Origin of the sequence: Leptolyngbya sp. DQ-M1 (assembly GCF_039962505.1) — a bacterium.
In the GTDB taxonomy this organism is placed as follows: Bacteria; Cyanobacteriota; Cyanobacteriia; order Leptolyngbyales; family Leptolyngbyaceae; genus Leptolyngbya.
Map to the genome: position 1 here is coordinate 1 of NZ_JAMPLJ010000002.1, position 115,343 is coordinate 115,343.

At 48.5% G+C, this 115,343-nt stretch carries 107 protein-coding genes, 1 tRNA gene and 3 pseudogenes (1 of these 111 running past the window's edge); 59 read left to right on the forward strand and 52 right to left on the reverse strand.

Annotated elements, in window-relative coordinates; all coding sequences use genetic code 11:
• The 3 genes and pseudogenes from NC981_RS05995 to NC981_RS06005 form a co-directional block, all read left to right on the forward strand.
• Positions 1-141, forward strand: a pseudogene (locus NC981_RS05995) (photosystem II protein D2); the annotation flags it as partial.
• 728 nt (positions 142-869) lie between these two features.
• Positions 870-2,720: an iron uptake porin gene (locus NC981_RS06000; RefSeq protein WP_348242052.1), complete on the forward strand. Its 1,851-nt coding sequence runs from the start codon at positions 870-872 to the stop codon at positions 2,718-2,720.
• A gap of 219 nt (positions 2,721-2,939) precedes the next feature.
• Complete coding sequence (locus NC981_RS06005; RefSeq protein WP_190379554.1) at positions 2,940-3,134, forward strand: DUF2795 domain-containing protein; 195 nt, start codon at positions 2,940-2,942, stop codon at positions 3,132-3,134.
• 128 nt (positions 3,135-3,262) lie between these two features.
• On the opposite strand, the gene NC981_RS06010 is transcribed toward NC981_RS06005, so the two are convergent.
• Positions 3,263-3,463, reverse strand: a complete 201-nt coding sequence (locus tag NC981_RS06010; protein WP_058998328.1) for a chlorophyll a/b-binding protein — start codon at positions 3,461-3,463, stop codon at positions 3,263-3,265.
• A 503-nt stretch (positions 3,464-3,966) separates the two neighbouring features.
• Between NC981_RS06010 and NC981_RS06015 the strand changes: the two genes are divergently transcribed.
• Positions 3,967-4,296: an STAS domain-containing protein gene (locus tag NC981_RS06015; protein ID WP_348242053.1), complete on the forward strand. Its 330-nt coding sequence runs from the start codon at positions 3,967-3,969 to the stop codon at positions 4,294-4,296.
• A gap of 55 nt (positions 4,297-4,351) precedes the next feature.
• Here NC981_RS06015 and NC981_RS06020 read toward each other — a convergent pair whose 3' ends face one another.
• The 3 genes from NC981_RS06020 to smpB form a co-directional block, all read right to left on the reverse strand.
• Positions 4,352-5,200, reverse strand: a complete 849-nt coding sequence (locus tag NC981_RS06020; RefSeq protein ID WP_190379556.1) for an alpha/beta hydrolase — start codon at positions 5,198-5,200, stop codon at positions 4,352-4,354.
• Positions 5,197-8,157, reverse strand: coding sequence for an excinuclease ABC subunit UvrA (uvrA, locus tag NC981_RS06025; RefSeq protein WP_348242054.1), 2,961 nt, complete (start codon positions 8,155-8,157; stop codon positions 5,197-5,199). Before uvrA ends, NC981_RS06020 begins: the two co-directional genes overlap by 4 nt.
• Before the next feature lie 133 nt (positions 8,158-8,290).
• Complete coding sequence (gene smpB / locus NC981_RS06030; RefSeq protein WP_190379558.1) at positions 8,291-8,758, reverse strand: SsrA-binding protein SmpB; 468 nt, start codon at positions 8,756-8,758, stop codon at positions 8,291-8,293.
• 571 nt (positions 8,759-9,329) lie between these two features.
• On the opposite strand from smpB, the gene NC981_RS06035 reads away from it, so the two are divergent.
• On the forward strand, positions 9,330-10,886 hold the full coding sequence (locus NC981_RS06035; RefSeq protein ID WP_348242055.1) for an ammonium transporter: 1,557 nt from the start codon (positions 9,330-9,332) through the stop codon (positions 10,884-10,886).
• 346 nt (positions 10,887-11,232) lie between these two features.
• Here the strand turns inward: NC981_RS06035 and NC981_RS06040 are convergent, their stop codons facing one another.
• Together NC981_RS06040 and petN are read right to left on the reverse strand one after the other, a co-directional pair.
• Positions 11,233-11,388 carry a hypothetical protein gene (locus NC981_RS06040; RefSeq protein WP_348242056.1) on the reverse strand — a complete coding sequence of 52 codons (156 nt, stop codon included), beginning with the start codon at positions 11,386-11,388 and terminating at the stop codon, positions 11,233-11,235.
• A gap of 64 nt (positions 11,389-11,452) precedes the next feature.
• Entirely contained in the window at positions 11,453-11,542 is a 90-nt protein-coding gene (gene petN, locus NC981_RS06045) for a cytochrome b6-f complex subunit PetN (protein WP_071596148.1), read from the reverse strand.
• Between the two features lie 78 nt (positions 11,543-11,620).
• Between petN and NC981_RS06050 the strand changes: the two genes are divergently transcribed.
• The gene (locus tag NC981_RS06050; RefSeq protein WP_348242057.1) at positions 11,621-12,049 is read left to right on the forward strand and encodes a hypothetical protein; all 429 of its coding nucleotides are present in this window, start codon (positions 11,621-11,623) and stop codon (positions 12,047-12,049) included.
• Here the strand turns inward: NC981_RS06050 and NC981_RS06055 are convergent.
• Positions 12,039-12,725, reverse strand: a complete 687-nt coding sequence (locus NC981_RS06055; RefSeq protein ID WP_348242058.1) for an SDR family oxidoreductase — start codon at positions 12,723-12,725, stop codon at positions 12,039-12,041. The two genes, NC981_RS06050 and NC981_RS06055, sit on opposite strands and share 11 nt — an antisense overlap.
• Positions 12,726-12,895: 170 nt before the next feature.
• Here NC981_RS06055 and NC981_RS06060 point away from each other — a divergent pair, with 170 nt between their 5' ends.
• Positions 12,896-13,276: a hypothetical protein gene (locus NC981_RS06060; RefSeq protein WP_190379563.1), complete on the forward strand. Its 381-nt coding sequence runs from the start codon at positions 12,896-12,898 to the stop codon at positions 13,274-13,276.
• 333 nt (positions 13,277-13,609) lie between these two features.
• Here NC981_RS06060 and NC981_RS06065 read toward each other — a convergent pair.
• A pseudogene (locus NC981_RS06065) lies at positions 13,610-13,914 on the reverse strand (hydroxylamine reductase); the annotation flags it as partial.
• Between the two features lie 208 nt (positions 13,915-14,122).
• On the opposite strand from NC981_RS06065, the gene NC981_RS06070 reads away from it, so the two are divergent.
• Positions 14,123-14,800 carry a Crp/Fnr family transcriptional regulator gene (locus NC981_RS06070; protein WP_348242059.1) on the forward strand — a complete coding sequence of 226 codons (678 nt, stop codon included), beginning with the start codon at positions 14,123-14,125 and terminating at the stop codon, positions 14,798-14,800.
• A 71-nt stretch (positions 14,801-14,871) separates the two neighbouring features.
• On the opposite strand, the gene NC981_RS06075 is transcribed toward NC981_RS06070, so the two are convergent.
• From NC981_RS06075 to NC981_RS06090, 4 genes are all read right to left on the reverse strand, one after another.
• Complete coding sequence (locus tag NC981_RS06075) at positions 14,872-15,189, reverse strand: hypothetical protein (protein ID WP_348242060.1); 318 nt, start codon at positions 15,187-15,189, stop codon at positions 14,872-14,874.
• 327 nt (positions 15,190-15,516) lie between these two features.
• Positions 15,517-16,257 carry a DUF6816 family protein gene (locus NC981_RS06080; protein WP_348242061.1) on the reverse strand — a complete coding sequence of 247 codons (741 nt, stop codon included), beginning with the start codon at positions 16,255-16,257 and terminating at the stop codon, positions 15,517-15,519.
• On the reverse strand, positions 16,254-17,459 hold the full coding sequence (locus NC981_RS06085; protein WP_348242062.1) for a 4-hydroxy-3-methylbut-2-enyl diphosphate reductase: 1,206 nt from the start codon (positions 17,457-17,459) through the stop codon (positions 16,254-16,256). Before NC981_RS06085 ends, NC981_RS06080 begins: the two co-directional genes overlap by 4 nt.
• A gap of 71 nt (positions 17,460-17,530) precedes the next feature.
• Entirely contained in the window at positions 17,531-18,361 is an 831-nt protein-coding gene (locus NC981_RS06090) for a GDSL-type esterase/lipase family protein (protein ID WP_348242063.1), read from the reverse strand.
• 165 nt (positions 18,362-18,526) lie between these two features.
• Between NC981_RS06090 and NC981_RS06095 the strand changes: the two genes are divergently transcribed.
• Positions 18,527-19,513, forward strand: a complete 987-nt coding sequence (locus NC981_RS06095) for an ATP-binding cassette domain-containing protein (RefSeq protein ID WP_190379569.1) — start codon at positions 18,527-18,529, stop codon at positions 19,511-19,513.
• Here the strand turns inward: NC981_RS06095 and NC981_RS06100 are convergent.
• From NC981_RS06100 to NC981_RS06110, 3 genes are read right to left on the reverse strand one after another with little or no spacing between them, the layout of a single operon-like run.
• Positions 19,506-20,108, reverse strand: a complete 603-nt coding sequence (locus tag NC981_RS06100; protein WP_348242064.1) for a transglutaminase family protein — start codon at positions 20,106-20,108, stop codon at positions 19,506-19,508. The two genes, NC981_RS06095 and NC981_RS06100, sit on opposite strands and share 8 nt — an antisense overlap.
• An 8-nt stretch (positions 20,109-20,116) precedes the next feature.
• Complete coding sequence (locus NC981_RS06105) at positions 20,117-20,575, reverse strand: DUF3531 family protein (RefSeq protein WP_348242065.1); 459 nt, start codon at positions 20,573-20,575, stop codon at positions 20,117-20,119.
• A 42-nt stretch (positions 20,576-20,617) separates the two neighbouring features.
• Positions 20,618-21,529 (reverse strand): Sll0314/Alr1548 family TPR repeat-containing protein, encoded by a 912-nt coding sequence (locus NC981_RS06110; RefSeq protein ID WP_348242066.1) that lies wholly within the window; start codon positions 21,527-21,529, stop codon positions 20,618-20,620.
• A gap of 137 nt (positions 21,530-21,666) precedes the next feature.
• Here NC981_RS06110 and NC981_RS06115 point away from each other — a divergent pair, with 137 nt between their 5' ends.
• Entirely contained in the window at positions 21,667-22,332 is a 666-nt protein-coding gene (locus tag NC981_RS06115; protein ID WP_190379573.1) for an energy-coupling factor ABC transporter ATP-binding protein, read from the forward strand.
• Complete coding sequence (gene rsmG, locus NC981_RS06120; RefSeq protein WP_348242067.1) at positions 22,326-23,048, forward strand: 16S rRNA (guanine(527)-N(7))-methyltransferase RsmG; 723 nt, start codon at positions 22,326-22,328, stop codon at positions 23,046-23,048. The genes NC981_RS06115 and rsmG overlap by 7 nt, the downstream gene beginning before the upstream one ends.
• Here rsmG and NC981_RS06125 read toward each other — a convergent pair.
• Positions 23,045-23,407: a hypothetical protein gene (locus tag NC981_RS06125; protein WP_348242068.1), complete on the reverse strand. Its 363-nt coding sequence runs from the start codon at positions 23,405-23,407 to the stop codon at positions 23,045-23,047. The genes rsmG and NC981_RS06125 overlap by 4 nt on opposite strands.
• 190 nt (positions 23,408-23,597) lie before the next feature.
• On the opposite strand from NC981_RS06125, the gene NC981_RS06130 reads away from it, so the two are divergent.
• The 3 genes from NC981_RS06130 (at position 23,598) to NC981_RS06140 (ending at position 24,997) form a co-directional block, all read left to right on the forward strand.
• On the forward strand, positions 23,598-24,020 hold the full coding sequence (locus tag NC981_RS06130) for a hypothetical protein (protein WP_190379576.1): 423 nt from the start codon (positions 23,598-23,600) through the stop codon (positions 24,018-24,020).
• Between the two features lie 424 nt (positions 24,021-24,444).
• The gene (locus tag NC981_RS06135) at positions 24,445-24,651 is read left to right on the forward strand and encodes a hypothetical protein (RefSeq protein WP_190379577.1); all 207 of its coding nucleotides are present in this window, start codon (positions 24,445-24,447) and stop codon (positions 24,649-24,651) included.
• A 100-nt stretch (positions 24,652-24,751) separates the two neighbouring features.
• Positions 24,752-24,997 carry a hypothetical protein gene (locus NC981_RS06140; RefSeq protein ID WP_348242069.1) on the forward strand — a complete coding sequence of 82 codons (246 nt, stop codon included), beginning with the start codon at positions 24,752-24,754 and terminating at the stop codon, positions 24,995-24,997.
• 2 nt (positions 24,998-24,999) lie between these two features.
• On the opposite strand, the gene NC981_RS06145 is transcribed toward NC981_RS06140, so the two are convergent.
• The 4 genes from NC981_RS06145 to NC981_RS06160 all read right to left on the reverse strand — a co-directional run bounded on the left by NC981_RS06145 (position 25,000) and on the right by NC981_RS06160 (position 29,375).
• Positions 25,000-26,157, reverse strand: coding sequence for an MbnH family di-heme enzyme (locus NC981_RS06145; protein WP_348242070.1), 1,158 nt, complete (start codon positions 26,155-26,157; stop codon positions 25,000-25,002).
• Positions 26,154-27,035 carry an MbnP family copper-binding protein gene (locus NC981_RS06150; RefSeq protein ID WP_348242071.1) on the reverse strand — a complete coding sequence of 294 codons (882 nt, stop codon included), beginning with the start codon at positions 27,033-27,035 and terminating at the stop codon, positions 26,154-26,156. Before NC981_RS06150 ends, NC981_RS06145 begins: the two co-directional genes overlap by 4 nt.
• 73 nt (positions 27,036-27,108) lie before the next feature.
• Positions 27,109-27,822 (reverse strand): Nif3-like dinuclear metal center hexameric protein, encoded by a 714-nt coding sequence (locus tag NC981_RS06155; protein ID WP_348242072.1) that lies wholly within the window; start codon positions 27,820-27,822, stop codon positions 27,109-27,111.
• Positions 27,819-29,375 carry a metallophosphoesterase gene (locus tag NC981_RS06160; protein WP_348242640.1) on the reverse strand — a complete coding sequence of 519 codons (1,557 nt, stop codon included), beginning with the start codon at positions 29,373-29,375 and terminating at the stop codon, positions 27,819-27,821. The genes NC981_RS06155 and NC981_RS06160 overlap by 4 nt, the downstream gene beginning before the upstream one ends.
• Positions 29,376-29,683: 308 nt before the next feature.
• On the opposite strand from NC981_RS06160, the gene NC981_RS06165 reads away from it, so the two are divergent.
• The 4 genes from NC981_RS06165 (at position 29,684) to NC981_RS06180 (ending at position 33,885) form a co-directional block, all read left to right on the forward strand.
• A complete protein-coding gene (locus NC981_RS06165) occupies positions 29,684-31,405 on the forward strand; it encodes an iron uptake porin (protein WP_348242073.1) in 1,722 nt (573 codons plus the stop codon).
• Positions 31,406-31,561: 156 nt separating this feature from the next.
• Complete coding sequence (locus NC981_RS06170) at positions 31,562-32,008, forward strand: Rrf2 family transcriptional regulator (protein WP_190379585.1); 447 nt, start codon at positions 31,562-31,564, stop codon at positions 32,006-32,008.
• 91 nt (positions 32,009-32,099) lie between these two features.
• Positions 32,100-33,065: a cysteine synthase A gene (gene cysK, locus NC981_RS06175; RefSeq protein WP_348242074.1), complete on the forward strand. Its 966-nt coding sequence runs from the start codon at positions 32,100-32,102 to the stop codon at positions 33,063-33,065.
• Between the two features lie 103 nt (positions 33,066-33,168).
• Positions 33,169-33,885, forward strand: a complete 717-nt coding sequence (locus tag NC981_RS06180) for a DnaJ domain-containing protein (protein ID WP_348242075.1) — start codon at positions 33,169-33,171, stop codon at positions 33,883-33,885.
• A 94-nt stretch (positions 33,886-33,979) separates the two neighbouring features.
• Here NC981_RS06180 and NC981_RS06185 read toward each other — a convergent pair whose 3' ends face one another.
• Positions 33,980-35,110 carry an amidinotransferase gene (locus NC981_RS06185; protein ID WP_348242076.1) on the reverse strand — a complete coding sequence of 377 codons (1,131 nt, stop codon included), beginning with the start codon at positions 35,108-35,110 and terminating at the stop codon, positions 33,980-33,982.
• Between the two features lie 434 nt (positions 35,111-35,544).
• Between NC981_RS06185 and NC981_RS06190 the strand changes: the two genes are divergently transcribed.
• A complete protein-coding gene (locus NC981_RS06190; RefSeq protein WP_348242077.1) occupies positions 35,545-36,306 on the forward strand; it encodes a DUF5602 domain-containing protein in 762 nt (253 codons plus the stop codon).
• An 84-nt stretch (positions 36,307-36,390) separates the two neighbouring features.
• On the opposite strand, the gene NC981_RS06195 is transcribed toward NC981_RS06190, so the two are convergent.
• On the reverse strand, positions 36,391-36,729 hold the full coding sequence (locus NC981_RS06195; protein ID WP_190379590.1) for a cupin domain-containing protein: 339 nt from the start codon (positions 36,727-36,729) through the stop codon (positions 36,391-36,393).
• 259 nt (positions 36,730-36,988) lie between these two features.
• Here NC981_RS06195 and NC981_RS06200 point away from each other — a divergent pair, with 259 nt between their 5' ends.
• The 3 genes from NC981_RS06200 to NC981_RS06210 are packed head-to-tail and all read left to right on the forward strand — an operon-like array spanning position 36,989 to position 42,841.
• Complete coding sequence (locus tag NC981_RS06200; protein WP_348242078.1) at positions 36,989-37,795, forward strand: alpha/beta hydrolase; 807 nt, start codon at positions 36,989-36,991, stop codon at positions 37,793-37,795.
• Positions 37,780-40,386, forward strand: a complete 2,607-nt coding sequence (locus NC981_RS06205; protein ID WP_348242079.1) for an ATP-binding protein — start codon at positions 37,780-37,782, stop codon at positions 40,384-40,386. Before NC981_RS06200 ends, NC981_RS06205 begins: the two co-directional genes overlap by 16 nt.
• On the forward strand, positions 40,376-42,841 hold the full coding sequence (locus tag NC981_RS06210; protein ID WP_348242080.1) for a response regulator: 2,466 nt from the start codon (positions 40,376-40,378) through the stop codon (positions 42,839-42,841). The genes NC981_RS06205 and NC981_RS06210 overlap by 11 nt, the downstream gene beginning before the upstream one ends.
• A 56-nt stretch (positions 42,842-42,897) precedes the next feature.
• Here NC981_RS06210 and NC981_RS06215 read toward each other — a convergent pair whose 3' ends face one another.
• Both NC981_RS06215 and NC981_RS06220 read right to left on the reverse strand, forming a co-directional pair.
• Positions 42,898-44,604 (reverse strand): ATP-binding protein, encoded by a 1,707-nt coding sequence (locus NC981_RS06215; RefSeq protein WP_348242081.1) that lies wholly within the window; start codon positions 44,602-44,604, stop codon positions 42,898-42,900.
• A 112-nt stretch (positions 44,605-44,716) separates the two neighbouring features.
• Positions 44,717-45,274: a 5-formyltetrahydrofolate cyclo-ligase gene (locus NC981_RS06220; RefSeq protein WP_348242082.1), complete on the reverse strand. Its 558-nt coding sequence runs from the start codon at positions 45,272-45,274 to the stop codon at positions 44,717-44,719.
• An 84-nt stretch (positions 45,275-45,358) separates the two neighbouring features.
• On the opposite strand from NC981_RS06220, the gene NC981_RS06225 reads away from it, so the two are divergent.
• From NC981_RS06225 to NC981_RS06235, 3 genes are all read left to right on the forward strand, one after another.
• Positions 45,359-46,927, forward strand: a complete 1,569-nt coding sequence (locus tag NC981_RS06225; RefSeq protein ID WP_348242083.1) for a peptide ligase PGM1-related protein — start codon at positions 45,359-45,361, stop codon at positions 46,925-46,927.
• A 77-nt stretch (positions 46,928-47,004) separates the two neighbouring features.
• Complete coding sequence (locus NC981_RS06230; RefSeq protein ID WP_348242084.1) at positions 47,005-48,177, forward strand: M20 family metallopeptidase; 1,173 nt, start codon at positions 47,005-47,007, stop codon at positions 48,175-48,177.
• Positions 48,178-48,251: 74 nt separating this feature from the next.
• Positions 48,252-48,506: a hypothetical protein gene (locus NC981_RS06235; protein ID WP_348242085.1), complete on the forward strand. Its 255-nt coding sequence runs from the start codon at positions 48,252-48,254 to the stop codon at positions 48,504-48,506.
• 66 nt (positions 48,507-48,572) lie between these two features.
• On the opposite strand, the gene NC981_RS06240 is transcribed toward NC981_RS06235, so the two are convergent.
• Positions 48,573-49,046, reverse strand: coding sequence for an NAD(P)H-quinone oxidoreductase subunit N (locus NC981_RS06240; protein ID WP_190379600.1), 474 nt, complete (start codon positions 49,044-49,046; stop codon positions 48,573-48,575).
• A 219-nt stretch (positions 49,047-49,265) separates the two neighbouring features.
• On the opposite strand from NC981_RS06240, the gene NC981_RS06245 reads away from it, so the two are divergent.
• The 3 genes from NC981_RS06245 to NC981_RS06255 all read left to right on the forward strand — a co-directional run bounded on the left by NC981_RS06245 (position 49,266) and on the right by NC981_RS06255 (position 51,381).
• Positions 49,266-50,024: a hypothetical protein gene (locus NC981_RS06245; RefSeq protein ID WP_348242086.1), complete on the forward strand. Its 759-nt coding sequence runs from the start codon at positions 49,266-49,268 to the stop codon at positions 50,022-50,024.
• A gap of 65 nt (positions 50,025-50,089) precedes the next feature.
• Positions 50,090-50,869: a YoaK family protein gene (locus NC981_RS06250; protein WP_348242087.1), complete on the forward strand. Its 780-nt coding sequence runs from the start codon at positions 50,090-50,092 to the stop codon at positions 50,867-50,869.
• A gap of 20 nt (positions 50,870-50,889) precedes the next feature.
• Positions 50,890-51,381, forward strand: a complete 492-nt coding sequence (locus NC981_RS06255) for a hypothetical protein (protein ID WP_190379603.1) — start codon at positions 50,890-50,892, stop codon at positions 51,379-51,381.
• 203 nt (positions 51,382-51,584) lie between these two features.
• Here the strand turns inward: NC981_RS06255 and NC981_RS06260 are convergent, their stop codons facing one another.
• Both NC981_RS06260 and ybaK read right to left on the reverse strand, forming a co-directional pair.
• Positions 51,585-52,586, reverse strand: a complete 1,002-nt coding sequence (locus tag NC981_RS06260) for a glycosyltransferase family 2 protein (RefSeq protein WP_348242088.1) — start codon at positions 52,584-52,586, stop codon at positions 51,585-51,587.
• 115 nt (positions 52,587-52,701) lie between these two features.
• Positions 52,702-53,181, reverse strand: coding sequence for a Cys-tRNA(Pro) deacylase (gene ybaK / locus NC981_RS06265; protein ID WP_348242089.1), 480 nt, complete (start codon positions 53,179-53,181; stop codon positions 52,702-52,704).
• Between the two features lie 88 nt (positions 53,182-53,269).
• On the opposite strand from ybaK, the gene NC981_RS06270 reads away from it, so the two are divergent.
• The 6 genes from NC981_RS06270 (at position 53,270) to NC981_RS06295 (ending at position 59,197) form a co-directional block, all read left to right on the forward strand.
• Positions 53,270-54,166 (forward strand): transporter substrate-binding domain-containing protein, encoded by an 897-nt coding sequence (locus tag NC981_RS06270; RefSeq protein ID WP_348242090.1) that lies wholly within the window; start codon positions 53,270-53,272, stop codon positions 54,164-54,166.
• Positions 54,167-54,192: 26 nt separating this feature from the next.
• Positions 54,193-56,028, forward strand: a complete 1,836-nt coding sequence (locus NC981_RS06275; protein ID WP_348242091.1) for an ATP-binding protein — start codon at positions 54,193-54,195, stop codon at positions 56,026-56,028.
• Positions 56,029-56,204: 176 nt separating this feature from the next.
• Positions 56,205-56,933 carry a PspA/IM30 family protein gene (locus NC981_RS06280; RefSeq protein ID WP_190379607.1) on the forward strand — a complete coding sequence of 243 codons (729 nt, stop codon included), beginning with the start codon at positions 56,205-56,207 and terminating at the stop codon, positions 56,931-56,933.
• 64 nt (positions 56,934-56,997) lie between these two features.
• The gene (locus tag NC981_RS06285) at positions 56,998-57,798 is read left to right on the forward strand and encodes a class I SAM-dependent methyltransferase (RefSeq protein WP_348242092.1); all 801 of its coding nucleotides are present in this window, start codon (positions 56,998-57,000) and stop codon (positions 57,796-57,798) included.
• Between the two features lie 48 nt (positions 57,799-57,846).
• Complete coding sequence (locus tag NC981_RS06290) at positions 57,847-58,674, forward strand: carbohydrate ABC transporter permease (RefSeq protein ID WP_190379609.1); 828 nt, start codon at positions 57,847-57,849, stop codon at positions 58,672-58,674.
• A gap of 121 nt (positions 58,675-58,795) precedes the next feature.
• A complete protein-coding gene (locus tag NC981_RS06295) occupies positions 58,796-59,197 on the forward strand; it encodes a MarR family transcriptional regulator (RefSeq protein WP_190379947.1) in 402 nt (133 codons plus the stop codon).
• On the opposite strand, the gene NC981_RS06300 is transcribed toward NC981_RS06295, so the two are convergent.
• Together NC981_RS06300 and NC981_RS06305 are read right to left on the reverse strand one after the other, a co-directional pair.
• Positions 59,194-59,760, reverse strand: a complete 567-nt coding sequence (locus tag NC981_RS06300) for a chromophore lyase CpcT/CpeT (protein ID WP_348242093.1) — start codon at positions 59,758-59,760, stop codon at positions 59,194-59,196. The two genes, NC981_RS06295 and NC981_RS06300, sit on opposite strands and share 4 nt — an antisense overlap.
• Before the next feature lie 95 nt (positions 59,761-59,855).
• Positions 59,856-59,929: transfer RNA gene (locus NC981_RS06305), tRNA-Asp, on the reverse strand.
• Positions 59,930-60,112: 183 nt separating this feature from the next.
• Between NC981_RS06305 and NC981_RS06310 the strand changes: the two genes are divergently transcribed.
• Positions 60,113-60,676, forward strand: coding sequence for a hypothetical protein (locus tag NC981_RS06310; protein ID WP_348242094.1), 564 nt, complete (start codon positions 60,113-60,115; stop codon positions 60,674-60,676).
• On the opposite strand, the gene tsaD is transcribed toward NC981_RS06310, so the two are convergent.
• Positions 60,673-61,716: a tRNA (adenosine(37)-N6)-threonylcarbamoyltransferase complex transferase subunit TsaD gene (gene tsaD, locus NC981_RS06315; protein ID WP_348242095.1), complete on the reverse strand. Its 1,044-nt coding sequence runs from the start codon at positions 61,714-61,716 to the stop codon at positions 60,673-60,675. The two genes, NC981_RS06310 and tsaD, sit on opposite strands and share 4 nt — an antisense overlap.
• A gap of 157 nt (positions 61,717-61,873) precedes the next feature.
• On the opposite strand from tsaD, the gene NC981_RS06320 reads away from it, so the two are divergent.
• The 5 genes from NC981_RS06320 (at position 61,874) to NC981_RS06340 (ending at position 66,186) form a co-directional block, all read left to right on the forward strand.
• Positions 61,874-62,413, forward strand: coding sequence for a Photosystem I reaction center subunit III (locus tag NC981_RS06320; protein ID WP_348242096.1), 540 nt, complete (start codon positions 61,874-61,876; stop codon positions 62,411-62,413).
• 304 nt (positions 62,414-62,717) lie between these two features.
• Positions 62,718-63,323: a DUF3318 domain-containing protein gene (locus tag NC981_RS06325; RefSeq protein ID WP_348242097.1), complete on the forward strand. Its 606-nt coding sequence runs from the start codon at positions 62,718-62,720 to the stop codon at positions 63,321-63,323.
• 183 nt (positions 63,324-63,506) lie between these two features.
• Entirely contained in the window at positions 63,507-64,619 is a 1,113-nt protein-coding gene (locus NC981_RS06330) for an ABC transporter ATP-binding protein (protein ID WP_348242641.1), read from the forward strand.
• Positions 64,620-64,628: 9 nt separating this feature from the next.
• A complete protein-coding gene (locus tag NC981_RS06335; RefSeq protein WP_348242098.1) occupies positions 64,629-65,723 on the forward strand; it encodes a spermidine/putrescine ABC transporter substrate-binding protein in 1,095 nt (364 codons plus the stop codon).
• A gap of 196 nt (positions 65,724-65,919) precedes the next feature.
• Positions 65,920-66,186, forward strand: coding sequence for a hypothetical protein (locus NC981_RS06340; protein ID WP_348242099.1), 267 nt, complete (start codon positions 65,920-65,922; stop codon positions 66,184-66,186).
• A 17-nt stretch (positions 66,187-66,203) separates the two neighbouring features.
• Here NC981_RS06340 and NC981_RS06345 read toward each other — a convergent pair whose 3' ends face one another.
• A complete protein-coding gene (locus NC981_RS06345; protein ID WP_348242100.1) occupies positions 66,204-66,842 on the reverse strand; it encodes a histidine phosphatase family protein in 639 nt (212 codons plus the stop codon).
• A gap of 61 nt (positions 66,843-66,903) precedes the next feature.
• A complete protein-coding gene (locus NC981_RS06350; protein WP_348242101.1) occupies positions 66,904-69,444 on the reverse strand; it encodes a glycogen/starch/alpha-glucan phosphorylase in 2,541 nt (846 codons plus the stop codon).
• A 281-nt stretch (positions 69,445-69,725) separates the two neighbouring features.
• Here NC981_RS06350 and NC981_RS06355 point away from each other — a divergent pair, with 281 nt between their 5' ends.
• From NC981_RS06355 to NC981_RS06390, 8 genes and pseudogenes are all read left to right on the forward strand, one after another.
• The gene (locus tag NC981_RS06355; RefSeq protein ID WP_348242102.1) at positions 69,726-71,360 is read left to right on the forward strand and encodes an alpha-D-glucose phosphate-specific phosphoglucomutase; all 1,635 of its coding nucleotides are present in this window, start codon (positions 69,726-69,728) and stop codon (positions 71,358-71,360) included.
• Positions 71,361-71,523: 163 nt separating this feature from the next.
• A complete protein-coding gene (locus tag NC981_RS06360) occupies positions 71,524-72,852 on the forward strand; it encodes a hypothetical protein (protein ID WP_348242103.1) in 1,329 nt (442 codons plus the stop codon).
• Positions 72,853-72,937: 85 nt separating this feature from the next.
• Positions 72,938-73,696 carry a tetratricopeptide repeat protein gene (locus NC981_RS06365; protein ID WP_348242104.1) on the forward strand — a complete coding sequence of 253 codons (759 nt, stop codon included), beginning with the start codon at positions 72,938-72,940 and terminating at the stop codon, positions 73,694-73,696.
• Between the two features lie 2 nt (positions 73,697-73,698).
• Positions 73,699-74,835, forward strand: coding sequence for a GNAT family N-acetyltransferase (locus NC981_RS06370; protein ID WP_348242105.1), 1,137 nt, complete (start codon positions 73,699-73,701; stop codon positions 74,833-74,835).
• Positions 74,836-74,886: 51 nt separating this feature from the next.
• Positions 74,887-76,233 (forward strand): 3-phosphoshikimate 1-carboxyvinyltransferase, encoded by a 1,347-nt coding sequence (gene aroA, locus NC981_RS06375; RefSeq protein ID WP_348242106.1) that lies wholly within the window; start codon positions 74,887-74,889, stop codon positions 76,231-76,233.
• A pseudogene (locus tag NC981_RS06380) lies at positions 76,230-76,463 on the forward strand (hypothetical protein). The gene aroA and the pseudogene NC981_RS06380 overlap by 4 nt, the downstream one beginning before the upstream one ends.
• Positions 76,464-76,467: 4 nt before the next feature.
• On the forward strand, positions 76,468-76,695 hold the full coding sequence (locus NC981_RS06385; protein WP_348242107.1) for a hypothetical protein: 228 nt from the start codon (positions 76,468-76,470) through the stop codon (positions 76,693-76,695).
• Between the two features lie 82 nt (positions 76,696-76,777).
• Positions 76,778-78,085: a monooxygenase gene (locus tag NC981_RS06390; protein WP_348242108.1), complete on the forward strand. Its 1,308-nt coding sequence runs from the start codon at positions 76,778-76,780 to the stop codon at positions 78,083-78,085.
• On the opposite strand, the gene NC981_RS06395 is transcribed toward NC981_RS06390, so the two are convergent.
• From NC981_RS06395 to NC981_RS06410, 4 genes are all read right to left on the reverse strand, one after another.
• Positions 78,077-79,699 (reverse strand): CocE/NonD family hydrolase, encoded by a 1,623-nt coding sequence (locus tag NC981_RS06395; RefSeq protein ID WP_348242109.1) that lies wholly within the window; start codon positions 79,697-79,699, stop codon positions 78,077-78,079. The two genes, NC981_RS06390 and NC981_RS06395, sit on opposite strands and share 9 nt — an antisense overlap.
• 21 nt (positions 79,700-79,720) lie before the next feature.
• Complete coding sequence (locus NC981_RS06400; RefSeq protein WP_348242110.1) at positions 79,721-80,179, reverse strand: cupin domain-containing protein; 459 nt, start codon at positions 80,177-80,179, stop codon at positions 79,721-79,723.
• Positions 80,180-80,270: 91 nt separating this feature from the next.
• Positions 80,271-81,278, reverse strand: coding sequence for a VCBS repeat-containing protein (locus tag NC981_RS06405; RefSeq protein ID WP_348242111.1), 1,008 nt, complete (start codon positions 81,276-81,278; stop codon positions 80,271-80,273).
• A 120-nt stretch (positions 81,279-81,398) separates the two neighbouring features.
• Entirely contained in the window at positions 81,399-82,172 is a 774-nt protein-coding gene (locus NC981_RS06410; RefSeq protein ID WP_348242112.1) for an isochorismatase family cysteine hydrolase, read from the reverse strand.
• A 196-nt stretch (positions 82,173-82,368) separates the two neighbouring features.
• Here NC981_RS06410 and NC981_RS06415 point away from each other — a divergent pair, with 196 nt between their 5' ends.
• The gene (locus NC981_RS06415; protein ID WP_348242113.1) at positions 82,369-84,417 is read left to right on the forward strand and encodes a BamA/TamA family outer membrane protein; all 2,049 of its coding nucleotides are present in this window, start codon (positions 82,369-82,371) and stop codon (positions 84,415-84,417) included.
• A 142-nt stretch (positions 84,418-84,559) separates the two neighbouring features.
• Here the strand turns inward: NC981_RS06415 and NC981_RS06420 are convergent, their stop codons facing one another.
• The gene (locus tag NC981_RS06420) at positions 84,560-86,011 is read right to left on the reverse strand and encodes a carotenoid oxygenase family protein (RefSeq protein WP_348242114.1); all 1,452 of its coding nucleotides are present in this window, start codon (positions 86,009-86,011) and stop codon (positions 84,560-84,562) included.
• Between the two features lie 176 nt (positions 86,012-86,187).
• On the opposite strand from NC981_RS06420, the gene NC981_RS06425 reads away from it, so the two are divergent.
• Genes NC981_RS06425 through NC981_RS06435 form a run of 3 tightly spaced genes read left to right on the forward strand, consistent with a single transcriptional unit; the run spans position 86,188 to position 87,621 of the window.
• On the forward strand, positions 86,188-86,694 hold the full coding sequence (locus tag NC981_RS06425; protein ID WP_017291091.1) for a hypothetical protein: 507 nt from the start codon (positions 86,188-86,190) through the stop codon (positions 86,692-86,694).
• A gap of 3 nt (positions 86,695-86,697) precedes the next feature.
• Positions 86,698-87,120, forward strand: coding sequence for an MAPEG family protein (locus tag NC981_RS06430; protein WP_190379631.1), 423 nt, complete (start codon positions 86,698-86,700; stop codon positions 87,118-87,120).
• 9 nt (positions 87,121-87,129) lie between these two features.
• Complete coding sequence (locus NC981_RS06435; RefSeq protein ID WP_190379632.1) at positions 87,130-87,621, forward strand: YajQ family cyclic di-GMP-binding protein; 492 nt, start codon at positions 87,130-87,132, stop codon at positions 87,619-87,621.
• A gap of 240 nt (positions 87,622-87,861) precedes the next feature.
• Here the strand turns inward: NC981_RS06435 and NC981_RS06440 are convergent, their stop codons facing one another.
• The 3 genes from NC981_RS06440 to NC981_RS06450 all read right to left on the reverse strand — a co-directional run bounded on the left by NC981_RS06440 (position 87,862) and on the right by NC981_RS06450 (position 90,225).
• Entirely contained in the window at positions 87,862-89,061 is a 1,200-nt protein-coding gene (locus NC981_RS06440; protein ID WP_348242115.1) for a sensor histidine kinase, read from the reverse strand.
• A 72-nt stretch (positions 89,062-89,133) separates the two neighbouring features.
• Positions 89,134-89,784, reverse strand: coding sequence for a hypothetical protein (locus NC981_RS06445; protein WP_348242116.1), 651 nt, complete (start codon positions 89,782-89,784; stop codon positions 89,134-89,136).
• Between the two features lie 123 nt (positions 89,785-89,907).
• Complete coding sequence (locus NC981_RS06450) at positions 89,908-90,225, reverse strand: hypothetical protein (RefSeq protein ID WP_348242117.1); 318 nt, start codon at positions 90,223-90,225, stop codon at positions 89,908-89,910.
• 217 nt (positions 90,226-90,442) lie between these two features.
• Between NC981_RS06450 and NC981_RS06455 the strand changes: the two genes are divergently transcribed.
• Together NC981_RS06455 and NC981_RS06460 are read left to right on the forward strand one after the other, a co-directional pair.
• A complete protein-coding gene (locus NC981_RS06455) occupies positions 90,443-91,741 on the forward strand; it encodes an efflux RND transporter periplasmic adaptor subunit (protein ID WP_348242118.1) in 1,299 nt (432 codons plus the stop codon).
• Positions 91,742-91,745: 4 nt separating this feature from the next.
• A complete protein-coding gene (locus tag NC981_RS06460; RefSeq protein ID WP_348242119.1) occupies positions 91,746-95,066 on the forward strand; it encodes an efflux RND transporter permease subunit in 3,321 nt (1,106 codons plus the stop codon).
• A 105-nt stretch (positions 95,067-95,171) separates the two neighbouring features.
• On the opposite strand, the gene NC981_RS06465 is transcribed toward NC981_RS06460, so the two are convergent.
• The 5 genes from NC981_RS06465 to NC981_RS06485 form a co-directional block, all read right to left on the reverse strand.
• Positions 95,172-95,918 (reverse strand): MBL fold metallo-hydrolase, encoded by a 747-nt coding sequence (locus tag NC981_RS06465; RefSeq protein ID WP_348242120.1) that lies wholly within the window; start codon positions 95,916-95,918, stop codon positions 95,172-95,174.
• A 23-nt stretch (positions 95,919-95,941) separates the two neighbouring features.
• Entirely contained in the window at positions 95,942-96,538 is a 597-nt protein-coding gene (locus tag NC981_RS06470) for an aminodeoxychorismate/anthranilate synthase component II (RefSeq protein ID WP_348242121.1), read from the reverse strand.
• A 33-nt stretch (positions 96,539-96,571) separates the two neighbouring features.
• Positions 96,572-97,030: a diacylglycerol kinase family protein gene (locus tag NC981_RS06475; protein ID WP_348242122.1), complete on the reverse strand. Its 459-nt coding sequence runs from the start codon at positions 97,028-97,030 to the stop codon at positions 96,572-96,574.
• A gap of 167 nt (positions 97,031-97,197) precedes the next feature.
• Positions 97,198-97,692 carry an rRNA maturation RNase YbeY gene (gene ybeY / locus NC981_RS06480; RefSeq protein WP_348242123.1) on the reverse strand — a complete coding sequence of 165 codons (495 nt, stop codon included), beginning with the start codon at positions 97,690-97,692 and terminating at the stop codon, positions 97,198-97,200.
• Positions 97,692-97,868 (reverse strand): DUF3285 domain-containing protein, encoded by a 177-nt coding sequence (locus NC981_RS06485; RefSeq protein ID WP_348242124.1) that lies wholly within the window; start codon positions 97,866-97,868, stop codon positions 97,692-97,694. Before NC981_RS06485 ends, ybeY begins: the two co-directional genes overlap by 1 nt.
• 97 nt (positions 97,869-97,965) lie before the next feature.
• Here NC981_RS06485 and scpB point away from each other — a divergent pair, with 97 nt between their 5' ends.
• A complete protein-coding gene (scpB, locus tag NC981_RS06490; protein WP_190379641.1) occupies positions 97,966-98,496 on the forward strand; it encodes an SMC-Scp complex subunit ScpB in 531 nt (176 codons plus the stop codon).
• 348 nt (positions 98,497-98,844) lie between these two features.
• Entirely contained in the window at positions 98,845-99,399 is a 555-nt protein-coding gene (locus NC981_RS06495) for a hypothetical protein (RefSeq protein WP_348242125.1), read from the forward strand.
• A 289-nt stretch (positions 99,400-99,688) separates the two neighbouring features.
• On the opposite strand, the gene NC981_RS06500 is transcribed toward NC981_RS06495, so the two are convergent.
• Both NC981_RS06500 and NC981_RS06505 read right to left on the reverse strand, forming a co-directional pair.
• On the reverse strand, positions 99,689-101,299 hold the full coding sequence (locus NC981_RS06500) for a 2-isopropylmalate synthase (RefSeq protein WP_348242126.1): 1,611 nt from the start codon (positions 101,297-101,299) through the stop codon (positions 99,689-99,691).
• 148 nt (positions 101,300-101,447) lie between these two features.
• A complete protein-coding gene (locus NC981_RS06505) occupies positions 101,448-101,966 on the reverse strand; it encodes an NYN domain-containing protein (RefSeq protein ID WP_190379644.1) in 519 nt (172 codons plus the stop codon).
• 560 nt (positions 101,967-102,526) lie between these two features.
• On the opposite strand from NC981_RS06505, the gene NC981_RS06510 reads away from it, so the two are divergent.
• Complete coding sequence (locus tag NC981_RS06510) at positions 102,527-104,998, forward strand: CHASE2 domain-containing protein (protein WP_348242127.1); 2,472 nt, start codon at positions 102,527-102,529, stop codon at positions 104,996-104,998.
• A gap of 20 nt (positions 104,999-105,018) precedes the next feature.
• Here NC981_RS06510 and NC981_RS06515 read toward each other — a convergent pair whose 3' ends face one another.
• Entirely contained in the window at positions 105,019-105,510 is a 492-nt protein-coding gene (locus tag NC981_RS06515) for a hypothetical protein (RefSeq protein WP_348242128.1), read from the reverse strand.
• A 133-nt stretch (positions 105,511-105,643) separates the two neighbouring features.
• Here NC981_RS06515 and hpnA point away from each other — a divergent pair, with 133 nt between their 5' ends.
• Together hpnA and hpnH are read left to right on the forward strand one after the other, a co-directional pair.
• Positions 105,644-106,636: a hopanoid-associated sugar epimerase gene (gene hpnA / locus NC981_RS06520; protein WP_348242129.1), complete on the forward strand. Its 993-nt coding sequence runs from the start codon at positions 105,644-105,646 to the stop codon at positions 106,634-106,636.
• A 2-nt stretch (positions 106,637-106,638) separates the two neighbouring features.
• The gene (gene hpnH, locus NC981_RS06525; protein ID WP_190379648.1) at positions 106,639-107,652 is read left to right on the forward strand and encodes an adenosyl-hopene transferase HpnH; all 1,014 of its coding nucleotides are present in this window, start codon (positions 106,639-106,641) and stop codon (positions 107,650-107,652) included.
• A 116-nt stretch (positions 107,653-107,768) separates the two neighbouring features.
• On the opposite strand, the gene NC981_RS06530 is transcribed toward hpnH, so the two are convergent.
• The 4 genes in view from NC981_RS06530 to NC981_RS06545 are tightly spaced (at most 15 nt apart) and all read right to left on the reverse strand, a layout consistent with a single transcriptional unit that may run on beyond the window.
• Positions 107,769-109,664, reverse strand: a complete 1,896-nt coding sequence (locus tag NC981_RS06530; RefSeq protein ID WP_348242130.1) for a response regulator — start codon at positions 109,662-109,664, stop codon at positions 107,769-107,771.
• A gap of 2 nt (positions 109,665-109,666) precedes the next feature.
• Positions 109,667-110,110 carry a response regulator gene (locus NC981_RS06535; protein WP_348242131.1) on the reverse strand — a complete coding sequence of 148 codons (444 nt, stop codon included), beginning with the start codon at positions 110,108-110,110 and terminating at the stop codon, positions 109,667-109,669.
• A 15-nt stretch (positions 110,111-110,125) separates the two neighbouring features.
• Positions 110,126-112,156 carry a response regulator gene (locus NC981_RS06540; RefSeq protein ID WP_348242132.1) on the reverse strand — a complete coding sequence of 677 codons (2,031 nt, stop codon included), beginning with the start codon at positions 112,154-112,156 and terminating at the stop codon, positions 110,126-110,128.
• A 3-nt stretch (positions 112,157-112,159) separates the two neighbouring features.
• Positions 112,160-115,343: the 3' portion of an AAA family ATPase gene (locus NC981_RS06545; RefSeq protein ID WP_348242133.1), read on the reverse strand. It continues 2,654 nt past the right edge of the window; the window shows 3,184 of its 5,838 coding nt (coding positions 2,655-5,838); its start codon lies off the right edge, out of view; the stop codon is at positions 112,160-112,162.

The window sequence follows — 115,343 nt, forward strand, 5'->3', positions numbered from 1 at the left end:
GAAGACCCGGAATTTGAAACGTTCTACACGAAGAACATTTTGCTGAACGAGGGCATCCGTGCTTGGATGGCTTCTCAGGATCAGCCGCATGAACACTTTGTATTCCCTGAAGAAGTATTGCCTCGCGGTAACGCTCTGTAAGAAGCAAAGTCGCTTTGCTTTAATTAGCTCCTGCCTCTTCGGCAGGAGCTTTTTTTGACGACTTGACACATTCTCGAAAAGGTATGCTACATTGAATTACAGATGAAGGAATTCGATGAGTTCCGAGTCTGTAAACCCTTTGAAATATGTCCACTTAGGAATTAGGAGGTGATGCCCATGCCAGATAGTAGTAAACGCTTGGGTCGTCAGGTTAGAGTTAGTCGGCTGTGCGCCGGGGCTGTTCTCTAACAGTTATTTCAGACCTTTTGAAAGCAATTGTCCGACAATTCTTCAATCACTGGACTAACTCGGGGTTCCTTCCGGCAGTCTGGTTTCTAAACTGAAGACCCGCTACACCGCTCTTGTTTGTGAAAGTTGATTCATTCACCTTTCTCTAAACAAGAGCGGATAGTTTTTTAAACATATTTTTTCCAGGTTGTAGCCTAAGAGGTACGTCTTTGGAGGGAAGAGCTTAGGATTTCAGTACGGCAATCTGGGATTATATGAGTTAATCTGTTGGTGTAGTCAATAGCAACCTTTGTATCAATCCTGTAATGAGAGTCTGACAATTAGATAATTGTCACATTGTTAGGGTGTCACCTTTCGTCTCGTACGGGTAAACTAAGGTGCAGTGGAAGAGTCGCTCAGCGAATGTACCACTATGGTGATTTTGATATGGAAGGCGCTGCTAGTCGTTCTATCAAAAGGTGTGAGGAGAACAAAACACAATGCGTAAGATTTTATTGAACTCGTTGTTCACAAGTCCTGCTGTCTTAGGGGCAGCACTGTTGATGTCTTCGTCCGTATTCGCGGCTCAGAAGACTGAGGTGGCTGGACTGCCCGCAGTTGAAGTAGGAACTCAGTCGGAAGCAAATTTTTCTGGAAGTGCAGCGATCGCGCCGCTTGCAGACGTGAAGTCGCTTGAAGCAGTTAAGCCTCAGGCGCAAGTTTCTGCTGAATTCAGCTCTGCTAAGTCTGTAGTCGTAAATGAGCCTGTAAAAGTTGCTCAAGCTGCACCCGAAGCTCCTGCAACAACCAGCACGGACTCGCTGAATCAGCTTAATCGCTACAGCCGCGAAGGTCGTAGCATGACGAGTGCTTCCAGCGATCAGGTGACTTCCGTTTCTCAGCTCTCGGATGTGCGCCCGACTGACTGGGCATTCCAAGCCCTGCAATCCCTCGTTGAACGCTACGGCTGTATCGCGGGTTATCCCGATCGTACCTTCCGCGGCAACCGCGCCACCACTCGGTTTGAATTCGCTGCCGGTCTGAACGCCTGCCTCAACCGCATCAACGAACTAATTGCAGCATCGACCGCAGACTTAGTGAAGAAAGAAGACTTGGCAACGCTGCAAAAGCTGCAAGAGCAGTTTGCGGCAGAGTTAGCCACACTGCGAGGACGAGTGGATGCACTCGAAGCACGCACCACGACCTTAGAGAAGCAGCAGTTCTCGACCACAACCAAGCTTGCGGGTGAAGGCATCTTCGCGATCACCGATGAGTTTGGCGTTCGTGGAACGGGTGGAAACAATACGGTGTTCCAAAACCGAGTCCGTTTAGCGCTCAACACCAGCTTTACCGGGAAAGACTTGCTCGTTACCCGGATTGCGGCTGGTAATGCGAACTTATTTGCAGCGCCTGCAGGCAGTGGCGCTGAAGGTATTCAAACCTTCAATTTTGGCAACACGGGCGGCAACCAAGCATTCATTGACTGGGTTGCTTACTACTTCCCAGTTGGCGAAAACCTGAGATTCTACGTTCCGGCAGTGAGCGGTCTTCACTATGACTACGCTCCGACGATCAGCCCTGCTTTAGATGCGGCTGACGGTGGTACAGGTCCGCTTTCCGTCTTTGCTCAGCGCAACCCAATCTACTTGATTGGTGGTGGTAGTGGTATCGGTGCAACCTTCAACCTCAACAACACCTTCCAAGTCAGCGCAGGTTACCTAGCTGATAACTCGACTGGAAGCCAAGTAACCTTTGGTGCAAATAATCCCGCATCAAGAGCTGGTCTTTTCAATGGAAGCTATAGTGCTCTGGCTCAGTTAACCTTTAACGCGAGTGATGCACTGCAAATCGGGTTAACCTATGTTAACGCTTACCGTCAAGGTGCAATTTTTGACGGCGGTTCGGCACTGGCTTCTTCTGGTACCTCGCTCGCCAACCGCAACATTCTGGGGTCAGGCGCTTCGCAAGTTAACGCTTATGGTGCTTCGATCGCCTTCAAGCTCAGCCCCAACATCGTGCTGAACGCTTTTGGTTCCTACATCAATGCAAATTTTGTGGATGATGGTCAGGGCGAGAAAGACATCTGGACATATGGAGCAGGCTTGGCGTTCCCTGATTTCGGTAAGAAAGGCAATCTGCTGGGATTTGTGGCTGGTGTAGAGCCTTACGTGGGTAATCCAGGTGGCGGTTTACGGAATGATATTCCTCTGCACTTTGAAGGATTCTACAAGTACCAACTGAACGACAACATCTCGATTACTCCGGGTGTGATCTGGATTGTGAATCCAGGACAAAACGAAAACAATGATGACATTGTGATCGGAACCATTAGAACGACCTTCACGTTCTAGTCTGGGCTAAGAGCATCGCTTGTAATTCAACGCGATGCCTTTTGCTTCAATCGTATATTTGGCTCAGTTTAGTAAGCCTCATGTTAAGCCCTGTCCATTTGGCAGGGTTTTTGTTTTGCCTCATACAGCAGGTAGAGATTGAGACGAAACCCTAGAACGAAGTTTTATGAGTAAATCAACGCTATTCTTTCAGGGTCAAGGCGGATTTGGAGAATAGCTATGGCAAAGGTGAACCCGATCGAAGTACAGAAGCATCTCAAGGGACTCGACTACCCAGCGACTAAAGAAGATGTGATCAAACACGCAGAGAAAAATGGTGCAGATGAAGAGTTAAAAGCGCTTCTAAACGATCTGCCTGATGAGGAATTTGAAAAGCCAACGGATGTCAACAAAGCGATCGGACAGGTTGGATAGTCTATCGCCTTAAAGGCAACAAAGCGCTGTACCTTATTCTCAAAGATGCAGCGCTTTAGGCTTGGAAAACACAAATCTGGGTGTAAAGGCTGTTGCCCTTTACACCCAGATTTTTATTCTGATTATTATTAGCCAACCAGGTGCAGCAAGTCGCGCACAACACTATAACCAGCTAAATCCCAAAGAAGGTATGCGAGAAAACCAATCATTGCAAACCGACCATTCCATAGCTCGGCTTGGGGTGTCCAGCCGAAAAGAAAGGCGTTGCGATCTTTTCCATTGTAGGCAGTCGAGATAGGTAAATCAGTCGTACTGGGAGGAGTTTGCATATCTAAAATTCCAAACGCTTCATATTTCTTATAGTAGTGGTTGATTTGCTATTAGCTGTCCGCCTATGGAGATAAAACGTTTCCTTCCTTGGGTGGAGATAGAGAGTATTCTCAATTTATTCAGATTCGAGTAACTTTAATTGCGTAGATTACGTCAAATCGAGGGCAATTTGATAGAAAAGCCGCAATTCAAAAGTAGTGAGTTGTAGATTTCAATAAGACAGAAATAGGAAAATTTCCATCAATTTAGAAATCGTATTCATCACTACGATCGTTTCCCCTAACTCACTGTAAAGTTAGGTGGCAAGAGCGATGACGATCTAGATCGTGAGCTAGTAACTTTTAGCTACATCCTGAGATAGAGGTAAGAGCAGAAATCGAACGCTACATTAATGAGACCGTAAATTACATTTTGTAGTATTCTCTTGCGCCTAGCGCCTATTTAGCTGGGATTTGCCTTTCTATCATCGTTTAGTAATTAGTTAGTAATCAGGTTGTGGGGTATGGAATTATCAACTAGAACGATTCAGTTCCCAGAAACGCTAGATGACGCGGCGATTGCACAGTTTCACGAACATGCCGAGCTTGCAATTCATTCGGATGCAGCCGTTGTGCTTGTTGACTTTGCCAACGTTGAGTTTATGAGCAGTCCTGGTTTAATGGCTTTAGTGATTGTGTTTAAGCGATCGCGGGAAGCAAATAAACCGATGCTCTTACGCTCTATCAACGAGCGCGTCAGAATGTTGCTGGAACTTACCGGAATGGAAGAAGTGTTTGAGATTATCGAAAGCTCAGTTGAGGAAAGCGAACCGCTCCTTATTGCTTCTAGATAGGAAACCTATTAAAAATATAAAAACCGGATCTAGCTTCTTAGATCCGGTTTTTTGTTTAAATAAATTCGCGGATATATTGATTGACTAACTCCGGCTGCTCCTGTTGCACCCAGTGGCTACAGTTTGGAATATAGCGAATTTGAAAATCTCTCACGTATTGCTCGGTTCCATAAGTCAACTCTTTGCCTAGGGCTGTATCTTTTTCTCCCCAAATCATTAGGGTTGGTACGTCTAGAATGCCCCAATTCTTTCCAACGATTCCAGACTGAAATGCGTTGCGATAGTAATTAATTGCTGAAGTCAGAGCACCTCGTTTTGCCATTGCGTCTTTATAGCGATCGAGATCTGCTTGACTAAATGCATTCTTATTCACTGCCATTCCTAGAAACGCATTTTCTAACGCTTTATAGTCGTCTAGCTGAATTAAAAGTTCGGGCAAAATGGGGAGCTGAAAGAAGAAGATATACGAGCTTTTTAGAAGCTGTTGCGGCGTTGTTAATCCCTGAGCAAATTTAGCTGGGTGGGGGAGATTCAAGATGATTAACTGATTGAGCAAGTTCGGATAAGTGTAAGCAAAATTCCAGGCGATCGCCCCTCCCCAGTCATGTCCAACTAACGTGCAGCGATCGTATCCCAATCCTTCGATTACACCTTTTACGTCTGCGACGAATTCAGACATTTTGTAGGCTGCTTTTGCCGTGGGTTTATCGCTATCGTTGTAGCCTCGCAGATCAATTGCAACTACTTTATGATCTTTGGCGAACTCTGGGATTTGATGCCGCCACGAATACCAAAACTCAGGAAAACCGTGCAGAAATAAGATTAAATCCCCCTGTCCTTGAGTGACGTAATGTAGGTTAATTCCATTGACGTGAATGCGATCGTGCGTCCAAGTTTCGATCATGATCCTGCGGGATATTGTTGTAGAACTTGTTGAAGGTACTGACCCGTGTAAGAACGGGAATTTTTGACTATTTCTTCTGGTGTCCCAACTGCAACAATTTCGCCGCCACGATCGCCGCCTTCAGGTCCTAAATCAACAATCCAATCTGAGCACCGAATTACATCTAAATTGTGTTCGATCACCAAAACCGAATTACCCTTATCGACTAATCGCTGAATCACATCCAGAAGTTTGTGAACATCGTAGAACGATAAACCTGTGGTGGGTTCATCAATTAGATAGAGTGTTTTTCCGGTGGCGCGGCGAGAAAGCTCGGTGGCAAGTTTGACGCGCTGCGCTTCTCCACCCGATAAAGTCGGAGCGGTTTGTCCCAAACGCATATAGCCCAGGCCTACATCGACTAAAGTTTGCAGGCGATTCGCGGCTTGGGGAATGTTCTTGAAGAATTCCGCTCCTTCTTCAACGGTCATACTTAGGACATCGGCGATCGATTTTCCTTTGAATTTCACCTGCAAGGTTTCTCGGTTGTACCGTGCCCCTTTGCATACGTCACATTGCACATACACATCCGGTAAAAAGTTCATCTCGATCACATTCACGCCCTGACCGCTGCAGGCTTCACAGCGTCCGCCTTTGACATTAAAGGAGAATTGACCAGGCTTATAGCCTCTAGCTTTCGCCTCGATCGTTTCGGCAAACACATCGCGAACCACATCAAAAACACCCGTATAGGTCGCGGGATTCGATCTCGGAGTGCGTCCAATTGGGGATTGATCGATGACGATCGCTTTATCCAGGGCATCGAGCCCTTTGACGGGCTGCATTTCTTTGGGTTGAGGAACCTTTTGCCCAAAGTGATGCTGAATGGCGGGATAAAGCAATTCGTTGATTAGCGTAGATTTACCAGAACCCGAAACGCCTGTGACGCAAACCAATCTGCCGAGCGGGATTTCAACATTGACATTTTTGAGGTTGTTACGGTTGGCGCTGCGGATCAAGAGCGATCGACCATTGCCTTCTCGCCGTTCGGCGGGTGTTTGAATCGATCGCCGACCAGACAGATAGGCACCTGTTAGCGATTCTTCTGAATTCAAGAGCGTTTCAAAATCACCTTGGGCAACAATTCGCCCACCATGTACACCCGCGCCTGGGCCAATATCGACTAAATGATCAGCAGCACGAATGGTTTCTTCGTCGTGTTCAACCACGATTAGCGTATTTCCAAGATCCCGCAGTTTAGTCAACGTATTGAGCAATCGGGTGTTATCGCGCTGGTGTAGCCCGATGCTTGGTTCATCTAGAACGTACAGAACGCCTGTGAGACCTGCGCCAATTTGGGTGGCCAGTCGAATGCGCTGAGCTTCACCGCCAGAAAGCGTCATCGCGGTACGATCGAGCGTCAAATAGTCTAATCCCACATCCAGAAGAAACTGCAATCTCGCTTTGATTTCTCGCAGGACAAGATCGCCGATTTGAGCTTGACGATCGCTCAGTTCTAAGTTCTCAACTCGATCCAAGCATTCTCGAATCGAAACGCCCGTAAACTGATGAATTCGATATTGCCCTAAACGAACGGCAAGAGATTCCGGTTTTAAGCGTTTTCCGCCACAAACATCACAGGCTTGATCAATTAAGTATTGCTCTAATTTTTGCTTGTACAGGTCAGAATTGGCTTCTTGATATTGGCGATCAAGCAGCGGAATCGCGCCTTCATATCGACGGTGATAGCCTTTGTTTTCTCGATAGCGCGAATCGACTTCGATCCAAATCGGATCTTTGGAACCATACAGCATGACGTGCTGCTGCTCTGGAGTGAGTTGGCTCCAGGGGGTTTGAATATCAAAGCCGTAAGCTTCGGCAACGCTGCAAATCAGCGATAAGTAATAAGTATTATCTTTGTCTGACCAGGGTGCGATCGACGCGTAAACCGGAAGATTCGGATTCGGAATGATCAGTTCGGGTGAGAAAGTTCGATGGCTGCCAATCCCATGACAGTTCGGGCACGCCCCATAGGGTGAGTTGAACGAGAATAAGCGGGGAGAAAGTTCCTCCATCACTGCCCCGTGTTCTGGACAGGCGAAATTCTCGGAAAAAACAAGTTCTGAAGGCTGATCTTCAGAATTTTCATCGCGCATCAAATCAACCACGGCAATTCCACCCGATCGCTTCAAGCAGGTGGTTAACGAATCGCTGAGGCGTTCTTGAATATCGTCTTTTTTTACCAAGCGATCGACCACAATTTCGATCGTATGCAACTGGTTTTTATCTAGCTCGATCGAGTCGCTTAACTCTCTTACTTCGCCATCGATCCGAACTCGCACAAAACCTTCTGCTGCAAGTCCCGAAATTAGCTTACGATGTGTTCCTTTCTTCCCTCGAACCACAGGCGCGAGAACTTGAAAGCGGGCTCGATCCGGTAGCTCCATGATTCGATCGACCATTTGATCGATCGTTTGAGGGGCAATGGAACGATCGCAAATCGGGCAGTGCGGCGTACCTGCGCGACCGTAGAGCAATCGTAAGTAATCGTAGATTTCAGTTACCGTTCCAACGGTCGATCGCGGATTATGCGAAGTCGATTTTTGATCGATCGAAATTGCCGGACTTAAGCCTTCGATCGCATCAACATCGGGCTTATCCACTTGTCCTAAAAATTGTCGAGCATAGGCACTCAGCGACTCCACATAGCGCCGCTGCCCTTCTGCAAAAATTGTGTCAAACGCCAGAGAAGATTTCCCTGATCCTGAAACTCCGGTAAAGACAATTAGGCGATCGCGGGGTAGTTCTAGATCGACGTTCTTCAAATTATGCTGACGTGCACCTCGAACCCGAATCGAGTTCAGCGAAACGATTTTTCTTGCAGGATTTTTCGATCCGTTCGATTCGATTTCGGCTCCTGAATCAGGACTTAATACCGGAGAATCAGAGCTTTTAGATTGGCTAACACGCTTTGGCATTCGGAGGGCGCAGAAATAGTCCTTAACGATTCTATCGCTCTGATTCACGATCGAGTTGATTTGTACTCAGGATCGACCCTGTGAATTAGTTAATGTTTTGCGGGTGAGGCACGATCGCAAGTAGAAACTTAGGCTATCGATTCTTCATCGCTCGCTGCATATCACGCTGATCATCACGCCGCTTAGAGTCTTCCCGCTTGTCATACAGCTTCTTACCCCGAACCAGTGCTAGATCCACTTTGACCCAGCCCCGTTTCAAGTACATCTTTAGTGGAACCAGCGTTAAGCCTTGCTGCTCTACCTTTCCAACCAGCTTACGGATTTCGTCGCGCCGCAATAATAGCTTGCGAGTGCGAACAGGATCATGGTTAAAAACCTGGCTCGCCGTTTTGTGCGGTGAAATATGAACGTTATGTAGAAAAACTTCGCCATTACGAACAAGCGCGAACCCGTCTCGTAAGTTGACCCGACCTTCACGGATCGACTTCACCTCAGTTCCCGCAAGCTCAATTCCCGTCTCGTAGGTTTCCAGAATTTCGTACTGAAACCTCGCTTGACGGTTATCACTAACGATTTTAATGGCTTCATTCTTCTCACTCATAATCTCTACTCTAGCGTAGTTAATTCAGTCTGAAGCTAAAAAAATCGCCTAACTCAAGCGTAAAAGCACGATGAGCCAGGCGAATTACTCAAGGAGACGAAGCAATTTAATACAAAGATACTATACACGCATATTCTTTCAATAGCAAATTCAAGTAGGGTTCAGCTCTGATCCAAAGCAAAAATAACGGTGGCTAGAGTGCGATTCAGATAATTTCAGCAGCATTTTGTGATTTCCGATACAGATTGAACGTACCTAATCAACGAGATTTGACAATATCTCAAGGATCTACGCCTTTGGGTATACCGTCTGTCTCAGGTCTACACAATTGGAATCTAACTTCACTTCGGCTGTAGACAGACATCGAAAAACTGGCTCATTCATTGCAAGTCTGTCAGTGCTGAATTTGAAGAGTTCTGGGATTCGGGAATTACATCTCCAACTTTAGGGGTTCTTCTGCTGAGCAAGATGGGTCATTCCACGCTTTGTTTAGTTGTCGCCGATTTCGGCTTTGTCGCATTCATCTAGGAAATCTTCTGTCATGGTGTCAAGAGCATCGTTGAAGCAAAAAATGCAAATTCGCAGGAAAAAGCCTGCACTGTTGAAATCTTGGGAGGCACTGGTTCGCACCGTCAGCCAGCTTGCTCCAAGTTGGCAAATGTCAATTCCACTCACGGTCGCGATCGTTGGACTCTGGAGCTACGCGGCTGTTGCCCAAACCCCACCCACCCTCGAAAGCGTTGCTGCTGCAAACGCTGAGCTGAAAATCGGTCTCGATACGATGTGGGTGATGATTGCGGGCTTCCTGGTGTTCTTTATGAACGCAGGTTTCTGTATGTTGGAAACCGGAATGTGCCGCCAAAAGAACGCAGTCAACGTTTTGGCGAAGAATCTAATCGTCTTTGCCCTCTCGACCGTCGCATTTTGGGCGATCGGGTTCGGCTTGATGTTTAGTGACGGAAATGGTTATCTCGGCACAAGCGGCGGATTTTTCCTCACGGGTGCTGACAACAGCCCTGCGATGACGGCTGATTACAAAGGAGTTTTCTCCGCCTTGAACTGGGCAGGCGTTCCTCTGGCAGCAAAATTCTTCTTCCAATTGGTGTTTGCTGGAACCGCAGCAACGATCGTCTCTGGTGCAGTGGCTGAGCGGATTAAGTTTGTCGACTTCTTGATCTTTAGCTTGTTGTTGGTTGGAATCGCTTACCCGATTACAGGTCACTGGATCTGGGGCGGCGGCTGGCTGTACAAGCTCGGATTCTTCGATTTCGCAGGTTCGACTGTGGTTCACGCCGTTGGCGGTTGGGCGGCTCTGATGGGAGCTGCATTCTTAGGTGCAAGAATTGGCAAATACAATGCTGATGGCTCTGCCAATGCAATCCCGCCTCACAACATGAGTATTGCCACCTTGGGCGCATTGATTCTCTGGCTCGGTTGGTTCGGATTTAACCCTGGTTCGACCATGAGCGTGGGTAATGGCTCTCTGATTGGTCACATTGCATTAACCACAAATACGGGCGGTGCATTTGGTGCGATCGCAGCCACGATCGTCGCTTGGGCAGTTCTCGGTAAGCCTGATTTATCAATGGTGATCAACGGTCTACTGGCTGGTTTGGTTGCAGTGACTGCATCTTGTGCCTTCATCACCGTTCCTTCGGCAGCGATTATCGGTGCGATCGGCGGAATTTTGGTGGTGTTCGCGGTTGGATACCTCGATAAGTTGAAGATTGATGATCCGGTGGGCGCGATCGCAGTTCACTTGGTCAATGGCGTTTGGGGAACTCTGGCACTCGGTCTATTTGCTGTGGGGCCTAGCGATCAACCTGGCGCACTGTATGCTGCAGGACCAGCAGCAGGTTTGCTGTTCGGCGGTGGATTGAATCAGCTTTGGATTCAGTTCCTGGGAACGATTTCGGTTGGTGGATTCACAGTTCTAATCTCCAGTATTTTCTGGATTTTACTGAAGTCCACACTTGGAATTCGTGTAACTGCTGAAGAAGAGCTTGAAGGATTGGATATTGGTGAGCATGGCATGGAAGCTTATGCTGGATTTGCGAAAGAAAGTTCTTTCGGTGCAGCGAGCAGCTATCCTAGCAATGCCTCGGATGCAGCGACGAAGTATCAATAAGCTGATCGATTTCCTCTAATTTCATTACTCGCAAAACACTCCTGAAAATCTCAGGAGTGTTCTTTTTTTTCGGACTGTTACTGGCAGATCTTAAATTTGAGAACTCATAGATTCTTTTAACGTGTTGTGGTCGAGCATTCTCTATCCGATTTTTGCTCACAGGGTTTGGGCGAAGGGTGGCCTAGCAGCAATTCTCAGATGAATATCAAGGTGTGGATGTGAACGAACATGGTGAAGAAGGTTACGGTGAAGAACTCGCTTCCGGCTTCACGATGGGTTGAGTAACAAGTTTAGAACGGTGAATCTATCTAAAAGGCTCCAAGGTCAATATCCTGGAGCCTTTTGATTAGCGGCGTTTGGTGGATTTGGTAGAGAGTTTTTCTTGTTCGCGGCGACGACGATCGCGCCAGTCTGCCAGCGTTAAGTAAATAACTCCCCCAGTCACGGTAAGGAGAAGACCAAACGCGACGAGTACCAGTGTGTTAAAAACTGTGAATTCCACGGTGATTTCAGAAAATGAAAATATTATTGCCCATAGCGGTTAGGCTACGGGCGAAAATTCAATGCTAGAAGCCGTTTCGACCCCAAACGACCATTGCGATCGAAAAGGTGAAAACGGATAAAAGCGCGACCCAGCCTAGTGACAAAATATCCATAATGAAAGCGATCGGTACAAAGGGTGATACATCTAATAATAAGGCAAAAGGGGTTAGGGGCTAGGATCTAGAGGAGTTATGCAGCACCTGAGATTGAGTTGGGAAGAACGGGTGGAGTCGCTAAAAGCGGGAGTGCTTTCGGCGGGTTCGGTAACGCTAATTTTTCCGCTAATTGCTCTGTTTAATGATTTCTTAGCGAGTCGATATGCCAGCCCAGTGATGAATTATTGGGTCAGTGGGGCGATCGTTCTGTTTGCAGGTTTTTTGTTTGGAGTGACGTACCGCTACATTATTCGGGAAGACCAAAACTCACACCTCAAATCGGGCGCGGTTCTAGCCTTTGGATTAGTGCGGGGATTGGCGCAGGTTGAACTGGGGATTGCAACTCAAAGTAGTTGGGTTCCGATCATCAGCTTTGCCGTTGAAAGTATTTTGCTATTTGCGATCGCTCGGTTGGTTCTCGATGGCGGAATGGCGATCGGCTGGATTGGTCGATTTAAGGGGTGAATTCTGTGATTTCGGTTGGGGTGAATAACTGATTGCGATCGAGCGCAGAGAGAATTTTTCCATCGGCGCGATCGCTTATCAGACAACGGCATACTAATTCAGCCACATCTGCTCGATGAATTGAGCCAGAAATTTTCGGATCTTCGGTTAGAAATCCGGTTCCGGTTGGCGGTTCTGATTTCAAACCACCGGGACGGACGATCGTATAAGTTAAACCACTCTCGATTAAATGCTGTTCTGCTTTCTCTTTTTCCTTTAAAACGGCTCCCAATGCTTCAAGAGCGCGAGGCGGTAAAGCAACTACACTTTCACCGCTACCGATCGAAGTCACTAACACAAACTTTTTCACGCCTGCTTTGACTGCTGCATCAACTAGATTTCGATTGCCTTCAAAATCAGCGCGTTTTCCTTCTGCGGGTAATCCGCCGATCGTACTAATCACGGCATCGATTTGGCGATTTGCAAAGGCTGCTTCGAGTTGCTCAGGATTCATCGCATCGCCGATCGTAGTTTCAATGCCTAACGCTTCAAGTTCAGTCACGGCGGCATCAGAACGTAACAAGGCAATTACGGTAAAATTCGGCTGGAGCAGTCGAGCAATTTCACGCCCTACACCGCGACTTGCACCCGCAACTAATACTGTCTGAAGGTTCCCACCCGTTACACTTTGCAGCATTTTAATCAGCCTTTTGGTGAATCATCTATGATTCAAGAATAAGCTGCATACAGGGGCATTTTACACATACGGGAATCAGATCTTTTGACAGTCGAGGAAGCCGCCCTAAAGGTTTGGCGAAATCTGTTCCAATAGAGAAAGCATCGATCGCTCCAATAGAGGACACTGCTGTGAATCAGAATCAACTGTATAACCTACAACTCGGCATTAACGGATTTGGACGACTGCTGACGTTCATTGGATTCGCACTTCTATTGAGCGCAGTGGGTCTGGGCTGGTTGGTGAAATCATTTCTATTTGTGTTGGTGCTATTGATCGTTGCGCCGATCGTTGGGATCTTCGTGTTTCAGTGGTGGGTGAGAAGAAATATCGTGCAGGCGGATTGTCCGGTGTGTGGTGCAGAGTTGACCGGATTTAATCAGGCGCAGATGCAGTGTTCTAACTGTGGTGAACCGTTGCAGGCGGAAAAAGGCAAGTTTAAGCGGATGACTCCTTCGGGCACGATCGATGTGGAAGCGGTGGAAGTTGCAGCGCAAGTGGTAGATGATTAGTGCTGTAGTGCGATCGTTCTCCTAAGGTATATAGCTTCTGACAAAGCTCAGTATTGTTGCTGAAAAAATAAGCTTGTTCGTTGCGACAACAACCTCATTCGTAACGACAGGGATAGTTGTGGTCACGAATGCTGCGGTTTTCACGAAGAATGAATTTGCATTCGCCACGACAGCTATCACTGTCGTGGTTTCGGGGTTAGAAGATATGACGATCGGGCTATCAGATACAGCGAACGAGTTCTAATTCGTGATTTCGGGGAAAATCGACAGGGTTTAATTTTCTTTGGGAAGCGCGATCGTGCCTTCAGTCTAAAGCACGATCGCATCTGTTCTCTAGCCTTGACCCAGACAAGCCGCTAAGTCTGCAGCCGGAGTCGTAATTGCTTTTAGACGATAATTATCCGAAAGCAACTTCAACACATTTGGCGAGAGGAACACTGGCAGAGTTGGGCCTAAGCGAATATCTTGAATTCCAAAATGCAGTAGGGTGAGTAAGACCGCTACCGCTTTTGCTCGTACCAAGACAGAATCATCGAGAGCGGTAATTGATTCACATCGACCTTGAACGCATTCGCAAGCGCGATCGCAATTTGAATCGCAGAGTAAGCATCATTACATTGTCCAATGTCTAACAAGCGATGACATCCTTGGCTGCTTGCTGTCTGTTCGCATTGTTCGCAAAACATCATCTGCTCTTCTAATAATCTTCCTGTACTCCAGGCAAGCTAAGTGGCGAACACTTTGACTTAGATCAAGAAATCAAGCTAAGGCAGCAATCTTTAGCTTCTCTTCCACTTTCCCGACAAAAAGAACCATCAGCTAGACTCAAGAGAAAAGCTCAATTTCATGAACTCTTCCTTACTTGAATTCCCGAGTCAAACGATGATTTTTCAGGGATTACCAGCAGAGCAATTAGCTGAACTTGCAGGTTGCTCGATCGCGCAATCCTATAAAAAAGGTGAAATTCTGTTTCACCAAGGAGACGAAGGAAGCGGATTTTTTATTGTGCGATCGGGTCGTGTCAAAGTGTTTAAGCTATCTGCCGAGGGCAAAGAACAAATCCTGCACATCTTCGGTAAGGGGGATCATTTTGCTGAAGTGCCAGCATTAGATGGGGAATGTTTTCCTGCCTCAGCCGCAACCCTTGAAAAGACAGATGTTTTATTCTTTCCACGTCAGGCTTTTCTGCAATTACTAGAACAGCGCCCGACGCTGGCGATCAATCTATTGAAAAGTTTTGCGCGTCATCTGCGGATGTTTTCGCATCTTGTCGATAATTTGGCATTGCGAGAAGTTCCAGCACGACTTGCCAGTTATTTGCTTGATTTGAGTGAGCAAGCGAACAAGGCTGATCTTGTCGATCTTGATCTCCCCAAAGGACAATTGGCGGCGAGACTCGGCACCATTCCCGAAACGCTTTCCCGAATGTTTGCCAAACTCGGTCGAGAAGGCTTGATTGAAATTGAGGGCAGCAAGGTTAAGCTGCTCGATCGCGCCCGATTGAATCAACTCGCGGGTCGGTAAAGATGTAAAAAGGTGGAAGCCATTCAACTTCCACCTTTTTCGATTCATTTTCGATTCAATTGAGGAACACTCTAAGCTTCTTCAGAGTCTAATTGAGCAAACACAATTGCGCAGCCAACGAACGCCATTACTAAAGGCATCGGAGAGGCGACCGCAAATCCCAATGCAGCAGCGATTCCAGTTCCCGCGATCGCGCCTAAACTCCAGACGCGCTCATCGTTGCTCAGACCTTTCTCGGCTTTGATCGTATGTAAAACCGTTGTTGGAATTGGCACAGGCATCACAGAGTTTGGAGGAAACGCCCAATAACTCGATTGTTCTCTAAACCAATCTGTCCAGCCGTTCGTCTGACACCAATCCGCAATCCATTGTTCGCAATAGTGATTCATACTGAGTCCGAAATCAAGTGGGTTCAAAAATTGAGGGCTAAAAAGGAGCTGTCGGTGCTCGACAGCTTGAATTTTGCACGCGGTTCTAGAATTTATGAGAAAGCCGCAATTCGTTTAACAGCGAGTTTTGCTCTCGCAACGGACTTTTCGTGAAAAGGGTCAGAAGAATTCCAATTGCTGTACGGGTTGACAGCCCATCCGCTTATCTATCGTGAGAATAGCAAAGTCTCTCTTGTCTTTCTAGTTTAAGAAATCAAAGTTTACTTTGACACCGAGTGGTTATTATCTGTAACAATCGCAGCAGAATTTCGATTTATTTGAGTTTAATTAGGAATTTGTGGAAACGGATTCGCCCAAAGGTGAGAATTCTAGACGGTAACGATATAGCGCAATAGGCGTATTTCTAGCTTTGAAGTAATCGGGATCTTGCGGTGATAGATAGATTGCTGTGATTTGATCAGCAACAATCGCAGAAGTTTGATTGTTTAAGTATTTATACGCGGTTGTGGTTTCAACCTGATTCAAATAAGGTTGCGCCGTTCCTCGAAAGACTTGCTGAAACAGTTCGCTCGTAATGAATTGATCAGGTGTGAGAGTTTCGCTCGCTCTGCCTGTAATGGTGGAAGTCAAAATGCGATCGTCCCTTAGAGTTGTGATTTGTTTGTTGGGAGAATCAGGATCAACTTTGACCGAGAGAACCGCACGATCGCCCAGATAGGCTTTTGCAATATTCAAGCCATTGAATGCGCGATCGGCAGTGACTTCTTTCTGTTTTGTAAATCGAACATCGAACTCGATCGGCTGATTTACATAAGTGCGATTACTCTCAAACCCAGGCGTGACAATTTCGGGAGCGAGTGGCGCAACGAGATCGATTAGTGTACTTTTAACGTGCCAAGTTCCAGCAATCCAGTTGGGATAGATTAGATCTCCGGTAGCACGATCAACGGGCGGTTTATTGTGCCAATCGGGAAATGCGGAAACGCGATCGGACAAGGCACCCGCCCAGACCGGACTCGCCCACCAGAAGCTTAAAAGCCAAATCAAGACCCAAATCAAGCGCTTCATGCAGGCACAACCGCTTTGAGTTCAAAGATTCGCTCGATAATGTCTGCGACCACTTTATCGGGGGTTGAGGCTCCAGAGGTAATGCCGACGACAATCTCGCCACTGGGGAGCCAATTTTCTGCGATCGTCAAGTCCTGATGTAATGGCTTGTGTTCGATCTCAGTCCGGGACTTAATCCGCTCGACGCTATCAATGTGATACGAGGGAATCTTGTAATCGATCGCAATTTCTTGCAGATGCGTTGTATTCGAGGAGTTATACCCACCAATCACAATCATGAGGTCGATCTTCTCTTTCACTAGATCGAACATTGCATCTTGGCGCTCTTGGGTTGCATCGCAAATGGTGTTGAAGCTGAGAAAATGCTCATTCAATTCATTCGGCGGATATTTCTTCAGCATCGTATGTTCAAACAATTTACCAATTTGCTCAGTTTCGCCTTTGAGCATCGTGGTTTGGTTGGCAATGCCAATTTGAGCTAAATCCTGATCGGGGTCAAATCCAGCCGAACAAGCTTTGCTGAATTTTGCTAGGAATGCGTCACGATCGCCGCCGTTCAGAATATAGTCCGCAACATATTGGGCTTCAGCCAGATTCAGCACAATCAGATACTTACCTGCAAACGAACTCGTTGCTAGAGTTTCTTCGTGATTGTATTTGCCGTGAATAATCGAGGTATAAGCCCGCTTTTTGTGCTTCTCAACGGTGTTCCAGACTTTTGAAACCCAAGGGCAAGTCGTATCAACGATCGTACAGCCGCGATCGTTAAGAAGCTGCATTTCTTGAACACTCGCACCGAACGCAGGCAAAATTACCACATCGCCTTTTGCGATTTCGGAAAAATCCTTCTGCCCGTTGATGACCGGAATAAACAGGACATTCATCTCGCGCAAGCGCTGATTGACCGAGGGATTGTGAATGATCTCGTTAGTGATCCAAATTCGCTCAGTTGGAAAATGCTGACGGGTTTCGTAAGCCATCGCGACTGCCCGTTCAACGCCCCAACAAAAGCCGAATGCCTGCGCTAATCGAATCGTGACATCGCCCCGTTTCAGCGTATAAGCCCGATCGCGAATTTCCTGAATCAAATCGCTTTGATATTCAGACTGCATCGCGGTTGCGACTTCCGCACCATGTCCGAATCCTTTGCGGTGATAGTTCTCAGAATGATTGAGCGATAGCTTAAACGCCTTGGTATCCATGTCCGCCTTCCGATACGCCTACGTTTTTGATCATAAACTGCTTAGCGACTTTAAAAGAAGGTGAGAACGCGTTAACGGTATGCAAATTGATTAAAGGTCTGAATTGCCGATCGCCACACCAAATAGCCCTGCGTACTTAGGTGGAGTCCATCGGTTGTTAGCTCTGAGCGTAAGAATCCTTCATTGTCAGAGAAAAGCGGTTGCAGATTGAGAAATTCCACGCGAGTTTGCTTCGCTAACTGAGCAAGGCGACGATTAAATTGATAAATGCGATCGTTCGAGAGCGCTTCTACTTGGGTTGCATTGGCTGCAGTGATCGAATCTTTGGCGCGAGGAAGGAGCGACTGCATGACGATCGTCGATTTCGGGTGCGATTTCTTTAACTGTTTAATAATGTCTTCCTGAGCTTCTAAAACCTCTTCCTCCGATCGACCTCTGAGCAGATCATTGACACCGACCATGACAAAGATAGTTTTGGGCTTCGCTTGAGCAAATAGATCTAATCGCTTCGCCAGTCCGGTTGAAGTCTCACCAGAAATTCCTTGATTTAGCCAAGTGTAATCGGTTGGAAGCAGCTCTTGAGGAAACCAAAGTGTAAGTGAATCGCCTGCCAGCACGATTAAGCGATCGGGCTTTCTTTTAATCGTCGCTTTGGCTTCTTTCTCCAGCAAATCGACCCAATCTTGATAAGTCAGGGATCGACCCGATGACATAGAGGCAGCTTGCGCGACGATTTCGGGTTTTTCCACGGCTTTGGCAGCCATTGAAGTGCGTGAAGACGGAGGATTCAGCAGCGTTTCGGTGAAATAGCGATCGCCCAGAAACCACAATCCTAACGTTGTACCCAAAACAATATTCGTGACGACGGAAAGATAAACCCAGCCCGGAACTGACTTAGACATTGCCTGCGACGATTTGCGTAAACACTGTGGGATCTTATACTCCAGAATCAGCCACACAATGCAAAATTTCTTCGGGCAGATGTGTGATCGAGATGAGCTGAATTAATCTCTAGAATTGAAATAGCAAGAATCTCTTAAGATTCAACTCTTCATTCTTCGTCCCTCATGTCTACCATTACCGTCGATCGCCTCACTAAAATTTATCCTGTCGCTATCAAGGAAGCAGGGTTCAAGGGAACAGTAACGCATTTTTTCAAGCGCACCTATCGCCAAGTCAAGGCGGTACAAGATGTTTCATTCCAAATCGAACCCGGCGAAGTGGTGGGATTTCTCGGTGCGAATGGAGCCGGGAAGACGACAACGCTAAAAATGCTAACCGGATTGATTCATCCATCTTCAGGAAAAGTCACCGTTGCGGGACACGTTCCGTTTGAGCGACGATCGGCTTTCTTGAAAAAAATTACGCTGGTGATGGGACAAAAGCAGCAGTTGATTTGGGATCTGCCTGCGGCTGACTCGCTCAAAATTAATGCAGCCGTTTATGGAATTAGCGATCGCACCTTGCAAACCCGAATTGGTGAATTGTCAGAAATGCTCTCGCTGCATGGCAAATTAAATCAACCTGTTCGTAAACTCTCGCTGGGTGAACGAATGAAAGCGGAATTACTCGCCGCATTACTGCATCAGCCACAAGTTTTGTTTCTCGATGAGCCGACTTTAGGGCTGGATGTGAATGCCCAAGTTGCGGTGCGTGAATTTTTGAAGGAGTATAACGATCGCTATCGTGCCACTGTCTTACTTACGAGTCATTACATGGCAGATATCACTGCTTTATGTGAACGAGTTTTGATGATCCACCATGGGCAGCTTATTTATGATGGCAGTCTTGCTGGACTGGTGGATCGGTTCTCTCCCTGCCGTGAAGTCAAAGTCGAATTCAATCACACCTACACTGAGGCTGAACTCTCGGCATACGGGTATGTTCGGGAAGTCGAGAAGCAATCGGTTCGATTTTTGGTGCAGCAGGAAGATTTGACGCAGACGATCGCGAAAATTCTCGCGGAGTTGCAAGTCGCGGATTTAACCGTGACTGATCCGCCGATCGAAGAAGTGATCGGGCGCGTTTTCCAAGCTGGATCAGTTGCTACTTAAGTAAACCGAACTTTTCCGCATCTTCCAAAGAAATATCTGGAAGATAACACAGCATTTTGTCCCAAGTGCTTTGAGATTGCAGAGCGTCTACAACAACTTGCAACGGCTCTGGAAGTATTGCTTGAAAGTCTGCTTCTTCATCCAGCTGAGTTTTGAACGCTAATTTTTCTTGAGGGGGTGTGAACTGGGCATCCACGCCTTCTCGATTTCCCCTAGCATCCACACGATACCAGCCAACTCCTGACAGATAAACTGCATTGAATCCGTGCAAGCAGTAAGGCGCACCTTTGTCATCGATGCTCAATCGCTGATAGCAGAATCCGGCTGGAATGCCATGCGATCGTAGCAATGCTGCTAAAAGATGGCTTTTGGCGTAGCAATATCCGGTTTTGTGCAACAGGACATCAGAAGCTCGACAGGTGACAGGATTCATCCGATAGTCGTAGCTGTGCCGAATCTGATCTCGAACCCACTCAAAGCAAGCTTTTGCAACGGCTTTGGGAGTTTGATGCTGTGCTGCGATCGTCTTGCTCAGCCTCAGGATTTCCGGATGTTGCCAGTCAATGATCTCGGTAGATGCGAGGTATTCTTCCATACCGATCGCTAATTTCGCTGATTATCCATCACGAAGCCGGGTTCAGCGCTTCCTGGAACGCGCCAATCTTCGTTCTCCCCGCCGATGATTAGGGAATCGATCGTCACAAAATCCTTGCTCAACTGTCGCAGTGAATTGACCAGAATGTCGATCGCGATCGCATCACTGGTTCCCAAATCAAACCAGCAGCGTCCCCAGTTGCTTTCATACTCGAAGTCGCTCATATTATGCATCACTGCCATCATGCTGTCGCCTGCAATGCTTTCGTCATACTCCATATGGCTAATCTCTAGCCCCATGTCTTGCACTTGCAGATTTTCCGCATTAAAGCCGCCTAGCTTACCGAGGAAAAACCAGGAGCTAAACACTTCTTCAACATACTGCTTCTCCATCTCAGAAGGCACAGTATTAAACTCAATCCAAAACCAAACGTTAAACGGATCAAACTCTCGAAACTCAATACGCATAAAAAAAGTCAGGCAGATGGTAAAAGTTGCCTGACTTCTATTTTATCGTCCGTTTGTCCGCTGTTGTGCGCCGCGCAATTCTCTTTGAATCTGTTGAACGGTTGCGACTGGGAGTTGATCTTTCTTGCTCAGCGCTTTCTGAAACAGAGGAATGCTGTCGCTATGTCGCTGACTCCGCACCAGAATTTGCGCCTTCAGGTAGCTCAACTCAGGGTTATCCGGCGCTTTGCTCAACGCTCGATCGACGGCTTGCAGGGCACGATCAAACTGTTTTAAATCTCGATATCCAAGGGCTAACCCACGATCGGCAACATAGCGGGGCTGGGCGTTTTGTTCGAGCCGCGCGATCGCCTCGGTCGGACTCGATAACGGTAAATTTAGATTGGTAGACAGCGTTAGATCAATCAAGCCTTTAATTAAATTGACTTCGGGATCTTTGGGGTCAATGCGTTCTGCGGCATCGAGATAGCGAAACGCTTGCTGAAGATTGCCCAAAATCTGAGGAATGCCGCGAACGGTTCCTTGTGTCGCGGCGATGTATCCGCCTTCTAAAATTGTGCCTGCGGCTTGATAAAGATTACCCCGTAGCGGATCAGTTTTAGATAATTGCTCTGCAACGGTACGAGTTTGAGTCGCGTAGGTTTTGAAATTGTTGAGCAAGGCTTGTTTACGCTGTGGGTCAGCTTCACCTTGAAAATTGATGTAGGTGATGAAACCCTTGAGCGCAAAAGAGAGCGGCTCATTTTGATCCGACTGATTCAGTAATTTCTGCGCTTCTGTGTAATTGCCTTTCTCGAAGATGGCGCGAAACGCGGCTTCGGTACGATCGCTAATCGGACGCGAATTGCTTGTTCTAAACGGATCTTTCGCTAGCGACGGACTCGCGAGCATTCCAATCATCAGCGCGACGGTACTCGCTTGCTGAGCCAGCCGACCAGACAGCCACTTCACCATAACTTTGATTTGTTTTGACGCATCGGATTCGAGAGACGATTTTACGCGATCGCAAGTTCCGCGCTCATCTTTCTACGTGGGCAACCTGACCGAATGAACACAGGTTAAACTGAGGATTGCCCTAACGGTTTGACTTCATGCTGTATTTGCGCGATTTGTCCTATCATCCGACTGCGACTCCGGAGCCGATTCTAAAATCAGTCAATCTCGAGGTTGCGCCTCAGCAGTTGAGTTTAATCGTAGGCCCGAGCGGTTCTGGAAAAAGTACGCTGCTGGAGATTTTGGCAGGACTCGCAGAACATACAAGCGGAGAAATCTTCTGGCGCGAGCAGGAATTAAACTTCCTCAATATGCAGCAGTTGTGCGGATTGGTGTTTCAGTTTCCAGAGCGGCATTTCTGCGGCGGCACGATTTTGGAGGAGTTGCGGTTGGGGCACCCGGAGTTGAGTTCCGATCGCATTCACGAAGCCTTACGCGAAGTCAGTTTAGATCATCTGCCGCTTTCGATGGCTCCTCATGCGCTCAGTGGTGGCCAGCAACGACGATTGGCATTAGCCGTTCAGTTGATTCGGCAACCCAGCATTCTTTTACTCGATGAACCGACCGCAGGGCTAGATTGGTCGATTCGACGGCAGCTTGTGAAACTGCTGGCAAAACTGAAAACACACTGGAGTTTGCTGGTTGTGTCGCATGATGCGGGCGACATGTTGGAGATTGCCGATCGTTGCTGGTCGCTGCGCCACGGTGAACTCAAAGAAGTCAAACCCGAAGAGCTTAGAAGATTGGAGCGGGTTGGATGTTAATAGCGTTACCGGAGATGACGGATTTATGGCGATCGACCACCCAATGGAGTCCGAGCGAATTCCAGCGATCGCAGTTTCAGCAGTTTTATGAGCTAGTGATCAAAGGCAATCAGCAGCAGAATTTAACCCGCATTACCGAGCCGGAGGATTTTTGGGAGAAGCATTTGTGGGATTCGCTGCGGGGTGTGTTTCCGAAAGCTACAGGGGCAAATCTAAACGCGATCGATATTGGCACCGGGGCTGGCTTTCCGGGCATTCCGATGGCGATCGCACGTCCCGACTGGCAAATCACGCTGCTCGATTCGACGCGCAAAAAAGTGACCTTTCTGCAAGACAGTACGAAAGCCCTGCAACTCAGCAATGTGAGATCGATCGTCGATCGCGTTGAGCAAATTGGGCAATCTTCTGGACATCGAGAGAAGTACGATGTGGCAACCATTCGCGCTGTAGCTGCCGCTTCGGTCTGCGCGGAATATGCTTTGCCCTTGCTAAAAGTGGGTGGATTAGCGGTGCTATATCGGGGGCAATGGACAGAAGAGGAAGCGATCGCCCTCGATCAAGCGGTAAAAAAATTAGGCGGAGTGGTGGAAGAATGCGATCGCTTTGAAACTCCGTTAACGCATGGGGTTCGACACTGCTTGTATCTGCGTAAAATCTCCCTTACGTCGCCCGAATTTCCAAGAGCGATCGGCATTCCGGCTCAAGATCCGCTCTAAGACTCGGTTTCAGCTTCAGGCGATTCTGCATCGGCTGGAATCTCAGGCTCAGGTTTTGCCGCCGAGGGCTTTGGCGGTCTGGGGCCTCGCATCAAGGCAGGATTGATCGGCGGTGCATCCTTCTTGTCGTCGGATTTCTTGCCGCGATCGTTGCGTTTGCCGCGCTTTTCTCTTTCGGCGGGTTTAGCATCATCTCTGGGGGCATCGCCTTTCTTCGCGGGACGGGGTGCGGACGAAGGCTTGAATCCGTCTGGAAGAGCGGCGGAACTCTCAGTTGGGGACTGATCGGGTGATGCTGAAGTTGCGTCTTCGGCGCTTTTTGCGAGGCGCTCAGACTTTTTAATGGGTCGCTCTACCACAGTGAATCCTTGTAAAGAACGTCCATATTTTAGCGTGCGAGTGAGCGCGTAAAGCTTTGATGTTCTGGCTTCAGTCACTTAGCCTAAAATTGTCCTCTTGCAATTCCAAGTCAGGCGATTCGATAGAATAAGAAACGGTTCGATCGGTTAGTTACCCCAACTAACCTCTACATTATTTTGATTAGGTGTCATGACTCAAACGGTTGAAGCCCTTTTTGAAGAGGGACTGGAGCGCTACAAAGCTGGAGAAGCCCCAGAAAATCTGATTCCAGTGTTTAAAGAAATCTGCGATCGTTCTCGCAAAACGGGTGCAGCTTGGACTTGTTTAGCGTGGCTCTATTTGCTGGCGGATAAGCCTGCGTTGGCATTTCCCGCCGCTCAAAAAGCGGTGAAACTGGTTCCTCAAGATGCACAAGCTCGCATCAATCTGATTTTGGCAATGTTGGATCTGTCTAAGCCAGGAGTCAGACCCCACGTTGAAATGGCACAACAATTAACCTTTGCGGTTGAAGAATTGCGCGACGAAGTGCAGCAAAATATCGAAGATGGATTGGCAAGAAAACCCGACTGGAAGAGTTTGCAAAGAGTGAAAGCTTGGTTATTTGAATCCTAAGAATCCCTTCATTTTTGTTTACAATCTTCGAGAGTCAGAACGAAATTCTGGCTCTCTTTATTGTGGAAAGCTGCTATGTGAATTTTGCGTTACGCGATCGACAATCTACGCTACAAAATTGTTGCATTTCGCTGTACAAAACAATCCAATTAATTTATATACTGCAACACAAAATCAAATAATTTAATCATCATATTAGAAAGTCGATGATAGTATTTGAAAATCAGGATATATTCCTCATTTCTAACAGTCTTTTCGCCACTTTACAGAAGCAAAAAACGGCTTGCGTGAAATTTAATTGTTTACGCAATGGTGTGTTTATTGTCGTTTAACACGCCGTGCTAACACGGCTTATAGCGATTTGATTCTGATTTGCACAAGTGTCGATCGGGCGATTTCTTTGTAGCTTAAGGAGCAAATTATCATGTCTATTGATCGAGTTGGCGTTAAACCTGGTACACGGAATCATAGAGGCTATTTTGTGCAGCAGGCATCGGGCTATGAATTAGTTGAGATGCACCAATCGGGCTGGGCGGTAATTTGTTTGAATGATGCAGTCTGTCACTACGTTGATCCTGAAAATCTGCAATATTCACGCGACAAAGATTTCCCATCGGTTCACGATCTCTAATAACAGCTTATCCCTGGATTATTGGCGTTTGGGCTGCACTGAATTCAGTTGCAGCCCATTTTTTGCTAAGTTAATGAGGATAGATGACTGAATTGAGTTTATGAAAGAAACGTTTTTTAAGTGGCTGAATACAGCGCTGATGTGGAACTTGTTTTTTGTGCTGCTGTGTTTTGGCTGGTTTGCGATCGCTCTAATCGGTCAGGCTGCAAAAGTGCCACTCGGATTAAACCTGTGGCTTTCACTTTGGACACCTGTGATGCAGCCTGCTTTGGGCATTTTGATGGCGGGTGCGCTCATTAGCGGGGCAAGCAGTTGGATCATCAAGCGTCTGAGCCCGACGGAATGAATTCAATTTTTGCGATCGACCTGAGGATTGCTAAATGCCGGATTCTTCACAAACGATTCATCGGTGAGACTGCGAAGAAAAGCGAGAAGATCCTGCTTTTCACGATCGCTTAACTTAAACCCTTTCACAAATGAACTCTTAAGCGGATTCTCGCTACCCGCTCCCGCAAACTGACCTGCGTGAATTGTTCGACCCCCCGCTGCATAATGCTCGATCACTTGCTCTAGTGTGCCAATACTGCCATCGTGCATATAGGGTGCAGTTAAGGCAATATTTCGCAAGGTGGGTGCTTTGAAACGTCCCATATCAGACGGCTTGAGAGTAATTTCGTGAATACCCGTGTTATTAGCGGGATAAGCACCTTTGTTATCGAGATTGTATAGACCAGTGTTGTGAAATGCAATTTCCTTGAAACCAGAACGGGAATGAACGGTGGAATCAGAAAAGTTAATCCCTCCGTGACAATGAAAGCATTCCAATTTTTCACTTTCAAACAAGGCTTCACCCCGTTTTGCAGCCTCGGAAATTGCCCGATCGTTCCCTCCATAGCGGTATTGATCGTAGGGTGAATTAAACGAAATCAGCGATCGTTCAAACGCTGCGATCGCTCTTGCCATTGTATTAATGCTGATTGCTTCATTCCCGAACGCAGCAGCGAACATCCGACGATACTGCGAATCATCGCGCAACAGTGCAACTATCTCTGTTTCTTTGCCTGTCATGCCCATCTCGATCGGATGCTCGCCAAATAGCGGCACAAGTAGCTGAGTTTCTAGATCAGCCATTAACGGATTTGCCCAAGTGAGTACCGAATTGTAGGCAACATTCGCCAAGCTCATCGCGTTTCGGGGATGTGCCTCTCCGGTGGCACCGATCGACACCGATTTTTTCTCAGTAAAGGCGCGGGATTGGTCGTGACAGCTGGCGCAAGAAAATTCCCTCGTGACCGAAAGACGCTTTTCATAAAAGAGATGCCGTCCGAGTTCGACTTTTGCAGCACTCATCGGATTGTTGGCAGGCACGATCGGCGGTGGTGTCCATGCGGGGAGTTGCCAATCGTAGCTAGAGGCTGCATCACTTCTAGAAAATGCAGCACTCAAGCCGATCGACAGGCAGAAGGCGAGAAGGGTAAGAATCGCAAGGTTAAACCAGCCCTTCATGGTCGCGGGGCAACTCGAAAGAATGTTTGACGGGCAGATTTTCCAGTTTGAGGCAATCCGAAATTCGTGAGAATTGCAGTACAATCGCCGTCTTTAGGATCAGACATACAGCCAAGCCCAGTGTCAGGCTGGTTCTTCGTCAAATTTGAGTTTGCTACTAGAGATTTAAGATCGGCAACAATGACGCTGTTTTGGGGATTAAAGTTTTCAAATGTAATCGTTGCAGTATTCGGATTTGCACAACTTTCTGGTTTTTGGCGATTATTCGTAGCATTGCATCCGGTACTACCCAGATGAATATTAAATCCCTGCTGTTTATTGGATGAGTGAGGTTGATCGTGCTTCATGCCTGACATCGGTAGCGCAAAATCGATTCGAGCAAACTTATAGCCGCCTCTCCAATTCCACCAGAGCGATGTGAGGTTTAAAGGGGAAGGCGCGATCGTTGCATCTTCGTGATTGAGCTTAAACGGAACGCCCAACGCGAAGCGAATTCCCTTGTAATTGCCTTTTGGAACCGTTCCAACAATACGATCGTTTGTCTCAGTCGTACCGTTTGAACACATTCCGGTTTTATTTTCAAAATCAATCAGTGCAACATTCTGATATTGCCAGCGATTATCTTGCGTTAATGTTACGGGAACGGCTTTTCCTTGAGCATCGATCAACGCTACATCTGAGACATAGAAGCGAAAATCAGCAGGAGCAACAGAGGTGGCAGATATACCGAGTAAGTAAGTTGAATTACACTGAAACGATTGATCGCCAACCAATCCGCGAAATTGGATCGAAACAGGTTGAGACGATTGAGCGATCGCACTTGGAATAGAAACCAGTGACGCGATCGCACCAAAAAATAAAGAGAGCTGTAATCTCATAACACAGCAATTAGGACAAACTTCTCAACTCTAGGACAAGCACCACTCGGATTCAAACGACGCGCTGTAAAACTTAGCTTATAACGATCGTTCTGAGCGCTGACCAACGCTGCCGCAGTACCGCAGACAACGTCCTTAATCCCCACTGTTCACAGCGTCGATGCCCCACTTCAATCACACCCATTCCCGTATCTAACACGGCTTGTTTAGCGGAAACACGAAACTGTCCAGTAATGTAAACGGTTGCACCTTGCTCTGCTGCCGATCGAATCAAACCATCATTCATTGATCCCACGATCGCCACTTTCCCCGTCGTATCCGTCTGTCCGTTAGCTTCGCTACACGAGTACGTGTTCGCAGACTCATAACCCCCAAAAATCTCTCGCACCTGAACACAGTAGCGCTCAAAACTTTGAGATGGAACCTCTCCAATCATACCGATCGCTCGGTCTGCTTTGTATCCGAACGGCTGCACGTTCACAAGCGATAATACATCTGCCAATTGCAAGTTAAATCCTAACGTCAACCGCTCATCGAACGCTAAATGATAAAAAACGATACCAATATCAAGATCAGAATTAAACTGCCAAGGACGATGTAAGAAGAGTGCATCAATTTGATTTTTTGTGATCCAGTAATCGATCTGCGGAATCGGTTCAAGCGCCAGTCCCAGGCGACGAATCGGGCGATCGCTGAGTTGATAAATTCCGCCTCGCTCTTCTTCAGGATACCGATCCACATTGAAGAAGCGATCGAGAAATTCAACCAGTGACTGCTGAGTAATCATGTCAGCACAATCGGATCAAGGGCGCGATCGTGCCACTGTCGCCTTGACCACTCGGAAACATAAGGACGCAGAATAAACTTCACCGGATCATCTGCGGTCACATCAATCCTCACAAATGAGTAAGGGCGCTGTTTGTAAGCTCCTTGTCCAGTTCGTCCCACAAACAGTTGAGATTTCGCGACAATTCGCTCCTCTGACTCGATCCGCTCTGTAATCTCAGCTCCCTCTTCTCGCTGTCGCCGCAAACTATAGCCGCTTCCCCCACAGACTACCCAATTCATATTGGAGTCTGCGTGTCCGGTATCTCCAGTCCGCAAATACTCAAAACAATGAGCATGACCATTCAGAACTAGATCCACGATCGGGCGACCTTTCAGATCAATCTCTCTTGCCACATCATCGAACACCTGCCGCAATCGATAGCGCACTGCTAAAGTTTGCGCCTGATACCATTTCGTTGCCTCCGTTACATAAGGCGGATGATGAAAATAAACGACGCGCCCTCGCACTTCTGGAGATCGCCAAGACTGAACCAAGCGATCGCGCAACCAATCTAACTGCTCATAATCGCTCTCAACGCTCGTTTCCGCATTCAATTGTTTCTCAATATCAATCTGGATCTCCTCAAGCTGCTGCAATTTGACCCGAATATCATCCGCTTGATCCGATTGTTCAGGTTCGTTAATATCAAGCCGAGAAATATCGACCATCAACTGCTGCATCTCTTGTTCGATCGCCGCACGTTGATCGGTTAACCGTCGCCGATCGGCTCGTCCTGCTTGACCTGCCGAAAGCGGGATCGGCTCATTAATCGTATTAGAATCGAGCGCAAAGAAATCAATCCCACCATAGCGAAAGGTGTAGTAACGATTCGGCAATCGCGTAAATGATCCCGGTTGATATCGCAAGCATCGTCCGGTCGAGGTTTCAGCCGTGTAGTGTTGATCGAGATGCGCCGCTAATTTCCCATGCTGTTCTGCAACCGACAGCAAATCCATGAACGCCTGCGCGAACGCTTTTCCCTGATAAGACCCATGAAATCGAATATCAAAATCAATCCGCGATCGTAATAGTTTTCTAATCGGATAAGAGACCTGTGAAAGAATTCCATAAACCAAAGGAAGATCATAATAATCATGATTTCCGAGTACAGGTAAAAACGGCAGATTAAACACCATTTGATCAAATGCAATCTGGCTCGGTGTTTCTCCTCCAACCAAAAACTCTCGATACGGCTCAATAAAATTATGTGGATAAAACTCGCTAGAGCCAACCAGATAAATCACATCTCCGGTGTGCAGAATAAAGCGAGATTCATCACGGTGCGGCAGCATTTGTTCTGCGATTCTCCGCTGAGGAAAATGTCCCGGATGCCGCCCAGATCCGCTATCCCCAATCACTAAGAACGAGAAAGCATCTTGCTCTCGATCGTCCTCAATCACTAATCGAGTTTGATCAATCCCGCGATCGATCAAACTGGGTGTACGCCATTTCACGCGCTCCTGCATCTTTTGAATCTTGAGCGAGGTTGCCGGATCGGAAACGAATCTCATCATGAATGACTAATCTACGCGACACCAAAACTTATCCTAACGAGCAAACTTGCTCACGCCATCTTCTTCAGAAAGATTTCATTCAAGATGATTGAGTTAAATCTATGAAAATTCTGTGAAAATTTCTATGTATACCGGATCACCCTAAATCCCGCAACGCAGTCAAATCGATAAACCTTCTATGATCCCCATGCTGAATCCGTTAAGAATCAAGATTGTACTAGGGTATACTGTTGTAAACATTGCGTTCTGCTTTTAATTCGGAACCCCAATGTGTTTTGTTCGATGGTGTGAATACGGAAGTGATCATGTCTAATAACTTGTGGAAATCGCTGCTGGTTAATCCAGTACTGCTTGGTGCTACGCTGACTGTCTCCGCTGCTCTTGGTGCAACTGGTGTTGCTGCGAACGAAGTCAAAGCTGATGCAACGACTCAAACTGTTTCCTCACTCGATCAATTAAGTGCCTATAGCAATGAGGGTGTTGTTTCAGCAAATCAAGCTGGACAAGTCACCTCGGTTTCTCAGCTCTCGGATGTGCGCCCGACTGACTGGGCATTCCAAGCCCTGCAATCCCTCGTTGAACGCTACGGCTGTATCGCGGGTTATCCCGATCGTACCTTCCGCGGCAACCGCGCCACCACTCGGTTTGAATTCGCTGCCGGTCTGAACGCCTGCCTTAACCGCATCAACGAACTAATTGCAGCATCGACCGCAGACTTAGTGAAGAAAGAAGACTTGGCAACGCTGCAAAAGCTGCAAGAGCAGTTTGCGGCAGAGTTAGCCACACTGCGAGGACGAGTGGATGCACTCGAAGCACGCACCACGACCTTAGAGAAGCAGCAGTTCTCAACCACGACGAAACTGCAAGGGGAAGCAATCTTCTCGATCTCTGGTGCTCAGGGCGATCAAGTCGCTGTTTCCAGCTTTACAGGCACTGGCGCTCCCACAGCGACAACGCCCGAAGTTGCTGACAATACCACCTTCAGCAATCGGGTTCGTCTGAGCCTGTTGACCAGCTTTACCGGAAAAGACACCTTATTAACTCGTTTGCAAGGTCGCAACATTCCGAACTTTGGAGGCGCAACCGTAACCGGCACGAACATGGCACGTCTGTCTTATGAAGGCGGCGGCCCTTCCGGCAACCAGGTTGGAATCGATAAATTGTTCTACCGCTTCCCGATCGGCAATGGTGGACAAATCACGCTCGACGCATTCGGCGGTGAATTCTACAACAACATGCCGAACTTCAACCCCTTGCTGGCAAGCGACGGACAAGGATCGATCTCCCGCTTTGGTCGATTCAACCCGGTCTACCGTGCTGCTGCTGGCGGTACAGGGGTAACGCTCAACTACCCGTTGGGCAACGCGCTCACCGTCTCTCTCGGCTACCTGGCTAGCAACGCCAACAACCCAGGCGATCGATTTGGCTTGTTCAATGGCTCAAATGCTGCGATCGCTCAGTTAGGCTTCAAACCTGCTAGCAATATCGACCTAGGCTTAACCTATGTCCGCTCCTACACCAACTTTGCCGCTGGAGATGCTGGTTCGATCAACGTCTCTCAGGGTGTAGTGGGTGCAACCGGAAGCGCCTTGGCAAATGCTCCGTTTGGTGCGGTGGCAACTAGCGCGAATAACTTCGGCATTCAAGGTGCATTCCGCATCACGCCAAACTTCACGCTGGCGGCTTGGGGTGGATACACTCAAGCTTTCAGAGAAAGCCCACTTCCCTCGGCTACCGGTCGTCGTGCTGAGGCTTGGAACTGGGCAGTTTCTCTGGCATTCCCAGACTTGGGCGGTAAAGGCAACCTCGCAGGTGTCATCTTTGGCGTTCCGCCGAGAGCTTCATCGCTGAACGTTGCTGGTCGCAACGACCGCGATGTATCCTACCACCTGGAAGGATTGTATCGCCTCCGCCTCAATCAGAATCTCTCAATCACACCGGGCATCATCGTGATTCTCAATCCCGAACATAATGACGCGAACCGCACTGTTTATGTCGGTACGATTCGGACGACCTTCACGTTCTAATCGGATTCCAGCTTGAGTAATCACGCGGCGTATTATCGTCCGCAAAGCCCCGCAACTTGCGGGGCTTTTTTATTACATTTAGAAAACCTGCAAAACCCTAGTGTTAAACCGGAGTATACTAGAAAGAGCCTGTTAACCTGATCCCAGAGTGTACCCGTGGAGATTTCCTGTAAGAGTGAGTATGCGCTACTTGCGCTGATTGAGCTATCTGTCGCTTATGACAGCGGCGAACCTCTGCAAATTCGACAGATTTCCGCCCAGCAAAATATTCCTGATCGCTATCTCGAACAACTGCTGGCAACCCTGCGACGCGGCGGAATTGTGCGATCGCAGCGGGGCGCAAAAGGCGGATACCTACTCGCGCGGGAACCGTGGAAAATTACGCTCTTTGAAGTGTTAGCTTGTCTTGAAGGCTTTGATAGCCAACCGATCGACCAGGAAACCGCACTCAAATCCGGCAAAACGCTAGAAGGATCGATCGTGTGCGAGATCTGGCAAGAGGCGAACGATGCGGCAAACGCAGTGTTTCAGAAATACACGCTGAAGGATTTGCGTGAGCGCCGGGATTCTCGTCGCCAGCTCGATTTCATGTATTACATTTGATCTGCTGTTGTCGATCGGATGATTGGATTGTCCCGCTCCTGCTCTCTTCGTTTGTTATCCGAACTTTTCACCCCCCTGTCTTACTTGTCTTATGCGTATTGCTCAGAATATCACTGCTTTAATTGGACACACGCCCCTGGTTCAACTCAATCGCATTCCTCAAGCCGAAGGATGCGTCGCTCGAATTGTGGTAAAACTCGAAGGTATGAATCCCTCTGCCTCGGTCAAGGATCGAATTGGCATCAGCATGATTCAAGCGGCTGAGCGTGAGGGCTTGATCTCACCTGGAAAAACGGTTTTAGTTGAGCCAACCTCTGGAAACACTGGAATTGCTCTAGCGATGGCAGCAGCGGCGAAGGGATATCGGTTAATCCTAACCATGCCAGAAACCATGAGTTCGGAACGTCGATCGATGCTGAGAGCTTACGGAGCCGAATTAGAACTGACTCCGGGAATTGAAGGAATGGCAGGCTGTATTCAGCGAGCGCAGCATATTGTGGATACGACTCCTCATGCGTATATGCTGCAACAGTTTCGTAATCCCGCCAATCCCCAAGTTCACCGAGAAACGACGGCTGCGGAAATTTGGGAAGATACCGAAGGCGAGGTCGATTTTATCGTGGCGGGAATCGGTACGGGCGGAACGATTACGGGCGTTGCAGAAGTGATTAAACAGCGCAAACCGAGCTTCAGGGCGATCGCGGTTGAACCCGCAAACAGTCCGGTTTTATCGGGTGGACGACCGGGGCCGCACAAAATTCAGGGAATTGGAGCCGGATTCGTGCCGCCTGTGTTAAATGTCGAGCTGATCGACGAAGTGATCTCAGTGTCGGATGATGATGCGATCGCCTATAGCCGACGGATGGCGCGGGAAGAAGGCTTGCTGTCTGGGATTTCCAGCGGTGCGGCCCTAAAGGCAGCGATCGAGATTGGCAAACGTCCTGAAAATGTAGGCAAGCTGATCGTGATGATTCAACCGAGCTTTGGTGAGCGATATCTCAGTACGGCACTGTTTCAAGATCCAGAGTTAACGATGCCTGCGATGCTAAATGGCTAAAGTTTGGGGACTAGAGAAACTGTATAAAGATAGAAATTGATTGACAAAAAAGCGTTTCTCTAGTCCCTAGCCCCTCACCCCATACGCCTTTTAGAATGAGCGTATGGCAACTCACACCCTCACCCACTACCAAATTCTTGACCTTGATCCGACGGCGACCCAAACCGAGATCAAGCAAGCCTATCGACGGTTGGCGAAAGAGTTTCACCCCGATAGCAATCGCGCTACCGCAAGTCACGAGAAGATTTCTCGAATCAACGCAGCTTACGAGGTGCTGGGCGATCCGCAGAGGCGGCGATCGTATGATCAGCAGCTTCGCTATCTAGAGGCGGGATTGTCTGAAGCAGAGCTACGATCGCGCCGCCAACGCACGGAAGAGGCACAAGCTCAGTACCGTAAGCAGCGAGAAGCGGAACAAAATGCAGATCAGCAGCTAAAACTCTGGCTAAAACTCCATACGTCCGTCAATCGTCTCTTGAATCAAATCATTCGTCCACTGAAATCGCAGATCAACGAACTCGCTGCTGATCCGTTTGATGATGAATTGATGAAAAATTTTCAGACGTATTTAGAAGAGTGTCAAGAGTTGTTAGCAAAGGCGCAACAAACCTTTCGATCGCTCCCTAACCCTCCCAGCGCCGCAAATGCAGCCGCAAATCTCTATTACTGCCTGAATCAATTAAGCGATGGCATCGACGAGCTAAGTTACTTCACCTATAACTACGATGACCATCATCTTCGCAATGGTCGGGAACTGTTTCGGATTGCAGAAGGACTGCGCCGAGAAGCTCAAGCTGCGGTTCGAGAGATTCCGCGTTAGTCAACTGGAAAGCTGTAAATTTATAAAAAATGCTAAAAAGAAATTTAGCTAGGGCAATCTCCTACAGCCTTGAATTGACATAGCTAAATTTTGTTTAGAAATAAGACTGTAGCGTCCCTCGTCGCCGCACATCTAAAGTTGCACAGTGGAACGAACCACCGAAGGCTGGATACTCATGAAATGGACAGGGAATTGGCTCAAATCCGTATTCTTTCAGCGTCTTCATCATTGAAGTTTGATTCTTTTCGACAATGACTCGTTTCTCATCCAACATCAGCATGTTTAAGCTGATCCAATTACTGGTCAGGGAGACATAACTTGATAGCTGTCCCGGATTTGGTTCAGGTGGGGGTGCAATGATAATGTCCCACGACTTAAACATGGATGGCAGAGTTTCAGGATCAATATAGTTAGGATTGATCAGTAGCTTACCCGGAGCCAGAGGCATAAAGGTACTATCAATGTGCATCGGCGTCCGACACTTAGTTTGAATGATGTGAATGCGGTACTGATCGCCTAGGTGTCGCTGCATCCAGGTAATGCCTGCAAGGTTTGTCACATTGCTTTGCTGCACAAAGATATCTCTACCACAGCGAATAAAATCGGCAGCATCAAAGACGGGTTCAGATTCGTTGATCACATACCGCATTGGTTCACCCGATTCGGGAACTGTGTAGGTGTAATCGTAGAGATCATCGAGCAACATCGGTTTAGGCGCAGCAGTCCAGCGTGCTCCCTTTGCAAAGTATTCCTGGAACAACGATCGATACGCATAGCCTTCAAGGAAGCGCGATCGCCATGCCATTGGCGTTTCGATAATTTCGTTGCCGATGACGATAAAGCCGTCTCTAGGGCAGGCAACACAGTGACCCCGTGAAGACCAATAGGGCGTTTTGTAGGTCGTAGAAAAATTGAGAACGTCAGGGCGACGGACGGTAACGCCTTCTGCTTGCAGAATGTGAATGAATTCATCGAGCTGCTTTTGTGCCCGTTTAATCAAAAACCTTGGATAAGGCATCCCGCCAAAAATTTTGAGCAATCTAGCGGATTTTTTTGGAATATTAAAGGTAACAGCGGGATGACTAGGGGGAATCGTTGCACCTTCTAATCGTCCCACAATGACTTCTTCTAGTGGATCCCAGGAATTGTAGGAATTAACGGGACAAGTCGATGGTTGTTGGTGTGAATTGTTCTTGATGCTTTGCGAGGAAGTGATTTCGGTCATGCTTTTTTCGTTAAGGATTTAGGAACGCACAGTTCTTTCTACTTTCAGAAACTTACCTAAAAAAAACTTACCTAAAAAACAAGAATTTTTCTACTTGCAGGACAGTATGTATATCTGTCGGTATGTCTGTCGCTAATACCCAACTCCGCTAACGATTCAATCGAGTCGCTTCTCTGTTTTCTCTGTCATTTCATCCACTGTTGGACCCAACTTTTTGTATCAGTTCTGTTTACTGTACCAGGTCGAATCTCTAGATAACGAGCGATCGCTTGATTGTTTTTGCCCGCATTCTTAGGGCATTAATTCATACAACGCCCCGGCATACTTAACGCTTTGTGAAAATCAGTAGCGCTAAGAGACAGTTGCGATGAAAAATAGATTTCATTGGCTTGTCAGGGGGTTGAAGCATTTTTATCTGAAACTGGAGAAAGATAATGAGGAAATCACATAAACTTGGGATTTTTATCTCTGGGCTGTTGATGTTACTCGTCGTGAGCATCAATGCCGTTCACGCAAACACCATAGTGCAAGGGACTCCTCAGTCGATCGGGCAGGGAACTGCTCGTTCCTATGTTGCATTAGACAATCGGAGTCGCGTTTCCGAATTAGGTGTAATTCTCTCAGAATCCGCACTGTCTGACTTGCCCACAACCATGACTGAGATTGAATTAGCCCTGCCACGTCAAGCAAGCCGCACGACTCCATTCACTCACATCGGGCTGAACTGGAATCCCCAGGGACATCCGCCAGCACCCATCTATGGCACTCCCCACTTTGATGTGCATTTCTATACCATTTCACAAGCTGCACGTCGGCGCATTACTGCAATCGGGAAGGATGCGGAACGGGCTTACATCACGCCAGATGCTCGGTTCATTCCAGCGGGCTATGTGATGGCTCCCGACAGTGCTGAACCGGGACAGGGATCGCACTGGATTGATCCTAAATCGGATGAATTTCAGGGTGCGCCGCACGGGTTTAACCACACGTTCATCTATGGCTTCTACAACGGAAAAATGAATTTCTTAGAGCCAATGATTAGCAAAGCGGCATTTGACCAACGTCAATCCTTCCAGAAGACGATCGCTCGTCCTGTTCGCTACTCTACACTTGGAAGATATCCTCGCCAATATAGTATGAGCTACGACTCTCAGGCTCATCAGTTCCGCATTTCGCTTAGTAAGTTCGTTCAGTAAGAAATGATGCAGGGTAATCTACTTGGTTGTGGCACTTTGTTGTTGCACAGCTTGGCTGTAGTGCTGTGCAACAACAGCCAGTTTTTACTCGTCGCGCCCATGCACTTGAGCAGGGGGACTGGTTGCCTCGATCGCGGTAAACGATTCCAAAATTTTGTAGCTATGGCTTGCACCTTTAGGCACGACCCAAGAATTTCCCGGCTCTAGAAGCACCATTTGTCCCTCAAGATGCAACTCGGCTTTACCCTGAATCACATATCCAACTGTTTCATACTCCCGTTGAGTTGCAGGCTTGGCTTCCGCAGGTGGCTCGTTCTCCCACAAGCGCATGGAAAGGCTTTTACCAGAGGCAAGGTATTTCTGTCCCATTTCGCCTGTCGGTGAGAACTGAGCATCGACTTTTTTAACGCTAGTGTCTGTCATAAGGATTCCTCAATGATGCGATCAGCCTAAAATGCATCAGGAAGACCTACCTCTTGCTTTGGGTCGATCGTGCCATAGATGCGGAAATGACATTGCATTTTGCTGATCACTAAAGCTGCCATAGCTGATCACTAAAGCTGCCATAAATGCTGCTTTATATAAATGCTGCTTTATTGAGTAATGCTAAGACTCCCAACCTGTTTAGCGGGCGGTGTCATGATGGAAATGGCGTGACCCCAAAACCGGAGGGAAGTTGCAGATGATGAGTCGGGTTCTCGATCGCCATCATACTCAGGTGATTGGTCAAGGTGAACAAACCTTGGTGTTTGCTCATGGATTTGGCACAGATCAGACCGCTTGGCGTAATCAGGTTGCGGCATTTGAACCGTTCTATCGCATCGTTTTGTTTGATCATATCGGTGCGGGTCGATCGGATATGAACGCCTACAGCCCTCGTCGCTATCGGTCTTTGTACAGCTACGCTGAAGATGTGCTGGAACTTTGTGCAGAACTGCGGTTAACCGATGTGATTTTTGTGGGACATTCGGTCAGCGGCATGGTGGGAATGCTGGCGGCATTGCTTGATCCAGCGCGGTTTCGTCAATTGGTGTTGATTAGTGCGTCCCCTCGATACTTGAATGATCCAGCAGACAACTATATTGGGGGATTTGAGCAATTCGATCTCGATGCCCTGTATGCGGCAATGTCAACCAATTACTATGCTTGGGCGAGTGGCTTTGCACCCTTGGCAATGCGGAACCCAGAGCGCCCAGAGCTAGCGATCGAGTTTGCCACATCGCTCTCTGCCATTCGTCCCGATGTTGCACAATCCGTAGCGCGGGTCATTTTTCAGTCGGATCACCGCGCTGAACTTCCCAAGCTCAACGTGCCAACAGTAATTCTTCAGGCAAACAACGACATTGCGGTGCCGCCCCAAGTTGGCGAATACATGGCAGAGAAAATTCCTCAAGCTGAACTCATTCACATTGATGCAGAGGGGCATCTTCCACATCTCAGTGCGCCCGCTTTGGTGACAAGAACACTGGCAGAATGTTTTACCGTTTAATCCGATTTGATCGTTCTCCTGAACGACTTCCGACGCTTGCACCTTTGATTTTGGCAATGATGGCGGCTGGATTGGGATTAGAACTGTTGGTGCAAGCGTCTTTTGTTTTGCTTGCTGCCCCGATATGGTTTGCGCTTTGTGTGTTGTTGCCGCGATCGCAGTGGATTGGTTTGCTTGGTTTTGGGGCTTTGTTGAACCCTGAAGTGTTGCCCCAGCAAGCCGTGGCGTTGGGATTAGTGGGGGTGCTGGGGGTGGGGGTGCGACCCTACCTTTTGCGGCAAGAATGGCAATGGGCATCGGAGGCAATGTTGGCATCGCTGATTCAAGATGAAGCGGCGATGACCCCCGAACAGGCGATGACGGGCACACTGTCTCGGCTGAAGGAGCTTGTCGGAGCGACAGGCGCGATCGCGCTGCGTCAATTGGATGAAGTCACGGCTGAGGTGCTGGTGGCATTACCAGATACAGCGTTGCCTGTTCAGTTGACAACGCCGACCTTGTTTGCGGAAGCAATCGCCCAAAACCAATGTCTTTACTACCCGGATTATGCCTCAGTGCCTCAAGCTTCTCCGGCTTTGTTAGCACAGGGGGTGCGAACGATCGCGGTGCTACCGTTGCAGCAGCTTGAAAACGTCAAAGGTGCCATTCTGCTGTTGTGGGATCGGCGCGTTGACCCTTCTGCGTCCTTGAAGCAGTTCCTTGAATCTCTGCGGGGTGGATTGAGTAATCTGCTGAGATTTCAAGACCTAACGCTGCGGTTTGATCAGTTGCAAGCTCGATTTGAAGCGATGCTGGAAACGATTCCTCAAGGAATTGTCTTTATGGATGAAAGCGGCGAACAGGGATGGATCAACCAAACCGCAGCGCGCTATCTGAAGTTAAATCCTGGTGCGGTGGAGCCGAGTGAGATTGCTCAAGCAATGATTGCACTGCGTCTAAATGCCGATAATCAAGCTGAAATTACGGCGCAATCGGCTGGATTGTTTGCCCATCCTGATGCCGAAATTCGCGATTGGCACTGGCTGTTTAGTCAACCGAACGCGATCGTGCTGAGCCTTTCCAGTACGCCGACTCAGGTACACGATGTGCCCGGTCGCTTGTGGGTACTCGACAACATTACAGAGCGCCAGCAGGCAGAACAGGCAATGCAGACGGCACGAGAACTGGCGGAATCTGCAACCCGTGCTAAGAGTGAATTTTTAGCCAATATGAGCCACGAAATCCGCACCCCGCTCAACGGCATTCTGGGATATGCCCAAATTTTAGAAAAAGACCGCACCCTGAATGACCTTCAGAAAAAGGGACTCGTCACGATTCGACAATGCGGAGAGCATTTGCTGACTCTGATTAACGACTTACTCGACTTGTCTAAAATCGAAGCTCAGAGAATGGAGCTTACGCCGACAGATCTGCATTTTCCTGCGTTTTTAGAGGCGATCGCGGATATCTGTCGAGTTCGCGCTGAGCAAAAGAAAATTACATTGACCTATCAAACTTTGTCGCCGCTGCCTGAATTTGTCTGTGCCGATGAAAAGCGGCTGCGCCAAATTTTGCTCAATATTCTAGGCAATGCTGTCAAGTTTACCGAAGTTGGCGGTGTGCGTTTTGAGGTCAGTGTTGTTGAGAATTCAGTTGAAAGTGCAAAAGTTCGCTTTGAGATTCAAGATACCGGAATTGGAATTGCTCCAGAACAGCTAGAAGTGATTTTTTCGCCGTTTCAGCAAGTTGGAGACAACGATCGCAAAACCGAAGGCACCGGATTAGGACTTTCGATTAGTCGGCAACTGGTGAAAATTATGGGTTCAGAAGTGCAGGTTAGAAGCACACCCGGCAAAGGCAGCACGTTCTGGTTTGAGTTAGACTTGCCGAAAATAGAACTCCGATCGCTTGAATCGAATCGGTATCCCTCGAATCAACGCGCCATTGTGGGGTATGCGGGCAGATCTCGCACCGTGTTAGTTGTAGACGATCAGTGGGCAAACCGATCGATTCTGGTGCACCTGTTAGAACCGCTCGGATTTAACCTGATTGAAGCCGGAAACGGTCAAGAAGGGCTGCAAAAAGCGCACCAGTTCAAACCGGATGTCATTCTGCTCGATCTCGTTATGCCCGTGATGGATGGGTTTGAGGCAGTGCGACAAATCCGTCAATCTTCCGAGATCCGCGATACGATCGTGATTGCCACATCCGCCAGTGTTTTTGGCTATAACCAGCAAGCAAGCCAAGCTTCAGGTTGTAATGGTTTTGTTCCTAAGCCCGTTCGAGAAGCAGAACTGCTGACTCAACTTCAAACTCATCTCAATCTAGAGTGGCAGTACGAAGCGGAAACAGAGTCTCTTGTGAAAGTGGCAATCGCGCAAGACCCAGCAAAAACGCTGACTGCCCCGCCTCAGACCGAACTCGACGCGCTCCTCAATCTCGCCAGAATGGGTGATCTCAAAGGAATCCTTGAGCAAGCCACTCATTTAGAACAGCAAAATCCTGAATGGGTTCCGTTTGCAGCGCAGCTTCGGCACCTCGCGCAAGGATTTAAAGAACGGCAAATTCTGGAATTGATTAAACGCTATCAGAAGGGTAGCCATGAACTCTAAAATGACTGAGCAAGGAACAATACTGGTCGTCGATGATACCCCTACCAATTTAGAGGTGTTGTTTGATTTGTTGGGAGACTCCGGCTTTCGGGTGTTAGTTGCTGAGAATGGGGAAAGCGCGCTCGACAAAGCAAACTACGCTCATCCAGATTTGATTCTGCTCGACATTCTCATGCCCGGAATGGATGGGTTTGAAACCTGTCGCCGTCTGAAAGCAAACGCAGATACCAGCACCATTCCGATTATTTTTCTCACCGCGCTAACGGATTCCGTAGACAAGGTTAGGGGGTTTGATTTAGGGGCGGTTGACTTTATCACCAAGCCTTTGCAGTGCGAAGAAGTGTTAGCCCGCGTCAAAACTCAACTGCGATTACAAAATCTCACCAACCAACTTCAACATCAAATTGCCCAAGAGCGCTTAATTGGAGAAATTGCTCAGGGCATTCGGCGATCGCTCAAGCTCGATGAAGTTTTGCAAACGACCGTTGATCAGGTGCGGCAGTTTTTGCACAGCGATCGCGTTGTGATTCTTCGCTTTGAGTCCGATTGGGGTGGACGAATTGTGACCGAATCGGTTGATCCTGCCTGGAAATCTATCCTCTTGACTGATTTTCGCGATTCTTGCTTTAGCGAACATTACGTCGCTTATTATCAACACGGTCAAACCAGCGCGAAGCCCGATATCTATCAAGCAGGCTTAAGTGCTTGTCACATTGAACTTTTAGAACAGGCTCAAGTTCGAGCCAACTTAATAGTTCCAATTCTGCAAAATAACTATTTGTGGGGATTGTTAATCGCGCATCACTGTTCCAGTCCGCGAGAGTGGCAAGCGATCGAGACAACGCTACTTCAGCAACTAGCAACTCAATTAGGCATTGCAATTCAACAATCGGAACTCTATGAGCGCACCCAAAATGAGCTAATTGAGCGGCGACGCGCTGAGCAAATCATCCGAGAGCAAGTGGCACTGCTGAATGTTGCCTCTGATGCGATCTATGCTCGCGACTTACAGAATCACATTCTATTTTGGAATCAATCCGCAGAACAACTCTACGGCTGGTCACAAGCAGAACTACAAACGGCATCTGAATTGTTGAGCAACCTTCAGCCTCAAGAGGTTGAAACTGTGCTTAAAACGGTGTTTGAGCAGGGATCGTGGCAAGGAGAAGTTCAGAAAGCGACCAAGTCAGGCAAAGCAATCATGGTGCTGAGTCGGATGACGCTTGTGCGCGACGAATCAGGTACACCAAAATCGATTTTGACAGTTGATACCGATATTACCGAGAAAAAGCTGCTGGAAGCTCAATTTCTGCGTGCCCAGCGCTTAGAAAGTATTGGAACTCTCGCCAGCGGTGTTGCCCATGATCTCAATAACATTCTCACCCCGATTTTAGCCTCAGCCCAACTGTTGCCGCTGAAGTTTCCTAATCTCGACGATCGCACTCGAAAACTGCTCACAACGGTCGAAGCAAACGCGAAACGCGGGGCTGACTTAGTAAAACAAGTGCTGTCATTTGCACGAGGCACAGAAGGAAGACGCACCCCTGTTCAGGTGGCGCATTTACTGGGAGAGATTGAGCAAATCGCCAACCGCACCTTTCCGAAGTCGATCACCGTTCAGGTTGATCTGCCCCCCTCAATGCTCAACCTCGTTTATGCAGATGCCACCCAACTGCATCAGGTGTTGATGAATCTTTGTATCAATGCTCGTGATGCAATGCCTGATGGTGGGGTACTCACCATTGCTGCTAGCAATGTTTTCATTGATGAATCTCATGCCCGCACCCAACTTGATGCGAAAGTGGGAAACTACGTGATGACTGCAGTTTCGGATACGGGAACAGGAATTCCCCCGGAAGTGATCGATCGCATCTTTGACCCATTTTTCACCACCAAAGAAGTCGGCAAAGGAACTGGCTTAGGACTTTCAACCGTGCTAGGAATTATCAAAAGTCATGCAGGATTCATTGAGATAGATAGCCAGATGGGTCAAGGAACCTGCTTTAGAGTTTACTTACCGACCACTGGAGATAAGGCTATCTCCTCAATGGCTTCTCTAGATTTGCTTCCCGGATCAGGTGAGGTCATTTTAGTCGTGGATGATGAATCGTCGATTCAAGATGTTACTAAAGCGATTTTAGAAGAGCAGAATTATCGTGTGTTAACGGCAAGCAATGGCTTTGAAGCAATCTCGCTCTACGCGAAGCACAAGCAAGAGATTGCCGTGATCTTGATGGATTTAATGATGCCTGCAATGGATGGAGCAACAGCGATTCGCACCTTGAGAAAAATGAATCCTGATGTCAGGGTGATTGCTACGAGTGGTTTGATGTTAAGTAACACCATAGCGGATGTTGCCAGTGTCGGTGTCGATTCATTTCTATCAAAGCCTTATACAGCGGAGGAATTGCTGAAGGTACTCCATAAAATGCTGGATAAAGCTTCTCAGAGATAGGTGTGAAAGACGCGATATGTGGGAAGTGTTCTTCGCATCTTTTGGAGTGTTGATCGTTAAAGGTCTTGGGGTTCCAAAACAGTTGCGATCGTTTGCATCAGTCTTTCTGGCTCGATCGGCTTCGATAAATGCTCGTTGTATCCGACTGATAGCGCTTGTTCGCGATGGCTCTCAGTCGCGTAAGCCGTCAGCGCGATCGCTGGAAGATCCTCTGCAAAGGCGCGGATTTGTCGCAGCAAGGTCAATCCATCCATTCCCTGCATTCCGATATCGCTGATCAGCAGATCAAACGACGATCGCTCAAATTTATCAAGTGCAGCTTGGGGTGAGGGAACTGCGGTCACGATCGCGCCTTCTTGCTGAACGATAAAGGCAAGGAATTGCAGGGTCGAAATATCATCCTCAACAATTAACACCCGAAGCCCCTTCAAGTTTGGCTTTGACGATGCAAGCATAGCGGTTTTCACAGAGTGTGAATCGATCACAAGCGGCAATTGAACAGTAAAGATTGCACCCTGTCCGATGCCTGCACTCTCAGCCCGGATGATGCCGCCATGCGCTTCGACCAACTGACGACAGAGCGATAGTCCCAAACCTAGCCCGCCAAACTGACGGGTAATTGAACTATCCTCCTGACGAAAGCGCTCGAACACAAACGGCAAAAATTCTGGATCAATCCCTTGTCCGGTATCACTGATTTGGATTTGAGCGGTGCGATCGACCCGCGATAATGTCACTCTAATCTGACCCCCGATCGGCGTGAATTTAATTGCATTCGACAACAGATTCCAGATCACTTGTTGCAGCCGTCCGGCATCGCCCATCACCGGCGAGATCGTTGCATCTAAATCTGTTTTAATTTGAATCGATTTTGCCTCGGCAGCCAGCCGAACGGTTTCGAGTGCGGCGACGATCGTTTCAATCAAGGGAACCGAGGTAAAGTTCAGCGTCAGCTTACCGCGCACAATCCGGGCTAGATCGAGTAAATCATCGACCAGTTGTGCTTGGCGTTTGGCGTTTTCTTCGATCGTTTTGAGCGCTTGTTGAGTGTTGGCTTCTGAAAGTTGCTGTGTTCTCAGGACTTTTGACCAGCCAAGAATGGGAGTCAGCGGCGTTCTCAATTCGTGTGAAAGCGTCGCCAGAAACTCGTCTTTCGTCCGGTTGGCGACTTCTGCGGCATCGCGGGCGACTTGTTCTTGAGCTAAAAGCTGTTCGCGTTCTTTTTCGTAGCGCTTCCGATCGGTAATATCGCGCTGAATGGCGACAAAGTGCGTGATTTCTTGCTGACTATTGCGAATTGGTGTGATGTTCCATTCGACGTAGTATTCGCTGCCGTCTTTGTGATAGTTAATCGCCTCACCGTGAAAGGGTCTGCCTTGAGAAATTTCGCGCCGCAGCGCATCAAGCACTGCTCGGTCTGTGTGCGCTCCTTGCAGCAAACGCGGATTTTTGCCTAACACTTCTTCTGCGGCGTAGCCTGTCATTTCTGTAAAGGCGGGATTCACGTAGACCATCTCAGGCCCGGGGGAATCGAGATGGGCAGTCGTAATGACGATCGAATCCCGCGATTGTTGTACCGCAGACAACAAAAGCTGAATTGCTTCCTCGGCGACTTGCAAATCTCTTAATGCGCTGGTTAGTCGCTCTAAGGATTCTGTCAGCCTGCTTTTCTGCTTGAGGGGCAATTGTTCAGCGTCTTGTTGCAGCTCAGCAACTTGCTTTTGCACGTCCTGAATCTGCTCGATAAACTCATCTCCGTTCACGCGATCCTTATAACTTAATCACTTCAAAATCATTATGATTTGTGCCGCACCGAAAGGCACTCCTACTGGGAGGGATTTAGCAATTCCTTAAGAGTTGATGGCGGCTGCAAGGCTAACTGCTTCTATAGGTGTTAATCAATCCTGATTCTGTACAGATTGCATCTAACGGTCGATCCCAGGGATCGATCGGCAATTCATCTATCACGGCAACATCAAACAAAACGCCGATCGTCGCTTTGCCTTGCCATTCGGGTTGGCTGAGCATTCGATCGTAAAATCCGCCCCCATAACCCAGACGATACCCCCGCCGATCGCACATTACACAGGGCACTAAGATTAAATCTACTTGCTCAGCCTCAAGCGTTGGACTGTCTGGATCAGGTTCTGGGATACCGAAGTTGCCCGATCGTAGGCTTCCGGGTGTCCAAACGTGCCACAGTAATGTTTTTTCCACACAGCGGGGCAATCCCCACACTTTCGGGATTGTCAGCAGTTCTTGTAAATCTGGCTCTTGACGAACGCTGCAGTACGATAAAACAGTTTTTGCAGAACGCAAGCTATCGCAGGCTTTGAGGTGTTCACAAATCTGTTTGCTTTTCGCTTCCCATTCCTGAAGACAGAGCGATCGACGTTTCTGGAGATAGATTTTACGCAACTCTGATTTATACATTTTTACTGTTCATTGCTAATTCGGCTTTGTCGTAATTTCAGTAGATATGATTGCAGATATACGTCGATCGCGGAACTTCTCTTTATGAACGTGCTTGACCCGACCATTCAGTTTCAGCACCTGCAAACGCAACTGCGCGAGCGTTGGCGCAATGTTGTTGAGTTTGACACCAGTGAAGCCGATATTATTGTGATTCCGTCACTCAGTATCGATCAGCGAGAATTATCTAAGATCGAAGGCTTTTTACACTATGAAGAGCGGCTATTATTCTCGCTGATTCGCCTGCGAAATCCTCGGACTCGGTTAGTTTATGTCACCTCGCAACCGATTCACCCTAGCGTGATTGATTATTATCTCCAGCTATTGCCGGGAATTCCATTTTCCCATGCTCGTGATCGCTTGCTGCTGCTTTCAACTTATGATTCATCGCTCAAACCCCTCAGCCAAAAAATTCTTGATCGACCGCGATTGCTCGATCGCATCCGGCAAGCGGTCAATCCTGATCGCGCTTACATGATCTGCTATAACTCAACAACTGTTGAACGCGACTTATCGATTCAGTTAGACATTCCCTTATATGCACTTGATCCCGTATTACTAAACTGGGGCACAAAGAGCGGCAGCCGGCAAATTTTTGCAGAAAGTGGAGTGCCACACCCAGACGGCAGCGAACTGGTTTGGACTGCAAAAGATCTCGCTGTAGCGACAGCCGAATTATGGGAGCGCAATCCTGAATTGCAACGCGTTGTGATCAAGTTAAACGAAGGGTTTTCTGGCGAAGGAAACGCACTCTTTGACCTGCGACCTTTGGGAGAATACAAGCCCGGAGTCATCTCGCACGAACAGCGCGTCAGTAAGATTTACGATCGCTTTGCTCATCTCAAATTTGAAGCAAAAACCGAAACTTGGGAGAATTACGGGGGTCGCATTCCGGAGTTGGGCGCGATCGCAGAAGCTTTTATCGAAGGTGAGCATAAACTTTCGCCCAGCGTTCAGGGTCGCGTCACTCCAGATGGCGAAGTAGAAATTCTCTCAACTCACGATCAAATTCTTGGTGGGCCTAGTGGGCAAATCTATCTGGGTTGTCGATTCCCAGCCGATGAATCCTACCGAATGCGGATTCAGGATATGAGTTTACAAGTGGGTCGAACCTTAGCGACCAAAGGCGCACTAGAGCGATTTGGAGTAGATTTTGTTGCCGTTAAGCGCGAGGATCAGTGGGAATTTCATGCGATCGAAATCAACTTGCGAAAGGGCGGAACGACACATCCGTTCATGACGCTGAAATTCCTAACCAATGGTCGCTATGACTTGTCAAGCGGCTTGTTTTATAGCCAGCACGGACGACCCAAATACTATATGGCAACCGATAATTTACAGAAACCGCAATACTGTGGGTTATTACCCAATGATTTGATGGATATCATCGCGCACTATGGTTTGCACTTCGATACAAGTACAGAAACGGGAACAGTCTTTCACTTGATGGGATGCTTATCTGAGTTTGGCAAATTGGGATTAACTAGCATTGGCAACTCACCGCAGCAAGCCGAAGATCTGTATCGCCGCGTGGTGAAAGCGATCGACGATGAAACAAAACCTTCGATCGACTTGCAGCAGATCTCAGCGATGCGCTGGAATAGCGGCTATTAACTGCATCAAATCGAATGTGCCGGATCTTTTGAGAGACAGGTTTTATCATTGGGAAAAGTACGATCGACCCTTCAACCATGAAAGACCGCATCAAAGATTTAGCCGTTTCGCTCGCTCCGCGCCTGATTGAAATTCGTCGCCATATCCACAGCCATCCTGAACTGAGTGGACAAGAGCATCAAACTGCTGCCTATGTTGCGGGGGTGCTCTCGTCCTGTGGGCTGCACGTTAAAGAAGCGATCGGTAAAGTCGGAGTTGTGGGAGAACTCGACGGAGGCGACGATCCAAGATTACTGGCAATCCGGACAGATATGGACGCGCTGCCAATTCAAGAGCGGACTGGGCTGGAATTCGCCTCACGTCAGCCTGGAATTATGCACGCTTGCGGTCATGACGTGCATACCACGGTGGGGCTTGGAACCGCGATGGTACTTTCTCAACTTGGGGTGCCGCTTCCGGGTAAAATCCGATTTTTGTTCCAGCCTGCAGAAGAAATCGCCCAGGGCGCTCAGTGGATGGTCGAAGATGGTGTGATGAATGATGTCGATTCAATTCTGTCCGTGCATGTATTTCCCAGCATTCCGGCGGGCAAGATTGGCATTCGATATGGTGCTTTGACCGCAGCAGCGGATGACTTAGAACTCACGATTATGGGTGAATCTGGACATGGCGCACGTCCGCATGAAGCGATCGATGCCATCTGGATCGCGTCTCAAGTCATTACCAACTTGCAGCAAGCGATTAGTCGGACTCAAAATCCGCTGCGTCCTGTGGTGTTAACGATCGGAAAAATCAGCGGTGGACGCGCCCCGAATGTGATTGCTGATCAAGTCACGATGTCGGGAACGGTACGATCGCTGCATCCTGAAACCAACGAAGTGCTACCGACCTGGATTGAAAACATTGTCTCGAATGTCTGCGAGATGTACAGCGCAAAGTATGAAATGAGCTATCGGCGCGGGACACCCTCGGTACAGAATGACGCGAAGCTGACAAGCTTGCTCGAATCGTCGGCGCGGGAAGTTTGGGGAAACGAAAGCGTTCAAATCATCCCCGAACCTTCTCTGGGTGCAGAAGACTTTTCTTGCTATTTGCAGCACGCTCCGGGCAGTATGTTTCGCTTGGGTGTGGGATATCCCGATCGCAAAAACTACCCGCTGCATCATCCGCAGTTTGAAGTGGACGAAACCGCGATCGTCACTGGAGTCGTCACAATGGCGTGTGCAGCTTATCGCTATTGGCAATCTTAAAATTCTTTCTCGTGGGGGAGTCTCGATCGAGCATTTATCTCGCACACTAATTACATTGATTTTAGGAGTGTCTGATGGCTTCTCCCACTCGGTTAACCGGACTAGATTTAGTCGATTGCGCCAGAGCAAATGCAAAACAAGGGATTGAAACAGCCGCAAATCTCTGTGGTTATGGATCAGATTTAGAAGGATTTCGATCGCAGCTAAAACAAGCCTGCGACCATATGCGGATTGAATTTCACGAACTCAGTGACTTAGTTAAAGATCAACCGGTCGCTGTGAGTTTAGAGGGTGTAACTGTAGAGCCGGATTCACCGGGAGAACTTTAAAAGATAAAACCTCCAATCTCTTGAAGAAATTGGAGGCTTTTGGGGATAGGGACAATCGCGATCGCGCTAGGCAGCAATGACTTGAGTGAGCGGTGTCCAACGGAAATAGCGCTCTCCGCCCACTTCGACGACAACCTTCACACGCGGTTCAATTTTGGGCAGATTTGCCAAATATTCAAGCTCTTGGCTCGATAAAATGTGCCCTTCGATAATCCAGAGCAGCAAGCCCTTCGATTTTGGGGGCAGTTGGGCAATTTGCGTGGTGACGATCGGCGGAACAAACCAGACATTTCCGACTGCTGCCCCAGAGCCAGTGCTTTTCTTACCCAAGTGTGCCGGACGAACACCATGCACTCCGGTCAAATAGGCAGCGACATCGCCCAGTCCTCTTGCGCTAATGCTGAGCGACTTGTAGCCCGATGCGCGAATTCTGCGGCGATACCGACCTTCAAATCCGCCTTCTAGCGGCACATAGGCAGCGATCGCGCCGTGGGTTTCAAGGTCTTTGATCAATTGTCCGCCAGTGGTGAGAAGTGCCATGTCGCCCGAACCTTCCTAAACAACGGTATTTACAAACAATATTAAGAGACGCAAAGCATCCATTGATATTTTAGTGGGTTATTTCCCCTCAAACCTTCAGGAATCTCTATTCCTGTCATAAATTTGTGGGTGGCGGGATGAATTGTGCCGTTCCGATCGTATTGGTCTGTATTCATCGAAACCTACCTTCAGCTACATAGAATGGAGAAAAATAGCGGTATGAGCAGTTTGTTTAGGGTGAAGTTCGATCGTAAGTTCAGCGCGATCGTGTTGGCGCTGCTGCTGAGTTTTAGCGTTCTACTCGGATTTCCCACTCGTGCAGAAGCCTCAAAAGTCGCCAAAGCGATCGCGTTTGATCCCGGTGCAACTGCAATCAACGTCGTCACAATCTACGAAACCACTCCGACCACTCAGAAATCCACCCTCAAATCGCTTAAGAGCATCAAAACCTACAAAAAAATACCAGGTTTTAATAGTGCGGCTCTGCTGCAAAGCGACGACGGAACCCGCATCATTGCTCTGTCTCAGTGGAAAGATCTAGAGAGCTATCAAGCCGCGCTCGCACCGCTCCGCACCGTGATTTTTGAAGTCGGCAAAGCTCAAACTGCACGCGAGAATCTTGTGCCAACGGTCAAAGGGAAAGAAGCTGTGGTTGAGTTTAGCGAATTCAAACTGAAATCTTCAGACGATCAGGCTAAAGTGGTCGCCAACGCTGAAAAACTAATCCCTGCTGCGCTGCTAAAACAGCCTAATCCCCAGTCTGTCATCTTGTTAAATAGCACTGACAGTGCCGATGTTGCACTACTTGCAAACTGGAACTGTACGGCTGATTTTGCAGAAGGAGAAAAGCCCGCTGAATTTGATACCTTAGACGCAGAAGTCGCTGGGCTAGTAGATGTTGAGCAGCATCTCTACAATGTGGTGAGTATCTTGCCCGCAGAAGTGAAAAAACCTAGCAAGGATTCAGAAGCATCATAAGATGCTGACTTCTACCGGTATGCTTACCCGCCTTATTTTCCCTTGCATCTCAAAGAGATTTCCCTATGACTGTCAGTGTACCTGAAAAGGAATCCTTCAGCCTCAGCGCCTTTCTAATTAGCGATGCGCCTGCCCGATTTTTACTCAGTTGGGTAGCTGGATTCGTCGATACGGCTGCATTCATTAGCTTGTTTGGCATCTTTACCGCTCACGTCACCGGAAATATTGCCTTAGCAGGTTCCGCTTTCGCCAGTTCTGACCCTCTTACGACGCTGCTTCGGCTCTCGATGTTGCCGATCTTTATGCTGTCTGTGATGGGGACATCGTTGCTAGGGCGACTGTGCCGCAAGCGCAGATGGGCAGTGTTACCAGTATTACTGAGCGCAGAAGCGATCGCCCTCGCTATCTTCATAATGGTCGGATTGCAATACTTTAGTACCCTGATTATTGATGCTCAAGATGACTTGATGTTTCCGATCGCGGCGACCGGCGTGATGGCGATGGGGATTCAAAATGCTTTGATGAAAGAAGCAGCTTCTTCGTTTACAGGCTATTTTCCAACCACGGTAATGACCGGAAACTTTACGCAGTTTACGATCGATCTAGTGCAATATTTCAGCGCAAAACTTTCCAAACAGACCGAAGAAGCGAAAGCCGAGGCAGCAGAGGCGATCGTAAAACTGAAGCGCACGTCGCCCCTGCTGGTTGGATTCTTTCTAGGAGGAACCGGAGCAGCCTATTTCGTGCCATCGGCAGAGTTTTGGTGTCTCTCGATGCCCTTGCTGATTGTGAGTATGCTGGCAGTCGCTGCTTACATTCAGGCTGCAAAAACTCAAAATGTTTAACAAAACGAGGAAATGGAACTATGAAACGAATGTTAGTGTCTATGTTTGCCTGCGTGATGCTAGTTGCAAGTTTTGCAATCACGCCTGTTGCTCAAGCGACTCCCATGTTGTCTGCGGATGCGCCTGCTGCAACCGTTGATCCGTACACTGAGCTAAAAGCGAAGATTGTACCTGAACTGGAAAAGATTCTGACTCCAGATCAGCAAACTCAGCTTGAGGAGGCGATCGCCAATGGAACGAGCCTGAAGAAAGCGTTTAAGTCGGTGGCGCTGACTCCAGCGCAGAAAAGTCAAGTGGGCATGATGATGAAGTCAGTTCCCAAAGAATATTTCACATCGCTGACTCCAGCGCAGAAGCGGGAACTGTTTATGCAGAAGAAAGAGTTCTTCATGACCAGCGGTAAGGCGAAAGCAGAAAAAGCGATGAAAGCATCTGCCGCAAAAGTTCCTGACGCGAAAGTTGCAGACACAATTGAATCGGCGGAAAAAGCAGTCGAAAAGAGCGCAGATTGATATGAGTTGAGGGTTTCGCATCGATCGATGTTCGCCCCTAAACTTTTCACTGCAACTTTCCATGGTGTAGAGATTTTGTGTAAGGTGTTGTCTCTACAAGCTAGCCCCTTCAGTCAGAGATGCGATCGCTGCTCGAAGTCCCCCACTCATAAGGAATTTAGGGGGCTTCCCGCATCTATAATCGCTAGCGGACTCGTATCCGCTTAGTTCTTCTTACCCACAATCTCACGCACCCGATAAATCGGGCGACCTTGCGATTCGTGATACGTCCGCATCGAAATCTCTGCCAAAAGCCCAAAGCTAAACAGATTCAACCCCGCAAGAAACAATACAACCGCAAGAATTAACAAAGGGCGCTGTCCGATATCCTCACCCAACCCCAGCTTCAAAAACACCAAGTAAAGCCCGATCGTGACTCCCGACAGAAGCGACAATAAGCCAAACAGTCCAAAAACGTGCATCGGGCGCGTGAGGAATTTCCGCATAAACGAAACCGTCAGCAAATCCATCACCACGCGGAAGGTGCGATCAAGTCCGTATTTGCTCTTGCCAAACTGCCGCGCATGATGCTTTACCGGGATTTCTGCGATTCTTGCACCTTCGATGAATGCTAATGCAGGTAAAAACCGATGCAGTTCCCCGTACAGGTTCATATCAGCAACGAGTTCTGATCGATACGCCTTTAGCGAGCAGCCATAATCATGCAATCGCACTCCGGTGACGCGCCCGATCAGCCAGTTTGCAATCTTCGACGGCAAGACACGGGTTAGCGAAGCGTCCTGGCGATTTTTGCGCCAACCGCTTACAAGATCGTATCCCTCGTTCAGTTTGGCTAACAGATTCGGAATGTCGCTTGGATCGTTCTGCAAATCGCCATCAAGCGTCACAATAACCTTGCCGATCGCCTGTCCAAACCCGGCTGCCATTGCCGGAGTCTGCCCATAATTGCGGCGCAAAATGACTGCTTTTAGATCATCTCGAAGCTGTGCCTGTTGTTTGAGTAGCGCGTCTGAGCCATCGCGAGAACCATCATCCACACAGATAATTTCATAGCTCAGTGCCGCATCTCTTAAACTCGTGGAAATCGCACTAATCAACCTTGGAATACTCTCCACTTCGTTGTAAATCGGAACCACGACCGAAACATCGGGCTGAACCGTGGAACCAAGCGCGATCGACAATTCACTAGAAATTACTGGCTTCATGAAGGCTAAACAATACACAGCCAAGACTCAGCTTAGGACATCTTGATCCTTTGAGGACGATTTTGGCTCGAATTAGGTTGCTTTGTCTTAGATTTTTTTGTTTTAGATCTTTGTTTTAGATTTCTTTGTCTTGTGCGATCGCGCCCACAGTCCCTTTCACGGCTCGAAGGTAATCGCTTGGAGCGAGTAGAATCTGTAGCCCTCGCATTCCCGCAGAGATCGAAACCACATCAAATAATTCAATCAGTTCATCGACATAAACTGGGTAATCTTTCTTGCAAGCGAGAGCCGTTACGCCGCCGCGAATGTATCCGGTGAGCGGTTGAACTTCCTTAAGGGGTGCTGTTTCAACTTTGCGATTGCCTGACAATTTTGCTAACGCCTTGAGATCAAGCTGCATATTACCCCCAATCACCGCAAGGCAAATCCCATTGCGATCGCCTCGCGCCACCAGCGTTTTAAACACCTGTTCGGGTGGAAGTCCAATTTTTTCTGCAACCGCTTCCGCTGCTAGATTGTCAGGATCGACCTCGTATTCTCTCAGTTCATAAGCGATGCCCAAGTTGTCTAAAACGCGAACCGCATTCGTTTTCATACGTAGTTTAGAGTTGCGAAACAGTGAATTTGTAACATTGGCAACACGTCATGGGAAGTCTACAAAAAGACCTTTCGTGTGATCCATCATGGTGGCTCGTAGACGTTTTATTCTTCAAGCTGGAGCAAGTCTTCTCGTAACGGCAGGAGTTCAGGGCTGTCTGCAAACTTCCCAAATCTCGACTCAGAACCAATCCACTCTCAAAGTTAGCAAAACTCTAGCAGACCAAATTCAGGAGCGGGGACACCTCAAGATAGTGACCGAAGACGACTACCCGCCGTTTGAATTTCTGCTTAACGGTAAGCCCACAGGCTTTAATCATGAATTATTAACACGACTACAGCAAGCCGTTCCTTTCGAGATTCAGCAGGAGATTATGCCTTGGCAGGGACTTCTGCCTGGGCTGGAGCAGGGCAAATATGATGTCGCACTTACGGCCGTTGGAATTACCGACGATCGCGCCAAGTTTCTCGACTTTACAAGCCCGATTGCAGAATCGACGATCGCTTATATCAAACGCAAAGATGACAACTCGATTCAAGCAATCAAGTCTCTTTCGGGGAAAGTGCTGGGCGTACAGCAGGGCGGCGTATCGATGGCTGCTATCCCTGACTTAGAAGCCACTTTAAAAGAGCAAGGAGGCAGACTCGGAACGGTCAAACAGTACCGGGGGTTTGCAGAAGCGTATCAAGACTTGCTCAACAAAAAATTGGATGCAGTTCTTCACAATATTGTGTCTCTGTCTGTATTAGTCGATGAAAAACCTGCCATTTTTGCGCTGGGAGAGCGAGTCAGCCGTAAATCTTATGCAGCTTGGGCGGTGAAAAAAGGCAACCGGGAGCTATTAGACCTGTTAAACCAATTTTTGCAGCAGCAGCGCGAGCAAGGAGAACTGAAAAAGCTTCAGCAGGACTGGCTCAGAATTACGTTCGAGCATCTCCCTAAAGAACCGCGCTTACCTGGCGATCGTCCCATTTCATCCTGAACTACTTTTTCGTTGTGTTCTGACTCATGAAATTTACTCTGCGAAAATTTGCGTCGCGTCACCGTGATATTTTGATGCGATCATTGACGGTTAGCCTGATTCTGTCGATCAGTGGTGGTGCTTGCTATAGCTATCAGTTAGTCCGGAACACGCTGTTAGCAAGCTTAAAGAAAAATGCTTTTTTAGAGCTTGCTCAAGGTCGAGAAAGCCTCGATCGCTGGCTCTCCAATCAAAAAATTCATGTAGAAACCCTAGCCAATACTGATCAGGTGCGAGCGCTGGATTGGGCTAAAACAGAACCCTACCTCAAATCAGAAACACTGCGGTTTAGTGATGTCTATGCCATCGCTATTGCTAGACCCGATGGATGGCGCAACGTGATCGGGGGTAAACCTGCAAATATTGCCGATCGCGTCTTTTTTCAAAAAGCAATGACAGGTATCACGAATGTCAGCGATCCGCTGATTAGCCGAGCCAATCAAACTCCCAGTTTGGCGATCGCGGCTCCGATTCGTGAGGGTTTTGACACGAATAGCCCACCGATTGGAGAAATCCATAGCCTGGTCACCTTAGAGCGCATTAATCGGGTCATTAGCAGTTTGGAATACGGCAAAAATAGCTATGCCTTTGCGATCGATTCCCAAGGTCGGGTTGTGGCTCATGCCAATCCAGCCTTTGGTTTTGGGAAGACTCAAGCCCAAGATGCCCAATTGCTAGAAATCATTCAGCACATTCCCAAGAACAAACAAGGCATTGAGTTAATCAAAGTCGGAAACCAAACTCAATATCTCGCTCATCTGCCGCTGCAAGAAGCAAACTGGTTTGTAGCGTTATTAATTCCAAGAGAGAACATCGAATCTCAGTTGCAGTACCTAGATAGTATTGCTCTAACTGTTGCCGGACTGGCGATCGCGTTACTGGTGATTCTCGGACGAATTCAGTTGATTGAGCAGGGGCATCTGAAAAAATCAAATGAACTTCTAGAGAAGCGGGTGACAGAACGGACAGCAGAGCTATCTAGCGCGATCGAACAAATTCAACAATCCCAAATTTGGATGATCCAGAATGAAAAGATGTCTGCGCTGGGAAATTTAGTCGCGGGAGTCGCGCATGAGATCAATAACCCGGTGAATTTTATTCATGGCAATCTTACCTATGTCAATAGGTACGCTGAGGATCTTTTGCATTTAATCCATCTTTATCAGGAACAGCTTCCTGATTCATCAGAGCCGATTCAGCATTATCTACAAGAGATTGATTTTGAGTTTCTAGCCGGGGATTTACCGAAAATGCTGACTTCGATGCGGATGGGAACGGATCGTATCAGGCAGATTGTTCTGTCTCTGCGGAACTTTTCGCGGTTAGATGAAGCAGCGGTCAAACCCGTTGATATCCATGAAGGAATTGATAACACGCTGCTGATTTTGCAACATCGTTTGAAGGCTACTGCCGATCGCACTGCAGTGGAGGTGATCAAAGAGTATGGAGATCTACCTTTAGTCGCCTGTTATGTGAGCCAACTCAATCAGGTCTTTATGAATATTCTGGTGAATGCTCTGGATGCGATGGAAGATCAGCGCAGCGCAAAGTTACCCACAAGCTGCACGATTCGGATTAGGACTCAAACGCTGAATCAAGGAATGGTACAAATTGCGATCGCTGATCAGGGTTTAGGTATGACTCCGGAGGCGCAACAGCGAATTTTTGATCCGTTTTTTACAACAAAGCCCGTGGGCAAAGGCACAGGCATGGGAATGTCGATCAGTTATCAAATCGTGACGGAACGGCATCAGGGTAAATTGTACTGCGTGTCCCAGCTTGGGGAGGGCACAGAATTCTTTGTTGAAATTCCTATACAGTAGCGTCGATCGCTCCATTGCATAGAGCGGTGAGTTCAGTCATTGCCTCTACGTCTCGGTCATGCTTGTTGCCGCTTATCTTCACCCGTGAGGCGGATCGCTCCGCTCTGGGTGCGATAGGATTTAGGGAAACGAAATCGCAGACATTACGCGCTTGAGTCTTCCTGGGAGTTGTGGATATGGGACTGTTTGACCGCATCTGGCGTGCGATTCGCGCCAACCTGAATCATCTAATCTCACAGATGGAAGATCCAGAAAAGATTCTGGAACAGACGGTGATTGATATGCAGGATGACTTGATTCGATTGCGTCAAGCCGTCGCTCAGGCAATCGCCACACAAAAACGCACCGAACGTCAAGCCGCTCAAGCCCGATCGAGCGCAGAAGAATGGTATCGCCGCGCTCAGTTAGCCCTTTCTAAAGGCGATGAACATCTGGCGCGAGAAGCTCTAGCACGACGTAAAAGCTATGTCGAAACAGCTCAGGCGATGGAATCTCAACTGAGCCAGCAGGCTTCGGTGGTAACGCAATTAAAGCAAAATATGCTGAAGCTGGAGAGCAAGATTGCCGAAGCCAAGACGAAAAAGGATATGTATATCGCACGGGCGCGATCGGCAAAAGCGTCTGAGCAACTGAATCAAATGCTGAATAGTGTCGGGACTGGCAGCGCCATAAATGCGTTTGAGCGGATGGAGGAGAAAGTCTTGCAGCTCGAAGCGCGATCGGAAGCGGTGGCAGAACTGGGAAGCGATGATCTCGAAAAGCGGTTTGAGGCGTTGGGGCAAGGCGACGAACTCGATGCAGAACTCGCTGCGATGAAAGAGCAAATCAGCGGAACACTGCCGCCTGCACATCCACCTGTTGATCCGGAGCTTGAGCGATTGCGATCGGAAATTCGCGGTTCATAGCAGGAACCCCCCAACGATTTCAGCCTTTTTATGGCTTAATGAGGGTTAAATTCCTGGAAATCTTATGAAAGATGATTTACTGCGCCGAGAGCAGGCATTCCATGATCAGTGGGCAAGCACGATCGATGTCGATGGCATTCGGGCATCCGATTATTTTGAAGCCTGCACTGCTCCGGAGAATCGATTTATTTTGAGACAGCTTGGAGATGTCCGAGGAAAATTGCTGCTCGATCTCGGTTGTGGCGCAGGTGAGAATAGCGTCTATTTTGCTCGACTGGGAGCACAGTGTATTGCGGCAGATTATTCGCCTGGAATGGTGGATGTGGCGCTGCAACTGGCAGCCCGAAATGGAGTTCAGGTCGAAGGTCGGGTGGTGAATGCGATGGCGATCGACCTTCCCGATAATACGTTCGATATTGTTTACGCCTCGAATTTACTGCATCACATTCCTGATCCGAAAATTACGCTGCGAGAGATGCACCGCATTCTTAAACCCGGTGGAAAGGCTTGTTTTTGGGATCCGTTGCGGCATAATCCGGTGATTAATGTCTATCGACGCCTGGCAACAGAAGTGCGAACCGAAGACGAAACGCCTTTAGATATTGAAATTGTGGATTTTATTCGATCGCTGTATTCCCAAACAAATTACGATACCTTTTGGATTGCAACGCTGTGGATTTTCTTGCAGTTTTATCTAATCGAGCGAGTTAATCCAAACAAAGAGCGCTACTGGAAAAAAATCATTCTGGAGCAAGCGCGATTAGAAAAAACCTATTTGCGGCTTGAGAAGCTCGATCGTGTGTTAAAAAAACTTCCACTCATGAAGCGAATGGCGTGGAATTTGGCAGTGGTCGCAACGAAGTAACGACAAATTCAGATAAGATTGACAATCAGTTTACGGGTGGAGAAGCTCATGAGCGCTCACATGCGTCGATCAATTCTGACTTACAGTTTGCTGAGCGCGATCGCGGTTTTGATGCTGATTCCGCTCGTCTGGTTGGTTAGCACGTCATTCAAGTCGCCGACTGAAGACCTATTTCAATTTCCACCGCAATTTATTCCACAGCAACCGACTCTGGAGAATTTTGTCACCGTTTGGCAGAGCAATCCGTTTGGGCGATATCTGTTTAACAGTACGTTGGTGTCAGCGTTAACGGTTGTATTGAATCTAATATTCTGCTCACTTGCGGCTTATCCATTAGCACGATTAAGTTTTGCAGGTCGAGAAATCATTTTTAGCGCCATCGTCTCGACTATCTTGATTCCATTCCAGATCGTGATGATTCCACTATATGTATTAGCGGTACAGTTAGGATTGCGAAATAGCTATATTGGAATTATCTTTCCGGCGATCGCGTCTGCATTTGGAATCTTCTTGCTGAGACAAGCCTTTCAAGGAGTCCCGAAAGAACTCGAAGAAGCAGCGCGGATGGATGGCTGCTCAGAGCTTGGAATCTGGTGGTATGTGATGCTTCCGTCGATTCGTCCTGCACTGGTAACGCTAGCAATTTTCGTGTTTATCGGGTCATGGAGCGATTTCCTTTGGCCTCTTTTAGTGCTCGATCGACCTGAATTATTCACCTTACCGCTCGGTGTCGCCAATTTAGCGGGAACCTTTACGCTCGATTGGCGCTTGATTGCGGCGGGATCAGTGATCTCGATCGTGCCAATTTTGCTGTTTTTCCTCGTAATGCAGCGCTACATCGTCCCGACCGAAGCCGGAAGCGGTGTAAAAGGATGATAGTTCTAACCGAAACAGTTTGATATATTAGTAAAACACTAGCCCTAATTTGCCTGTGAAACTTGATAACGCTGCCCCTTTTGATGCCAAAACTGCTGCTAAGCAACCCTTTCTAACCGTTATGCGTGAACTTGCCACGACCTATCAAGCTTTTTGCGCCTACGACGAAGCCCACATCCGCGAAACTGGCTTAACATCGCCGCAATTCGATGTGATTTGCACGCTCGGTAATACCTCTGGCATGTTCATGAATCAGCTTGCAGAGAAAACGCTGGTCACGAAAGGAACACTAACGGGAATCATCGATCGCCTAGAGCAGAAAAACTTAGTCCGTCGAGAAGTTCCCCCAGAAAATCGTCGCTGTTTTCTCATCGTTCTGACACCCGAAGGGGAAGCGCTATTTGAGAAAATCTTTCCGGTTCATATCGCCCATCTCAAAGAGCGGTTCGATCGCCTCACTCCCGACGAATTAAACGCAATCAAAACCGCATTACAGCGCTTGAAATCGGTTTTTGCCGATTAATACGATCGCACTTTCTGAAATTCATATGCCCCCAGCAACGCGCCCCAAATCGGTCGTTGAGTTTCTGGATCAATCCCCTTGTCGTAGCTCAAGAAGCGATCGCGCATTGCCTCAAATCCCAGCGCAACTTGAATCGTATTGCCCCCAAGCGAGAACACACATTGCGTATCGGGCGGCGGTGAAGCGATGAAGTGAAGTCCTTGATCGGTCGAATTGACGGCAACCTGTAGCGTACAGCTCGGAAGTAGTTCGATCGCATCCTCGGTCAAACGATCGAGCAATTCCGGTTGTTGTCCGGCTCCCCGGACAGAACTCGGATCTTTGAACTGGTAATACTGCACCTTCAGCCCTCGATCGTCCTCTTGCAGTCGCAATAAGCGCTGTCGGTAGGGTTGATCAAGCTTCAAAACATTAGATTGCTCAGCAAAAATCGCCAAGCTATCTTCAAACAAGTGAACGGGACGCTGCCACAGGCGCAGATGTACAAACCAAGCCGGACTTTCTCTTGCCTGATCTTGGTTATCAAATTCTCCTGCTAGGTATGCCGCCAGAGTTTGAAGCACTTTGATGACTCGATCGCGCTCTATAAAAGTTTCAGATATCTTTCAATTGAAAAACTGTTCAAGTGAACTCATTTCTAAAATTTTTGTGATTTCTACGGGACTGACGGGGCTCGAACCCGCAACTTCCGCCGTGACAGGGCGGTGCTCTAACCAATTGAACTACAGTCCCAGATTTGCTTTCGCGCTGTTTCTTCAGCACGATCTCTATAATGCAGGGTTTTACCAAATTTGTCAAATAAATCACGAAGATTTTTTTCAAAGAAGAAGTTTGATCCCCACACAATCTTCTGACCAATCCTGAATTCCCTTGTTATCACTGAAGTAGGAAGATTGGCAGGTGCTAGGCGGAGCTATGAAACAAGGGAAAGGTGGGTTGCATCCAGCAGTTAAAGTTGCACTCTGTTCGACGGCTTTGACAGCGATCGTAGGAACTATTTTGCTTAAGGTGTTTCCGATCGAGATTTCGATCTCCTCTGGAACCCCGAACACGGTTCCGGTGATCAAGACTGCAAATTCACCCCCTGCCGACTCTGTGACCCCGCCTAAAGTCGAAAAGCCTGATCCTACTGCCCTCGCTGCAAGACAGGGCAATTTGCGGATTCGGAATCAATCCGACCACGCTGTTCGGGTTGCGCTTCTAGCCCGTCAGCCGAAAGAACCAAGCGCGAAGTCTAGCGACCCCCAAAAAGGATTCGCGCTTCCGGCGCATTGGGATTTCGCGCCCCAAGAAGGCAGTGAGTCGGGATTGCTAGTCGCGTTACCGAGCCGATCGATCCAACTCAAACGCGGCGACGTGCTGGTTGCCTTCGCTCAGGATGGCTCACAGCGCTATTGGGGGCCGTTTGTGGTGGGAGAGACAGATCAACCGGATTGGAACGCTCAAGCAGGCGAATGGGAGCTAGCCTTGGATAATTAGACGCGGTACAGGCTCATCACTTCCGACAAGGGCAACCGGGACTGAGCCGCGATCGCTAAGTCTGAAATATGACCCCGATCTAAATGCTCCGATGCTGCACAGCCGATCATTGCGGCATTATCCGTACAAAATTTCATCGGTGGAAACATCACTTTGATGTTGTACGGCGCTGCTGCGGCTTGAAGTTGCTCTCGTAACCCGCGATTTGCCGCCACACCGCCCCCAACCGCGATCGTATTTAGTCCATAATCTCGTGCACAAGCGATCGCCCGTTTCGTTAACGCACGAACGACTGTGGCTTGAAAACTTGCGGCGAGATCTGCGATCGGCAAGGGTTCCCCAGTTGCTTCAAGCCGCTGAGTTAACCGCAACACTGCCGTTTTCAACCCGCTAAAACTCGAATCATAGGGATGAAATCCTCCTTCCGGTCGCGAAATCTGGCCTTCAGGAAGCGCGAATGCTTTTGGATCACCCTCAGCGGCTAGACGATCAATGATCGGGCCTCCCGGATACCCTAGCTTTAATAATCGAGCTACTTTATCAAAGGCTTCTCCAGCCGCATCATCACGGGTTTGACCTAGCACCTCATACCGGCCGCAATCTTTGACGTAAATTAAGCTGGTATGCCCCCCAGATACTAGCAAGCAAAGAAACGGCGGCTCCAAGTCGGGATCGCTCAAATACGAGGCGTAAATATGTCCCTCCAAGTGATGCACTCCGATAAACGGCTTGTCATGCACGATCGACAAAGTTTTCGCCGCCGTCAATCCGACCAAAAGCGCCCCGACTAATCCAGGGGTGCAAGTCCCCGCAATTCCGTCAATTTCCGACCAATCAAGACCCGATTCTGTCAAGCACTGGTCGATCGCTTGATTCACGATTTCGACGTGCTGGCGCGAGGCGACTTCGGGCACAACGCCGCCGTATTGCTGATGAATTGCGATCTGTGACGAAACAACGCTACTCAAAATGTGACGATTTTTTACGATCGCCACCGCAGTTTCGTCACAACTTGTTTCAATTGCTAAGACCGTTGCCATTTGCTGGTAGGTTTTGGGAGTAGGTGACTGTTTACAGTCGCTCAACGAGAATGAGCTAGGCTGGTTTTCTAGTTTAGCGCTCCACTCATCTTGTGCAAAAAATCAACTTTTTGACACAATCCTCCTTTGTAATCCGTCAATAAAGGGAAACAATTCCATGCAACGATTGTTTGCTCTAGTGCTTGCCATTTTCCTTGGGTTTGGCTTTGTCAACGTCCAGCCCGCCCACGCTTATAATCTGACTCCTTGCAGCGAAAACGAAGTGTTTGCCCAACGAATCCAAGATTCGCAAAACGCAACCGCTCGTCGTCGCCTAGAGCTTTACGCAGAACATGGCTTGCTCTGCGGTAAAGACGATGGACTGCCCCACTTGATCACCGATGGCAACCTCAAGCACGTCGGAGAATTCACGCTTCCGGGTCTGCTCTTTCTGTACATCGCAGGTTGGATCGGCTACTCTGGTCGGTCTTACCTGAATGCCGCAAAGAAAGCAGGCAATCCTGAAGAAAAAGAAATCATCATCGATGTGCCTTTGGCAATTAGCTGCGTTTTGCCTGCATTGCTGTGGCCGCTTCTCTCGATCCAGGAACTCCTTGCGGGTACCCTGATCGAGCGTGACGATCGCATTCCTGTAGGTGCTGACTCGCTGCTGCTGAATCGGACTGACAAGCGGAAAATGCCCTCACAGGCACGCTAATTTCTGCGCCTCGCGGTGAAAGCAAATTTTGCACTATCCGCCGCGAGTGCGATCGAAACAGGTCGTCAACTATCCACTTCTGTTTGGAGATTATCTATGGCAAGATATCTTTCCTTGAATGCTCTGTTAGGGGTTGTAACCCTCAGTGTTCTCCTAACCGCATTTATCTTGATTAACTGGGTTGCACCGGACTTGCTGTTCTTGTTCCAGTAAGCCCCAAGTGACTTGAAATGGGCAGTTAGCTCGTTGCTAGAGCAAGTACCTTGTACTCTAGTAGGTGTAGCCAACTGCCCATTCTTGTGTGATGAATCCTGAAGCCGAAATCCGGCGACTGCTCGACGTGATGCCTGCATCCGGTCGGATGTTCGCCAAAATTGTGAGTAAACCCGATCAAAGAGCCGTGATCGACGCTCCCGCACCGCTTCCGTGGACGAGCGATCGACCGATTTACATCAATTTCGATCTGTGGAGTCGATTGTCGCGATCGCAGCGAGATTTGTTAATTCTACGAACCGTGAATTGGAGTCTTGGGATTCGATGGCTCCAACCTTCCCCGATGTTAGGCTTAACTGTATTAGGCGCGATCGGGCTGGGAATCGAATTGGCTCAGCAAGATTTTGTCGGAGTTGCCGCTGCCAGTGGATTAAGTGTGATCGCTCTATTTCAAATCTGGCGCGACAGTAAAAGCTCTCGCGTTGAGCTTGATGCAGATGAGAAAGCAATCAAAATTGCTCAGCGACGCGGATATACAGAAACAGAGGCAGCACAAGCGTTATGTAGCGCGATCGAGTCGGTGGCGCAAAATGAACGGCGGATGTTGAACTTTGTGGAATTACTTCGATGTCAAGCCTTGAGAGCGATCGGCGGACTCTCTCCGGTTGGCATTCCAGACGAACTGCGGCGCGAGTAGATTGCGTGAGCGTTTTACCCAGTTGCCGGGAAATCTATCAATACAAACTCACGCGATTTCTTTTAATCAGGCATTTGCTCTGATTTTGGGTTTTCCGCATACGATGAGTTTGTCGCAGAGATAGCGGACAACTGCGCCGTTCATGACCCACGATCGCACTCGATGTGTCCCTTTATGGCTGAAATGGCAACCCAAACTTCCCCGACTCGGAGTGTCGATGTCAAATTTGATGTCGAACTGCAAAAAGTCACCAAGGTGTACAACGGCGAACCCGCAGTGCGCGGAATCGATTTGAGCATTCGACGCGGTGAGTTTTTTAGCATTTTGGGGCCTTCTGGTTGCGGCAAAACTACAACCCTGCGAATGATTGCGGGATTTGAACAGCCTTCAGCCGGAGATATCTTAATTCGCGATCGCTCGATGCTGAATGTTCCCCCGTACAAGCGTCCTGCAAATACAGTGTTCCAGAGCTATGCACTATTCGGACACATGACCGTCTGGGAGAACATTGCATTCGGGTTAAAGATTCAGCGATGTTCGCGATCGGAGATTCAAGATCGAGTCCGAGACGCGCTCAAATTAGTCAAGCTCGAATCGCTTGCAAATCGATTTCCAGCACAGCTTTCTGGCGGACAACAGCAACGGGTTGCCGTAGCGCGGGCATTAATCAATCGTCCTGCCGTATTGCTGCTCGATGAACCGCTCGGAGCCTTGGATCTGAAATTACGCAAGGAGATGCAGGTCGAACTCTCAACCTTACACCGAGAGCTAGGTATTACCTTTGTGATGGTAACGCACGACCAAGAAGAAGCGCTTTCCTTGTCCGATCGCATTGCCATCATGAATCTGGGCAAAGTCGAGCAGGTTGGTACACCAGAGCAGGTTTACGATCGACCTCAAACCGCTTTCGTTGCAAACTTCATTGGCGATACCAATCTATTGCGCGGCAAAATCGAAGGCGCACATCCTCAAACACTCTGGATCAGAACCGAAACTGGAATCAAGCTCACGGTACAGCAGAGCGCCAATCGGCTTACATCGGGATGGGTGATGGTGAGTGTACGCCCTGAAAAAATTCAGATTGCTTTAGCTCCGGTGGGCGATACAGCGAATTGTTTTGCAGGTCGATTACAGGATGTGATGTACTTGGGAACGCATGTCCATTGTTTTGTGCAGCTAAAGTCGGGCGATCGTATCATTGTTCGCCAGCCTACGTCATTCAGCCTTCCGAGCGCTGATGCTCCCATCTATGTGCATTGGGATGCCGCCGACAGTTTAGCGTTATCCGAATCGTAGGAGGCGCAAATGTCGTATTCTCGCCGTCGATTTTTGAAAACTGCCGCAGCAGGATTCTCTGGGGTTGCACTGTCTAGCTGCGGTTGGACGCTGGCAAAGGTGCAGACCGATCGAGTAATGGCGACTGCCTCCGATGAGCTACACATCTACACTTGGGCAAACTACATCGATCAGGAATTGATTGATGCCTTTCGTGCCAAAACGGGAATCAAAGTCACCTTCGATGTGTTTGACTCTAATGAGATGATGCTGGCAACGTTCCAGGCGGGAAAAGCGGGAATTTACAGCGTGATTTATCCTTCTGACTACAAAGTGACGGAGATGATTCGACTCGGCTATCTTGCTGAGTTGGATCATCTCCGGTTAGAGAGCCTAAACAATCTATTACCTCGATTCCAGAGAACAACACATGATCCGGGAAATCGCTACAGTGTTCCAATGAGTTGGGGAACCACGGGCTTACTCTACAACAGCGAGAAGATTACCAACTCTCTAACCGATTGGAACTATCTTTGGGAGAACAAAGACAAGCTAAAGCGGCGAATTACTTTGATCAATGATGTGCGAGAAGTTTTGGGTGCAACTCTACGATCGCTCGCTTATTCCTACAATTCCAAAAATCCAGCAGAACTGCAAAGAGCCTACGATCGTCTCCAAGAACTAAAGCCCGCGATCGCAACATTCACAACGAATGGCTGGCGCGATCAATTGATTGCAGGTGACTTGTCGATCGCAATGGCATATTCATCGGATGCCCTGCTTGCGATTAGTCAAGAACCCAAGTTGAGATATGTAATTCCTGCCAGCGGCACTTCGATCTGGAGCGATACGATGGTGATTCCGAAAACGGCTCCAAATCCTGATGCAGCTTATGCTTGGATTGAGTTTATGTTAAGACCCGAAGTAGCCGCGAAGGTGACAGAACGATTGTCTTTTGCGACCACGAACCAAGCTGCGATCGCAAAATTACCGGAAGCACTTCGATCGAATCCAGGTATGTTTCCGTCAACCAAGATTATTGATAAATCAGAGTCAATTTTGCCAATGGAGCGGACGGTTTTGGAGGCATACGATCGCTATTGGACAAAGTTAACCAGTAGTTAGTCGTTTGCTGTAGGGTTGTTCGAGCCGAAGTAATATGTGAACAGCTAGTCAATCTACTGTTCTAAATCCTAGAATTAGACCGAGACAGTCGATCTAATACCCGGAGTCGGAATATTATGCTGACGGGTGGAATCCAGATAGAGCAAAGCCAAACTACGAAAAGCACAATGCTTCTTTTGAGGAAGCTGCTACCGTGATGGAAGATGAACTACGCCCTGAGTACGACTCTTCTCAATTCGAAGGGGGTGTAAGAGGTAAGTATGTTGAGCGTTATCGAGCAGGGACAAATTTAGTTCTTCTTGATCCTGATGTCGCTCAAGCATTCCCGACTAAAGATGCTGTAAATGAAGCGTTGCGGTTATTGATGCAAGTTGCTCAGCGTCAGCCAGCTAACAATAATCCCGTTGCATCCGACTGTCTAGAAATGGTTAGTCAGGTTCGAGAAGATGTTAGCGGCGGGTGATTAGGCGTATCAGCAAGTTAGGTTCCGGGGCGCGATCGCAGTTCCTCATCCATAAATGATCGATCGCCCAAAATCTTTAATTTTGGCCCGTACTTGCCAAACTCGACGACGCTGATCGACGCAGCAGGGGCATCAATACGATCGCGGTATCGTCCTAAATCAATTCCTAGCAATCCACAAAGCATGATCCGTATCGTTGCTTTATGTGAGACGACTAGCACATTGCCATCTGAATATTTTGCTTCAATTTCAGCAATCACCAATTCAGAGCGGCTGGCGATTTGAACGGCGGTTTCTCCTCCTGGCGGAGCATTCCAAGCAGGTTCCGTCATCCAGTGAATATAGGTTTCTTGATCATGTTCTTTGACATAATCCTGAGTTTTTCCTTCCCATTCGCCGTATTCAATCTCTCGTAATCCATCTCGCAATTGCATTTCTAATCCGACTGCATCACAGAGCGGTTTTGCTGTTGCGATCGTGCGTTTCATCGGGCTGACATACGCAGCTTTCCAATCGAGCTTGGAGTAAGCTTTGCCGAAGGCGATCGCCATCTGTAAGCCTTCGTCGGTGAGATCAGGATCAAGTGAGCCACAGAAGCCCCCGGTTTGACTGTAGGTGGTTTCTCCATGACGCAGAAAATAAAGCGTTAAAGCCATAGGAATCGAAGAAGTTTAGGAGAGCGTTGAACTTTCTCAGGTTGCAACAATTGAACAGAACTTACATCAGTGATTTGGGGCAATGAATTGAACAAGGCTCTCCCGGCGGACAGACTTTGAGCGGCGGAACGTTCCAAATGGTTTGGGTGTATTCGTGAATAGCGCGATCGGATGAGAATTTACCCATCCGCGCTGTGTTCAAGATCGACATCCGTACCCAGTGGTCTTGATTACGAAACGCTTCGCCCACTCGCTCTTGAGCTTCGACATACGATCGGTAGTCTGCCAGAAGCATAAAGGGATCTGGTGACCATAGTGAGTCAATGAGCGGCTTGAACAGTGTAGAATCGCCCTTCGAGAAAAAGCCCGACGCAATTTGATCGATCGCCTGCTTCAATTCCGGGTTCTCGTTGTAATACTTCATCGGTTGATAGCCTTCTGCTTTGAGAACTGCTACTTCTGAGGCGGTTAGCCCGAATAGGAAGAAATTTTCTGCACCGACTTCTTCCCGGATTTCGATGTTTGCGCCGTCGAGCGTTCCGATCGTCAGTGCCCCATTCATCGAGAATTTCATATTTCCGGTTCCCGATGCTTCTTTTCCGGCGGTTGAAATCTGCTCAGACAAATCGGCAGCCGGATAGACTCGTTGAGCGAATTTGACGTTGTAGTCCTTGAGGAAAACGACTTTGATTCGTCCTCGCACGTCTGGATCGGTGTTGATTACATCCGCGATCGAGTTAATTAATTTAATAATCAACTTCGCCATCTTGTAGCCGGGTGCAGCTTTACCGCCAAAAATAAAGGTGCGTGGAGTCACTTCTAGATCAGGATTTGCTTTGATGCGATTATATAAAGTAATAATGTGCAATACATTCAAATGCTGACGCTTGTATTCATGGAAACGCTTCGATTGAATGTCAAAAATTGAGTTTACATCGACTTCAATCTCATTCTCACGCTGAATATAGTTTGCAAGATCCTGCTTAATCGCTTGCTTAATTTGCTTCCATTCATCGCGGAACTGCGGATCATCAACAAACTGTTCTAGCTTGCGGAGTTCGTTGAGATTCTTAATCCAGTTTTCACCGATTTTACTGGTAATCAGGTGTGAGAGCCTGGGATTGCTCAGCACCATAAATCGTCTGGGCGTAACTCCATTCGTTTTATTGTTAAACCGCTCCGGATACATCTCAGCAAAGTCGCGCAGCACATCTTGCTTGAGAAGCTGAGTATGCAATTCAGCCACCCCATTGATCGAATAACTGCCAACGGTTGCCAAATTCGCCATTCGCACATATCGCTCCCCCGATTCATCAATCAAAGACATCCGCCGAATGCGATCGAGATCATTCGGGAATTTCTGCCGTACTTCATCTAAGAATCGCGCGTTGATGTCATAAATAATTTCTAGATGTCGCGGCAGCAATGACCCAAACAGACCGATCGACCAGCGCTCCAAGGCTTCAGGCAACAGCGTATGATTCGTGTAGGCAAACGTATTGCGGGTAACGTGCCAAGCAACATCCCACTCCAAGCCATGCACATCAATCAACAATCGCATTAATTCAGCAACCGCGATCGCTGGATGCGTGTCGTTCAACTGAAACGTGAAGTATTCGTGCAGCGTTTCGATCGGCATTCTTCTTTGTTCATGATGAGTCCGGATCACATCTTGCAGCGAACAAGACACGAAAAAGAACTGCTGCTCTAACCGCAATTGTTTTCCTTGGACTTGCTCATCGTTTGGATAAAGCACCTTTGACAAGTTCTCGGAAGCCATTTTGCTGCCCACTGCACCGTAGTAGTTCCCGGAGTTAAACGCTGCGAAGTCAAAAGACTCGACCGCTTGGGCTGACCAGAGCCGTAAGGTGTTTGCAGTGTCCGTTTTGTAGCCGAGAATCGGTGTATCGTAGGGAACTCCCTTTAAGACACGATTGGGAATCCATCTGACACGGTTGCGCCCCTGCTCATCGGTGTAGCGCTCAGTCCATCCACCGAGTTGAATTTCGACTGCCCATTCTGGTCGCGCTAGTTCCCAGGGATTGCCGTTTTTGAGCCATTTGTCGGTAATTTCAACTTGCCAGCCGTCGCGGATATCCTGATCAAAAATGCCAAACTCATAGCGAATTCCGTAGCCGATCGCGGGAATTTCTAATGTCGCCATCGAATCGAGATAACACGCCGCTAATCGTCCCAAACCGCCATTGCCTAATCCCGGTTCTTCTTCTTGCGCCAGCAGTTCATCAAAATTCAATCCCAACTCTTGCGTTGCTTGCCGCATTTGATCATAGATATCTAAGTTGATCAAATTGTTGCCCAGATGCGGCCCCAACAAGAATTCTGCCGAGAGATAGCACACTTGGCGCGGCTGTACTTTTGTGTAGGTTTGTGTGGTAATTAGCCAGCTTCTGAGTAAGCGATCGCGTACCGTATAGGCTAACGCCATGTAGTAATCATTCAGCGCCGCGATTTCTGGAAACTTCCCTTGGACATAAAACAAGTTATTCAGAACTGATCGTTTGAGCGTGTCCACATCGAGTCCGGTGCGATCGTCGCGAAGTAGCTCGTCTGTAGTGGGAAGTTGAATCTCTTCGGCTTGCATAAGTTTGGCGCGGTAATAGAACGATCGGATAAAAAATTAGTTTTACAAGAAATGACAGACTGCCGATACGGTAGCAAAAAAAGCTATTGTTCAAACCATAAATCATCCTTAAGTCGGAGCAGTTAGGTAAGCCGCCCAATTCACAATCAACCCCAGTTCACAATCAGTCCCAATTCACAATCAGCAAAGTTTGAACTTAGAGATTTATTCCACGGTTGCGAAAGTAGTGGACAATGAACTTGCCAGCTAAAACTTTGACGTGAGAAAAGAGAGCTACTGGAATGACCCTTAACACCGTGACAACACAGCCGTTTTCCGATCAAAAGCCTGGAACTTCTGGCTTGCGGAAACTCGTAACGGTCTTTCAACAACCCCACTATCTTGAAAATTTCGTTCAGGCGATCTTCGATAGCATTGGTGATTTTGCCGGACAGACACTGGTCTTGGGGGGCGATGGTCGCTTTTATAACCGTCAAGCGATTCAAATTATCTTAAAAATGGCGGCTGCGAATGGATTTGGAAGAGTGAAAGTCGGTCAGGGCGGAATTCTTTCAACGCCTGCGACTTCTGCTGTAATCCGCAAATACAATGCGTTCGGCGGCATCATTCTCTCAGCCAGCCACAATCCTGGCGGAGCGGATGGCGATTTTGGAATTAAGTACAACATTGGAAATGGCGGCCCTGCTCCAGAGAAAGTTACTGAAGCAATTTACGATCGCAGTAAAACCATCACCGAATACAAAATCTTCGACGCTCCGGATGTCAATTTAGATATCCTTGGAACCACTCAACTGGAAAAAATGACCGTTGAAGTGATTGATTCAGTGATTGATTATGCAGCACTGATGGAATCGCTGTTTGATTTCGATCGCATCCGCCAATTGTTCACGGGCGGAAAGTTTCGGATGTGCATGGATTCGCTTCATGCAGTGACGGGATCTTATGCTCACGCGATTTTCGAGCAGCGTTTAGGCGCACCCAAAGGAACCGTGCAAAATGGCACGCCACTTGAAGATTTTGGCGGGGGACATCCTGATCCAAACTTGGTGTACGCGCATGATTTGGTCGAAGTGATGTTCGGAGAGAATGCACCGGATTTCGGGGCGGCTTCGGATGGAGATGGCGATCGCAATATGATTTTGGGTCGTCGCTTTTTTGTCACACCGAGCGATAGTTTGGCGGTTCTAGCGGCAAATGCCACCTTAGTTCCGGGATATCGGAACGGAATCGCGGGAATTGCCCGATCGATGCCCACTTCGCAAGCGCCCGATCGCGTGGCGGAAAAACTCGGAGTCGATTGCTATGAAACGCCGACCGGATGGAAGTTTTTCGGGAATTTGCTCGATGCGGGTAAAGTTACACTCTGTGGCGAAGAAAGTTTTGGTACCGGATCGAATCACATTCGCGAAAAAGACGGATTGTGGGCGGTATTGTTCTGGTTAAATATTTTGGCAGTGAAGCAGCAATCGGTTGAAGAATTGATGCGTGAACACTGGCGGACTTATGGACGAAACTACTATTCTCGTCATGATTATGAAGCTATCGACAGCGATCGAGCGAACACATTAATTACTCAACTGCGAGACAAATTGCCAACGCTAAAAGGTCAGAAATTTGGCAGTTATGAAGTCGCCTACAGTGATGACTTTAGCTACACAGACCCGATCGATGGCAGTGTGAGCCAGAAACAAGGGGTTCGGATTGGCTTTACCGATGGTTCGCGGATTGTGTTCCGACTGTCGGGAACGGGAACTCAGGGCGCAACCTTGCGACTGTATGTAGAGCGGTATGAGGCTGATCCAGCAAAACACAATGCTGATCCACAAGATGCACTCTCGGACTTGATTCGGATTGCGGATTCGGTGGCTCAGATTAAGTCCTTGACTGGAATGGACAAGCCGACAGTGATTACCTGATCGTTGACCCGATCGATCTTCGCCCCCTAAATCCCCTATGAATGGGGGACTTTGAAGATCAGAGAATTTCTTCAGTTTGGGGAATTTCTCCTTTCTCTTAGTCCCCCACTTGTGGGGGATTTAGGGGGCTAGAAAGAATCCAAACGCAGCGACAAAAACCCCAATGTCGCCCAAACGCAATTCTTCTCTACCCGATATGACTCGTCGCATTCTCGCCCCCCTTGCAAGCCTGCTTCTCACGCTCACAACTGCGATCGCACCTGCACAAAGTCTTACAGTTCCGATTGCCACCTCCGAAGCTCGAATTCGTCAGCGACAGGAACAATTAAACCTCATCACACCCGCAGCTTACGATTTGACGCGCTACCCAGTTGTAGACTCTAACGAAACTCACTGGCGCAAACTGCTCTGGGCAACGGCAGTGATTGAGCCGCAAGATACTTACATCCGAGAGACGATCGCCCAAATTCTCACCCTCACACCACAAAATCTCACACCTGCTCAAGCCCGTACCGTCGAAATGGCGCTACAGGTCGGGACACAGCTTTATCTCAGCAAGCCGACTCCGAACTTACAGCAACAATTCATTCAAACGATCGCCCAAAGTTCCAATCCCCGATGGGTTGCGATGTCTCTGTCTGCACTGGCAAAATCAGGCACGAGTGTAACAGAGCAACAACAGTTAATTAATTTCATTGCACAACGCTTTCCACGCTGGTCTGAGAATGTAAGCCTTTACACAACAATTACAGAACTCACAACACCGACGCGCACACCACCGATTGGAGATTTACTCGCCTGGACGATCGTTCCAAATCAACAGCAGCTTTATGTTTTTTGTAATCGCGATCGTTCTCAATTGTGTTCCGCTTTTCTCAAAGATCAGCGAGGGCGATTTGTGCGGGAAAATGGGCGACTGTGGACGATGCCATTGTTAACGCGATCGCTGCATAATCTCTCCTGGAATTTCTCACGCGGCTACACTCCGCAAGGTATTTACCGCATCGAAGGAACGATTCCACAACCTGATACAGATTTCTTTCGTGCCTATGGCTTTTATTCCTTAGTCCAGCTATTTGCGCCGCTTGAACCCGGAGTCAAAGAATTCATTCCCGGACGCAAAGGAACACTAGCTGGAAAGCTGGATGGATATAACGCATTACTGCCTCCAAGCTGGCGCAGCTATTTTCCAATTCAAGCAAGTTACTGGGCGGGAATGGCTGGACGCAACTTGTTTAGAATTCACGGAAGCGGAGAAAATCCAAGCTTCTTTACCAACAATCAGCGCTACCCGCAAAGTCGCGGCTGGAATCCTGCGATCGGCTGTCTTTCTGCACTGGAACTCTACGACAGCAACGGACGACTGCGATCGGCTCATATGCCCGGATTGTTAAATAAGCTCGGAGCAAAACCAACCGGATATCTAATTGTTGTAGAATCACCCAACACCCCTGCTGCGATTTCTGCTCAGATTGAAGCCCTTTCCCGTTGAGCTTATGCGTATCTTTAATGCTTTAACATTAGTTCGACGAAATTCTTCGCTTCGTTTCGGTCGTCTTCTGCCCCCTAAATCCCCCATGAATGGGGGACTTCAAGCCCGTTCTACTTCAAAGTCCCCCATTCATGGGGGACTTAGGGGGCTACCCAGATTCAACACCGTAGCGAATCCTTTCTGTACTACTCTCCTCTCCCTTGCTGTCATCGCTGGAACGGCTCAAGTCTCAGTCGCTCAATCTGCCGCAGACTATCGCCAACGAGGAATTCAGTACCGCAATCAAGAACAATTCGAGAGCGCGATCGCAGCCTTTGAAAAAGCCGTTGAACTCGATCCCAAAAACCTTGCAGGTCGGATTGGTCTAGGTTGGACATTGCACTTGGCGAATCGTCGCCCAGAAGCAATTGGTATGCTACAAAGTGCGATTCTCTACAATCCATTCAACATTGAGACCTTTAATGCGCTGGGGATTGCCTATCTGGTAAATGGCGATCTTTCTCAGGCTGTAGCGACACACACTTGGGCAACCATGCTCAATCCAAACAATGAAATCCCTTACTACAATCTGAGCTTATCTTATGAGAGATTAGCAATGTATGATTGGTCGATCGAATGTGCGAAACGCGCTGCTGAACTAGAACCAAACAATCCGCACCCTTGGATTGCACTCGCTATTGCTTATCAAGGTCAGGGCGATAAAGTCTCTGCTCAACAGATTTTTCAGCAAGCGATTACTGTTGATCCGAGATATGGCGATCGTAGCTCTCTCACCTATCTTGCCAGAGCAGGCTTTACCTCAGAGCAAATCAAAACTGCCCAGCAACTTCTTGCAGCCAAGTAACTATGCAATTTACCTACCACACACCACAACACACCGATGAGATCAAGCAATTAGGCAAGATTCTAACCCAATGTTTTAATGCTCTTCCATCTGATGAAGCTGCTTACCTCAATCGGATCGGCATCGAGAACACTCGAATCTTACGCATCAATGACCAAATTGGGGGTGGATTGGGCTTACTGCATCTAGGACAGTGGTACAACGGTGCAAACATTCCAATGGTGGGCGTGGCTGCCGTTGGTATTGCACCGGAATATCGCGGCAAAGGAACAGCGATCGCGCTCCTGCAATCCGTTCTGCAAGAACTCCATACCAAAGAAACGCCAATCTCAGTCTTATTCTCGGCGGCTCAACCTTTGTATCGTAAAGCGGGTTACGAACAGGCGGGAACGCTTTGTCATTGGGAAGTTTCAACGGCGAGTATTCAGAGCAAACAACATACATTAGAGGTGCGATCGCTTAGCTTAGACTCTGAGATGTTTGCTGAACTGTACAATCAGCAAGCTTGCTTGAATCAAGGATTTCTCGATCGCAATACTGTGATGTGGGAAATGATCAAGCATTCTGAGTCCCCAATGTATGCGTATCAGTTTGAGAACGAAGGGTATGTCATTTTTCAACAGAAGCAGGATTGTTTGATCATCAGAGATTGGGTGTTACTCACGGCGGCGGCTGTCAGACAGTTCTGGACATTCTTATCAAATCACCTATCCCAGATCGATCGCGTTGAATGGAAGAGTGCTCCAGTTGATGCTCTGAGCTTATGTTTACCGGATCAAACAGCAAAAGTTAAATGGATAAAGCCCTGGATGCTCCGAATTGTTCATCTACAAAGAGCGCTAGAACTGCGAAACTATCCAAACATCAACGCTGAACTTCATTTAGACATTCAAGATGCGATGTTGCCCAACAATCAAGGTAAGTTCATTCTGAGCGTGGAGAATGGTCGCGGGACTGTAACATCCGGTGGACGCGGAGAACTACAGCTTGAGATCCGATCGCTCTCACCGCTCTACACCGGACTATTCTCCGCAGAACAGTTAGCGTTGACATCACTTCTCACGGGAACACCCGAAGCAATTCAAACTGCGACTCAAATCTTTGCCAGCCCTACACCGTGGATGCCAGATTTCTTTTAGCGTTTCCGCAGAATGGTAGGATTAACCACGTAGTTTGTCTTTGCTGCCGTTATGTCTTCTGCGATCGAGCTTCGTGTCACCGATACCCACCATGATTTAGTGATCCAGCGTCCGGCTGGAGGTGTCTCGCTGCAAGGTCGAATTCGCATTCCCGGAGACAAATCGATTTCGCATCGTGCCTTGATGTTGGGAGCATTGGCGCAAGGAGAAACTATCATTCGAGGCTTGTTGTTAGGCGAAGATCCGCGCAGTACAGCCGAATGTTTTCGCGCAATGGGAGCGGAAATTTCGGAGTTGAACACCGAAGAAGTCCGGGTGAAAGGGATCGGATTGGGCAATCTGATTGAACCCGTAGATGTTCTGAATGCAGGAAATTCTGGGACAACTTTACGATTAATGCTCGGAATTCTGGCATCTCATCCCGATCGCTTCTTCACTGTCACCGGAGATAGTTCACTACGATCTCGCCCGATGTCCCGCGTGGTCAAACCCCTTCAGCAAATGGGCGCACAAATTTGGGGACGCAAACAAAATTCGCTTGCACCGTTAGCAATTCAGGGACAAGCCTTAAAACCGATTCACTATCATTCGCCGATCGCCTCTGCTCAGGTGAAATCCTGCATTCTTTTAGCAGGACTCATGACCGACGGACAAACCACAGTGACAGAGCCAGCTTTATCGCGGGATCACAGTGAGCGAATGTTACGGGCATTTGGAGCCGATCTGACAGTTGATCCTGAAACAAATAGTGTGACTGTGACCGGACAGGCAAAGCTTACCGGACAAACTGTGATTGTTCCGGGGGATATTAGTTCGGCTGCATTTTGGCTGGTCGCGGGTGCGATCGTGCCCGATTCTGATTTGACGATCGAGAATGTGGGCATCAATCCCACCCGCACCGGAGTTCTGGAAATTTTGGAACGCATGGGAGCGGATATTACGATCGAAAATTCCCGCGAAGTCGCAGGCGAACCTGTAGCAGATCTGCGGGTGCGTCACAGCAAATTGAAAGCTTGTGAAATCTCTGGCAACGTGATTCCGAGATTGATTGATGAAATTCCCATTCTTGCGGTCGCTGCGGTGTTTGCTGAAGGAACCACGATCGTTAAAGATGCTGAAGAACTGCGGGTAAAAGAAAGCGATCGCATCACCGTCATGGCAACTCAACTGAATCAAATGGGTGCATCGGTTCGCGAACTTCCCGATGGCATGGAAATCACTGGAGGAACCGCGCTGAAGGGAACCGAAGTCGATAGTCATACTGATCATCGAATTGCGATGAGTTTAGCGATCGCGGCTTTGAATGCTGCTGGTACAACCACGATTCACCGAGCAGAAGCGGCGGCGATTTCTTATCCTGACTTCACGGCAACGCTGCAACAAGCGATCGCACGATGAATTTTGAAATTATTGGCGAAATTGATGACATTGAAACCATTGCAAACGGAAAAGGAATTCGAGACCTTGCTCGACTGCGGAAACAGTAGGGCAAGGCGAAGTGGCGAAAATTAAAAGGAACAGCGATGATTAGGTTAGAGAGCGGAGATGTTCGTCTAGCTGAGCTACATTGGTATGAAGCGCATGGAATTGGACGCAAGGAAATAAAACGTAAACGCTACTTGGATTAGAACCATGCAAGAAGAAACACCAAAATTTGCAATTTGCATTAAAAACGAAGGTTATCCAGCCTCTTTAGAGCCTCATAAGCTGTATCGCATTGTTCCAGACGCGAGTGCGACCAGAGACGATGATATTCGGATTATTGACGAGAGCGGAGAAGACTATTTGTATCCTGCAAGCTATTTTTTAGAGATTGATTTGCCAAGCACAACAAAAGATATCCTTCTGAAGATGGTCTAAGAAACGGTAATTTTTTGCACTCCACTTGCAATTCCAATCGTTGTTTGATTATCGTCTGAGTAGCGCAACCTTGGTGAACCTCATGTCTACTCAACGGCATCAACACGCGATCGTGATCGGTGGCAGTATGGCTGGACTGCTTGCGGCTCGTGTTTTATCGGAACAGTTTGAGCGGGTGACGATCGTCGATCGCGATCAGCTTCCTCTCAGCGCAGAACCGCGTCGGGGTGTTCCACAATCCGTTCAGCCTCATGTGCTATTTTCCAAAGGCTACCAAATTCTAGAAGAATTGTTTCCGGGCATTGGAGAAACACTTGCGGCTCGTGGTGCAGTTGAATTTGATTGGGGCAAGGATTTTCTGTACTTTCAAAAAGGCAACTGGACACCCACAACAGAGACACCGATCGGGCTAAAATCTTACACTTGTACTCGCCCACTGCTTGAAAGTACAGTTCGACAACGAGTCAGCAGTCTTCCGAATGTTGAGCTTTTACAAAATCAGCGAGTAATTGGATTGTGGGGCAATGCGACTTCGATTCAGGGCATCAAACTGCAACAAGGAAGTCTATCGGCTCAGCTAGTGGTAGATGCGAGTGGTCGGAGTACCCACTTGCCGGAGTGGTTGCAAGATCTGGGTTTGACTCCGCCGCCGATGACCGTCGTTGATCCTGGATTGGGCTATGCAACTCGTCGTTACCGCATTCCTGCTGAGGCTCTACCGGATGCAAAGATTGTCTTGATTAGTCAAGAAGCTCCAGATCAACCGCGTTTGGGATACTTAGCACAGGTAGAAGCGGATCAATGGATTGCAACTTTGGGTGGTTATGGGCGGGACTATCCACCTCTCAACGATCAAGGCTTTGTGAAATTTGCTCAAACTTTGTCTGACTCTGCGTTTTACCAAGCGATCGTTCATGCAGAGCCGCTTTCTGAAATTCAGGCACATCGAGCTACGGTCAATCGACTGTATCACTACGAGAACACTAAACTACCGGATGGTTTAATTGCGCTTGGAGATGCTGTGTGTGCGCTCTGTCCGATTTATGGTCAAGGAATGACAGTTAGTGCGATGTCGTCGCTGGTATTGCGTCGCTGGCTTCAGCGATCGCGAAACTCAACGTTCAAAGGCATGAGTTTTCAGAAGCAGCTCGCCCGGAGTAATGCGTTTCCTTGGTCAATTGCGACGGGTTCCGATTCTAAGTTCTCGACGACGAAGGGCGCGATTCCTCCAAGTTGGGCAGGAGAATTGTTTCAAGCTTATGCCGATCGACTTGCTGTTCGCGCTCAAAACGATGTTGACCTGCACCTACAATTTCTGCAAATCGGGCATATGTTAAAGTCTCCCGGTCTGTTGTTTCATCCTCAATTGATACTGAAAGCATTATTGTAGGTTTAGATGCAGCTTAGAAGAATAAGCTTCTCCGGTATAAACCATGATTGTAATAATCTGAAAGTCGATCGCGCTTGCTTCTCCTGGTTTTGCTCCAGTTCCCGCATTTACCGGATAAGCTGGAAAGCAAGCCCCGCTTAAACTCAAGCGAATTGCACTCCCTTTCGGAATGCAAATACAGGTGGGCTGCAATGGGATTTGACATAGGGAAAGTTCAGGACGATCGCTGCTCAAATATCCTTGTGTAAAGTTCATTACACTACCATTCGGTTTGACTTCAGACAATACAGCACATAGATCAAAGCTGAGTGAATTAGAACTTGCATAAACCTCAACAATACTCTCACCGATTAAATGCAAATCAGCTTCTAAGGGTGCAGTTGTGTAGGTGAGGACATCACTGCGAGCATCAATGCTAGAACGATCGAACGATCCACAAGGATAAGCCACATGACCGCCCAAAGCCGGAACAGGTCGCCACGGATCATGCACGATCACATCGATCGCAGCTTCGGAAACTTGATCCTTTAACTGTCCGTCGCGATCGTCCATTCCCGCCAATCCAGTGCTACACAGATGCAGTGTGGTTTGATTGCTCCTGGGAAATTTAGAGAACGATCGCCACTTATTGCTCCCCATTTCAAACAATTGCACAGGTGAATCGTTTAGCTCTTTATCTTTGAGCCAATGATCAAACCAGCGAATCTGAGCGCGATCGCAAAAACTCACGGCATTCGCGCCATAGTCGATCGCTCCAACTTTGCGACCCCAAGGTAAGTGCGCCCACACTCCAACAATCAAATGCGCTTGCTTCGAGGATAGATACGATCGCAAGGTTCCCCGCATGTAAGTATCAAACCAACCTCCGATGTAGAGCATTGGAATATCAATTGCGCTCACATCAACGGTTAATTTCTGCCAATAAGAATCAGTTGGCTCAGAACGATCGAGCCAAGTTTGATAGTAAGCATCATAGTGAGCAAACTTCTGCATCAACTCTGGACGGGCGGGAATACGATCGCTCAACGGCAGATTTTTTGCGGCTCTAGATAGCTCTAAAAATGCGGATTCATCTCCCTTGAGTCGCGCTGTTTCTGCTGCCAGTTGAATTGCCCAACCTAAGTTCGCAAACAGACAAAATGCGCCATTCTCATAGGCCCAGTCGTGATACACATCTGGAGCTAACATTGCTGGACAAATAGCTTTCAGTGCTTCCGGGCGGTTTACTGCGGCATAGAGTTGTGTCATTCCCTGATAAGAGAAGCCGTACATTCCAACCTTGCCGTTACTGCGGGGCAAACTTGCCGCCCAATTTACCGTCTCGAAACCGTCCTCAATTTCGTTCTCAAACAGCTTAAATTCGCCTTCTGACGTGCCTCTCCCCCGCACATCTTGAATCACTACAATATAGCCTTGGGAGGCGTACCAAACGGGATGTGCATAAACGACCGTGGATGCGATCGCTCGCCCATACGGCTGCCGCATTAACAACACCGGAAACGTTCCTTCTGCATCTGGATAGTACACATCAGCATCAAGGCGGACGCGAACACTTTGTGAAGTGGAGCTACCGCGCGTGTACATCGAAACGGATTGCTTCGGCAAAACCTTCATCAATCGAACCTGTTGATTACTCTATCCATACGATAATTGGGGAACAGGTGAACGCCGCAACACCGCTAGATCTTCTTCATCCAGTTCAGCAGGTGTGCCGCTGCGAATTAGTTCTGCAAAATCTTCGTTCGGAATCATGATACACAAGGCGTACAGTCGCTCAGATCCCGTATTGCAAACTTCGTGAATTCCGGTCGGAGGCACAAGCAAACTATCGCCCGCTCGAATTGGCACTTCTTTCCCGTCACAAATCGCGATCCCTTCGCCTTTAAGCACAAAGAACATCTCGACCGCCAGTTGATGCCGGTTCGGTGGCGTTTTTCCACCCACATCAAAGATCTCAACACAAAGCGTTAGAGAAAAATTCGCGATCGCCGGATCAAACACGATCGCGAGACGATTGGTATCGTTTGGACTGATCCGATACGCCTGATACTCGGTCGGGGATTTGACGACTGGAATAACACAAGACTCTTCCATCGAATCATCCTCAGCGTGAAGGTTATTTGTAATTTATAGTTCGCAATCCGTAATTTCTGTTTATTTATTACGGATTACGAACTATAAATCGCTACTGCACTTGAGGAAGGTTGCCATTGCTAAACCAGACGGTACTCTGAGTTCCATCGGTACTTGTCCAGCGAATATCAGAGAAACCATCGCCGTTGTAGTCGCCGATCGTCGGTTGAAATCCGGCCGACTGAGTGGCGATCGGCGATATCTTTAGCGCTGTTCCAGAGAGCCACACCTGATTAACTCCGCTGCTGGGATTGCGAACGAGAAAATCAGTCTTGCCATTGCCATCAAAATCAGCCGTCTTGATGACAAAATCGCGACTGCGACCGGGAAGCGAAAACTGGAACGACAGTGGCTGCAAGTCGGTTGACCAGACCCAGAGCTGATTTTGTCCAGTCAGGCGATCGCGCCAAAATACATCGCTGCGCCCGTCACCATTAAAATCGATAATTTCTGCGCTCGAAGTGGGAGACTTGGAGCGAGTGCTTTCGACTTTAATGGCTAAAGTTTCCAGATCAATCGTGGCAACGGCATTCTCTCCGGTTAGAGGATTACGCAGAAACAAATCGGTTTGCTGATCGTTGTTAAAATCTGCGATCGCGATTTCCCAACCTGCACCAATCTCACCGCTGGATTGCTTAACGCGCTGAGTGCCATTCATCAGCCAAATGTTGTAGTCTCCGGTGGTGGAGTTGTACCAAAAGAAATCGCTTTTGCCGTTGGCATCAAAATCTCCGATCGTTTCTGTCCAATTGCCTTGTAAGGTTTCGAGACAGGATTTGGCTTGAATCGAAGTGCCATTGATTAACCAAACTTCGGTGCCTCCGGTTTTTGTGTTGCGCCAAACTAAATCTGTTTTGCGATCGCCGTTAAAATCGCCGAATTTCGAGGGTTGCCAATCACGAGAATTCGCAGGAAAAGAGCTTGAACCGAGCGATCGTAGCCCATCAATCAATGTAATTTGTGAGACACCCGTATTCGGATTGAAACTAAAGATATCCGTGCGACCATCAGCATTAAAATCAGGAATTTTTAGAGGATTTAAAGTATTAGGAATCGCCATACTGCATTCTCTTATAGGAAACTGCGACACCTCAATATGTCTGCATTCTAAAATTTCTGCAACAAGAGAGTGGTTTCATAGACATATAGCACTATGGCGATTAACCTGTCGATACCGAGGTTAGGCTATCTTAATCCCGTTCAAAAGCTGGATCGAATGACTCACGAATCCGAAACATTGCTTTACGTTATACAGCGTTGCTTGCAGGCAGAACTCTGGAGAGGTGGTAGCGGTGCAGTCTTCGAGCAAGATGCAGTCATATCCGAGAAAATTCGCATCTTGTAGAGTTGCCATCACACACTGATCCGCATTTACACCAGCGAAAAACAGCGTCGTTTTCCCCGAATTTCGCAGAATACTATCCAGAGGAGTATCCCAAAATCCGCTCATGCGATATTTGTCGATTTTGATGTCCGCGTCGATCGGTTTGAGTTCATCGACGATCGCGGCTGCCCAACTATCCTTTTCCAGCACCGGAGCCTGATTGTTCGGCAGGGGATCACCGAGTCCGACTCCGGTTCCACTAGGGTTGTACACATGACGAGTCGCGGGACTAATGTTGAGCAAATCCGGGCGATTTCCCCAATTGATCCAAACGATCGACATCCCAACTTGGCGCAAAATTGGAAGCAATTGTTGAATCGGCACAATGGGCGATCGAGCCGGAGTGACATCGACTCCGATATGCGAGAGCCAGCCATCCGGGTGACAAAAATCGTTCTGCATATCAACGATCAACAATGCGGATTTTGTCAGATCAAGCCGTAGTGTTTTCGTTGCGGTTTGAAGTGTAATCGGCTGGGGTGGAAGTGGAGGTCGCGTCAGATCGGCGATCGATTCATCGACATACCAGGCATTCGGAGGGACACCAAGCGGGTGCAGGGATGGGTTCATAAGGTGGGGAACTCTGATTACAAATCGTTCTTCTATAGGTACTACAACAGTTTTATATCAAGCTGTTTATCAGAGCACGAATTTAAAGAGCAACATCATTTGCTGTAGGTTCGATTGGCTGAATTTTCTGATACAACTATTCTTAATTCTTGGGCTTGTTCGATTAAATCAAAACTCTAATTCTGTGGATTTAGCAATGCGTTTTTCTACATTAACAGCCTGCACGATCGGGTTAATTTCTGCCTCAAATTCGGTGCAAAAAACAGTGGCTCAAGATGTCGTTGTGCCAGAAGCAATTACCCCGATCGCAACTCAGCCTTCAGTCGCCTCTTCTCAAGCGGTTCCCTCTGCCGTTGTTGAAGCCCCTCGCCCGACTCCAGAATTTTCTCGCAAATCGAGCCAGGTCGCTCAGTCGATTGTGCCCCCTCAAGCCCAACCGCCGCGATCGCAGCAAACGCCGCCTCGATCGCCTAGTCCGGCATCCCCAACGCCACCGGATGTCGTGCTGACTGCAACCGATGTGCAAATTGTCGGTGCCTCTGCCGAACTCCAGCAACTTGTCCGCGCTCAGATCCAAACGCAGCCTGGAGGCAACGTCAGCACCGCCCAACTTCAGCGCGACATCGCCACGATCCTAGAAACGGGCTTGTTTAGTACCGCTACCTTTACCACTCGCACCAATCCCAACGGATTAAGCGTCGTCTTTCAGGTGCAACCCGCGATCGTTCGGGCTCTAAATCTGGTGAATGCTCAGGCGCTGACTCCGACGATCGCCAATCAATTCTTTCAGGCTCAGTTTGGCGCACCCGTTAGTCCAACCGCCATCAATGAAAGCATTCGTCAAGTTAATACTTGGTATCGCCAAAACGGATTTAGCTTGGCGCGAGTGATTGGTGTGGTGCCCAATCGTGAAGGGGTGTTGACCGTAGAAGTGGCAGAAGGTACAGTCTCAAACATTCAAATTCGCTTTACCGACGAACAAGGCAGACCGACCAACGACAAAGGCGACCCGATTCGCGGCAGAACCAGAGAAAGCTTTTTGCAAACTCAAATTCAACTAAAGCCGGGGCAAATTTTCCAAGAGTCCGCTGCCCGTCAAGACCTGCAACGCATTTTACAAACGGGATTGTTTACCAACGGGCGCATTTCTCTTGAAGGCGATGCCCGTCGCACAACGGTTGTCTATAACCTCACCGAAGCCCGTAGCCGCGCCCTAAACGTTAGTGGTGGAATTAACGACGACTTAGGCGTATTTGGCAGTTTCAGCTACAACGACAACAACTTTAACGGAGTCGGACAGCAACTCGGCGGCAATGTCTCGGTTGGAACTCGTGATGTTCAGTTTGATGGGCGATTTGTCAGTCCCTATCGTGAGACTGAGCCGGACAAATTAGGCTACAGCGTCAGTGGTTTTCGGCGACGCGGAATTTCGCGGGTGTTTGACGACGACACCAGCCGATTAGCGAACGGCGATCGCGTCCGGGAAGGTCGCTTCGGTGGAACCGTGGCGGTGAATCGTCCGATCGGGGAGGGTTGGAACGGAACCTTAGGGGTGAACTATACGCGGGTGAGTTTGCGGGATCAGGGTGGAAATGTGGTGAGGCGCGATCGCAATGGTGCGCCGCTGTCATTTAGTGGCACGGGAATTGATGATTTGACGACGGTGAATTTTACGGCGGTGCGCGATCAGCGAAATAATCCCGTCGATCCGTCAAGCGGCTCGATCTTATCGCTGACGACCGAGCAATCGATCCCGATCGGGCGGGGCAGCATTCTTTCCAATCGTCTGCAAGCGAACTATTCGCAGTATATTCCGGTGAATTTCTTTAATCTGGAGAAAATGCAGAACCAGCCGGAAGTGTTGGCGTTTAATGTGCAGGCGGGAACGACGATCGGGGATCTGCCGCCGTACAATGCGTTTTCGCTGGGAGGTGCAAATTCGGTGCGGGGATATGATATTTCCAAACTGGGGATTGGTCGCAGCTTCGTGTTGGCTTCTGCGGAATACCGTTTTCCGATTTACAGCATCATCGGCGGGGCGGTCTTTGCGGATTTTGGGTCGGATTTGGGGTCAGCGAATTCGGTGTTAGGAGCGCCAGGGGAAGTGCGGGGATTGCCGGGAACGGGATTTGGATTCGGGGTTGGGCTTCGGCTGAAGTCGCCTTTGGGGACAATTCGAGCGGGGTATGGAATTAATAACCAGGGTGAAAGCCGACTTCAGTTTGGGTTTGGGGAGAAGTTTTAAGAGGCTTAGGGTTGGCGAGAGTTTTGCTTCGGGTTGATCGGCTGATTGCCCCCTAAATCCCCCACGAGTGGGGGACTTTGAGAAAATTGAGATTTGCCACATTTGTTGCGTGGTTGAATGAGGTACGAACCTGAAGCAAACCTTAAGTTGCGGACTTCCACGTTCCATGAAAGCCGATCGGGATCACTTCGGGTAAGCCTAATCGACACACAGGCTGATCGTTTAAACGATCGCTATCGAAAACCCAAACTTCACTCTGATCGCGATTGCCATCGTAAACAACGGTGATAATCCAACCTTGATTGGCATCGATCGCGTCCGGTGCGTAAATCGGCTCCATCGGGTAGCAATTCTCACCGCAATCTGCTTCAACCAATGCTCCGGTTTTTTGATCAAATCGAGCGATCACGCCCAAGATTTCTTTCGCTGCATCGGCATTCCGACGATGCAGCGAAAGATAGGTCTGTTGCCAGGATTGCCCAACCTCTACGGGTTTGACAACTGGAAATTCACAATGTCGATCGAGCAATTCCTGCTGCTCCAACACCTTTCCAGTGAGTGGATTAACTCGAATTTGCCAGAGTGTCGATCGTGCTGATGTCTGAGTTTTTCCGGTTGCCACTTGTCTGAAATATTCGTTTGTGTTGAAGTCAGCGTAACGAATCACATCAACCACAGCGTGTCCATCCCGATCGACGCAAGCGTTGCCAAAGTGCCATTGATACCAGGGATCGGTTTCGCCTTGGCTAATCAGTTTTAGAGTTTGACGATCGAACACCAAGACCTGAGTTCCTTTCTCTGGTTTCCAGTCAAACGAGTCGCTAAAACTCTTCAGCCGAGTTAACAACAGCAACGGATTTACTCGCACAGGCGGAATGAAGAACAAGAGATACTGTCCTGCCATGACAAAATCATGAATCAGCGGAACTCCATCTAATTTGTGACTGTCCTGTTGTTGTAGCTTGCCGTGGGCATCTATGCGGTACAGATTGAGAATCGTATCTTTCCCGAAGCTGACTCCGAAATTATAAAAATCGCCTGTCTGCGGATCGCGTTTTGGATGTGCGGAAAATGGCAGCGAATCGGATAAGCCTCCCAAATTATCAAGGCTGCGGGTTTGGAGGGTTTCGAGATCGAGCGCATAAGGATGTCCGCCTTCCCAAAGTGCGAGGAGTCGATCGTTCAACGCTAACACCGAAGTATTCGCCGCATTCTTCAATCCTTTAGTGAAGCGATCGATCAGTCCTCCGGGTGGCAACATTCCATATCCGGTGTACATCAACCGTCCAGCGCGTTCTTCGTCGAGAAATTCTGGCGTTTCAACATAGCGATACACACCTGTTGCGCCTGTTTGATCAAAATGCACTCTCAAGATTGCACCATCGCCATCAAACCAATGTCCAACGCGAGTGTTACCCCGCTCTAATCGAGCTGGGCCATTGCGATACAAAGAACCGCGTAATCCTGCGGGAATTGCACCAGAAAGGAGCGGAAGTGTTGTTGGCGCAAATCCTTTTGCTGTATGTAAGACTGATTGATTCCAGGTGTACGATGCCTCTGGCGCAGGAAAACCTGTTCGTGTTGCAGCTACCATAATTCTCTCAATTTAACGATCTTCTGTCTTTGAGTTCGACAGAATGTCGTGTGTCCCTAATACAATCGTACAGCCTTGTTCTTTGGCAGAATCAAGTTCTAGAACTGTATGCAAATCACTCCGATGTCGGGACTGTCTGATACAATGAACGGCGTTGTCAACTAGATGTACATCCTTTGAGCCAATCGATCGATGATCTACCCAAGGTAGACGATTTTCTACAAGAACTTGCCACGATTCAGCAAACAGGGTCGAAGCGGATCGCGATTTTGGGATCGCGTCACGTTCCGATTACGCATCAAACCTTGATCGAACTGATGACCTATGCCCTAGTGCTAGAAGGGAATCGAATTATCACTTCCGGTTCTACGGGAACCAATTTCGCCGCGATTCGGGGAGCGCTACGGGCTGATCCATCGATGCTGACGGTGATTTTGCCGCAAGGACTCGATCGCCAGCCGCGCGAATCGCGTGAGCAGCTTGAAACGGTGATGCACCTGGTTGAGTGCCCAGAGAATAATTCTTTATCGCTGGGTGAAGCGAGTGCGCTGTGTAACCAGGAAATTATTTCGCGCTGTCAGCAATTGATTTCGTTTGCGTTCCACGACAGCCATACCTTGCTGCAAACCTGCCGCGATGCCGAAGATCAGCGTAAAGTTGTGACCCTGTTCTATTTTGATTAACTTATGCTGTTTGGACTCTCTGTTCCAAGTCTGCTGTTGATTGCGATCGCCGTTGCGGTCGTGTGGATTTACTTACCGTTTTTGGTCGTGGCATACGGACGAGTGCAAATCGGCTACAGCAAAGAGATCATGGCGGCTCCTCGCGCTGCGTTTGACAAGCTTCCAGACTATGCAAAACGCGCAACCTGGGCCCACCAAAACGCCCTCGAAGCCTTCCCGATTTTTGCCGCGGCTGCACTGATGGCGTATGTCACCAATCAGACTTCTGAAATCGCAGGATGGGCGGCGATCGTGTGGATTACTGCGCGATTTTTGTTTCCGGTTTTTTATATTTTGAACATTCCAACTTTGCGATCGCTGATGTTCGGAATTGGTTCGATTTGCAGCTTTACGCTAATCGGATTAAGCTTGATCAGCACGCTTTAATTATTGCTTATGGCTTCTACTTTTTCGTTTGATATTGTTAGCGACTTCGATCGCCAAGAATTGGTCAACGCGATCGATACGACCAAGCGCGATGTCCAGAGTCGCTACGATCTCAAAGACACGAAAACGGAGATCGAACTCGGTGCGGATACGATCACAATTAATACCGATAGTGAATTTACGCTGGATGCGGTGCATACTCTAATGCAGCAGCGAGCAGCAAAGCGCAATTTATCGCTGAAAATTTTTGATTACGGTAAGATTGAGTCCGCGAGTGGAAATCGCGTTCGGCAGGAAATTAAGCTGAAAAAAGGAATTAGCCAGGACATCGCAAAGCAAATTACCAAAATTATTCGCGATGAATACAAGAAGGTTCAAGGCTCGATTCAAGGCGATGCAGTGCGCGTTTCGGCAAAATCAAAAGATGATTTGCAAGTGGTGATGCAACGGATGAAGCAAGAAGATTTTCCGGTGGCGTTGCAGTTTACAAACTATCGATAGGGTGTGAAATTTCTGTCGTGTACACCCATCTCTTTTCCGCTTCGTTGCTATCGGCTTCAGCCCCCTAAATCCCCCAAATTGGGGGACTTTGAACTTGAAGAAATCATTGCATTAGAACACTCTTTTTTCTTTAAAATCCCCCAATTTGGGGGATTTAGGGGGCGAAAGATCTCAGCCATCACAGATCGATCAACCTATTTGTACAAGCTAAAGATCGCCAATTCTGGGGGATGTTGAATATTAGTCATTGGATTCGATTACGTCTTGAATTTCTAGCGGGAAAATCACTGTAAAGGTTGATCCTTCTTGAGGTTGGGAGGAAAGATAAATATTGCCTTTCAAGAGTTCCACGAGACGAGCCACGATCGCCAAGCCCAATCCGGTACTATCAGGCGATCGCATCGTACCAACGCGCTCAAACGGAGCAAACAGTCTGATCTGATCTTCTGGATCAATCCCAATTCCCGTATCCGTCACAGAGATCGCCCAGCGATCGTTGGCTAAAGTGCGACTGGTGATCGTGACGCTGCCAAATTCGGTATAGCGCACCGCATTACTAACTAGATTGACAATGACTTGCTGCAACCGATAAGGGTCAGTGATGACTTCGGCTGGAGCTTGATCCAGTTCAGTGATCAATTGCAAGCCACGATCGCTCGCCAAAGGTTGGATGACTTCTAGAACAGCTTGAATCAAAGCAGGCAGGTCGATCACTTCGGGGATCACCTGCATTTTTCCAGCTTCATAGCGCGAGAGATCGAGCGCATCATTGATCAGACGCAGCAATCGTCGTCCACCCCGTAATACTTTCTCGACATGTTCTAAGCTAGCGATAGAATCCCGCGCTTGTTCTTGTCGAGACTGCCGTAAGAACAGATCTGCATAGCCAATAATCGAAGTGAGCGGTGTTTTCAGTTCGTGAGCGAGAATAGAGAGATTATCTTCACTCGATCGTGCTAATCGCTTCAGCTCGGTAACGGTCATGCTGAGTTGGCTTCGCACTTGTTCCAATTCATCTAACCGTTCAGCAACATAGCTTTTGAAGCATTTTGAAATCGCAAGGTCGATCACCGTATCAATCACCATGACTGCACGAAAAATTTCTTCAGACGTGCCTGTGAGTAGCTCGGTGCGAAGACAGTCGAAAATCGTTTTGCGTAAGAGATGGTATTCTTGGGCGATTTCGCTGGGGTCAAAGCCTTGCGCCGCACGCAGGACACCATGAGAAATACTTGCTTTTGCAACTGTCTCATCATCATCGGCTGCTGTTTGCGACATTGTGATCGCCATTGCTATCAACACATCCTCGATGTGATCCTCGATCGCAGTTCGATTTATAGTCGCTGCACTGCGAATGTGGCGATCGTTTCCTACCGCATCTGCCCAGTTTTGCTTGATGCGATCGATGTTATCTTTCAGCAGTTGGCTAAAATCCTGCATAGCAACGGTTAGAAAGCTTTGAGAATTATCACCAAAAAGGCTATCGAAATTAATCTATCATGCGAGTGAAAGTTACTTCAAAGCAGGAATGTTTGGACGTAGGCACAGATAGGCAAGGGGGCCAAATAGCGGAACAAGCGCAATGACCCAAAAGAACTGAGATTGCTGCATTAATCCCCGTCGCGCCATATCATCACTCAGCAAGGTTGGATAGGGAAACAATAGCGTAAATAGTAAAACTGCCAGCGTCATGCCGTGAATAAATTTATCAGTTAGAAAGGATTGAATAAAAGCGCCCCAGTCGCCAAATAGAATCGCGAACAATAGCAATACCAGAGTACTGATGGTCAGAACGATACCTGTCGATCGCGCATCCAACACCGAGAGTAAGGGATCTTTTTCGCCTGAGAACTGTTCATTCGGTTCGCGCAGTGCAAGATAAGGAATCAACGCAAGCACACCTGATGCGATCGACCCTAGCACAAACGCCCAAGCTGGAATTCGCTGCGTTCTACCATCAGCAAAGATTAGACAGCTATAGATGAGTAGCCAGATTCCAACCATGCTGAATATCGACACGACCACCGGATTGAGTAGCGGAATCTGTCCTGATAACAACGTTTGAATGGGCTGTAGCAAGTTAGAGCGCAGAGGTGGAGCAAACCACAGCACATAGACAATAAATCCAAGCCATATCATCCATAAGCCTAGTTTTCGTAGCATTCCCTGCTCCTTATTCATTTGCTTGTGAGCTTCTAAGTTACCTCGAATGACAGTGGGATAGGCATCTTGCTCGTTCTCAAAATTACTCAAGCTCCGAGCAAGATGCCTGACCCGCAGGCGCTTTTATGCTAAGGATTCGCCCGCTTGCATCAATAATTCGCCCAACTGCTCGACTTTAACTGCGATGTCTCCAGTCGCATCGGCTGCGGCTTCCGAAGTATCTTCACCCAAATCCATCAGAATCTCTGAAATTGCAGCAACATCGCCATCTGTTAAGGCTGCTTTGAGAGCGCCGAGATCTTCTGATAGATCAGTGCCTTGAAGCTGCTGTTGCCAACTTTCGATCGCTGCAATCGCTTGCTCGATCGGAATCGAGGTCAGTCCGCCCTGAAGTGCCGAAATCGTGGTATCGACATCAATCGTTTTAATCGAGTCTGCCATAATTGATCATCCTAGGTTTTGTAAAAAATTTTCACAATTGCCTCACACCTGTCTCGATTCTTGCAATCTGTCCTTAGAATTCGTCTTCCTTATGAGGGAGATAGGCGATCGCCTGAATTCCTAGCAATTTCATCTAACTCAGTCTTTGGATTGATACATTTCGCACACAAATCTTTATACAGTGAAACAGTTACTTGCCCTGCGTTGATCTGTAATCATGCGACTTCCGACTTCTGCCCGACTGACGCTCAGCCATCTCGGACTCGCTGGTGTGCTGTTTCTAAGTGGCTGTAACTTGATTCCATCTAGCGATGCTCAGCAACAGCCCAATCGCCAGAATCAGCAAGGAGGAGCGGTTGCAGTGGATGCTGCGGTGGCGGAACTGAGTGCTTTAACAGAAGACCGCAGCTATACAGGAACGACTCGCCCCTTTCGCGAGGTTTCGCTACGATCGCAGGCCGAAGGCAGAATTACAGATATCACGGTGAATGTGGGGGATTCGGTGCGGGCAGGGCAGGTTGTGGCTCAGTTAGACGGCACGATCGCCAACTCATCTGTTGCTCAAGCCGAAGCCGAAGTTGCAGCGCGAGAATCGGAAGTTGCGAGCTTACAAGCAGAAGTTGAAGAAGCCCGAACTCAGGTCGAACGAGCACGATTAGAATTGCAGCAAGCGCGATCGGATTATCAGAGACAAGCGCAATTGTTTCGTCAGGGTGCAATTTCAGAGCAACAAACGGAAACGGCTAGAACCCGTGTCGGAACCGCAGAACAAGCATTACGATCGGCAGAAAAACAAGTCGGAAATCGGCAGCAAGCCGTTACCGCTTCAGCTAGGCGAATTACGGCACAGCAAGCGATCGTCAATCAAGAGCGTGAACGTCAGTCTTACAGCGTTCTCACCTCTCCGGTGAATGGCGCAGTGCTAGCGCGTCCAACGGAACCCGGAAACTTAGCTCAACCGGGAACTGAAGTGCTGCGACTGGGTGACTTTAACCAAGTGAAAGTAGAGGTGCAGGTCTCAGAGCGGGAGTTTGCGAATATTCGAGTGGGGCAGAGAGCGCAAGTTCGGTTAGACGCGCTACCGAATCAGACGATCACCGGAGAAGTCACGCAAATTTCACCTGCCGCAGAAACACGAGCGCGATTGATTCCAGTTGAAGTTACCATTCCAAATCCCAATGGCAGAATTGGCAGTGGATTGTTAGCGCGAGTCAGTTTTCAAACCGGAAATGCTCGGCAGGTCGTGGTTCCAGAGACAGCCACGCAAATCGGACAAAGACCGCAGCAATCATCTGATCAAAATCAAGAGCCACCCAAGTCCGCCACGATCTATGTGGTGACTCGATCGGGGGAGCAAGCCACAGTCAGCCCTCGACAAGTGCAGCTTGGCAAACGGGTAAACGGGCAAGTCGAAGTTTTATCAGGCTTGAATGCGGGTGAATCGTTTGTGGTTCGCAGCAGTGGCAAGTTAGAGGCGGGTGCGCCAGTTCGGTTGAGCATTTTATCGCAAGGATAGAAACATGACAGTGCAGAATCCTCCGTCGCGTGGCTTTAGTATTAGCTCGATCGCGATTCGGCGACACATTGCGACCCTGATGCTAACGCTCACTGTGGTCGTGCTTGGCGTTTATTTTCTATCGAGTCTACAAGTTGATTTGCTGCCTTCGATTACCTATCCCCGAATTGGGGTGCGGGTGCGATCGCCCGGAATCTCGCCGGATGTGGCAGTCGATGAGGTGACTCGTCCACTTGAAGAAGCGCTGTCTGCAACAGAAGGTGTCGTTCAGGTTTATTCACAAACTCGCGAAGGACAAGTCAGCGTAGATCTGTTCTTTCAACCGGGGGGAAATATTGACCAGGCGCTGAATGATGCGACGGCAGCGTTTAACCGAGCGCGGGGGAACTTGCCGGATACGATCGAGGAACCCACGCTCTTTAAAGTTGATCCGTCTCAGCTTCCGGTTTACGAGTTTGCGGTGACGGCTCCTTCTTCTAAGCTGGTTGATTTGCGCGTGTTTGCCGATGAAGAATTGGCGCGGGAATTAGGAGTCGTTGAAGGAGTTGCCGCAGTTGATGTCTCTGGAGGCGTAGAGGAAGAAGTTCGGGTAATCGTGGATCTCGATCGATTGCAGGCACTTGGCGTAGGTTTGAATAGCGTTTTACAAGAGCTAGAAGAAACGAACCAGGATATTTCCGGGGGTCGAATTTTAGGCAAAAATTCTGAACCGCTGACGCGAACGATCGGGCGATTCAAAACCGCAGCGGAAATTCAGGATTTGTCCTTTCAGGCTGCAAATCAATCAACAACATCATCGACAACACAATCTGAAACACAAAATACAACATCATCTCCAACGCAGCCGACAACGCCATTACTCTCTAATCGTGTCAATCTGCGCGATTTTGCCGAGGTTAACGACGGCACTCAGAAACAGCGCGTTTTTGTAAATTTGAATGGTCAGCCTGCGGTAAAAGTGAGTATTCAGAAACAACCGGATGCGAACACCATTCAAGTTGTTGAGGGCGTGAAGCGGCGGATTGAGGAATTACGTCGATCGGGTGTGATTCCGCAAGAGATGCAGCTTCTTTCAACCTTAGACGAATCGACCTTTATTCAAGCATCGCTCAACAGCGTCACCGAAGCAGCGTTATCAGGAGCAGCACTCGCAGCGTTTTCGGTTTTATTATTTTTAGGCTCACTCAGACAGACTTTTATCATTTCACTAACGATTCCACTCTGTACATTAATTGCGATCGCGGTAATGAGACTCAGCGGTTTTTCGCTGAATATCTTTAGTATGGCAGGGTTAGCGATCAGTATCGGTCAAGCTGTGGATACTTCGGTTGTCATTCTGGAAAATATCGATAAAAAGGCTGACGGGCAGGGAGGCACAGCAGGGTTAGCGACGCAAGGAACTGGAGCAGCGATCGATTTAGTTGAAGAGAGTAGTCGTGAGGTCGAGTCCTCGCTCGTTGCGGCAACCGGCGCAAACTTAGTTTCAGTCTTGCCGTTTATCTTAGTTGGCGGCTTTATTTCCCTATTGTTTAACGAGTTGATCTTAACGATTTGCTTTGCGGTTGCGGCTTCGTTGCTGGTCGCAGTGACTGTCGTGCCGATGTTAGCATCGCGATTGTTAGCGATTCGCTGGTCGAGTCGGGTGAATCGCTTTTGGGTGTTTCGTCAGTTTGATCAGCGTTTAACAGGTGGAACCCGACGCTATGCAGGGTTGCTTGCTAAAGCGACCCGCAAACCGCTCCTGGTGATCGTGCTGGCATTTCTGCTTCTCGGCGGTAGCGGTTTGTGGATGGCGGGACGAATTCCACAAGAAATCTTGCCGCGAATTAGTACCGGACAAGCAAATCTATTCGCTCAATTTCCACCGGGAACGCCGATCGCAACCAGCCAAAAAGTTATGCAGGAAGTTGATAAAATTCTGCAAGCTCAACCGGAAACTGAATATGTGTTTACGACGGTGGGTGGCTTTCTGTTTGGCAACAATACGTCTGAGAACCCTCTCCGTGCTTCGAGCAACATCACCCTGAAGTCCGGTACAGATGTCGAGAAGTTTGTTGAAAAGATCAATGGTGAATTTCGCAGGCTTAATTTAGTAGACATTCTTCTCCGGGTCAGTCCGGGACAGGTGCGGGGCTTGATTTTGAACAACTCCCCAGTTCGAGGTGCAGAAATTGATGTGATTTTGCAGGGACAGAATCTTGATCAATTAGAAGCAGCAGGGCGGCAAGTTTTAGGGGCATTATCTCAGTCAACACTCGCCCGATATCGCCCGGATGCGGATCAGCGTCAGCCAGAAATTCAGATTGAGCGCGATCGCGAACGTTCCGCAGAACTCGGACTCAACACACTAGCAGTCGGAGAAACCATTCAGACTGCGATCGAAGGTTCCATCCCAACTCAGATTCAGCGCGGGAATCGCCTGGTGGATGTTCGGGTCGAACTGAATGAAGCAGCGATTCAAAATGCTTCACAAGTTGAGCAGATTCCATTGTTTACTGACGACAATCAATTAGTTCGCCTCGGTGATGTGGCAACTATTCGCACCGGACGCGCACCGGGGCAAATCCAGCGCATCAATCAACGGCAAGTGTTCCAAATTGCTGGCACCTTGAATGAGGGTGCAAATTTGGGAGATGCTTTGGCGGAAGTCGATCGCATTCTTCAAGGGGTTCAACTTCCGGACGGAATTTCTCGCTTACCCAGTAGTGCGGCTGCAAGCAATCAACAGCTTCAAAGTGCTTTACCAGTGTTGGGTGGTTTAGCGGCGTTCCTCGTGTTTGTGGTAATGGCAGTGCAATACAACTCACTGATTGATCCACTGGTGATTATGTTCACGATTCCGCTTGCATTATCCGGTGGCATTATTGGGCTATTCGTAACCAATACTGCGATCGGTGCAACGGTGATTGTCGGTGCAGTCCTACTCGTGGGCATTGTGGTGAACAATGCGATCATCATGGTAGAAACTGCGAATGAAATTTACAACGATGAAGGACTCGATCGCCGATCGGCAATTCTTAGAGCCGCACCCGAACGGTTACGCCCAATTCTAATGACGACTGTCACCACTGTTTTAGGGATCTTCCCGTTGGCGCTGGGATTGGGAGAAGGTAGCGAATTTCTTCAGCCTTTGGGTGTTGTGGTGTTCTCTGGACTATCTTTATCGACATTGCTCACACTGTTCATCATTCCGTGCTTCTATGTGCTGCTGCATCGATGGACAGATGGCGGATTCCACCTCAAATCTCGACGGCAGCGATCGTTGCCCAGAGTTGAAGAGCCTGTTTCGTCTATTTCCAAAGTCTCTCAGGATGGCGTGTCTTAGCTCACCGTTAAGATGTCCGATCGATGATGTGTCCCTATTCTACGGCTTGTCGTTCAGGATGATCGCCGGAGCTAGGGGCAAAACCAATCGGACAAAAGCACCCCTCTAGCTGTACGTCATCACTTGAATCGCTGAGCCTTGCTTCGGCAGATTCGCTCTACTCAACGACAGTGAATTTCCACCTCTTCGCACAGGAGTTCCGCTCATTGCGCTCAAGAACGCATCCAGCCCGCCGATATCACACTCACCCTTCGCCGCTGCCGTTCGATAATACATCGGCACAATCATTTTGGGATTGAGCATTTGAATGGCTTGCTTTGCCTCTTGCGGATCGTAAGCCTTCGCACCGCCGCCAACTGGGATAAATAGTATATCTGGCGAACCGATCAAAATCTTCTGCTCTAATGTGATCGGTGCGGCAGTTCCGCCTAAATGCACCAAATTTAAGCCGCTCTGCGACCAGCGCCATGCAATATTGCGTCCGAAGCGTCTGCCGCCAACGCGATCGTGCTCCGTCGCTACCCCCTGAATCTTCAACCCACCGACGTTATACGCGCCTGCTTCAAACAACAGCTTCGGATTACCAGGGACAACATCGATCGCGCCTTCGTCTAAAATCTGGCTGCTAATCATCACCAAATCTGTAGCCACGTTCGGCAGACGATACCCGGCTGTACAGCCCTGAGCGCGAAATGGATTGACTAAAATTCGTTGCCCGCTTCCGGTGAACAGAAAGCACATATGACCGAGATAGCGCACTGACAGTCCGCCAGACTGCGCCCGTAGGGGCGTGGCGGTCAAACTTGCTGCCAATCCCGCGCCCGCAAATTGAATAAACTGCCTGCGTTTCATACTTCCTCACACCAGAATTTGCATTATTGATCGCCAATCGATCGCAAAAAGTTCCGCAGCAGTTGTTTTCCAGAAGTCGTGAGAACGCTTTCGGGGTGGAACTGTACGCCCTGAATGTGCGGATACTCACGATGCCGAACGCCCATGATCGTTTGATCCTCGACCCAGGCGGTAATCTCTAGCACTGCTGGGCAACTTGCTCGATCGATCACCAGACTATGATACCGAGTCGCGGTCATCGGATTGTCGAGTCCCTCAAATACGCCCACATTTGTATGCTTTACGGCTGAGATTTTTCCGTGCATCAATTCTGGAGCCGAAACAATATCACCGCCAAAAACCTGCCCGATGCTTTGATGTCCGAGACATACGCCTAAAATTGGGGTGGTTGTGCCTAACTGCCGAATCAACTCCATCGAAATTCCGGCATCTTCGGGTCGTCCAGGGCCAGGGGAAATGACGATCGCATCCGGTTTTAATTCTCGAACCTGGTCAAGCGTAATTTGATCGTTGCGGTACACCTGAATATCTGAGGCGATCGCGAATTCTGCACCCAATTCGCCCAAATATTGCACCAGATTGTAAGTAAAGCTGTCGTAGTTATCAATCACTAAAATCATGAGAAATGCCTTGAGGTGCGCTTTCTCAGTTTCTCAGAGAATCACTTGTAGCACCAGCCAAAGTTTGGGAAACAAAATGCAGCCCGCGACGAGAACGGCTGCGATCGCTGCCACAAGAACCGCCGCCGCCGCGCAATCCTTCGCGACTTTCGCTAATTCGTGATAGGTCTGCTTCACTGTAAGATCGACCACCGATTCGATCGCCGTATTAAGCAATTCCATCGCCAAGACGAGTCCGATCGTCAAGCCGATCACCGCAAGTTCGACGACCGTTGCTTTGAGTAGAAGTCCTAACCCGATCGCGATCGATCCCAGACAAACGTGAATTCTAAAATTTCGCTGCGTTCTGAGCGCATAGCTAATGCCCATCCAGGCATAGCGAAAACTGGTCAGCAGAGTTGGAGCCACCTGCCAAGCCAGATCCCGTTCTGGCTTGACGAGCGGGACAACTTTTGAACGCTTGGGGGACTGAGTGGGAAATTCTTGGGACATACGCAAACCAGGTGAACCACCAGTAGAGATACGATATCAGTACCCTGATGGCGCGACGATCACATCAGATTACACAACACAGTATTACAACTCTGTTAGCAAACGTAAAGCGTGAATTTGAAAAATAAACGTTCAAACGACAAACGTAAAGAGTTTCTCGATAACAGTCAACGCTTTGCTTCTAATCCCACTGCATTCAGTAGAATCTGTTGCTGATCCAACATTCGCAGCAAACTTGACTCGTCGGGATGATCCCAGCCCAACAGGTGAAGCAGTCCGTGAACAGCAAGCCAAGCGAGTTCCGTCTCTAAGGTGTGAGGCGAGGCTTGTCGATCGGCAGTTTCCACCGAAATGACAATATCTCCTAAATAGAGCGGTTCTGCGCCTAATTCATCGAACTGCGGATAGTCTACCTCCAATGACGCGAACGCCAATACATCCGTTGGCTGATCTTTGGATCGATAATTCTGATTGAGCAACTGAATTTCGCGATCGTCGGTCAATCGCAAGCTCAATTCATACTGCTCCTGTGGATGCAAAGGTTGTCCCTCTTGCGTCGGTTTGAGCAATTCCAGCCACTTGCGGAACCAAATTTCCCAGGTTTCTGCCTGAATGGGGAGTTCCTGATTAAAGCAATCTTGAACGCTAACTTCGATTTGCATTACCGCGTTAAGTACGAAAGAACAACTAGCGTACCGAGTAGCCCGATCGTGGTCAGCGCGAAGTGAAAGATCGATTTGCCGCGCTTGCGTACCATGTTTCGCATTGCCAATTTCACGTAGCTTGGCTTTGGTTCTTGGGTCGCTTCTGTGGTGGGAGTTTGGGGGGAATCGCTCATAATTTGAGGAAATTTAGGGTAATTCCACTTTAACAAGTGAAGCGCCTCGACTGAAGTTTGGTACTCTATTAGTCATTCTTGTGCGCTCTTTTTGCCCATGTCTCGTTTGACGACTACTCTAGAAGCAATTCTCTATCTCAAAGCGCAACCGTTGACGATCGCGCAGTTGTGCGAGTTGGCGGGGTGCGATCGTCGAACCACCGAAGAAGCGCTGATGGAACTGATGTCGGAGTATGCCCATCGTGACGGTGCGTTAGAAATTGCCGAAACCGAGTCGGGCTACAGTTTGCAGCTAAGAGAGACTTATCAGAATTTGATTAATGCGCTGATCCCCGCCGATCTGGGAGTGGGAGCGCTGAGAACCTTGGCAGTTGTGGCGCTGAAAGGGCCGCTTAGTCAAACGGAACTGGTGGAGATTCGTGGCTCTGGCGTGTATCAGCATATTCCAGAACTTGTTGAAATGGGATTTGTCCGGAAGCGAAAGAATTCAGACGGGCGATCGTCGCTGGTACAGGTGACGGATAAGTTTCATCAGTATTTTCAAATCAATCAAAATATTGGGCAGTTGATTCAGAAGAAGCCAAAACCGGAAGAACTGCCAGAAGAGCCTGTTTTAGCGGAGTCTTAGTCGTTAAGCTTCAAAGCGCTTGGCGTGAGCGCGGTCTAGAGTGCGATCGCGGTTTCCTGCTTCAAACCAGATTTTTGAACGTCAACGGCGTTTTCGTATCCAGTTCAATATTTAGATCTGTAAATTTAGACACTTTCTCCTGGAATGCAATACTTCGGGTGTGAAGTATTTTTTGTGAGCAACAAACACAACGCAGAGACAGTGATTGTTCTAGCTTGGTTTCTCGCTCACGTTTCGGAATCGGCGATCGTCCCACTGCAAAGGTTTCAACCATTGATTCTGCTTGACCTTTGAGCGATCGCATTCACTCACAACATTCATTACACCCTTGATTAGGAGAAAGACACTATGCCTAGAATTCGTGTGGTCTTACAAGACGTAACCTGCTACGACACCGAAGATGTAACGGGTGCAGACGAGTTTTATCTCACCGGAGCTGTTTCTGATGGAGGTAATTCTGCTGGAGTTCTCACTCGTCCGATTTCGGTCAACGATAAACAAACTAAAGCATTCGGAATCGGCGGTGGAACAATCTTTGATGCGGATGTGCCCGAAAACCGAATTCTGAAAGTTGCGCTAATCGCCTTTGACGAGGATTCTAATAAAGACTGGTCGAAGCATGGTGAAGTCGTCACTAAGATTGGTCAAGCAGTTTCCTCTGGTTTAGCAACAATCCCCAATCCCTACACAGCGGCGGCGGGTACAATCTTGCCCTTTGCTATCAGCGCGATCGGCGGAATCATGTCGCTCGACCAGGATGATGAACTCGGTCAACACTTGCGCGAGTTTCCGGTATGGGCTATCCCGAATGGCGAATCTCTGCAAATTTGGGGCTTCAAAGGTGGCGGCGGTTGGTATTCAAGCTGGAGGTATGCGGTTCGCTATCGCGTAATTCGCGGCTAAGTCATTGCAATACACACCAAATTCAAACGATTAAGAAAACGTGAGGTCGACAAAATTTCTTGCTTCGTTTTAATCGGCTTCTTGCCCCCTAAATCCCCCAGAATGGGGGACTTAGAAAACAGCAATTCTCCAAATTGAAGCGGTTTCTTAACCTTCAAAGTCCCCCACTGGTGGGGGATTTAGGGGGCAACCCAACTCTCCAATCGAAGCGAATACGGTCTGTCGAACTGACGTTAAAAAAGGCGGTGCAGCCTGAGGAGCTGCACCGCCAAACTCTAGCCTAAATGCACTAATTTGCGGTTTGAGATGCGACAGCTTGCTTGTTCTCTGTGATCTGCAACGACGCATACAGGCGATTAAGCGCATTCACGTATGCTTGTGCCGACGCGACGATGATATCGGTGTTGGCAGAGTGTCCGGAGAAAATCCGATCGCCATACTTCAACCGAATCGTGACTTCGCCGATCGCGTCAATTCCGGCTGTCACTGACTGCACCGAGAATTCGATCAGTTGGTTTGGGACGTTGACGACGCGGTTAATCGCTTTGTAAACGGCATCAACTGGGCCTGTTCCGGTTGCGGCATCAGTCAACTCTTGACCGTCAGGATTGATCAAGCGAACGGTTGCAGTCGGGCAAGTGGTGTTCCCACAAGAGACTTGAACCAGTTCCAAGCGGAAGAGGTCGGGGACTTGTTGAACTTCGTCGTTGACGATCGACTCTAGATCGCGATCAGTGACTTCTTTTTTCTTATCGGCAAGTTCTTTGAACCGGACAAAGGCTTTGTTGATTTCCTGGTCGGTTAGCTCAAATCCGAGTTCGTTCAGACGAGAGCGGAAAGCGTTACGACCAGAGTGTTTACCCAAAACTAAAAGCGTATCGGTTAGACCGATCGTTTTCGCGTCCATGATTTCGTAGGTTTGCCGATTCTTTAGCATTCCATCTTGGTGAATGCCAGATTCGTGGGCGAAAGCGTTGGCACCGACGATCGCTTTATTCGGCTGCACCAACATCCCTGTCAGGTTGGACACCATGCGCGAGGTTTTGTAGATCTCTTGGGTGTTGATGTGGGTAAGCGGCGCTTCGGATTCTGCCGGACGACCGAGGTAAGGGTTAAAGTACGATCGCCGCACATGCAGCGCCATCACCAGTTCTTCAAGTGAAGCATTTCCAGCCCGTTCTCCGATGCCGTTGATCGTGCATTCAAGCTGACGCGCTCCGTTTTTCACAGCTTCGAGGAAGCAAGCGACGGCTAATCCTAAATCATTGTGACCGTGAACGGAAATGATAGCTTGATCGACGTTGGGAACGTTTTGTTTAATGCCGCGAATCATGTCACCGAATTCGCTCGGTGTCATGTAGCCGACCGTATCGGGAATGTTGATCGTTTTAGCACCAGCGGCGATCGCGGCTTCTAGCACTTGATACAGATATTCGGGATCAGACCGAGCCGCATCCATCGGCGAAAATTCTACATCATCGACGAAGGATTTCGCATAGGCGACCATTTCTTGCGCGATCGTCAATACTTCCGCGCGGGATTTCTTCAGTTGATACTCCAGGTGAATATCAGAAGTGGAGATAAAGGTGTGAATTCTGGGTTTTGCCGCAGGTTTGAGCGCTTCAGCCGCCGCTTTGATGTCTGCGGGAATTGCACGGGCTAAGCTACAGATCGTAGGCCCGTCTGGAGTGCCAACCGCTTGAGCGATTTTCTGTACCGCTTCAAAATCTCCAGGGCTGGCAAAAGCAAACCCCGCTTCGATAATGTCTACACCGAGTCGAGCAAGCTGACGCGCGATCGTAAGTTTTTCATCCACATGCAGGGTTGCGCCAGGGCACTGTTCGCCATCGCGCAGAGTGGTATCGAAAATCAGAATGCGATCGGAATGAGATGCGTTCATAGCTCGACTAGGTGTAGTGTATGTGTCGTAAAGAAACAATCAATTCAATTGCGCTTTCCAAACCGTTGGAACACAGCGACAAAAGAATTTCTGTCGTGATTGTAACCCTTATTGTAGTACGCTGCCTTGTCGAGTCAGAGAAGCTTGACTAATAATCGGCTTTTTCAATATAGGAGCGAATATCGTTGAGATCGATATAGCGATCGGTGACATTCCGTAATTCCCGCGCAATCATCCCCTCGGTTGAGACGACTGTAATATGCGTGTTTTTCGAGCGCAATTGCTCGATCGCTCGCTCAAAATCACCGTCGCCGCTAAACAGAATCACGCGATCGTACTGCTCCACGGTATTAAACATATCGACCACAATTTCAATATCAAGATTCGCTTTTTGCGAATATCGACCCGAAGAATCGTCGTAATATTCCTTGAGAATTTTAGTCCGCACCGTGTAGCCTAAACTGATCAAAGCATCTCGAAAGCCGCGCTGGTCTTGGGGATCTTTCAATCCGGTATACCAGTAGGCGTTAATCAATTCAACGTTTTTTTCTGCTGTGAAGTGTTCTAATACGCGCTTGGGATCAAAAAACCAGCCATTCTTTTGCTGTGCATAGAACATATTGTTTCCGTCTACAAAAATAGAAAGACGGTTCATCGAGTAATGCATAGAAGCTAAAGACCTAGAATTTGTAGAAGCAAAAATGAGAATAATTAATTTTAACAACGGAAAACTGAGAGCGGACTGAAAAATCGCAGGATCTCTTTCAGCCCTTTCATCACCTGCCATCGATCCGCTAGCAGGAACTAACTCTTTTCCGTTTAGAAATACAAGCTAGCCGTTCTTAGTCCGCTCTGCCATCGTGATGCCCCCACACAAATCCGCTCTGTTTTAAGGTGAGATAGAACCAGAGCGCAGGTGTTGACCGACGCGATCGAGCGCAATTATCGCTAAACTGTAGGGGTTTTCCTAACATTTTGAACCAGCTTTATATCGTAGTAAGAAATAGTGCTTAACATTAGTTAATTAGAGCAGTTAGAACAGTTCCTCAGCTATTAGGCGGATTTTTTAGAGAATTTATAGTTGTACTGACTCTTTTTTATAGCCGACCTGCGTGACTTGTAAGATTGCGGGATTAGAGGATTGCGATAAAACGATCGTAATGACAAAATCGTCCTGAATCGTGCTGAAGGCGCTTGATTAATCAAACACGCCCGGATCTCTCAGTCATGTCAAAAAAAGTAACTCCTTCTCTTCTTCGAGCCTTATCGCTGACACTACGTTCTGGACTATTTCGGCAAACGACTGTTAAACAACCTGAGAATCCGACCACTGAGACGATGCCGATCGAGGCGTATGACGAGTACAAACGCGATCGCGCCATTGCGGTGACGGAAACTGCTGGAAACAAGCGCGACCTCCAATTTGGGCAATGGGGGCAATGGGGGCACGGGCTAATGCTGGGCTGTGCGATCGTGTCTGGATTAATCACCGCAACTCAGCCGAAATTTGCCCAGTCTTGGGAGCGTCAGACCCAAAGCGCGATGTTTAAAGTTCGGGGAGCGGTGGCAACTCCGGATAATCTTGTGATTTTGGCGATCGACGATGAGACGCTGCTGCAATTGTCGGGATCGAGTCGGTTGTTGCGTCGGAGTGCGTATGCACGAGCGATCGATCGCGTGATGAAGGCAGGAGCAAAAACAGTCGGTGTCAATTTGCTGCTGGATTTACCGAGTTTTAGTCAGACTGAAACTTCTACCGATTGCAGCGATCCCAAGCAGCAAATTGCCGAGGACGATCGCGCTTTACAGCAAGTTTTACAGCGCTACGATGGGCGGGTTACGTTATCGGTAAACAGCGATCGGCTTGATAACCGTCAAGGTGAGCAAATGCGGCTGGCGTTACCCTTTTGCCCCTTCCGAACGCCGAACGCTTCCTACGGATTTATTGAATATCGTACAGAGCCAAACGAGAAGATTCATCGGTTGGGCAGTGAAGCGGTCGAGTATGAGCGATCGTCGCCTGAGATAGCAGCTTTGTTTGACGAGGAAAGGATTATTTCATTTGCAGACGCGACCTTGCGATCAGCAAATCTTCAACCTGCGCCCCCAAAGGGCAACACGATCTTTTTTTACGGGGGAGATGGAACCTTTAGTAGAACAACAATTCCGTTTTGGACTGTGTTGTCTGAGGAGAATTGGAACAGCGATTTTCTTAGACGAGGCGAGATTTTTAAAGACAAGATTGTTTTAATCGGTTCGACGGCTTCTAATATTAGTGGCGAGGAAAATACGCCTGTGGGCAGGATGCCCGCCGTTGAAATTCACGCCAACGCGATCGCCACGCTGCTCGAAAATAAATCGATTCGCGATGCGTTGCCGAATTCAGTCATTGCAGGAGCGGCGATCGCCGGATTGGTTCTGATTGCTGGATTGATTCAAACTCAAGCCAAACAACCCACAGCTAGATTGGGGTGGGCAAGTGCGATCGCGTTCTTTTGGGCAGGGGTGGGATATGCGGCGTTTACGCAGGGATTGATGATTCTACCGATCGCGGTTCCAGTCGGAGCTATTCTGCTGACGGGTGTTTCATACTTGGGAACAGGACTCGCGCATGACTATCGCAACAAGCGCCAACTTCGCAAGCGGCTAAAGCAGTTTGCAAGAACACCGATGGTGCAGGAGATTATTCGCGATCATGATGAGTATAAAGGCTTGCTCCAAGAACACGAGCAGGAAATTATTGGTAAAAAACTGAGTGGACGCTACAAAATTACGCGAATCATCGGTTCAGGCGGTTTTGGTCAAACTTATCTAGCCGAGGATACCCAGCGCCCCGGAAATCCGGCTTGTGTTGTGAAACATCTGCGACCGACAAGCAACAATCCGAGGCATTTACCCTTAGCCCGTCGCTTGTTCAAATCCGAAGCTGACAGCCTAGAACGTTTAGGAAAGCATGATCAGATTCCTCAACTGCTGGCAAATTTTGAAGAAGACGGAGAGTTTTATCTGATTCAAGAGTTCATCGAGGGGACACTCTTGAGCGAGGATCTACCGATCGGACGACATTTACCGGAAGCACGGCTCGTCGAACTGATGCAAGATCTGATCGGGATCCTCAAGTTTGTGCATGATCACAAAGTGATTCACCGCGACATCAAGCCAAGCAATCTGATTGTGCGATCGAGCGATCAGCAATTAGTCTTAATTGATTTCGGTGCGGTGAAAGAACTGCATCATCAACTCACCGAAAGCGCGATCGCCACTGCGACGATCGGGATTGGAACGCAGGGTTATATGCCTCCGGAGCAATGTGCAGGAAATCCACGCTTTAATAGCGATCTCTATGCAGTGGGAATGATTGGAATTCAAGCGCTGACAGGATTACCGCCGAGCCACCTCAAAGAAGATCCAGAGACCGGTGAAATTATTTGGCGTGATCGAGCGATCGTCAGCGGTTCGCTGGCTGCCATTCTCACTAAGTTAGTCCATCGTGATTTTCGGCAGCGCTATCAATCGGCAGAAGCGGTGCTTGAAGATTTGAGTCAATTAACCAATCTAACAACCTTGTCGCTGCCGCCGGAATTTTTTGCCGCCATAGAGATCGAGGTTGAGGACGATATCACAACAACGCGCCCTTGGCCTCAGACCTTTGGAGAAGAGGAACTACCGCCAACAGAGCCACCTCCAGAGCATAAGTAGAAGGAGTGGACTTCAGCCTTCTAGAGCGAGAAGTTAATCACATTTTGAGTCGTCTGCTCCAGAAACCCTTGATCCGTCTGAACCTGATACGTCTGGATCGACGATCGTACCGGAGCAAGAATCTCGCCACCCGTATTCTGAACACCTTGAGGAACGAACACCAACTGAGGCAAGGAATCAGTACCACCGCCCCCGATTCTTCGCGGCAATTGTGCGGTCAAAGCGTAGCCAATTTCCAGCGATCGCGGTAAGCCATGCGCGGCAGTTTGAGCGATCGTCACGCCAGCTCCCTGAGTAAAAGACGAAGTATATTGCGGCGGTCTTTGAATCACAAGCAATTGAGGCGGCGCTTGATAAGGAGCAATCACCTGAGTTGCAGTAGAGTTGCCAACCTGCGAGGATGTGAGAGACGACTGAGGAATTGCAAAACTGGGTAAACTGCTGACGGCAATTAAAGTTGAAGCGAGAACGGTCGATCGAATCCAATCAAAACCAAAGTGTAGAGAGTGCATGATAGAGCTTCCAATGTTGAAAGGACGGTTGCAGAGCAAAACCGAACAGTTTTCCTCACTCCACAAGCAAGCTTTAGCCGAATTATAGATTTAGGATTCTGGTATCAAATCAACCAACGGTTTTATTTAACGTATGAAAGCATTCGTCACAGGCAGTACAGGCTTTGTCGGAGCAAACCTCGTTCGGCTGATGCTCGAAGAAGGGTTTGAAGTGCGATCGCTGGTACGCCCTAATAGCCGATTGGACAATCTTAAAGGCTTAGAAGTTGAGATTGTGCAGGGTGATCTCCTGGATGAGAATCTGAGCGAATTGATGCGGGGCTGTCAGGTGCTGTTTCATGTTGCCGCGCACTACTCCTTGTGGCAACGCGATCGAGCGAGCCTTTACCAAAGCAATGTTCTCGGAACGCGGAATGTGTTAGCGGCAGCGAGAACAGCAGGCATTGAGCGATCGGTCTATACCAGTTCAGTGGCAGCGATCGGCGTTGATCCCAGCGGTCAGCCGACAACCGAACAATATCAATCTCCGGTAGAAAAGCTGATCGGTCACTACAAACAATCCAAATACTGGGCAGAACAAGAAGCGATCAAAGCGGTACAGTCCGGTCAAGATGTGGTGATTGTTAATCCCAGTACGCCGATCGGGGCGTATGACATCAAGCCTACGCCAACCGGGGATATTGTGCTGCGGTTTTTACAGCGTCGAATGCCTTCTTATGTTGAAACAGGCTTGAACCTTGTGCATGTGCGCGATGTCGCTTGGGGGCATTTGCTCGCACTCCAAAAAGGCAAAACAGGCGATCGTTACATTCTCGGCAATCAGAATCTCAGCCTGAAGCAAATGTTAGAGGAACTCAGTCAAATCACAGGGTTAAGCGCTCCAGCGCGATCAGTGCCCCTATGGTTGCCGCTGACCGTTGCGTGGATTGATGAAGCGGTGTTGACAAAATTTGGCAAAGCGCCATCCATCCCGATCGACGGCGTGAGAATGTCCAAGCAACCGATGTATTACAACCCAGAAAAAGCCATCCGGGAATTGGAACTGCCCCAAACGCCAATTCGCGCCGCTTTAAAAGATGCCGTACACTGGTTTCAATACATCCATCAGGACACAGTGAGGAGATAGCGATGGGAGTTCCCCTACAGCAAGTCGTCGGAGTGGGTTCTTATTTAGTCAAGCAGCGCCTAATGGGTCGCAAGCGCTTTCCATTGGTGTTAATGCTTGAACCGCTTTTTCGCTGCAATCTCGCGTGTACGGGCTGCGGTAAAATCCAGCATCCCGTCGAAGTGCTGAAGCAAAATTTAACTCCTGAACAATGTTTTGCAGCCGCTGAAGAGTGTGGTGCTCCAGTGGTGTCGATTCCAGGCGGTGAACCATTGCTGCACCCGCAGATTGCAGAAATTGTTCAGGGATTGGTCGATCGCAAGAAATTTATCTATCTCTGCACCAATGGACTGTTGCTAGAGAAAAGCCTCGATAAGTTCAAGCCTTCGCCTTATTTCACGTTTATGGTGCATTTAGACGGAATGCGCGAGTTGCATGATCAGTGTGTCGATCGTAAAGGGGTGTTCGATACTGCTGTGAAAGCCATTAAAGCAGCAAAGGCAAGAGGCTTCCAAGTTAACACCAACACGACGATTTTCGACGGTGCTAATCCCAAAGAAATGCACGAATTCTTCGATTTTCTGACTGAGCTTGGTGTGGATGGAATGCAACTTTCTCCGGGATATTCTTACGAATGGGCACCGGATCAGGATCATTTCCTCAAGCGCGAACAAACGAAAGCATTGTTCCGCCAGATTCTGGCACCGCTGAAGTTGGGTAAGAAGTGGAACTTTAGCCATAATCCATTGTTTCTTGATTTTCTCATTGGTGAGAAAGACTATGAGTGTACGCCTTGGGGCAGTCCGAGCTATAGCGTTTTGGGCTGGCAAAAGCCTTGTTATTTGTTGAACGAAGGACATTACAAGACTTTCCAAGAGCTACTGGATCACACCGATTGGAGCCAATACGGGCGTAAGAGTGGAAATCCAAAGTGTGCGGATTGCATGGTGCATTGTGGATATGAGCCGACTGCGGCGATGGATGCGATGCAGCCTCAAAATATTGGACGGGCAGTGACTTCGGTGTTGGGCGGATAGTGAACTTCGTTCTACGATAATCAGCTTTGAAGACGCGATTAGAAGCTTCGCTGCACCTACGGTGTTCGCGTCTTTAAAGCTGATCTGCTCGTGATTGAAACATCAGATAGATTCAGTTAAGCGATCGCCCCACACACCTGACGCATCGTACTTAGAAGCTCTTCAGCCGTATAAGGCTTTTGCAAGAATCGATCCGCCTCTTTCGTTGCCGCCGTTTGCGATCGCGAAACAATGCCACTGATTGCAATCACTTTAACCTGTGAGTTAATTTCATACAGTCGATCGATTGTGGTTGCACCATCCATCACCGGCATCATCATATCCACCAGCACGACCTGGATATCCTTTTGATGCTGATGATAAAGAGCGATCGCTTCGCTACCGTTAGCTGCGGTTAACACTTGATAATGATACGCCTCTAACAAAGCCTTGCTGCTTTCTCGAATTGCCGCTTCATCATCCACAATCAGCACCAATTCTTCATGGCCGGACAAAATTTCTGCGGCTTGGGGTTCCTGAACATTCATTGCCATTACTGCGGGCAAAAATAGATCGAACTGCGTTCCCTGCCCTACCTTACTGTTGACGCTCACAAACCCACCGTGACCTTGGATAATTCCTAGCACCGTCGAAAGACCAAGACCTGTTCCTTTACCAATCTCTTTGGTGGTAAAAAACGGCTCAAAGATGCGATCGACGACCTCCGGAGGAATGCCTGTTCCGGTGTCGGCAACCGTGAGTTTTACAAACGAACCCACTCGCGCATCCAGATTTGCTTGGGCATACGCTTGATCAACTAATTGATTTTCAGCCGCAATGGTTAGTGTTCCGCCGTCTGGCATCGCATCACGGGCATTCACACAGAGGTTCATGAGCACCTGATGAAGCTGGGTTGCGTTACCCCCGATCGACCATAAGCTCCCGGCGATTTTGGTTTCGATCGTGATCGACTTTGGAAAGGTTTCCTGGGCAATCTGCTGTGTTTCAAGAATCAAAGGTTCTAATTGCAGTACAGCTTGTTCGCCCTCAACTCCGCGGGCAAACAATAGAACCTGCTTCACTAAAGCGGCTCCACGCTTCGCGTTCGTCTCCAACATCTTTAACAATCGCTGATTCCGTTCATCCAGATGCGGAAACTTAAACTGTAACAATTGTGCGGTTGCTAGGATCGGTGTGAGAATGTTGTTGAGGTCGTGCGCTAGACCGCTCGCTAAAGTTCCAATGCTTTCCATGCGCTGAACTCGCAAAAACTGCGCCTCTAGCTTCTTCTTCTCGGTGACATCGGTACTCACGACTAAGATTGATTTTGGCTGATCATCATCGCTGCGCACCAGCGACCAACGGCTCTCGACGGTGACAGTTTTGCCGCTCTTAGTGGTACGTTGCAGCTCGCCTGACCATTCTCCCTGCTCAAAGAGGATGCTCTGAGCCGCTCTAGGGGCAAACTCGGAGTTGGGAGAAAGCGATTCATAAGTGCGCCCGACAATTTCCGCCGCACACCAGCCGTAGAGCCGCTCTGCACCCTTATTCCAGAATAAGATCCGTCCGTCTAAATCCTGAACTAAAATCGCATCGGTGGCAATATCCAGCAGTGCTGCTTGCTCTCGAATCTTTTGTTCGGCGCGTTTACGCTCGATCGCATATCGAATCGATCGCACCAGCACATCGCCCGTGACTTGATCTTTTACTAGATAATCCTGTGCGCCACTTTGCACCGCATGGTTCGCCAGAGTCTCATCATTCAACCCCGTGATCACTACAATCGGAGTGTTGCGATCGCGCTGATGTAATTGAATAAACGTCTCTAGTCCTTGGGCATCCGGTAAAGACAGATCGAGCAAAATGACATCAAAGCTCTGTGCCTGAAGCTGTTGTAAGCCCTGGCTTAATCGCTCAACCTGAATCAACTCAAATCGGGCTGAGCGCACCTCAACCAACAGCTCCTGCAATAACCGAGCATCGCCAGGATTGTCTTCGATCAGCAACACTTTAATCAAAGGGATATCTATCATTTTTATTCTGGTGGAAGTTTCACAGTGGTTAGCCAGAATGCCTCTATCGATCGAACCACTTTTATAAATTGTTCGAGGTCGATTGGTTTTGTAATGTAACAATTGGCGTGAAAGTCATAAGCGCGGAGAATATCTTCCTCGGCTTGAGAAGTGGTCAAGACAACAACTGGAATCCGTCTAAAGTCAGAACTGAGCTTTATTTCTTCTAGCACTTCTCGCCCGGATTTGCGCGGCAAATTTAAATCCAGCAAAATCAAATCCGGGCGAGGCACACGGGCGAATCTTCCTTGGTGGTGCAAAAAGTCGATCGCTTGCACCCCATCTTCAACCACGCTTAAACGGCTGAAGATTTTTCCTTCTTTCAAAACTTCTTCGGTGAGCCTGACATCGCCAGGGTTGTCTTCAATGAGCAAAATCTCGACTTGTCGATCAAGAGAGCTGTTCAAGGCGGGTGACTCCGTTCAAGGGTGGGCTGCAATGGTAAAACAGAACGTTGAACCTTTTCCAGTCTGAGACTCTACCCATATTGTTCCACCATGCCGCTCAATAATTTTTTTACAAACTGCAAGTCCGATGCCTGTCCCTGGATATTCAGTGCGGTTGTGCAATCGCTGGAAAATCACAAAAATTCGCTCGGCGTACTGCGCTTCAATGCCGATGCCATTGTCCTGAACCCGAAACAGCCATTCTTCCGATCGCGGCTCGGCCGAAATCCGAATCATCGGAGCCTCAGCACAATGAAACTTCAACGCATTGCTGATCAAATTCTGAAAGAGCTGAATCATCTGAGTTCGATCCGCCCTCACTTCAGGCAGAGGATCGCAAGTCAGGGTTGCTTGATTGTCTTCGATCGCAAGTTTTAGATTGGCGATCGCTTGCTCGACACTTTCGTTGCAGTCCACTAGCTCAAACGGCTTACCCCGAGTTTGCACTCGTGAATACGCGAGCAAATCATTAATCAGCGTCTTCATCCGGGCTGCACCATCAACCGCATAGCTAATAAAATCGTTAGCGCTTTCGTCTAATTGGTCTTTATAGCGCCGCTCCAACAATTGCAGATAGCTGGTGATCATTCTTAGCGGTTCTTGTAAGTCGTGAGAGGCAATGTAAGCGAATTGCTGCAAATCTGCGTTCGATCGCGCTAGTTCCTGCGAGTTGCGGGTTTCTTGCTCTAGAAGCTGTGCTTGATTCAACGCAATTCCGACTTGATCGGCAAGTTGCTGAAGCAATTCAGTTTCAAACTCTGTCCAGTTTCGCGGCGATCGACAGTGATGAGCAATCAGCAATCCCCAGAGTTCTGACTTAATCAAAATGGGCACAACTAACTTGGCTCGAACCTGGAACTGTTGCACAAATTCGATCAGGCATCCTGCCACCTTCTCCTGCTGATTCTTCACGTCCGAGATTTTGGCAATTCTGCCCTGGCGATATCGCTCCCGGTGGGTGAGTGGAAACACTTCTTCAGGAAACTTTCGTCCCAGTACGGGTGTCCAACCGGGTAAAACAGCTTCAGCCACTCCGCTGCCCGTTCCATCTGCCCACAAGCGATAGATTAAAACGCGATCGGTTTGCAAAAGTTCCTGCACCTCAGCGACTGCCGTTTGCATCACCTCATCAACATTGAGCGATTGGCGCACCTTTAGCGTGACATCCGCAAACAGCTGCGATCGTTGATACAGGCGATCGAGTTCTTGTTGTTTGCGATGGCGATCGCTGATGTCTTGAAAATACACTGAAATTCCATCTTTGGCTGGATAAGCATGAACCGCCATCCAGGCGTTCAAAGGAGCATAGAAGGCTTCAAACTTAACCGCAACTTGCTCAGTCCGAACCCGATGGTATTGCTGATAAAACTCGGCCCCCACAGCTTCAGGAAATTCGTCCCAGATGTTCTTGCCGATTAAGTCTTCTCGTTTTCTTTGCAACGTCAATTCTGCTTGACTATTGACATACGTGAAGTGCCAGTTTTGATCCAACGCAAAAAAGCTATCGGTAATGCTTTCGAGAATATTGTTGGCGCGGTTGCGTTGGGCTTCAGCTTCGGCTCTAGCGGCTTGTTCCTGTGCCATTCGCTCCCTGAGTTGCCGTGCCAGTTGCTGAAGCCGGAGGTGTGTTTGCACCCGGGCAAGAACTTCTTCTTGCTGAAAGGGTTTTGTAATGTAATCGACAGCCCCCAAGCTGAAGCCCTTCACTTTATCGATCGTTTCAGTCAGGGCTGACATAAAGATGACTGGGATTTCTGCGGTTGTATGATTTGCTTTTAGCTGGCGGCAGGTTTCAAAGCCATCCATCTCAGGCATGAGAATATCTAGCAAAATCAGATCGGGTCGCGCATAGTTTGCAATAGAGATTGCGCTTTCTCCATCTTCTGCAACTAAGATCCGGAGATTTGCATTGTTCAAAGACTCAAACAAAACTTCCAAATTGGTCAAAGTATCATCGACCACTAAAATTACGCCTGGCTCAGACATACTGCCTCGCTGATCAATCATTTATCAGAATGAGTTGATGAACTCTAAAATTTGTTTTCTCTTAAAGGATTTTGCCAGTTGGCGGAGATGAGTCGTAAACGCTGTAAACTCCGGACTTTGCTGCTCTAATTGCTCAGAGCGCTGTACGATCGCTTTTAAGTCGCCCATCATCGCGAGATTTTGTAGCATTGACAGTTCTGCGGCAGGTGGCGCAACCAATTCGGATTGCAAGCTCGGTTGAGGAGATGCTTCTTGAATCCAGTCTAGCTTGAGATGAGCTGATAGCTGCTCTAATAGCTCTATCTCACGAATCGGTTTCGATAAAAAGCCGTCACAGCCTACCTCTCGGCTTCTTTGCTGATCCATTGCAAACACACTAGCTGAAGTCGCAATAATCACGGTTTCATGCAGATTTTCAGACAGGCGAAGTTGGCGAGTCGTCTCAAACCCATCCATCCTAGGCATGACTAAATCAAGCAAGATCGCATCGGGGTGAAACTGTTGTGCTTTTTCTAGGGCATCTTGTCCGTCGATCGCTTCAATCACCTCAAATCCCAAGGGCTTCAGTAGATTGACTAAAACCTCGCGATTTTCTGCTTTGTCGTCTACCACAAGAATGGTTCGATCGCCCTTAAATCCACGAATCCGAGATTGTTCGATCGTGCCAGGTAAGTAACACACCTCCACTAAATCCAAGTCAAACCAAAAAACGCTGCCTTCTCCGGGTGTGCTGCGGACCTGAATCTCACTGCCCATCAACCGGATTAAATCCCGACTGATTGCAAGTCCAAGCCCCGTCCCTTCGGTTTGATGACGACGTTCACCCACCTGTTTAAACGGTTGAAAAATCTCCTGTAGCTGGGCTGGAGACATTCCGACTCCCGTATCTTCAACTTGAAATCGCACCTTTGTTGCCGCTTCAGCAGTCGGTTCAAATGCAGAAACATAGCCGACCTTAAAGGTGACGTGACCGCGATCGGTAAACTTCACCGCGTTGCCTAATAGGTTGATCAGAACTTGTCTGAGTCGTTTTTCATCAGCTCGAATCAACCTCGGTAACGGAGACTGAGTTTCATCGCGAAACGTAATTCCTTTTTGAGTGGCTCGGATGCCACAGATGGCAACAACTCCCTCTAACAGTTCAGATAAATAGAAATCGTTGCAGTGAAGCTCCATTTTTCGAGCTTCGATCCGCGACAAATCCAACACATCATTGATCAGCGTCAATAGATGTTCACCACAGCGATGAATAATGCGAATTCCATTCTTTTGGGACTCTGTGAAGCTTGTATCTTTGTTGAGAATCTGAGCAAAGCCGAGAATGCCATTTAATGGAGTGCGGAGTTCGTGGCTCATGTTGGCAAGAAATTCGCTCTTTGCCTGGTTTGCTGCTGCTGCCGCTCTTTCTGCTCGTTGGCGCTCACTCATTTCTTGCTGTAGATGAATGTTTTTGAACTGAAGTTCTCTAGTTCGCCGAATGACTTTGCCTTCGAGGGTGCGCTTTGCTTCTTCTAAATCCGCATAGAGTCGAGCATTTTCGATCGCAATCGCTGCTTGCGCCGCCAGCAATTGCAGCACTTCCAGCCGCTCTGGGGTAAATGCCGCGATCGTGAGATTGTTCTCTAGATATAGAACGCCTGTGAGCTTTCCTTGATGCAGAATTGGCGCACATAGAACGGATTTGGGCTGATGCTCCACAATGTAGGCATCTCTTGTAAATGCGCCCTGCACGGCAGCTTGATCGAGGACGATCGATTCACCAGTCCTCGCAACATAATTCACGATTGCGGCTGAATAAAGCTGCATTCCTTGCGATGCTGCGACTTGGAGCGATCCCGTCTTTTCGAGCAAGAGCAATCCAGATTCTGCCCCTGCATTCTCGATTACAAGCTGCATCAACTTCGTGAGCAAGCGATCGAGCACAATTTCACTCGAAAGCACCTGCGCTGCTTTCATCACGGTTGCCAAGTCTAACGTTTGGTTCGGTTCAGAAGAGCGGGTGAAAAGCGTCGGGTACTGTTGTTCGAGCTGTCTGACTTTGGCGATCGCCCCCCAGCGCTGATATCCCTCATAAGCATCCCTTAGATAGGCTTGAGCAATTTTGTCTTTGTGAAGTGAGAAGTAGAATTCTGCGGCGCGTTCGTTGGCGATCGCGGCTTCGTGTAGATAGCCGTGTGTAATTGCACCAGAAATCGCTTGATCGTATCGTTCGATCGCTTCACTGCGATTTCCCAAGCATCTCGATCGCTCTGCTTCAACCAAATCGTACTTATGCTGAAAGTTCATCGGTGCGGCAGTTGCCCAAATCTTTAGCTTGGCTTGATTGCGGTTGACTTTCTCTAAATCAGGCTGAGCGATCGTCATCTGCACCAGAGAATCATAGAAATAAAACACAGGCACAACCAAAAATGCTTGCACGCCGTCTAGATAAGCTTCAGCCTGAGTTGCATATTCTAGAACTTGCCGATGGCAGTTCAACAAGTAACAAAGCAGCAGCTTATTGAAATATAAATAATGCAGTCCGGTGCGATCGTTTGCCGCTTGTAGGAGCGGTAAAAACTCTTCTTCGTTGTACGCTTCACCGAGCAATCGACAAGAATGCGGTGTCGATTGCAGCAGATTTAGTACACTCTGTTCAAAGATACGATTCCAGCTTGAGGCGTTTTCCTGCTTGAGTTGCGTGAGTGCAGCGCTCACGGTTGCCAGTTCGGGGGCGAGCTGAGGCAGTTCTTCTCCGCTCAAATAAGCATATTGTCCTCGTTGCATCGCAGCATAACCACTATATTCTAAGTGTCCTTGTTCGACTCCACTGTGATAGGTGTAAAGCAATAGCGGCAAGATGTCTCTGACATGGACTTTTCCGTGCATTGTACAGGCTCCAGCCACGAACCGAGTTTGAGCTTGCGGAGCTAAAGTGCCAAACCGATCGAGCAATCTGAGCGCCAACTGTCCAAACTGGTAAGCCGACTCTGGATCATGAACAATGCCGCTCAGAATGACCCCGTAACACACATAGCTATAAGCTGAAGACGAAGAATTTCCATATTGCAGCGATAAATTGACTTGCTCACAAATCACCAGTGGAAACAGCATCGGTGCGGATTGATAAGTCGGAGAACCTAAACTGGCGAGCATTTGGATGGTCATTAACTGCTCTGGATCGCTCATTAACGGCAGATCGATGAGAGCTTCGATGTTTTTTCCAGCT

Coding starts and splice junctions, on each gene's coding strand:
- NC981_RS06485 (WP_348242124.1), bottom strand. CDS start 97,868: ATGAGCGATTCCCCCCAAACTCCCACCACAGAAGCGACCCAAGAACCA.
- NC981_RS06405 (WP_348242111.1), bottom strand. CDS start 81,278: ATGGCGATTCCTAATACTTTAAATCCTCTAAAAATTCCTGATTTTAAT.
- rsmG (WP_348242067.1), top strand. CDS start 22,326: ATGTTAATAGCGTTACCGGAGATGACGGATTTATGGCGATCGACCACC.
- cysK (WP_348242074.1), top strand. CDS start 32,100: ATGCGTATTGCTCAGAATATCACTGCTTTAATTGGACACACGCCCCTG.
- NC981_RS06255 (WP_190379603.1), top strand. CDS start 50,890: ATGAAACGAATGTTAGTGTCTATGTTTGCCTGCGTGATGCTAGTTGCA.
- NC981_RS06475 (WP_348242122.1), bottom strand. CDS start 97,030: ATGTCCCAAGAATTTCCCACTCAGTCCCCCAAGCGTTCAAAAGTTGTC.
- NC981_RS06160 (WP_348242640.1), bottom strand. CDS start 29,375: ATGAGATTCGTTTCCGATCCGGCAACCTCGCTCAAGATTCAAAAGATG.
- NC981_RS06370 (WP_348242105.1), top strand. CDS start 73,699: ATGCAATTTACCTACCACACACCACAACACACCGATGAGATCAAGCAA.
- NC981_RS06280 (WP_190379607.1), top strand. CDS start 56,205: ATGGGACTGTTTGACCGCATCTGGCGTGCGATTCGCGCCAACCTGAAT.
- NC981_RS06220 (WP_348242082.1), bottom strand. CDS start 45,274: ATGTATAAATCAGAGTTGCGTAAAATCTATCTCCAGAAACGTCGATCG.
- NC981_RS06010 (WP_058998328.1), bottom strand. CDS start 3,463: ATGCAAACTCCTCCCAGTACGACTGATTTACCTATCTCGACTGCCTAC.
- NC981_RS06105 (WP_348242065.1), bottom strand. CDS start 20,575: ATGCGTATTGAGTTTCGAGAGTTTGATCCGTTTAACGTTTGGTTTTGG.
- NC981_RS06465 (WP_348242120.1), bottom strand. CDS start 95,918: ATGAAACGCAGGCAGTTTATTCAATTTGCGGGCGCGGGATTGGCAGCA.
- NC981_RS06275 (WP_348242091.1), top strand. CDS start 54,193: ATGAAATTTACTCTGCGAAAATTTGCGTCGCGTCACCGTGATATTTTG.
- NC981_RS06440 (WP_348242115.1), bottom strand. CDS start 89,061: ATGCAGGATTTTAGCCAACTGCTGAAAGATAACATCGATCGCATCAAG.
- NC981_RS06350 (WP_348242101.1), bottom strand. CDS start 69,444: ATGCAAGCCGAAGAGATTCAACTTCCCACTACAGACGAGCTACTTCGC.
- ybaK (WP_348242089.1), bottom strand. CDS start 53,181: ATGAAAACGAATGCGGTTCGCGTTTTAGACAACTTGGGCATCGCTTAT.
- smpB (WP_190379558.1), bottom strand. CDS start 8,758: ATGAGTGAGAAGAATGAAGCCATTAAAATCGTTAGTGATAACCGTCAA.
- NC981_RS06515 (WP_348242128.1), bottom strand. CDS start 105,510: ATGCACTCTCTACACTTTGGTTTTGATTGGATTCGATCGACCGTTCTC.
- NC981_RS06270 (WP_348242090.1), top strand. CDS start 53,270: ATGGTGGCTCGTAGACGTTTTATTCTTCAAGCTGGAGCAAGTCTTCTC.
- NC981_RS06250 (WP_348242087.1), top strand. CDS start 50,090: ATGACTGTCAGTGTACCTGAAAAGGAATCCTTCAGCCTCAGCGCCTTT.
- NC981_RS06430 (WP_190379631.1), top strand. CDS start 86,698: ATGCTGTTTGGACTCTCTGTTCCAAGTCTGCTGTTGATTGCGATCGCC.
- NC981_RS06110 (WP_348242066.1), bottom strand. CDS start 21,529: ATGGTGAAGTGGCTGTCTGGTCGGCTGGCTCAGCAAGCGAGTACCGTC.
- NC981_RS06390 (WP_348242108.1), top strand. CDS start 76,778: ATGTCTACTCAACGGCATCAACACGCGATCGTGATCGGTGGCAGTATG.
- NC981_RS06005 (WP_190379554.1), top strand. CDS start 2,940: ATGGCAAAGGTGAACCCGATCGAAGTACAGAAGCATCTCAAGGGACTC.
- petN (WP_071596148.1), bottom strand. CDS start 11,542: ATGGATATTTTGTCACTAGGCTGGGTCGCGCTTTTATCCGTTTTCACC.
- NC981_RS06335 (WP_348242098.1), top strand. CDS start 64,629: ATGTCGTATTCTCGCCGTCGATTTTTGAAAACTGCCGCAGCAGGATTC.
- aroA (WP_348242106.1), top strand. CDS start 74,887: ATGTCTTCTGCGATCGAGCTTCGTGTCACCGATACCCACCATGATTTA.
- NC981_RS06400 (WP_348242110.1), bottom strand. CDS start 80,179: ATGGAAGAGTCTTGTGTTATTCCAGTCGTCAAATCCCCGACCGAGTAT.
- NC981_RS06285 (WP_348242092.1), top strand. CDS start 56,998: ATGAAAGATGATTTACTGCGCCGAGAGCAGGCATTCCATGATCAGTGG.
- NC981_RS06360 (WP_348242103.1), top strand. CDS start 71,524: ATGTCGCCCAAACGCAATTCTTCTCTACCCGATATGACTCGTCGCATT.
- NC981_RS06185 (WP_348242076.1), bottom strand. CDS start 35,110: ATGACCGAAATCACTTCCTCGCAAAGCATCAAGAACAATTCACACCAA.
- NC981_RS06150 (WP_348242071.1), bottom strand. CDS start 27,035: ATGAGATTACAGCTCTCTTTATTTTTTGGTGCGATCGCGTCACTGGTT.
- tsaD (WP_348242095.1), bottom strand. CDS start 61,716: ATGGCAACGGTCTTAGCAATTGAAACAAGTTGTGACGAAACTGCGGTG.
- NC981_RS06310 (WP_348242094.1), top strand. CDS start 60,113: ATGAAACAAGGGAAAGGTGGGTTGCATCCAGCAGTTAAAGTTGCACTC.
- NC981_RS06130 (WP_190379576.1), top strand. CDS start 23,598: ATGACTCAAACGGTTGAAGCCCTTTTTGAAGAGGGACTGGAGCGCTAC.
- hpnH (WP_190379648.1), top strand. CDS start 106,639: ATGGGAGTTCCCCTACAGCAAGTCGTCGGAGTGGGTTCTTATTTAGTC.
- NC981_RS06345 (WP_348242100.1), bottom strand. CDS start 66,842: ATGGCTTTAACGCTTTATTTTCTGCGTCATGGAGAAACCACCTACAGT.
- NC981_RS06015 (WP_348242053.1), top strand. CDS start 3,967: ATGGAATTATCAACTAGAACGATTCAGTTCCCAGAAACGCTAGATGAC.
- NC981_RS06020 (WP_190379556.1), bottom strand. CDS start 5,200: ATGATCGAAACTTGGACGCACGATCGCATTCACGTCAATGGAATTAAC.
- NC981_RS06240 (WP_190379600.1), bottom strand. CDS start 49,046: ATGGCACTTCTCACCACTGGCGGACAATTGATCAAAGACCTTGAAACC.
- NC981_RS06190 (WP_348242077.1), top strand. CDS start 35,545: ATGAGGAAATCACATAAACTTGGGATTTTTATCTCTGGGCTGTTGATG.
- NC981_RS06090 (WP_348242063.1), bottom strand. CDS start 18,361: ATGTCTAAGTCAGTTCCGGGCTGGGTTTATCTTTCCGTCGTCACGAAT.
- NC981_RS06135 (WP_190379577.1), top strand. CDS start 24,445: ATGTCTATTGATCGAGTTGGCGTTAAACCTGGTACACGGAATCATAGA.
- NC981_RS06340 (WP_348242099.1), top strand. CDS start 65,920: ATGGAAGATGAACTACGCCCTGAGTACGACTCTTCTCAATTCGAAGGG.
- NC981_RS06230 (WP_348242084.1), top strand. CDS start 47,005: ATGAAAGACCGCATCAAAGATTTAGCCGTTTCGCTCGCTCCGCGCCTG.
- NC981_RS06070 (WP_348242059.1), top strand. CDS start 14,123: ATGAACTCTTCCTTACTTGAATTCCCGAGTCAAACGATGATTTTTCAG.
- NC981_RS06100 (WP_348242064.1), bottom strand. CDS start 20,108: ATGGAAGAATACCTCGCATCTACCGAGATCATTGACTGGCAACATCCG.
- NC981_RS06510 (WP_348242127.1), top strand. CDS start 102,527: ATGTCAAAAAAAGTAACTCCTTCTCTTCTTCGAGCCTTATCGCTGACA.
- NC981_RS06055 (WP_348242058.1), bottom strand. CDS start 12,725: ATGCTGCAAAGTGTAACGGGTGGGAACCTTCAGACAGTATTAGTTGCG.
- NC981_RS06455 (WP_348242118.1), top strand. CDS start 90,443: ATGCGACTTCCGACTTCTGCCCGACTGACGCTCAGCCATCTCGGACTC.
- NC981_RS06245 (WP_348242086.1), top strand. CDS start 49,266: ATGAGCAGTTTGTTTAGGGTGAAGTTCGATCGTAAGTTCAGCGCGATC.
- NC981_RS06205 (WP_348242079.1), top strand. CDS start 37,780: ATGTTTTACCGTTTAATCCGATTTGATCGTTCTCCTGAACGACTTCCG.
- NC981_RS06420 (WP_348242114.1), bottom strand. CDS start 86,011: ATGGTAGCTGCAACACGAACAGGTTTTCCTGCGCCAGAGGCATCGTAC.
- NC981_RS06195 (WP_190379590.1), bottom strand. CDS start 36,729: ATGACAGACACTAGCGTTAAAAAAGTCGATGCTCAGTTCTCACCGACA.
- NC981_RS06365 (WP_348242104.1), top strand. CDS start 72,938: ATGAATGGGGGACTTCAAGCCCGTTCTACTTCAAAGTCCCCCATTCAT.
- NC981_RS06410 (WP_348242112.1), bottom strand. CDS start 82,172: ATGAACCCATCCCTGCACCCGCTTGGTGTCCCTCCGAATGCCTGGTAT.
- NC981_RS06395 (WP_348242109.1), bottom strand. CDS start 79,699: ATGAAGGTTTTGCCGAAGCAATCCGTTTCGATGTACACGCGCGGTAGC.
- ybeY (WP_348242123.1), bottom strand. CDS start 97,692: ATGCAAATCGAAGTTAGCGTTCAAGATTGCTTTAATCAGGAACTCCCC.
- NC981_RS06050 (WP_348242057.1), top strand. CDS start 11,621: ATGCAGCACCTGAGATTGAGTTGGGAAGAACGGGTGGAGTCGCTAAAA.
- NC981_RS06145 (WP_348242070.1), bottom strand. CDS start 26,157: ATGAAGGGCTGGTTTAACCTTGCGATTCTTACCCTTCTCGCCTTCTGC.
- NC981_RS06540 (WP_348242132.1), bottom strand. CDS start 112,156: ATGATTGATCAGCGAGGCAGTATGTCTGAGCCAGGCGTAATTTTAGTG.
- NC981_RS06355 (WP_348242102.1), top strand. CDS start 69,726: ATGACCCTTAACACCGTGACAACACAGCCGTTTTCCGATCAAAAGCCT.
- NC981_RS06320 (WP_348242096.1), top strand. CDS start 61,874: ATGCAACGATTGTTTGCTCTAGTGCTTGCCATTTTCCTTGGGTTTGGC.
- NC981_RS06450 (WP_348242117.1), bottom strand. CDS start 90,225: ATGGCAGACTCGATTAAAACGATTGATGTCGATACCACGATTTCGGCA.
- NC981_RS06445 (WP_348242116.1), bottom strand. CDS start 89,784: ATGCTACGAAAACTAGGCTTATGGATGATATGGCTTGGATTTATTGTC.
- NC981_RS06415 (WP_348242113.1), top strand. CDS start 82,369: ATGCGTTTTTCTACATTAACAGCCTGCACGATCGGGTTAATTTCTGCC.
- NC981_RS06210 (WP_348242080.1), top strand. CDS start 40,376: ATGAACTCTAAAATGACTGAGCAAGGAACAATACTGGTCGTCGATGAT.
- NC981_RS06200 (WP_348242078.1), top strand. CDS start 36,989: ATGATGAGTCGGGTTCTCGATCGCCATCATACTCAGGTGATTGGTCAA.
- NC981_RS06495 (WP_348242125.1), top strand. CDS start 98,845: ATGCCTAGAATTCGTGTGGTCTTACAAGACGTAACCTGCTACGACACC.
- NC981_RS06155 (WP_348242072.1), bottom strand. CDS start 27,822: ATGATTACTCAGCAGTCACTGGTTGAATTTCTCGATCGCTTCTTCAAT.
- NC981_RS06035 (WP_348242055.1), top strand. CDS start 9,330: ATGCAAATTCGCAGGAAAAAGCCTGCACTGTTGAAATCTTGGGAGGCA.
- scpB (WP_190379641.1), top strand. CDS start 97,966: ATGTCTCGTTTGACGACTACTCTAGAAGCAATTCTCTATCTCAAAGCG.
- NC981_RS06500 (WP_348242126.1), bottom strand. CDS start 101,299: ATGAACGCATCTCATTCCGATCGCATTCTGATTTTCGATACCACTCTG.
- NC981_RS06530 (WP_348242130.1), bottom strand. CDS start 109,664: ATGATAGATATCCCTTTGATTAAAGTGTTGCTGATCGAAGACAATCCT.
- NC981_RS06000 (WP_348242052.1), top strand. CDS start 870: ATGCGTAAGATTTTATTGAACTCGTTGTTCACAAGTCCTGCTGTCTTA.
- NC981_RS06460 (WP_348242119.1), top strand. CDS start 91,746: ATGACAGTGCAGAATCCTCCGTCGCGTGGCTTTAGTATTAGCTCGATC.
- NC981_RS06260 (WP_348242088.1), bottom strand. CDS start 52,586: ATGAAGCCAGTAATTTCTAGTGAATTGTCGATCGCGCTTGGTTCCACG.
- NC981_RS06115 (WP_190379573.1), top strand. CDS start 21,667: ATGCTGTATTTGCGCGATTTGTCCTATCATCCGACTGCGACTCCGGAG.
- NC981_RS06470 (WP_348242121.1), bottom strand. CDS start 96,538: ATGATTTTAGTGATTGATAACTACGACAGCTTTACTTACAATCTGGTG.
- NC981_RS06435 (WP_190379632.1), top strand. CDS start 87,130: ATGGCTTCTACTTTTTCGTTTGATATTGTTAGCGACTTCGATCGCCAA.
- NC981_RS06140 (WP_348242069.1), top strand. CDS start 24,752: ATGAAAGAAACGTTTTTTAAGTGGCTGAATACAGCGCTGATGTGGAAC.
- NC981_RS06290 (WP_190379609.1), top strand. CDS start 57,847: ATGAGCGCTCACATGCGTCGATCAATTCTGACTTACAGTTTGCTGAGC.
- NC981_RS06235 (WP_348242085.1), top strand. CDS start 48,252: ATGGCTTCTCCCACTCGGTTAACCGGACTAGATTTAGTCGATTGCGCC.
- hpnA (WP_348242129.1), top strand. CDS start 105,644: ATGAAAGCATTCGTCACAGGCAGTACAGGCTTTGTCGGAGCAAACCTC.
- NC981_RS06095 (WP_190379569.1), top strand. CDS start 18,527: ATGTCTACCATTACCGTCGATCGCCTCACTAAAATTTATCCTGTCGCT.
- NC981_RS06080 (WP_348242061.1), bottom strand. CDS start 16,257: ATGAAGCGCTTGATTTGGGTCTTGATTTGGCTTTTAAGCTTCTGGTGG.
- NC981_RS06505 (WP_190379644.1), bottom strand. CDS start 101,966: ATGCATTACTCGATGAACCGTCTTTCTATTTTTGTAGACGGAAACAAT.
- uvrA (WP_348242054.1), bottom strand. CDS start 8,157: ATGCCAAAGCGTGTTAGCCAATCTAAAAGCTCTGATTCTCCGGTATTA.
- NC981_RS06165 (WP_348242073.1), top strand. CDS start 29,684: ATGTCTAATAACTTGTGGAAATCGCTGCTGGTTAATCCAGTACTGCTT.
- NC981_RS06085 (WP_348242062.1), bottom strand. CDS start 17,459: ATGGATACCAAGGCGTTTAAGCTATCGCTCAATCATTCTGAGAACTAT.
- NC981_RS06385 (WP_348242107.1), top strand. CDS start 76,468: ATGCAAGAAGAAACACCAAAATTTGCAATTTGCATTAAAAACGAAGGT.
- NC981_RS06180 (WP_348242075.1), top strand. CDS start 33,169: ATGGCAACTCACACCCTCACCCACTACCAAATTCTTGACCTTGATCCG.
- NC981_RS06295 (WP_190379947.1), top strand. CDS start 58,796: ATGCGTGAACTTGCCACGACCTATCAAGCTTTTTGCGCCTACGACGAA.
- NC981_RS06075 (WP_348242060.1), bottom strand. CDS start 15,189: ATGAATCACTATTGCGAACAATGGATTGCGGATTGGTGTCAGACGAAC.
- NC981_RS06325 (WP_348242097.1), top strand. CDS start 62,718: ATGAATCCTGAAGCCGAAATCCGGCGACTGCTCGACGTGATGCCTGCA.
- NC981_RS06330 (WP_348242641.1), top strand. CDS start 63,507: ATGGCAACCCAAACTTCCCCGACTCGGAGTGTCGATGTCAAATTTGAT.
- NC981_RS06225 (WP_348242083.1), top strand. CDS start 45,359: ATGAACGTGCTTGACCCGACCATTCAGTTTCAGCACCTGCAAACGCAA.